The organism is Pseudomonas sp. B611 (assembly GCF_055407965.1).
In genome coordinates this window covers 971,442-1,058,512 of the sequence record NZ_JBUZST010000001.1, presented here as the reverse complement: position 1 = coordinate 1,058,512, position 87,071 = coordinate 971,442, and the positions used below count along the sequence as shown (strand labels likewise).

The following is an 87,071-nucleotide window of genomic DNA, read 5'->3' as shown; positions in this document are numbered from 1 at the left end:
AGGGCATGGTCAGATCCTCGCGAAATCGACCCTGCCAGTTAAAAACTGTTACCTATGTGCGTGAACTGATTTGTAACCCATGTGGGTGAGTCATACCGGCGAAGGCCTTTTGCTTACTTTTGGGCCTTTCCAAAAGTGAGCCGCTGTAAGAGCGGAACCCTAAGTGGCCGTTACCGCAGCAATGGATATGTACTCCGACCAAAAAGCTCCAGCGCCCGACACATAGCCTTCGCGAGCAAGCCCGCTCCCTCATTTGGACCGCATACACCCACCAAAACTCGGACGCCTGCGAAAAAAAGCGATCGCAGGCAAGCCAGCTCCCACAGTAGAGCCGGTTTACACCCGGTAAAAATCGCCCGACCGCCAGTCCGTCACGGGAGCAAGCTCCCTCGCCACAGGTCCAGCAGCAATGCACAAAGTTGTGTAGATACCTATGCCGCGATGACGCCAGCAGATTCAGCGCTTGACCAACTGATACACGCGCTCTTCAAGCCGCGTAACGCCATCCTGCACAAACTTCCAGCTCTCGCCCAGGATGTCCTGCTCTTGCAGCACCTGCAGCGCCCAGCGCTCGCCTATCAGCAACTGAACCTCTTCATCCGTCACCGCGAACGGAGGACCCGCCTTCTGCACTTGCTCGTAGTCCAGGGTAATCAACAAACCCTGGCAGCCTGATGGCAACCACGTATTCAGGTGATCGGTGTACTGCGCCCGCATCAGCGGCGGCAAGGCGATCAGCGCCGCGCGATCATAGAGCGCTGCACAATCGGCCAGCACCTCGGCATCCAATGCGAAGAAATCGCCGCACCAGATCTCGATCAAATCCGCCTGATACACCTTGAACACACCCCGCTCGGTGATTCGCGGCGTCAGATCCTGCTCATTGAAAAACGCCTCGACCGCCTGCTCGGACAGCTCCACCCCCACTACTCGCAGGCCTTGGCTGGCCAGCCACATCAGGTCCAGGCTCTTGCCACACAACGGCACCAGCACCTTGGCGCCTTCGGCCAAGGGTGGCCAGTGCCGTTGCAGGTAAGGGTTGACCTCGGGCAAGTGAAAGCCGATCTGATTGCGCGCCCAGCGCTCCCGCCAAAACTTAGGCTCCATGGATCACCCCGAAAATTCGATCAAATAGTGCTAAAACTTATATTAGATTTAGATCAATGATCTGATTGAAGATGGGCCCATCTTAACGCTCAGGACCCTTCTTATGCTCCCTAGCCTGTTTATCTCCCATGGTTCGCCCATGCTCGCCCTGCAACCCGGCGCCAGCGGCCCGGCATTGCAGCGCTTGGCCGCGCAACTGCCGCGCCCGCAGGCGATCGTGGTGGTCTCGGCGCACTGGGAAAGCCATGAACTGCTGGTCAGCGGCAGCGCCGCACCGCAAACCTGGCACGACTTCGGTGGCTTCCCGCGTGAATTGTTTGCGGTGCAATACCCGGCGCCCGGCGACCCGCAGTTGGCCGGCGAGATTGTCGAGTTGCTGCACGCCGACGGCCTGACTGCGCGCATCGATGAACGTCGTCCCTTCGACCATGGCACCTGGGTGCCGTTATCACTGATGTACCCGGCGGCGAATATTCCGGTGGTGCAGGTTTCCCTGCCCAGCCGCATGGGCCCTGCCCTGCAGACGCGGGTCGGGCATGCGCTTGCCAGCCTGCGTGAGCACGGCGTGCTGCTGATCGGTTCGGGCAGCATCACCCACAACCTCGGCGAGCTGGACTGGCACGCCGGGCCGGAGAGCATCGAGCCGTGGGCACGGGATTTCCGCGATTGGGTGGTGGACAAGCTGGCAGCCGATGACGAAAGCGCGCTGCATGATTATCGGCGCCAGGCACCGCATGCCGTGCGTAGCCATCCGAGTGACGAGCATCTGTTGCCGCTGTACTTCGCGCGCGGCGCTGGTGGGGATTTCAGCATCGCGCACCAAGGCTTTACCATGGGTGCCTTGGGGATGGACATCTATCGATTCGGCTAACACAGGTTTAAATGTGGGAGCGGGCTTGCTCGCGAATGCGTTGGTTCAGTAAAAAATTTTGTGACTGACACACCGCATTCGCGAGCAAGCCCGCTCCCACAGTTGACCGAGTGATCTTCCTTAAAAATCAGGCAAAAAAAATCCCCGAACCAGTCGGGGATTTTTTATGTGCGATCAATCAGCCCAGGGGCGGATCAATCTTCGCGGTAGCGACGCAGCTTCAGCTGCTTACCGGCAACGCGAGTGTCTTTCAGCTTGGCCAGCAGTTTTTCCAGACCGTCTTCCGGCAGCTCCACCAGGGAGAAGCTGTCACGGACCTGGATGCGACCGATGGCTTCACGTGCCAGGCCACCCTCGTTGAGGATAGCGCCCAGCAGGTTCTTGGCAGCAATACCATCACGCGCGCCCAGCGCGGTACGGCAACGAGCACGGCCTTCAGCCAATGGAACCGGAGCACGACGCTCACGATCACCACGGTCTGGACGGTCGCCAGTACGCTCTGGACGATCACCGCGTGGCGCGTTGTTCGGAACCAGTGGGCGCTCTTTCTCGATCGCAGCCAGGGTCAGGGCTTGACCGTTGGTTGCTTTGCGCAGCAGGGCTGCAGCCAGGGCACGCGGGGTGCAACCGATATCGGCGGTCAGGCGGTCCAGCAGGTCGCCGTGGGTCGATTCAGCGTCAGCCACCAGTGGCGCCAGGCTGTTGGTCAGTTTCTTGATGCGCGCATCCAGAACAGCTTGTGCATCCGGCAGGCGCACTTCGGCAACTTTCTGACCGGTTACACGCTCGATCACTTGCAGCATGCGGCGCTCACGTGGAGTCACCAGCAGCAGTGCACGACCTTCGCGACCCGCACGGCCGGTACGGCCGATACGGTGAACGTAGGACTCTGGATCGTAAGGCATGTCAACGTTGAACACGTGGGTGATACGTGGAACGTCAAGGCCACGAGCGGCAACGTCGGTCGCTACAACGATGTCCAGACGGCCATCCTTGAGGGAGTCGATCACGCGCTCACGTTGGTTCTGGGCGATGTCACCGTTCAGCGCAGCGGCTTTGTAGCCTTTGGCTTCCAGGGCACTGGCCAGGTCCAGGGTCGCTTGCTTGGTGCGCACGAACATGATCAGGGCGTCGAAGTCTTCGACTTCCAGCAGGCTCAATACAGCCGAGGTCTTCTGGTCAGCGTGAACCAACAGGTGAGCCTGTTCGATCGCGGTAACGGTCTGGGTCTTGGTCTGGATCTTGACGTGCTCTGGGTCACGCAGGTGACGCTCGGCAATGGCACGGATCGACTGTGGCAGGGTAGCCGAGAACAGTACGGTCTGACGGGTTGGTGGCAGTGCCTTGAAGATGACTTCCAGGTCATCCATGAAGCCCAGCTTCAACATTTCGTCAGCTTCGTCGAGAACCAGGTGGTTCACGGTCGACAGGACTTTTTCGTCACGACGCAGGTGGTCGCACAGACGGCCCGGCGTGGCGACAACGATCTGTGCGCCATTACGGATTGCTTTCAGTTGTGGGCCCATAGGCGCGCCGCCGTAAACGGCCACAACGGTTACACCTGGCATTTGCTTGGCGTAGGTTTCGAAAGCGGTTGCTACTTGCAGCGCCAACTCACGGGTTGGCGCCAGGATCAGGGCTTGCGGCTCGCGCTTGGCAGGATCGATGCAGTGCAGGATAGGCAGGGCGAACGCGGCGGTTTTACCGGTACCGGTTTGCGCCTGGCCAATCATGTCTTTGCCGGCCATGATGATCGGGATCGATTGCTGCTGAATCGCCGAAGGTTCTTCGTAGCCAGTCGCGATGACGGCAGCAAGAATGTTCGGGTTAAGATTAAAAGCGGCGAAGCCGCCGGTTTCCTGGGTCATGGGTCTGCCTCTAAGTGCATCCGCAAAGACCCATGCTCCAAAGCTGCGCATGCCGTGTTGAGACTCAAGAGTCGCCCTGGCTGCTTTGTCGGCGGGGATTTGCGAAAACGAATGAAAGAAAAAAGATTCGTCAAGGAAGAGTCCGCTGTGCGGACGTGCAGCCGAAGCTGACTTCGGGGAATTGCGCTACCTAAACGCGGCCCGGTTAAAGGCCGGCGCGCACTATACCGGAAATAGCTGAAAAAGGGAGCTTTTTTTATCGCAAAGCGCCGATAAACCGCGCTGCGTCACAGTCTTTGCAGATAAGTCCCACAGGGTCTATTTTTCAAAGGCCCGGCCCTGCTGGTCATAACGCTTAAACGGTTCACCCAACCCTTCAGGCCCTTCGGTCTGAAACCTCTCCCGCGCCCGAGGGCACACCCGATGAATCAAGCCAGCAGCAGTCGCGTCAGCCGTGAATTACAGGGCCATGTCTTGCTGCTGGGCCTGGACCGGGTGGCCAAGCGCAATGCTTTCGACCTGGATCTGCTCAATGAGCTGAGCCTGGCGTATGGCGAATTTGATCGAAATGATGAAGCCCGAGTGGCCGTGGTATTTGCCCACGGCGAGCACTTCACCGCCGGGCTCGACCTGGCGAATGTCAGCAGCGTGATGGCCGGGGGCTGGCAACCACCGTTGGGCGGCTGCGATCCGTGGGGCGTGTTCGCCGGCCCCAGGGTCGGTAAACCGGTGATCGTGGCGGCCCAGGGTTATTGCCTGACCATCGGGATCGAGTTGATGTTGGCGGCGGATATCAACCTGTGCGCGAGCAACACGCGCTTTGCGCAGATGGAAGTGCAGCGTGGGATCTTTCCATTTGGCGGCGCGACGTTGCGCTTTCATCAGATCGCCGGCTGGGGCAATGCGATGCGCTGGCTGCTCACCGGCGATGAGTTCGATGCCCATGAGGCGCTGCGCCTGGGGCTGGTGCAGGAGGTGATGGCCAGTGAGGACTTGCTGCCCCGCGCCATCGCGCTGGCCAACCGTATTGCGCGACAGGCGCCATTGGGGGTGCAGGCGACGTTGATGTCGGCGCGCTTGGCACGGATGGAAGGCGAAACCGTGGCGGCAGCTGCATTGCAGCCGATGGTGGATAAACTGCTGAATAGCGAGGATGCCAAGGAAGGTGTGCTGGCGATGGTGGAGAAGCGGCCAGGGGTGTTCAAGGGGATTTGAGTTGACTGTGAGGGCCTCTTCGCGGGCAAGCCCGCTCCCACATTTGGACTGCATTCCCCTGTTGAAATGCATTCCCCTGTGGGAGCGGGCTTGCCCGCGAAGGGGCCAGTTCAGGCAATCAAGTAGCCGGCCGGAGAGCCTTGATCAAAGGCTGCAACGAATACCCTAATCGTGGTGCCAGGGCCTCGGCACGCGCCGTCAACGCTTGCATATCCAGCTCCTGATCCAACTCCGAAGGCACCAGCAAAATCACATTGCCCTCCTTCACCGGCAGTTCCCAGTAATGCCGGTGGTACAACCCGCGCAGCAACGCCGCACCCAACGGTTTGCCGTCGTCGGTGGCCCACTGGTTGATCACCAGCCAGCCGCCGGGGTTGAGTTTCTTCTGGCAGTTTTCCAGGAAGGTCCAGGCCAGGTGCCCGACGCCAGGGCCGACATCCGTATACAGATCGACGAAGATCAGGTCGGCCGGCTCAGCGGTTTCCAGCAATTGCAGGGCGTCGCCGATGCGGATGTACAGGCGCGGATCGTCGTCCAGCCCCAGGTACTCAATGGCCAGGCGCGGCACGTCAGGGCGCAGCTCGATGGCTTCGACATCTTCCAGTGGCAGGAATTTCAGGCACGCCTGGGTCAGCGTGCCGGCGCCGAGCCCAAGGAACAGCGCGCTCTCCGGCTGCTCATGGCACAACGCACCGATCAGCATCGCGCGGGTGTAGTCGTACTCCAGCCAGCTCGGGTCGGCGGTGAACACGCAGCTTTGCTCGATGGCATCGCCAAACTCGAGAAAACGGTAATCGGCCACTTCGAGCACGCGGATCATGCCGAAGTCATCATGGACTTCGGCCAACAGGCGCTCGACACGCTCCTCGGTCATCACTACTCCTAAAGGGTTTACCGCACGGCAAGGGCGCGATTGTCGGCCAACCGGCGGCAACAGGTCACGCACTAATTGCTGATAACATTGGCGCCCGACCGTCAATCAGCCAATCGAGTTCATGATGAGCCAACCCTGGAGCCCCGACAGCTGGCGCGCCCTGCCGATCCAGCAACAACCCCAGTACCCGGACGCTGCACACCTGTTGCAAGTGGAGCAGAGCCTGGCCAGCTACCCACCGCTGGTGTTTGCCGGGGAAGCCCGCGAGTTGCGCCGTCAGTTTGCCGAAGTGACCCAGGGTCGCGCGTTCCTGTTACAAGGCGGCGACTGCGCCGAGAGCTTTGTGGAGTTCTCCGCCGCAAAAATCCGCGACACCTTCAAGGTACTGCTGCAAATGGCGATCGTGATGACCTTCGCCGCCGGCTGCCCGGTGGTGAAAGTCGGGCGCATGGCCGGCCAGTTCGCCAAGCCGCGTTCGGCCAACGATGAAACCATCGACGGCATCACCCTGCCCGCCTACCGTGGCGACATCGTCAACGGCATCGGTTTCGATGAAAAAAGCCGCGTGCCGGACCCGGATCGTCTGTTGCAGTCGTATCACCAGTCCACCGCCACCCTCAATTTGTTGCGAGCCTTCGCCCAGGGCGGTTTTGCCGACCTGCACCAGGTGCACAAGTGGAACCTGGACTTTATCGCCAACTCCGCCCTGGCCGAGAAGTACAGCCAACTGGCCGACCGCATCGATGAAACCCTGGCCTTTATGCGCGCCTGTGGCATGGACAGCTCGCCGCAACTGCGCGAAACCAGCTTCTTCACCGCCCACGAAGCGCTCCTGCTCAACTACGAACAAGCCTTCGTACGCCGCGACAGCCTGACCAACGACTACTACGATTGCTCGGCGCACATGCTGTGGATCGGCGACCGTACCCGCCAGCTGGACGGTGCCCACGTCGAATTCCTGCGCGGCGTGAACAACCCGATCGGCGTCAAGGTCGGCCCGAGCATGAACCCCGACGACCTGATCCGCCTGATCGACATCCTCAACCCGGACAACGACCCCGGCCGCCTCAACCTGATCGCGCGCATGGGTGCCGGCAAGGTCGGCGACCACCTGCCAAACCTCATCCGCGCCGTACAGCGCGAGGGCAAGCAGGTACTGTGGAGTTCCGACCCGATGCACGGCAACACCATCAAGGCCAGCAGCGGCTACAAGACCCGCGACTTTGCGCAGATCCTGGGCGAAGTGAAGGAGTTCTTCCAGGTCCACCAGGCTGAAGGCAGCTATGCCGGCGGGATTCATATCGAGATGACCGGGCAGAATGTCACCGAGTGCATCGGCGGCGCGCGACCGATTACCGAGGATGGCTTGTCAGACCGTTATCACACCCACTGTGATCCGCGGATGAATGCGGACCAGTCGCTGGAGTTGGCGTTTTTGATTGCCGAGACCTTGAAGCAGGTCAAGCGCTGAGAGTTTAGTTGCCTGCGCTGACGCCTTCGCGAGCAAGCCCGCTCCCACACTTGACTGCATTCCAAAGCTGAAACCCGGTCAAATGTGGGAGCGGGCTTGCTCGCGAAGGCGGCCTAAAAGCCAACATCCATATCAAGCATGGCTGCTCTTAACCGGCCAGCACTCGCCCGCTGGCAATTCAACTGCACCCGCTCCAACCCCAGCCAATCCGCCATCTGCCGCAAATTCAACGCCAACGCCAGCATCCCCTCCTCGTCCAACCCCGGCTCCTCCTCATGCACCGCATGCACTGCCAGGCAACCATTGGCGCGCTCCGCCCGCAAATCAACCCGCGCCGCAATCCGTTCATTGTGCAAAAACGGCAGCACGTAGTAGCCATACACCCGCTTCTCCTGCGGCGTGTAGATCTCCAGCCGATAACGGAAATCGAACAGCCGCTCGGTGCGACTGCGCTCCCAGACCAGCGAATCGAACGGTGACAGCAACGCGCTGGCTGGCACTTTGCGCGGCACTTTCGCCGCCGGCAGGCAGTACGCCGCCTGCTTCCAGCCTTGCACCTGGCATGCCTGCAGTTGCCCGTCTTCCACCAACTCCGCGAGGCGATTGCGGCTGTCGGCGGGGTCCAGGCGGAAGTAGTCGCGCAGGTCCTTTTCCGTAGCCACCCCCAAGGCGGTGGCGCTGTGCAGCAACAAGCCACGCAACGCTTCGGCTTCGCCTACGCTGGCGTGCAGGAACTCGCCAGGGATCACCCGTTCCGGCAGATCGTAGAGGCGCTCAAACCCGCGCCGACCGGCCACGGTGACCAGCCCGGCGGCAAACAGCCATTCCAGCGCGTGCTTTTCCTCACTCCAGTCCCACCACGGCCCGGCGCGCTCTTCACGGGTGGACAAGCTGCCCGCCCCGACGGCGCCTTGCTGCTCAACCGTCTTCAGGACGCGCTGGATAATCGCCTGTTGTTCACGCCCAAAGCGCGCCATCTGCGCGTAAATCCCCTGGCCTTGCCGTGCCCGTTCCATGCGCCAGCGCATCAATGGGTACAGCGCCATCGGCAGCAGCGAGGCCTCATGCCCCCAGTATTCAAACAGCGAGCGCCGCCGCCCCTGGCTCCAGGCGGCCTGTTCAAGGATCTGCGCAGAATAGTTGCCCAAGCGGGAAAACAGCGGCAGGTAGTGCGAGCGCACCACGGCGTTGACCGAATCGATCTGCAACACACCCAGGCGTTCGATCACGCGATTGAGGTGTGCGGCCTTGATCTGTGCAGGCGCCTGGCGCCCGGAAAAACCCTGGGCTGCCAGCGCCATGCGGCGAGCTTGCTTAAGTGAGAAAGACAGGTCGGCGGGCATGGGACTCTCCGTGTGGGCGCGCCGACCACCCTACTGCATCCACGGTCATTTTCGCAGCGGATCTTGCCAGGTATGCAGGCGGCGCTCACGCTCCACATCCGCGCGGCGCAGCCCGATGTCCTTGAGCGCGTCATCGCTCAAACTCGCCAACACCTGGCGTTCCTGCCAGCGGGCCAGTGCATTCAGCACGCCGCTAAATGGGCGCTTCGCCAGCAATACAAAACCTTTTTGACCTTTCATCTTTTCGCCCTCCCTTGGGGATGGCACAAGTGTGTGGCCCGGCTTATGATCAATCCAACGAATGTTTCTTATGCAACACATCTCAGAGATTGATGAATTGTCAGGCTACCCCAGTATCGATACCGAAGTACTGCGCACCTTCGTCGCCATCGCCGACCAGGGCGGTTTTACCCGCGCCGGCGAACAGGTCAACCGCACCCAGTCGGCGGTGAGCATGCAGATGAAACGCCTGGAAGAAGATGTGTTGCAGCGCAAGCTGTTCGAACGCGATGGCCGCCAGGTGCGCCTGACCCCCGAGGGCCAAGTGCTGCTGGGTTATGCGCGGCGCATCCTGAAACTGCACAGCGAGGTGTTCAATACCCTGCGCGAGCCGCATATGATCGGGCTGGTGCGCATCGGCACGCCGGACGACTACGTGATGCGTTTTCTGCCGGGGATTCTCAAGCAGTTTTCCAAGGCCTACCCGCTGATCCAGATCGAGTTGCACTGCGAGTCGTCAACGGTGCTGATGCAGCGCCGCGACCTTGCCTTGACGGTTATCAGTCGCGAACCCACCAAGGAAGTCGGCGAGTTGCTGCGCACCGAACGCATGGTGTGGGCGGCGGCGCCGTGTTTCTGCGTGGACGAACATGCCGCCCTGCCGCTGGCGATTTCCGGCCCCGACTGCCTCTACACCCAGTGGGCCTGCTCGGCACTGGACGCCATTGGCCGGGACTATCGCCTGGCCTATCACAGCTCCAATGTCGCGGCGATCCAGGCGGTGGTCAACGCCGGCCTGGCGGTGATGGTCAGCATGGAAAGCCTGGTGACCGAAGACCTGCGTGTGCTGGGCAGTGAGCAGGGGTTCCCGTCACTGCCGTCGATGAACCTGCACTTGCTGCGCAACCCGCTGATGGCCTCGCCCATTACCGCATGCCTGGCCGATTACATCATCGAAGGTTTCAGACTTTAAAGGTCAGCATCACCGCGCACACGATCAGGAAACCGCAAAACAGCCCGCGCAGTACCCGCTCCGGCAAGGCATGGGCGACTTTCACCCCCCAACTGATACTGAGCAGGCCACCGACCGCCAAGGGCACGCCGATCAACCAATCCACTTCGTGGTGCCAGGCGTACGTCACCAGGGTCACACCGGTGCTGGGCAATGCCAGGGCCAGGGACAGGCCTTGGGCGACGACTTGGGTGGTGCCGAACAGGCTGGTCAGCACGGGCGTCGCAACCACCGCGCCGCCGACGCCAAACAACCCGCCCATGGACCCGGAAGCCGCACCCAGCACCCCGAGCCATGGCCAGGAGTAGCGCATCTCGGCCGTTGGCGGCGCATTGCGTGTGAACATGCGCAACAGGTTGTAGGCCGACAGCGCCACCAGGAAGGCGATAAACCCGATACGCATCGCCCCCGCATCCAGGCCCACCGCCCAGATCGAGCCCAGCCACGCGAAGCAGAACCCCATGATGCCCAGCGGCAGGGCATGGCGCAGTTGAATACGATTGCGCTGGTGGTAGCGCCACAGCGCGAGCATCACGTTGGGCACCACCATCACCAAGGCAGTGCCTTGGGCTATTTGTTGATCCAGGCCGAAAAACACCCCCAGCACCGGGATGGCAATCAGCCCGCCGCCGATGCCGAACAAACCGCCCACCGTGCCCAAGGCCACGCCCAATACCAGGTACAACGCTAAATCCACCACAACTGGCCACTCCACAATCCCAAGGCCTGCATGCTACGCAGTCCGCTCTAGCACGGAAACGCACAGCAACGCACAATGGCTGTGCCGATCTCGCATAAGCGCCTGCCATGAACCCGAATACATTGACCGACCAATTGAGCCTGTTCCTCGATGTGCTGGAAACCGGCAGCTTTTCCGCCGCCGCGCGCCGCCATCCCCTGACGCCCTCGGCGGTGGCGCGGCGTATCGACAGCCTGGAAAATTCCGTGGGCAGCCGCCTGTTCCAGCGCAGCACCCACGCCGTGGTGCCGACCCCGGCGGGCCTGGCGTTTGCCGAGCGTGCGCGGCGGATTGTCAGTGAGTTGCAATTGGCGCGGGCCGAAGCGGTATCCCTGAGCCATGCGCCCGAGGGCTTGATTCGGGTAGATGCGCCAGCCGCGTTTGGCCGCCGGCACTTGGCGCCGGTGATCGCCGACTTCCTCAACGTGTATCCAGGGCTGGACGTGCACCTGCACCTGATCGACAGCTTTGTGGATATGCAGGGCGCGCACTTGGGCAAGGTTGACCTGGTGCTGCGCGCCGGGCATATCGTCGACACCCGGCTGATTGCCACGCCCCTGGCGAGTATCGTGCGCATCGCCTGCGCCAGCCCGGCCTACTTGAAAAGCCGCGGTACGCCGCGCCATCCACGCGATCTTTGTGAGCATGACGGGCTGGACTGGGATGGTCTGGCGCCGATGTTCGCCTGGCGTTTCGAACTGGATGGGCGCCGCGCCACCTATCGCCCGCAGCGCATCCGCATGAGCGCCAACAACGCCGAGGCCCTGCTCTCCGGCGCCTTGGCCGGACTGGGTATCGCCCATTTGCCGACGTGGCTGGCCAGCGAATACCTGGTGCGCGGCGAACTGGTGCCGCTGTTTTGCGAAGACGGCCTGCCAAGCCCGGAGACCACCGGTATCTACGCCCTGCGCCTGGAACAACAGCCCAACGCTCGCAGCCGATTGTTGCTGGAATACCTGAAAACCCGTTTCAGCCCGGTACCGCCGTGGGATCTGGCGTTGCAGAGCGGTTTGGTCTGACTGCGCGGCCAGAATTATCTGGCGCATTAAACATTTGCCCGCTAGATTCCAGCCCATAGATGCTTTTGCGAGGTACCCCATGAGCAAAAATCCCGCCCCATGCGAATCCCTGATGCTGGACAACCAACTGTGCTTCGCCCTGCACTCCACGTCGCTGCTGATGACCAAGGTCTACAAGCCGCTGCTGCAAGCCCTTGGCCTGACCTATCCGCAATACCTGGCCATGATGGTCCTGTGGGAAGAAGACGGTTTGACCGTCGGCGAAATCAGCAGCCGCCTGCTGACGGATCCGGGCTCACTCACCCCGCTGCTCAAGCGCCTGGAAGCTGAAGGGCTGCTGAGCCGCACGCGCAGCCGTGAAGATGAACGGGTGGTGGTGGTGGAACTGACCGACACCGGGCGCGCCCTTCAGGAGAAAGCCATGGGCATTCCGCAGTGCATCCTTGGCGCCAGCGGCCTGGAGTTGGAGCAGTTGCGCAAGTTGCAGGAAGACCTGATCGCGTTGCGCAGCAATCTGCAGGCCAGCGTCTGACGCAATAGACCAGCCACCCAAACCTGAAGTGTGGGAGCGGGCTTGTGTGGGAGCGGGCTTGCTCGCGAAAGCGTAGTGTCAGTCACTGGATCTGTTGCTGCCCCACCGCATTCGCGAGCAAGCCCGCTCCCACAATTGAACTTCGCAGATCTCAAAAATAGTTTGTAAATTTATCTTGCGCGCAAACCATTAGCGCTATACATTCATCTTACCAACTACTTAGCGCGCTAATATTTAGCGCTACACACCCAAGAGGACGACACCATGCAAACTCTCTATACCGCAGTAGCCACCGCCACCGGCGGCCGTGATGGTCGTGCGGTTTCCAGCGACAACATCCTCGACGTCAAACTCTCCACTCCCAAGGAACTGGGCGGCGCCGGTGGCCAGGCCACCAACCCTGAGCAACTGTTCGCCGCCGGCTACTCGGCTTGCTTTATCGGCGCGCTGAAATTCGTCGCCAGCCAGACCAAACGCAAAATCCCGGATGACGCTTCGATCACGGCCCATGTGGGCATCGGTCAAATCCCCGGTGGTTTCGGCTTGGACATCGACCTGCACATCAGCCTGCCCGGCCTGGATCAGGAGGACGCGCAAAGCCTGGTCGACGCGGCCCACCAGGTGTGCCCGTACTCCAACGCCACGCGCGGCAATGTGGATGTGCGCCTGCACGTCACGGTCTGATAAACAGACGCCCATAAAAAAACCCGACGCTAAGTCGGGTTTTTTTCGTATCGGCGGGGCCAGAATTACTTCTTGGCGCGACCTTTGTACGAACCGCCTTCGCGGGTGTCGATCTCGATCAGGTCGTCGATCTCGATGAAATCAGCAACTTGCAGCTCGGTACCGTTAGCCAGCTTGGCCGGCTTCATGACCTTGCCCGAAGTGTCGCCGCGAGCGGAACCTTCGGTGTAGGCAACTTTACGCACGATGGTGGTCGGCAGCTCTACGGAAACCAGACGCTCTTCGAAGAAGATAGCTTCGCAAACGTCGGTCATGCCTTCTTCGATGAACGGCAGAACGGCTTCGATATCTTCAGCGTTCAGCTCGTACATGGTGTAGTCGGTGGTGTCCATGAACGTGTAGGTGTCGCCGCTGATGAAGGACAGGGTCGCTTCTTTGCGGTCGAGGATTACGTCGTCCAGTTTGTCGTCGGCGCTGTAAACGATCTCGGTCTTGTAACCGGTCAGCAGGTTCTTCAGCTTGGTCTTCATGATTGCGCTGTTACGACCAGACTTGGTGAACTCAGCTTTCTGAACCAGCCAAGGGTCGTTTTCGAGACGGATCACTGTACCGGGTTTCAGTTCTTTACCAGTTTTCATTGCATATATCCGAAATTTGGATGGGATTTACAAAATTCAAGGTGGCGTATCATATCCAACTTTCATAAAACTGTACCAGCGCCGTCGCAAGATCGGCCTGCAAGGCCTGTTCCAGACACCAGGATTCGGCGTGCTGGCTGAGCTCTGGCCCGTGCTCAATGAGCATTTTCCACGGTTGTGCCATATCGCCCTGCGTGTTCCAGGCTTGCCACAGCGCGACCAGTGCCGCCCGCGCCGCTGGCGACAACGCGGCGGTGTACAGCGCCAGAAACGCGTCGAGCTTGTCGAGGTGAATGTCTTCGTCCTGCCGGTAGATGTGCCACAACAGCGGCCGGCCGGCCCATTGCGCCCGTACGAAGGAGTCTTCGCCGCGCACCGCATTGAACTCACAGCACCACAGCAGGCGGTCATATTGGTCCTGGCGCACAAACGGCAGCACCTGCAGCGTCAGGGCATCGCGCTGATGCACGTCGCCCACCGCCAGCTCCTCGACACCCAGCCAACGCTGCACATCACCCAGGATGCGCCCTTCCGGCACCAATAGATGGGTGGTACGCCCGTCCGTCGATAACACGTCCAGCCACGCGGCGAGCCCGGCGTTTTCGTAGGCAAACAGCGAGATCAGCCGCGCACCCGTTGCAGGAAATACGCCCAGGGTTTGCAGGAATTGTTGCTGCGCGGCGGTATCCTGCTGAAACGCCCGACGCTGCTCAAGCAACCCAGCCTCACGCAACAGGCCCCCCGTTCCCGGACGGAAACCGGGAAAGAAGAAGTACTTCTGCACGCCCTTGTACTTCACCGAGGGCAACCGGTGACAGCCCACCACCCAATCCTCGGCGCTCAGGTAATCCAGGTTCATCCACAACGGCGGGCGTTCGCGCGCGGCCATGGCGTCCATATAGTCAGGCGGCAGTTGGCAGGCGAACGCGGCAATCACCACATCCGCCGCTGCCGCGCCCTGCCATTCGGCCGGCCAGTGGCGCACTTCGACGCCGGCCTGCCATTGCTGGTCCACCTGAACATCGATCTCCGGGCACATGCGCTCGAACGCACGCAGGTCATCGACCCACAAACGCACATCGCAGCCATGCTCTGCCACCAATTGCCGGGCCAGGCGCCAGGTCACGCCGATGTCGCCGTAGTTATCGACGACGCTGCAAAAAATATCCCAGCGGGCTTTCATTCCGGGCTCCAACGCTTAAAGGCTCGATTGTCCGTATAAATGCGCCGATGCAGAAGACTTGATCGCGATTATTCTGCACGGTGGCTGTGCGACAATCGCCGCCATGCCGCAAATGCCTGCCAGGAGGCCGCCATGTCTGATCGTCCGTTGTCGTTGTTCAAGCTCAGTGCCGCCATCGCGTTTGGCGTATGGCTGGGGTTTGTCGCCATTGCGCTGACCGCCTGGTTGGCGTCGCGCTACCTGTTCCCAGAAAGCCTGGCACCGGTGGCACAGGCGGTGCAGCAACTGGGCAAGCCGGTAGAGGTGGCGCCTGAACCGCCGAACCGCATGTTCGAGCAGTATCAACAGAACCTGCACAAGCAGGAACAGCAACAAACCCTGGACCAGGCCCGCAACAATGCGCGCAACCTGTCCAACTCCAAATGCCAGTTCTGGCTGCAACAGGACCAGAACGCCCCCAACGAAAAGACCCGGGCCAATGTCCTGCAATTCTGCGATTGATGACCATGAATAAACACGCCGTCCATTCACTGATCCTGGAAAAGCTCAGCATCGATCTCGACATCGCCCAACGCGCTGCGCAAACCGCCTACGAAACCGCGACCCACGAAGAAAACATCGCCGAGAACAAGTACGACACCCTGGGACTGGAAGCGTCCTACCTCGCGGCCGGGCAAGCCAAGCGCGTCGAAGAGATCAAGCAGGCGCTGACGCTGTGCCAGAACCTGCCACTGCGGGCCTACGATGATCAGCGCGGCATAGAAATTGGCGCGCTACTGGGCCTGGAAGACGAGAACGGCCGCCAGCAGTGGCTGTTCCTCGCGCCGGACGGCGCAGGCTTGAAGGTGGATGTGGTGGGGCAACCGGTGACCGTCATCACCCCGCGCTCGCCCCTGGGCAAAAGCCTGCTGGGCAAGTTCGAAGGTGATGAGGTGGAGATTCTGGTGGCGGGCGCCCGGCAACACTTTACGGTTACCGAGGCCAAGTAAGGGAGTGACCGTGGCGAGGGAGCTTGCTCCCGCTGGAGTGCGCAGCGCTCCCAAGATCTTGGGGCCGCTTCGCAGCCCAGCGGGAGCAAGCTCCCTCGCCACAGAAGCCCCCCCTCGTCTTTGCGGTGTTAGTGGACAGGCAGTTCAACGCCTTCGAACAGCTCTTCCAGTTCCTGCTTGTTGTGGCACTGGATCGCCTTCGCCATGACTTCGCGGGTCAGGTGCGGGGCGAACTTCTCGATGAAGTCGCACATGAAGCCACGCAGGAAGGTGCCGCGACGGAAGCCGATCTTGGTCACGCTGGATTCGAACAACTCGCTGGCATCGAGCACCACCAGGTCTTTATCGAGATTGGTGTCCACCGCCATCTTGGCGACGATACCCACGCCCAGGCCCAGGCGCACGTAAGTCTTGATCACGTCGGCGTCGGCGGCGGTGAACACCACTTTCGGCGTAAGACCGCGATGGCTGAACGCTTCGTCGAGCTTGGAACGGCCGGTGAAACCGAACACGTACGTCACGATCGGGTATTCGGCCAGGGCTTCCAGGGTCAGTTTCGGCAGCTTGGCCAGCGGGTGACCTTGCGGCACCACCACGCAACGGTTCCAGCGGTAGCACGGCATCATCACCAGGTCACCGAACAGCTCCAGGGCTTCGGTGGCAATCGCGAAATCGACGGTGCCATCAGCGGCCATCTCGGCGATCTGCATCGGCGAACCCTGATGCATGTGCAGGGCCACGTCCGGGTATTGCTTGATGAAGTCGCGGATCACCGGCGGCAACGCGTAGCGTGCCTGGGTGTGGGTAGTGGCGATGGACAGCGTGCCCTTTTTCTCGTTGGAGAATTCCTGGGCAATCTGCTTGATGCTTTCGACTTTACGCAGGATCTCGCCAGCGGTGGTGATGATGCGCTCACCGGCCGGGGTCACACGGGTGAGGTGCTTGCCGCTGCGGGCGAACACCTCAACGCCCAGCTCGTCTTCGAGCAGGCGGATCTGCTTGCTGATACCGGGTTGCGAGGTATAAAGGCTTTGAGCCGTAGCGGAAACGTTGAGGTCGTGGTGCGCCACTTCCCAGATGTAGCGCAGTTGTTGAAGCTTCATATGTATCCCTCAAAGCAGATAGACGCCACGGGTATCAGCGACGGTATATAACTATATTAAAGGTTAGACAGATAAATCTAGAACTTTTTATCGTTTTCTACCCTCACGCGTCGTCACTGCGTCGACGCTGTAGCGAGGGCACCAGGTAAACCGGCACCGTAGACAGTTGCAGCACCCGTGCAGCGGTGCGTCCAAGCGGTGTGGCCGCCGCCGTTGCATGGCTATGACTGCCGACGATCAGCAGATCGACGGAGAGTTTACGCAACTGGTCGAGTATCACCTCGCAGGGGTCTCCCTGGATCACCCGTACCGAGCGGATCAGCTTCAGGTCTTGCTCGCCGTCCCCCAACTCCTCGCGAAAACTGTCCAGTACCCGTTGCTCGATGGTCGCCATGACCGTGGTCAGCCCCTGGCTCTGCCATTCACTCAGGGCCTTCTCATCAAGGTAGCTTTGCAACACCGATTCGGCGAACAACCCGATGGGCTCGACCACATGAATCACATACAGGTCCGCCTTGAACGTTCGCGCCAGCGCCAGTGCATGTTGCATCACATAAGGCGCATACAGACCCAGGTCCGTGGCGTACAACATCGAACGAATCATAGAACCCCCCTGGATGGCCAGGATGGCGGAGATTGAATGAGCTTAGCAGCGCATCAACGACTTCGATTGGCTTAGCTCTCGGTCTGCCCCCTTACCTCATTGCTGATGCCATGGGGCACATGCCCGGTGGCCACCACCTCCCTGGCTTTCTCGCAATGACCGGCCTGGTCATCGAAAAACACATCGGCGGCAAACGCCTCCAGGAATGCGGATTTTTCCAGGCCGCCAAGAAACAACGACTCGTCCAGCCGGATATCCCACTCGCGCAGGGTGCGTATCACCCGCTCGTGGGATGGCGCCGAACGGGCGGTGACCAACGCGGTGCGGATCGGGCACGCCTCCTGCGGGAACTCGCGCTGCAACAAATTGAGTGCCGCCAAAAAGCCCTTGAAGGGACCGCCGTGCAAGGGCTGGCGCGCCGACTCCCGCTCGCTGGCCTGGAACGCCTCCAGCCCACCGGCCTGGTACACACGCTCCGACTCATCGGAAAACAGTACCGCATCACCGTCAAACGCGATGCGCAGTTCGTCGCTGCACGCCCGGTTGGGGCCGCCGGACAAAATCGTCGCCGCTGCAAAGCCGGCATCGAGGGCACTGCGCACATCTTCAGCATGGGTCGAAAGAAACAGATGGCAACCGAAGGCTGCCAAATAAGGATAGGGACTACGCCCGCCAACGAAAGCGGCGCGGGAAATATCCAGGCCGTAGTGCTGGATCGAATTGAACACCCGCAAGCCGGTGTCGGCACTGTTGCGCGAGACCAGCACCACTTCGACCCGGGCACGACCTAGGCTGGCGTTAAGGCTCAAGAGTTTCTTGACCAGTGCAAACGCATCGCCGGTCGCGAGGACTTCTTCTTCGTGCTCGATCTGATATTGGCGGTACGCCTCAACACCCTGGGCCAGGTAGACCTTGTGGCTGTCGCTCAGGTCGAACAGCGCCCGCGAAGAAATCGCCAGCACCAGTTTGTCGCCTAATCCCTTCGCCATCGTATGCCCTCCGAATCAGCGGTTATGCCGATCAATAAAACTCAACGCCTGATACAGCGCCTGCATCCGTGGCAGCTCGCAACCGGCGGCCTTGGCGGCGGCCAACGGCCGTGCGTAGATCGCAGCCAGTTCCAGCGGGCGCTTATGGACATGGTCGTGGTACATGCTGGGCAGGTAGTCGTCCATGGTTTCGGTCATGGCGAACATTTGTTCGGCGTAGCTGGCAGGGATCTCATGCCCACAGGCGTGTGCACCCGCCACGACCTCGGCCATCAGCGCCTGGATCAGTTCGCGGCTGGACTCATCGGCCATCATCGCCGTCGTACCCGTGCCCAACAACACCGAAAGGCCGTTGTACGGCACGTTCCACACCAGCTTGTGCCAGCGCGCCTGATGCACATTGGCCATGGCCTGGGACTCGATGCCCGCCTGGTGGAACAACGCCGCGCCAGCTTCGACAATCGCCTTCTGCTGCGCTTCATCATTGGCCGCCGTGCCGCTGTGATAACCCAGGTTGACCCGACCCAGGGCCTGATGCTCAACCACGCCAGGCTCGGAACGGTGCACGCCGATGTAGCACAAGCCACCCAGCAGATGCAGCGAGGCTGGCAGGTGTTCGCGCAGACTGTCTTCGACGTCCAGGCCGTTTTGCAGCAGCACCACCTTGGCATCCGGCGCCGCGACCTGGGCGATGGTCGGGGCCAGGTCCACATTGCCCGTGGACTTGGTGCCTACCAGCAGCCAGTCACACGGTGGCATATCGGCGGCGCTGGCGTAGGCCTGCACCGGCTGCAGATGCAAAGGGCCGTGCACGCTGCTATTGATACGCAAACCCTGCTTGCTGACCGTCGCGTACTCGCTGCGCAGCAGGAAGTGCACGTCAAAGCCGGCACGGGCCAGCATCACGCCGTAAAAACCACCGATAGCGCCGGTGCCGATGATGCCAATGCGTGGCGATGGAGCGGTCATGGCAGATCCTCTGGAATGCGGGTAAGGGCTTGATTAATGCTGTCGGCAAGGTCGGATGCTGCAAGGCGCGTCTGCAATTGCCCGAGGAACTGACCCTCGCACACCACGAACAACGCCGGCAAATGAAAGATCTGGTAGCGTTCAACCGCGCCGCCGTTGTGGCCGGCATCGACCCAGCACACGCGGTCCACCGGCAATGACCAACCGGGCAACTGCTGGCGTGCCCAACGGCAACTGGAACAGCCTGCGCTGGTGAAGACCAGCAGAGAAAGGCCTGGCAATCCCAGCAATTGCTGGTCAATATCCAGGTCGGTCAATTCCAGTTCCTTCACTATACTGCTGCTGCCGCCGTCAACAGGACGGTGCTCGGAGTCCGTGTACATGGGTCGTTTTTTACCTCACCCTGATGATGTCGCTGTCGAGTTAACACAACGTCCCTCCCCCGCCATTCCCCGTCAACGCCTGCTCACGATCGCCCTGGGCGGTATCGCCTGCCATTGGCCGCGCGCCTGGCGCCAGGGTACGGCCGTTGACCTGCACATTCCCTCCCTGGGGCCCAGCGCGCGTTATCCGGGCTACGTGGCATGGTGCCGCAAGGTCGCGGACGGCTACCGCATCGGCATCTCGTTTACCGATGAGCATGCCCTGTTTGGTGCGCGTATGGGTGAGCAAGCATGCCGGATAGAGCGCTACTGCCGCCAGCACGAAGATGCCGAACCAACGCCCGAACAATTCGAAGCCCTGGCGCGCGAGTGGGTGTCGCGCCATGCCGTCGAGTTCTCCCACGAGGCCTTTGTGGCGCCAGCGCTGGATTAAAGCGGGCTTTGCCCATTGTCGCGGGCCCGTGTTACGCGCTAAGGTTCCTCCCCCCTGCATTCAAATCATGCTGTGCTCCGCCGCACGGGGATGGCTGGCGGCCGGCACCCGTGACCCTGACGAGTAAACGATGGCTGATTTACCGATCAATGACCTAAACGTCGAATCCAACGAGACCCTGATCACGCCCGATCAGCTCAAGCGCGAAATCCCCCTGAGCGACGCTGCCCTGCAGACCGTCACCAAGGGCCGCGAAGTCATCCGTGAGATTCTCGACGGCACCGACCATCGCCTCTTCGTCGTCATCGGGCCTTGCTCGATCCACGACCTCAAGGCGGCCCACGAGTACGCCGAGCGCCTCAAGGTGCTGGCGGCGGAAGTGTCCGACACCCTGTACCTGGTGATGCGCGTGTACTTCGAGAAACCGCGCACCACCGTCGGCTGGAAAGGCTTGATCAACGACCCGTACCTGGACGACTCGTTCAAGATCCAGGACGGCTTGCACATCGGCCGTCAGCTGCTGCTGGACCTGGCTGAAATGGGCCTGCCTACCGCCACCGAAGCCCTGGACCCGATCTCCCCGCAGTACTTGCAGGACCTGATCAGTTGGTCGGCCATCGGCGCGCGCACCACCGAATCCCAGACCCACCGCGAAATGGCGTCCGGCCTGTCGTCGGCCGTGGGCTTCAAGAACGGCACCGACGGCGGCCTGACCGTGGCGATCAACGCGCTGCAATCGGTCTCCAGCCCGCACCGTTTCCTGGGGATCAACCAGGAAGGTGGCGTGTCCATCGTCACCACCAAAGGCAACGCCTACGGTCACGTGGTCCTGCGCGGCGGCAACGGCAAGCCCAACTATGATTCGGTCAGCGTTGCCCTGTGCGAACAGGCGCTGAACAAGGCCAAGATCAAGCCAAACATCATGGTCGATTGCAGCCACGCCAACTCCAACAAGGACCCGGCGCTGCAACCGCTGGTGATGGAAAACGTCGCCAACCAGATCCTGGAAGGCAACCAGTCGATCATCGGCCTGATGGTCGAGAGCCACTTGAACTGGGGTTGCCAGGCCATTCCAAAAGACCTGGCCGACTTGCAGTACGGCGTGTCGATCACCGATGCCTGCATCGACTGGGCGGCCACCGAAAATACTCTGCGCAGCATGCATGCCAAGCTCAAGGACGTCTTGCCGAAACGCAAACGCACCTGAACCCGCACTGCGCACACAAAAACGCCGGGCTAAGCCCGGCGTTTTTCATGGTGCTGTTTTTATGCCTTACAGCTTCGCCGCATGGCGCTGGTGGCGCTCCATGTAGCGTTCGACATAGGAGCAGGACGGGATCACCGTGTAGCCGGACTCTTCGGCAAACTTCAGGGCTTCCTCGGTCAGCGCCGCTGCAATACCCCGGCCGCGCAATGCGTTGGGCACGAAGGTCCGATAGATATCCAGGGTCTGCTTCCCGAGGTCCATGTAGGTCAGGTAGGCACGATGACCGTCCACATTGGTCTCGAACTGATGACCAGCCTGGTCATGGTGGATGGACAACGCCTCGCTCATCACTACTCCTCGCGGGTCTTGGATTCCGACCCCTACCTTACCGATGTTTTTCCGGCGAAGGAACATCTACGCCACCCCGTGCCGGTTTCGACAACGAGAAACCTCTAGCGCTCACAACCAGCACGTAGGGAATAGTAGGCACCAATCCTGAAATTGCTCAAGGCGCGCTCATCATCCCCCCGCCGCTGGCGGTTATAGAAAGGGCATCGATCAACCGGTGATCGATAGCCTGAACATTGCCGGCAGTTGAAGCTTGAGACGAACAGGCGCTCTTAAAGTCACCTCTACATGCGTAAAAGATGCGAGACGGGGTAACGCCAAGCGGAACAAAAGAACAGCTGCCGATATATAAATTTCTATCCATATACCCAGCCCGACGCATGCGGGCCGTAGCTTTCAGACGGGATCCAATGCACATCCGATTGAAAAAAATTGAACGGTTTTTATACAAACCTTCAAAAGATTAGCCAAAATAGATTCGGCGCGAGAATTTTTTTTGCTTCTTGCGCTACGTCAGTTTACTTACTACAAGTAATGGGTAGTATGTACGCCGGCTTTTGCTCACTCTGAGCAAGTAGCTATTTAATAGAAAGTCCTTGAAGGGGAACACGATGAACAACGTTCTGAAATTCTCTGCTCTGGCTCTGGCCGCAGTTCTGGCTACCGGTTGCAGCAGCGTCTCCAAAGAAACCGAAGCTCGTCTGACTGCAACTGAAGACGCAGCAGCTCGCTCCCAGGCTCGTGCAGACGAAGCCTACCGTAAAGCTGATGAAGCTCTGGCTGCTGCTCAAAAAGCACAACAGACTGCTGACGAAGCTAACGAGCGCGCTCTGCGTATGCTTGAAAAAGCTAGCCGCAAGTAATAATCCCTCGGGGTTGTTATCAAGCCGATCCATTTATGGGTCGGCTTTTTTATTGCCTGGGATTCGGTACCGAACCCCAGGCAATAAAAAAGCCCGCCGCAGCGCTAGGCCGTGGCGGGCTTTTGAGCCGGCAGCTTTACTGCTGCAAGTCGATCGGGGCACTGGCAGCGATCGGCGCGCCACCAGGCACACCGATTTCAGTCGGCAAGCCGTCTTCCGCAGCGACCACATCCCGCACCTGATCCCAGTTCACCCGCAGGTTATTGGCCAGGTCTTCACGCTTGAGCAAGGCGTTGATCACCGCCGTGTGCTTATCGACCACCGACGGCGTGCCGTCATCATTCAACGGCGTGTGCGCTTCAAGGTAGACCTTGCCGCCGCTGCTGCCGAACTTGTAGGCATCGTTGATGATGCGCACCGACGTGCCCACCGGCACCATGCCGGCCATTTCCAGTACGTTGTTGTTGAACATGCGGAAGCAGCCGTGGCTGGTCCGCGTGCCGATGCCGAATTTCATGTTGGAGCCGTGGATCAGGTAACCCGGCGTGCCCAGGGTGAACTTGAATGGGCCTAGCGGATTGTTCGGGCCGGCAGGCACCACGTTGGGCAACGGATCGCCATTGGCAGCGTGCTCGGCCTTGATCGACGCAGGTGGCGTCCAGGTCGGGTTCGGCGTCTTCGCGATGATGCTGGTATGGGCGATGGGCGAGCCCCAGCCTTCACGACCAATCCCCAGCGGGAAGGTGTAGACGACGTTCTGCCCCTTGGGGTAGTAGTAAAGCCGGTACTCCGCCAGGTTGATCACGATGCCTTCCCGTGGGCCGGGGGGCAGGATGAAGCGCGTCGGCAACACAATCTCGGTGCCGGCACCCGGCAGCCAGGCATCCACGCCCGGGTTGGCCGCGACCATCTCCGAGTAGCCCAGGTCATAGGTGGTGCCCAGGTCGGCAAAGGTATCTTCGTACTTGGCCTTGATCACCTGGACCTGCCCCACGATGTCTTCACCCGGTGGCGGCAACGGTAACTGCAGGGCTGCCGCAGGGCCGGCCACGCACAGGGCGGCAAGGGACAGGCAGCAGGTGACGACGGAGAGGCGCGAGAACATCCGGAAAATCCTTCGCAGAACGACGGGTAGGAAAAAACTGATTGTATACGTGAAGCACGCCGGGAGCATCAACCTGCCCCCCCTCGGCTACTCGAAGCGCAGCTCCGGCCAGATCAGCGGAGTGCCGCGCTTCTGGGACTCGAGGATCGCCCGGCACAACGGGCACAGCCGCTGGTCCTGGAAAATCGCACGGTCCACCGATGACCAGCGCGGCTGGGCTGGCAGCAAGGTGCCACATAGCGTGCGGTCAATCGTGCCGCCCAGCTCCAATTGGCGTGCCACCAGATGCACCCGGACTTCCTGGCAGGCGAACAGATCCAGCTGCTCGTCAGGCTCGATCAGTTGGTAGTTGAACAGGGACCAGGCAGGGCGTGACATCGGGGGCTCCAGATCGGGGGGGCGCCACCTTAGCCGAAAGCCTGCCGGTAGAAAAGCGTCATAACAGCGGTTTTAGCGTCGGCCAGACATTTTCCAGCAACTTGCCCTGGGCGCCGACTGCCGGGTGCAGCCCGTCAGCCTGCATCAACTCCGGGTGACCACCGATACCTTCAAGGAAAAACGGCACCAGCGGCACGGCTTTTTCCTTGGCCAGGCTACCGTACACTTCGGCAAAGGCGTTGGTGTAGCGCGGGCCGTAGTTGGGTGGCAATTGCATACCGAGCAACAGCACCTTGGCGCCGATGGCCTTGGACTGGTCAATCATCGAGGCAAGATTTTGTTGCAATTGCGCCGGAGGCTGACCACGCAGGCCGTCATTGCCGCCCAGCTCGATGATCACCAGTTCCGGTTTATGCTCTGCAAGCGCCGCCGGCAGCCGCGCGAGGCCCCCCGCACTGGTGTCGCCGCTGATGGAGGCATTGACTACTTTATCGTCGAAACCTTCGCGCTTGAGCCGTTGTTCGAGCAGCGCGACCCACCCTTTGCTGGTATCCAGGCCGAAACCGGCACTGATACTATCGCCAACGATCAGGACTGTACCCGCCGCTGCGCCCTGGGCCACGCACATCAAGGCCAGGCCAGCACTCAAAAACCACATTCGCATCGGATTCTCCATGGGCGCAAGCATTCTCACCGCGCGGAACCTTAGCAAAGTGGTTCCCAGCGCGGAAGGTGAACTGACTATCCTGCACGAACTGAGCCTGGAACTGAACAAGGGCGATAGCCTGGCTATCGTCGGCAGCTCCGGTTCCGGCAAATCCACCCTTCTCGGCCTGCTGGCCGGCCTCGACCTGCCCAGCAGTGGCGAAGTCACCCTCGCCGGCCAAGCCCTCAGTACGCTGGACGAAGACCAGCGCGCACGTATCCGCGCCGAACACGTGGGTTTTGTCTTCCAGTCGTTCCAACTGCTCGACAGCCTCAACGCCCTCGAAAACGTCATGCTGCCGCTGGAGCTGGATGGCCGCAAAGACGCCCGCGAGCGCGCCCGGCACCTGCTCGAACGTGTCGGCCTGGGCCAACGCCTGACCCACTCGCCACGCCAACTGTCCGGTGGCGAGCAGCAACGCGTGGCGATTGCCCGCGCCTTCGCCGCCGAACCGGACGTGCTGTTTGCCGATGAACCCACCGGCAACCTCGACAGCCACACCGGCGAGCGCATCAGCGACCTGCTGTTCGAGCTCAATAAAGAGAGCGGCACGACCCTGGTGCTGGTCACCCACGACGAGCGCCTGGCACACCGCTGCCGACGCCTGATCCGCCTTGAAGCCGGCCTGATGGTCGCGCCCCTGGAGCCTTGATGGCACGTTTGCCGCTATTGCGTCTGTTCAGCCTGGCCATGCGCCAATTACTGCGCGATGCTCGCGCCGGTGAATTGCGCGTGTTGTTCTTCGCCTTGCTGGTGGCGGTGTCCGCCAGCACTGCCATCGGCTACTTCGGTGCGCGCCTCAATGGCGCCATGCTGTTGCGCGCCACCGAGTTCCTGGGGGCCGACCTGGTGCTCGAAGGCAGCTCGCCAGCGCGTCCCGAACAAATCAGGTCCGGCACCGAACTGGGTCTCGACCATGCGCGCATCGTCGAGTTTTCCAGCGTTATCGCCACCGACAACGGTATCCAGCTCTCCAGCATCAAGGCGGTCAACGAGCAGTACCCACTGCGTGGCGAACTGAAAAGCGCAGCCGAGCCCTTCGCCGAGGAAACCCCAGGTGGCGGCCCGAAACCCGGTGAAGCCTGGGTGGAAGCGCGCCTGCTGACGGCGCTGAGCCTGAAAGTCGGCGACAGCATCGACGTGGGCATGAAGACCCTGCGCCTGGCCCGCATCCTGACCTATGAGCCCGACCGCGCCGGCAACTTCTACAGCCTTACGCCACGCGTGATGATCAACCTGGCCGACCTGGACGCCACCGGCGTGGTCCAGCCCGGCAGCCGCGTCAGCTACCGCGAACTGTGGCGCGCGCCACCCGACAGTACGGTGCTGCAAACCTATCGCGACCTGGTCAAGCCAGGCCTCGCCGCCAACCAGCGCCTGCAGGACTCGCGGGACGGCAACCAGCAGATCGGCGGCGCCCTGGGCAAGGCCGAACGCTACTTGAACATGGCCAGCCTGGTCGCCGTACTGCTGGCCGGCGTGGCCGTGGCGCTGTCGGCCAACCGCTTCGCCAGCCGCCGCTTCGACGCCAGCGCACTGCTGCGCTGCCTCGGCTTGTCGCGCCGCGAAACCATGCTGCTGTTCAGCCTGCAACTGAGCGTGCTCGGCCTGCTGGCGAGCCTGACGGGCGCCCTGCTCGGCTGGCTGGCGCAATTTGGCCTGTTTTACTTCCTGCATGATCTGCTGCCGGCGGACGTACCGCCCGGCGGGTTGTTGCCAGCCGTCGCCGGGATCGGCACCGGGCTCGTCGCCCTCGCCGGTTTCGCCCTGCCGCCACTGGCCGCGCTGGGCCGCGTACCGCCGCTGCGCGTGTTGCGTCGTGACCTGCTCCCCATCGCCTCCAGCACCTGGATGGTCTACGGCGCGGCGCTGTTCGCCCTGGGCCTGATCATGTGGCGCCTGAGCCTCGACCTGGTGCTGACGTTCGCCTTGCTCGGCGGCGGCGTGATTGCTGCACTGATCCTCGGTGGCTTGCTCCTGCTGTTGCTGCAAAGCCTGCGCAAGCTGCTGGCGCGCGCATCACTGCCGTGGCGCCTGGGCCTGGGCCAATTGCTGCGCCACCCGCTGGCGGCAGCCGGCCAATCCCTGGCGTTTGGCCTGATCCTGCTGTCGATGGGGCTGATCGCCCTGTTGCGTGGCGAGCTGCTCGACACCTGGCAAAACCAGTTGCCCAAGGACGCCCCCAACTATTTCGCGCTGAATATCCTGCCCGCCGACACCGAAGCCTTCAGTGCTCGCCTGCTGGCCTTGCAGGCCCAATCGGCGCCGCTGTACCCGGTGGTCCCAGGGCGCCTGATCAGTATCAATGGCGAAGCGGTGCAGGCAATTGTCAGCAAGGACTCCAGCGGAGACCGTGCCGTGCAGCGCGACCTGAGCCTGACGTGGGCCGCCGACCTGCCACCGGGTAACGTCCTGACGTCCGGTGCCTGGTGGTCGCCGCAGCCAACGGATGAGATTCCCGGGGTATCGGTAGAAGCCAAGGTCGCTGAAAGCCTCAAGCTCAAGCTCAATGACCACCTGGTGTTTACCGTCGCCGGGGAAAACCGCGAGGCGCGCGTCACCAGCTTGCGGACCATCAATTGGGATAACTTCCAGCCCAACTTCTTCATGATCTTCCAGCCAGGCACCCTGAAGGACCTGCCTGCCACCTACCTGACCAGCTTCTACCTGGCCCCTGGGCATGACCAACAGATCGTCGATTTGTCCCGGGCTTTCCCGGCGGTGACCATCCTGCAAGTCGAAGCCTTGCTGGAGCAATTACGCAGCATCCTCGCCCAGGTAACCTTGGCGGTGGAGTACGTCCTGTTGTTTGTATTGGCAGCCGGGATGGCGGTGCTGTTCTCCGGCTTGCAGGCCACCCTGGATGAGCGAATCCGCCAGGGCGCATTGCTGCGGGCACTGGGAGCAGAGCGCAAACTGCTGATCAAGGCACGGCGTATCGAGTTCGGCTTGCTGGGCGCGGTCAGCGGGTTGCTGGCGGCGCTGGGGACGGAGCTGGTGACGCTGGTGCTGTACCGTTATGCCTTTGACCTGGCCTGGCACCCTCACCCGTGGCTGTTGCTGCTGCCGGTGCTGGGTGCCGTGTTGATCGGCGCTGCCGGCGTGTTCGGCACACGCCGCGCATTGAACGCCAGCCCACTGACCGTGCTGCGCGAAGGCTGACACGCCGACGGCCCGTACCCTCCCAGGTACGGGCCGTCCTGGCCTACTTCACATACTCGATCGCGGTAATCCACCAGCAGGCTTCGCCACTGGGCGTCTGCACCATGGCCTCGTCGTCGACTTCCTTGCGCAGCAGCGCCCTGGCCATGGGTGAATCGATGGAGATGTAATCCATCCGGTCATAGATCTCGTCATAGCCCACGATGCGAAAACGCTTGGTCTCGCCTTGCTCGTTTTCAATATCGACCCAGGCGCCGAAAAATACCCGCCCTTCCTGCTCCGGCATGTATTCCACCACGCGCATGTCTTCCAGGCGCTTGCGCAGGTAGCGCACGCGACGGTCGATCTCACGCAGCAGCTTCTTGTTGTACTGGTAGTCCGCGTTCTCGCTGCGATCCCCCAGGGACGCCGCCCACGTCACTTTGCGTGTGGTATCCGGGCGCTTTTCCCGCCACAGGTAATCCAACTCTTTTTTCAGCGCTTCATGACCTTCTTTGGTAATCAGCTTGGTGCTCAAACGCCTTCATCCCCGGAAAATGCTCATTGACCCCACTACGCCATTGCATCAAGGCATGGCGCCGGCAAACAGAGCCTGATGATAAATGAACAGGGGAAAGTAGCCAGGCCTGCGGACAAACTGCATCACGTCGACATCGAACGAGGATCGATCATCTATTGCGCCCGCTCGGTACTGTCGAAGTCGCCCACCACTTGATCCAACTCAGGAAGTATGACCTGCAGACGTTGGCGCAAACTGGAAAACTGCAAAAGCATGGCTGCCAACTGCTCGCCTTTGCGATGAACTACCAATTCCTGGGCGTGTACTTGGGCGACACGCTTCTCAAGGGCATCGGCTCGCTCATCCATCTGCTGCTGCGCCTGCTGATAGACAGCCGAGGCACTCGCCAAGCGACCTTCACGATTCTCCAAGGCCTGTGTCCGCATTTGCAGGGCGGTCTCGTTTTCCTGGGTTCGGCTCGCCAACTCCTGGCGCTTTTGCTCAAGCTCAGCCTGGCCTTGCTGCAGTTGAACTTGCCACTGCTCAAGTGCTGCCTCTTTCTTGAGTGCCACCATTTTCTGTTGGGTCAGCTCCTGGGCGACGCGCGCAAGGCTGGTCAGCGTGCTATCCACCTCAAACAATGACGGAGCCTCAATTGACGCGCCCAGCGTTTCAAATGGCGGCTCGCTCAGTGGCAAAGGTGTACGGGGAACCTCAGCCGGCGGCTCAAGCATCGCCGGCTGGGGCGGTTCAGGCCTGCTCGCGGCCTGGGGCGGAGATACCATTTGAGAAGAGAAACGAATGGAAGGCACTACCACAGCAGAGCTTTCAATAGCGGGTGACGCGGGAGCCGATGTTCCCAAGGTAATGACTTTCATCACCAGGGCTTTCTTGATGATCAGGGAGTGGTGATCCTCAGGCCGTGCCGGGGGTAACTTGCAGCCTTTCAAGTCGACGAAGTGATAAGGAATCTGGGTATCGGCAACGCCACTGGCTTTCACCCCAGAGGCCGCCCACGTCAATATCTGCTTGAATACCTGCATCGCCAATTGCAAATCTGCTTGCACATCGACACCGCCCAAATAATAACGCTCAAGTTTCTTACGCAAGGCTGCGATATATACCCGGGAACTACCCGGCTCAGCCTCTTCATCCAGGCTATACACCAGAAAGTTTGAACTGATCTGAGGCACGGCAAAACCACAAAGCAGTGCGCCATTGATCGGCGCATCCGCACCGGAGTGCGCAAGAACAAGGGTACGTAGAAGCATCATGGTTGTTGGGCCTCGCGCCAATTAATAAACTTAAAATAAACACCAAATAAACATTCCGCCATCAAGCACTACTCAGAAAACAATTGTTTCAGCGAGCTGCAAGCCTGAACGTAGGAGTAATCTTATTCATCCCCTGCGCGTTTCCAACCCCCTGCATTGGACGTACTATTTTTTAACCCGAGCCCCGACACACGTCAACCAAAGCGCTTGCCTCTTCATATATATTGCGAAACTAATGCAGCAGAAAAGCATAATGATCGAGATAAGTAACCTAACCAAAAAACTGGGCAAACAGCATGTTATCAACGATCTTTCATTGGTGGCCCAAGGCCAAGAATGCATAGGTTTGTTCGGGCATGGAGGCGCGGGTAAAACGACACTCCTGAAGCTGATGGCCGGCCTGCTCAAACCCTGTTCCGGGCACGTGAGCATACTGGGTTTCAATACCCGAACCCATCGGCTGCAAGTAGCCCAGGCCGTAGGCTACCAGCCTGAGCCCGGCATCAACCGTTCGACGATGCCTGTCGCAGGTTTCCTCAACCTTATCGCCACTTTTCGCAGGTTCTGCGGCGCCGAAAAACGCAAACGCCTTGACCGGATCACCATGCAATTGGAGCTGTCGGCCGTACTCAACGAGCCGCTCAACGCACTCCCCATGGGGTTGCAACGCAAGGTTGCGCTGGCGCAAGCCATCTTGCATGACCCCGGCGTACTGTTGCTGGATGAGCCCACCGAGGGCCTGTCCCCGTATCAGCAGTGCAAAATTCGCACGCTCATCCAAACGTTGGCCGAAGAGATGACCGTGATTGTCGCCACCCGGGATTGTGATGCGTTGTCGGGAATCTGCACCCGCGCCCTGGTCATTGGCGGGGGCCGCCTCCTGGCAGACACCCCCATGTCCGAACTCCAGCGCAGCTCTCGGTACTACAGGGCAGTCACCCTGGCAGCGGATACGCCGCTGGACCTGTTGGCGTTGGCCGTACTGCCGGGTGTTGCCGGCATCGAAGAGGATCGCCACAGCCCTGGCACCGTCACCGTTCTCGCCATGCCAGGCCACGCTATCTACCCCCCGATCAGCGCCCTGATTGCCAAACGCGGCTGGCAAATAACGGCGCTGAACCTGGAGCCTGGCCGCCTGAACGACGTCGTCCACCACTTGAGCCAAGGGGCGTCCTTTTGAATATGCTGCCGTCTATTATCAAGCGCCAACTTGCCCGCTACCTCTGCGCTCCAGCAACCTACCTGAACATCGCAGTCTTTCTGACACTCTCAACTACGCTTGGACTACACAACAGTCAGTTACTGGAGCGAAACAGCACGGACCTGCAAGACTTCTTTCAATTGCACCCCTGGCTGTATCTGCTATTAATTCCCGCACTCTCTATACAACTCTGGGCCGACGAACATGAAACGGGCCTTAGCGAATTACTCATCACACTGCCGGTGACAAATGCGGAATTGGTCATCGGTAAATTCCTCGCAGCCTGGGTCATAACTGCAATGACGCTGGCATTGACGCTACCCATTGTAGTGATGGTCAACCTTTTAGGGGACGCAGACAACACCGTGATTGCCACGCAATATCTGGCCAGCTGGCTGCTCGCCGGAAGTTATCTTTCCATCGGCTGTTTTATATGCGCCCTGAGCCGTCATCATCTGGTTATATTCATACTAACCTTAAGCATTCTGCTGATGATCAGCGGACTCTCCAGCGTACTTGATGCGCTGGAGCACCAAGCCCCGATCTGGATAATCGATAGTGTGGCGTCCTTAAGCCCACTGTCACGTTTCACTCACATTGATCACGGCGTCATTGTTCTTCGAGACTGTCTTTACTTTATCAGCGTCATAGTGGCCTCACTTGCTGCGACCACCGTCATCCTCAACTACAAAAACAGCTGAGAGGGAGCGTTCTCAATGCGATCCGCACTGCACGCCGGCATGACACTGGTGGTCCTACTGTTGGTTTTCCTGGCCTTTAACCTGGTGTGGGCCGGTAAGCTGCCTGATCTGCGCTGGGACGCCTCACACTCGAAAACCAATACTCTGTCGGCGCCCGTACAGCAACTACTGGAGTCCCTGGTCAGTCCGCTGGATCTTTACTACTTCAATTCAAACGGTCACCCGAAAAAAAGCCAGGCCACCCAACGCTACGCCAAGCGTGTAGAAGAAACGCTCAAGGCGTTCGAAGTAGCGGCACAGGGCATGATCAATCTGCACATTATCGACCCAGGCGCTTTTTCAGAGGACGCCTACAGGGCAGGGCTCTATGGGCTTGATGACGAAGCGGGATTCTTTGGCCTCATTGGCACCCGAGACGGCCAGCCCGCGCAACGCATCACGTCGTTCAGCGCCGACCGTGCAGCGTTGCTGGAGTATGAAATCAGCCACTTGATCAGCCAGTTACTCCACCCGCAACCGCCTGCCATCGGCCTGCTATCCGGGCTACCCATCAAGGAACTGGCCGGCCCCCTGCTACAGGACCTGCAGCGACACTTGAACGTGGTAGAGCTGGAACCGAGCGTGCGCCGTGTGCCCGCGCAAATCAAAACGCTCATGCTGGTGCACCCCCGTGCGCTATCTGAACAGACCTTGTACGCGATTGATCAATTTGTATTGGGTGGTGGCAAGCTGATGATGTTTATCGACCCCCTGAGCGAACAGGGTTCAAGGCAACAAGCCCTTAACCCCCGACTGGAGGCGCTGCTGTCCAGTTGGGGCATCCGTATGCCGGCCGGCCAGGTGTTGATCGACAGTCGCTATACCACGCAAGCGCCCTCGGGGACCTTTCCTACCCTACTGAGCCTGCCCAGACAGGCAATGGCCGCAAACGATATCAGTACCTGGAAACTGGACGCTGTCAGCGTATCGAGCAGCGGCGCCCTCTTCCCCCTCGACAAGCACCGCACACGCTTCACCCCCCTGCTGTACAGCTCCGAGCAGTCTGCATTGCTGGAAGCCGACAGGGTTGGCAAATCACCCGCTGCTGGCGAACCGCCTTCAAGCGGGGTACGCCATGTGATCGCCGCCCGCCTTGAGGGGCCCGCCTATTCGGCGTTTCCCGACGGAATTGGTGGCCAGGCTCCCGGATTGCAGAAGGCGGCGCAGATTCAAGTAGTGGTGGTGGCCGACACAGACGTGCTCATGCGCCCGTCAACCCGATTGACGCCTCACAGCAACAGCCTGTTTATATTGAACACATTGGATAACCTGGCAGCGCCTCAGGCGCTTGCCGACATACGCCCACGGCCACCGACGCAATACACACTGCATAGCCTGGAGAACCAACGCAAGGCCACCGCCCGCGCCTACCAGGAACAGGCAAGCGAACTGGAGCGACGCCTGGCGCAAACAGAATACGAATGGCAGCGCTTGAACCCAGCCGTAACAACCTTGGGTACCGAAACCGTCAATACCAATGCCCAATTACAGGCACACAACAAGGAACGCCTGCGCCTGGCGATGGAACTGCATGCACTGAAAGTGGCGGTTTATGCGCCGCTGGATCGCCTGGTACAAAACGTCAAGCTGGGGGTAAGCGCACCGATACCCATACTGCTTTGCCTGACGGCCTGGGGCCTGTATCTGCGACAACGGCGTCGACACGTAACACCGTGAAACGACTTAGCGACGCGCGATCAGCCCTTGCCTGGCAACGCGTGTCAGGTGACGGATCACCTCATCGGCGTCAGCGGCGCTGGGTGCCTGGATGACCGCAAGGTCAAAGCTGTTATTGGCAAAACGGGCGAGGGAATCGCCGTCTTCGACAAACTGGATCAGGAACGCCGAAGGCCGGCCGGTGCGACGTGGCCAGCCATCCAGGTAACGCAGCAGCGTCGGCTGGTGTTTGCCGCCCAGGAGGATTTTCGGGTTGCGCTGAGTCAGGTCAGCGGTGATCGGGGCCAAGCGTATGAGGGGGCGTAGTGCTGTCATCGTGTCGTGTCTCTGCCTCAAAAGTCTGCGGGCAGGTGAGAGGCAACACCGAACCAGCGCTTTAGCGGAATTTCGAAGCAAAGTGATTGCTTCTATCGGGACCGATAACAGTCACCCATGGCGCCCCGCAATTAGCTGTTTAAATCGGCGCATGAGCGGGCATCCTAGAGAAGCCGACGGGGCCATGTCAAGAATTGCGCGCAACGAAAAGGCCCGCACATGGCGGGCCTGGACAGGGTGTTGCAGGTGGCTCAGTTGGCGATAGCGCGGTCGGCAGACAGCTTGCCGGCACCTTCGAACAACACGGCCAGCGAGCCGCCCAGCAAGGCCAGCGCAAACTCATAACCGTTGTTGGCCATGAACAGACCGTTGTGGATATGCACCGAAAGGATCGCGACCACCGACAGAATGGTCAGGCCCAAGGCCGCTGGGCGCACCAGCAAACCAATGATCAGTGCCAGGCCGGCAAAAAATTCAGTACCGCCGGACAACAGTGCCATCAGGGTACCCGGCGCCAGGCCGATGCTTTCCATCCACTGGGCAGTGCCTGCCAGACCATAGCCGCCAAACCAGCCGAAGAGTTTCTGCGAACCGTGGGCGGCAAAAATCACGCCGACAACAATACGCAGAATGGTCAGGCCGTAACCGGCGCGGGTGGACAGCAGGCTTTTGATCAGCGGGCTCATGGGGGTAATCCTTTTCGATGTAGGGGGTTGGTTGGCCGCTATATTAATCAGTTTATGGAATGTTAAAAGCCGAAAAAATGCCTGATTAATATCGATTAAATCGATTACTTCCGTGAGGCGATTTTCGGTACCGGTGGCTCCAGGGACTCCCGCTCCCGATCGAATGCCAAGTAGTACTTGTTGACGCTATTAACATAGCTGACGCTGCCCATTCCCACCTGCTCCATGGCAATGCGCTCAACCTGGAAGAACCACTGGTTGGGGTTCAGCCCCCGACGCTTGGCCTCGGTGCGCATCCCCTGCACCCGCTCCGGGCCCATGTTGTAAGCCGCCAAGACAAACGCCATGCGCTCGCGCTCGTTGAGCTTGGGGCTGGCGAAGAATTTGCGGCGAATCATCGCCAGGTAGCGAGCGCCCGCCTGCACATTGCTGTCCAGGCTTTCGATGTTGTTGACACCCACCCGCTGCGCCGCCGACGGGGTGATCTGCATCAGCCCCGTGGGCCCGCCGCTGTTGCGTGCACCGGGGTCGAGGGCGGACTCCTTGAAGGCCAGCGCCGCAAGGTTCAGCCAGTCCATGCCCTGCTCGCGGGCGTGTTTTTGCAAGACCGGACGTAGTTTTTCCAGGCGTTGGCGGTCGACACGCGCCAGCGGGTTGCGCACTTGATAAAGGCGGCGGTAGATACGCTGGAACGCCACATCCTGGTCGGAAGGCGTGTGATAGGTCTTGAGGAATCGATCAATGCTCGCCCGCAACATCGACGCATCCTGGCGCACAAACCAGTACTCGTCGCCCGGCTCGCTGATGACCACCTGCTTGTCGAAGCGCAGCTTGGGCAGGATTTTCGACCACCGTTCGGCAATCGGTTTCTCCACAATGGTCAGGTGGAAAATACCCGCGTGGACCATCTCCAGCACATCTTCCACGGCCAGGGTCGGATCAACCCATTCCACTTTTACCGGCGGCTGCTTGTGCAGTGCCAGCTTCTGGTTGACCTGGCTGATGGCGTCCGCCGCCGCACTGCCGGTGGTCAGCGCCAAGGTGCGCCCGGACAGTTGCTCCAGCTTGGTAAACCGCCGTTCGCCTTTCACCCCCACCAGCCATAACGGTACGCCGCTGGCAATCGGGTCACTGGTGCTGATCTTGTGGGCAGCCTTGACGTCGAGCAGTTCACCAGGGGCGACCAAGTCACCTTCGCCACGGGCCAGGGCGCCGAGCAACTGGTCCTTGGCCTTGGGAATGATCTTGAGGTTGATCTCCTGGCCATCACGGGCGTGGCCGTTGAGGTATTGCTCAAAGGCGCGCAGGCGATGGTATTCGACGCCGATGGCCTGGCCTTGCACTTCGCCGGAACTGTTGCGGCTCTGGTTGACCAATACGCGCAGGGTACGGCTGGAGCGAATTTCCGCCAGGTCACGGACCTTGCCAGGCTTGGTCACTTCCAGCGGCCCGTCGAGACGCGCAACCGCCGCCATGGGCAGCAGCAACGTCAGGCACAACATAAGCAACGCCGAGGGTCGGATCATCCGCTCTCCGGTAAGAATACTGGCCAACGCCCTCGCGAAAAACGAGGCGGTGGGGGTCAGAAACAGAGCGCTTTAAGCGCTGGCAAGACGCGCAACGGTGACACAGGGAAAAGCATACGGCCAACCACGATGTCACTTGCGACGTTCAAAGACAGCGATAACTCATTGTAGTTCTTCGTTTTTCTTATAAATCTACAGCTCTGATATGCTTTCCGGCCGCAGGCGGAGATAGCACCATGCAACTCATTGATATCGGCGTCAACCTGACCAACCCCAGTTTCGACGAGAAGCACCAGGCCGTACTCGACCGTGCCTACGCCGCTGGCGTGCAACAATTGATCCTCACCGGCACCAGCCTCGACGGCAGCGAACAGGCCCTGGAACTCTGCGTAAAACTCGATGAAAGCGGCCAACGCCTGTTCAGCACCGCCGGCATCCACCCCCACTCCGCCAGCGACTGGAACAGCGACAGCGCCCGGCGCTTGCGCGGTCTACTCAGCGAAAACCGTGTGCGTGCGGTGGGCGAATGCGGGCTGGATTTCAATCGGGATTTCTCGCCCCGCCCGCAGCAGGAAAAAGTCCTCGAAGAACACCTGGCCCTGGCGGTCGAGCTGCAACTGCCGGTGTTTCTCCACGAACGTGACGCCAATCAGCGCCTGCTGGACATCCTCAAGGACTACCGTGACCACCTGACCGCCGCGGTGGTGCATTGCTTCACTGGCGAACAGCAGGCGCTGTTCAGCTACCTCGACCTGGATTTGCACATCGGCATCACCGGCTGGATCTGCGACGAGCGCCGTGGGACGCACCTGCACCCACTGGTCAGGGAAATTCCCCGGGGCCGCCTGATGCTGGAAAGCGATGCGCCCTACCTGCTGCCGCGCACCCTGCGGCCCAAGCCGAAAAACGGCCGCAACGAACCGGCCTATCTGCCCGAAGTGCTGCGTGAAGTCGCCCTGCACCGCAACGAGACCGTTGAAGACCTGGCCGAGCACAGCAGCGTCTGTGCCCGCGCATTTTTTGACTTGCCCAGCGTGGAGTAATGCGGCGCATTGACCCATGTCAAAAGCGCTTTTCTGAATAGCGGCACAATAATGGCACCTTGCCAATGCTGTTTCCGCTATCAGAGAAAACCTTCCATGGGTGCCTGGCTTAGCAACATCTCGCTGAAGTACAAATTCTGGGCCGTCAACGCGGTCGCTTTCATCACCACCTTGTTGCTGGTGCTGTACGCCGTGCAGCTCGAACAACAAGCGCGCAGCGACGCTTCCCAAGCGTCGGCGCAGGCCCAGGCGCGCGTGCTCAGCGCCTGGCCAGCCGGCACACCGTTGCCCAAGGGCGAGCACTGGCTGGCCTTTTCCCGTGGCCAAGTCCCACAACTGGCGGATCAGGATCTGTCAGCCCTGGGTAGCGCCACGGGCTGGGTCGAACTCAACCACATGCCCTGGTTCGGCGAAAACCCACTGCTGGGCGCCGACGTGGTGGCCCGCGCCGACGGCCAGTACGTTGCGGTGCTGGCCTACGCGCCAAGCCTGAGCCAGGTGTTCGAAGAGCGTTTTGCCAACTACGCCGTCGCCGTGGCGATCTTGATGCTGGCCATGCTCGGTGCATCGCAGTTGCTGATCCGCTTCCTGCTCAGCCAACTCAACACCCTCAAGGACGTGATGCTGCACGTGGAAAAAACCGGCGACCTGTCCGCCCGCGTGCCGCTGGCGTGCAAGGATGAAGTCGGGCAGATGGCCAGCGCCTTCAACGCCATGCAGGCCGGCTACCAACGAGTGGTCAACACCGTGGCGCGCACCGCTCAGCAACTGGATGACGGCGCCGCACGCCTGGCCAGCAGCATGAACGAGGTGCAGCACGGCATGCTCGGCCAGCAGAGCGAAACCGACCAGGCCGCCACCGCCATCAACGAGATGACCGCCACCGTCTACCACATCGCCCAACACGCCGGCGCCACCCGCGACCTGTCCCAGACCGCCGACTCCCTCGCCGGCAGCGGCCAGGAAGTGGTGACCCGCGTGCAACGCTCGATTGCCGGGCTATCCACCGGCGTGCAGCAGACCGCCGAGATGATCCAGAAACTCGCCGAAGACAGCCAGAAAATCAACGGTGTGGTCGGGGTGATCCACAGCATAGCCGAACAGACCAACCTGCTCGCCCTCAACGCCGCCATCGAAGCCGCCCGCGCCGGCGAAATGGGCCGCGGCTTTGCGGTGGTCGCCGACGAAGTGCGCAACTTGGCCAAACGCGTGCAAAGCTCCACCGACGAAATCACCCGCATGGTCTCCGCCCTGCAAGCCGGCACCCGCGACGCGGTGGACTTTATGCAGGAAAGCTCGTTCAAGGCCGACGACTGCGTGCAACAAGCCCTCGAAGCCGGCAACGCCCTCGCCGAAATCACCAGCGCCGTGGCGCAGATGCGCGAGAGCAACACCCAAATCGCCGTCGCCGCCGAACAGCAAAGCCATGTCGCGGAAGAGATGAACCGCGCAGTGGTGAGCATCCGCGACGTCACCGAAAACACCGTGCAACAAACCGTGGATTCGGCCACCACCAGCAATGAGTTGGCGACCTTGGCGGGCGAGTTGAGCAAGGCCATTGGGCAGTTGAAGCTGTAAGCCAACGCAGGCTGGCTCTGGCTCTGGCTCTGGCTTTTCAGCTTTTGATCTTGATCTTAGGCGCCCCGTTAACCACGCTGGCCGAGCCTAGGCGAGGTGCCGAGTGGTGGGGCGAAGGCCTTTTGCTTACTTTAGGGCCTTTCCAAAAGTGAGCCGCTGTAAGAGCGGAACCCTAAGTGGCCGTTACCGCAGCAATGGATATGTACTCCGACCAAAAAGCTCCAGCGCCCGACACATAGCCTTCGCGAGCAAGCCCGCTCCCACATTTGGACCGGTGTCCATCCGACAAACTGCGATCGCCTGTCAGGAAGCTATCGCAGGCAAGCCAGCTCCCACAGTAGAGCCGGTTTACACCCGGTAAAAAATGCCCGACTGCCTGGCCGTCACGGGAGCAAACTCACAGGCCCAGCAGCAATGCTCAACGGTGTGTAGATCCCTATAGCCCCCATAGCCAGCCTTGATTCGCCGACCCGCCCGCCCACACCTAAACTCTGTTCAAGTTGTTTCAACGGACAGAGGATTCTTCAGCATGGGCAAACGTCACCCCAATCTCCCCGCCTGGCAATGGCGCAACTACCCGCAAAACCATCAGCACCCGACCAACCTGGCGTTGCACCTGATTGCCGTGCCGCTGTTCATCGTCGGGTTTCTGTTGATTGTGTCCGGGGTGTTCAGCCTGAGCCTGGCCAGTTTCGCCATTGGTGTGGTCGGCATCGTTGCCGGCCTGGCGTTGCAACGCCACGGCCATAGCCTCGAAGCCCAAGCCAGTGAGCCTTTCAGTGACCGCAAAGACGCGGTACAGCGCCTGGTGGTCGAGCAGTTCGTGACCTTCCCGCGTTTTGTCCTGAGCGGCGGCTGGTGGCGCGCCTGGCGGCAGCGCCATCGGCATTAAGCGAACACCACCACGGTTTGGCGGCTGATGGCGATCAACGCGCCGCTCGGGCTCCACAGTGCGGCGGCAGCGTGGCCATAGCCGTCGCGGGCGTGCTCGATGGTTACGTAGTACTGGCACCAGTCCAACGTCGAAAGATCCTGCAACGGTTGGATAAATTCGATGGTCCAGGTCAGCGTGCTGCCCGGCGCGGGCCTCTTCAGGTGCGGCAGCAAGGCCGGGGGCCAGGCGTCCACCAGGGCGAGGATGTGCGCCTCGGTCAGCGGTTCTTCCTTCACATCACCACGCAGTCGGACCCAGCCGCCCATGTCGCGGGACTTGTTCCCGGTAAACGGTAGGCCGCCGACACTCCAGCGCATCGCCAAATGGCGCATGAACTCCGGGGTGACGCCCTTGATGTAGGGCAGTTCCTGGCATTCGTCCCAATGCTTGAACACCGGCGGCGCTTCGCTCTCAACCGTAATTTCCGACTCCCGAGACCCGCCGAAACTGGCCTGCACCAGCGTCGCCACTTCGCCGTTCTGCACCACGCGACCGAGCAATTGGCTGACGGCCTTGCCTTCGCGCAACACTTCGACTTGATAACTGGCAGGCACATCGGGTGTCACTGGCCCCACGAAGGTGATCGCCAGCGAGCGTAGCGGGCGGTCCGCTGGCACTTGGGCGCGTAGCGCTTCGTATTGCAACGCGGCAACCAGGCCGCCGAAGGTGGCGCGACCCTGGGCCCATTCGGCGGGGATGGTGACGTCTTGCGGGTGGCTTCGGGCGGCGTCGAGCAAATCACTAAAGCGCATGGCGACCTCACATCAAAGGAAACGGATGGGCGATCTTAACCAGCGTGTAAGTCTGGTACAGCGCCTATTCCGGCCAAAAGCCGGACGATTGTCGGACGCGGAGCGTCCCTGGATGCATTCCCACGCGGAGCGTGGGGACGATCAGGTGTCAGAAACAATCGACGCGCAGTTTATCCAGCACGCGGTCCGCCTGCCCTTCTGCCTTGGCCATGGTGCGCTGCCACACAGCAACGCAGGGTTGCAGATCAGGCTGGTGTTCGGCCTGGGCCAGCCATTGCCAGCAGTCGTGCCAATCGCCCAGGGCACCCTGGGCTTTCTTCAGGCGGGACATGGCGTTGGTGGGAAGTTTGTTCAATTCGGGGTAGGCCTCGGCGGCATAGCGTACGCGCTTGATCAGCAACCGCAGGCGGTGGCGATCATGGCCTGGGTCCTTCAAGGCCGCGTCGAGGGCCTGCCATTGCTTGGCCAGACGCTTCTCGATGCGCGGGCGCAGGCCCTTGAGCAACTTCTGATGTTCGGATGCGCGGATAAAGCGTGGGAAGGCATCGAGGATCAGCAGCAGCTGCGCCAACTCGGGGCTTTGCGCCACGTGGCGATACGCCTCGGGTTGCAGGCGCAGGCGCCGGTCAGCCGCCGCGTGATAACCGTGCAGGTGCAAATAGGCTGCCAGCACCTCGCGGTCACGCAGCGGCGTGGTCAATTGGCCGACCGCGCTGGCGGCCGATTCAAGCTGTTCCACGCCCGGCAGCCCACGCAAGGGGCGCAACAAGCTGCGCAGGCGGCGCACGGTGGTGCGCAGGTCATGCAGGGCTTCATCGTCGGTGACGGCGGTGAGACGAGCCTGGCAGCTCAGCAACCCTACTTCCAGGCCAATGACCTGAGCGACTAACTGATCGACCAACGCTGACATCCTGCCCTCACTCTCCGATGAAAATTCCTACTCGCTGCTCGGATCAACGCCCGGCGCGCGACTCACGAATATAGAACCGCGCTTTCTCGGCCTTGTTGGCACAGCCTTCAAACGCTTCAAATTGCTGCTGGGTCTTGGCACCGGTCAGCAGGGACAGGGCCTTGGAGTAGCTGACAGTCCCGGCGAACCCTTCGGCCTTGGCCAGGTCCAGCTCGTGCCAAGCGGCATCCAATTGCGTGCCGCAGCTGTCGCGGTACGCGGTTTTCCCGGCACAACCGGCCAGGGCCAACACGATCACAGGCACACACATCCAGGCTTTCATCGATGACACCTCAAAATAAAGAAAAAACAGTCGTACGTTGTAGACGTTGCCTACATGGAAAAGTGCCTTGTCCTTAGCCTGAAAACGATAGTACCTATACCCAGAGCATACCCGAGGCTTAGCACTCCCGCAGCGAAGATTGAAGCCGCCCCCTCAATGGGTGCATTGTGGGCACCTGCCATCTGTAGGACATGACCATGAAGAAACGTGTTGCCTTGGTACTGGGCTCTGGCGGGGCCCGGGGCTACGCCCATATCGGCGTGATTGAAGAGATCGAACGCCGGGGCTACGACATCGCTTGCGTCGCCGGTTGCTCCATGGGCGCCGTGGTCGGTGGCATCTACGCCGCCGGCAAGCTGGATGATTACCGCAACTGGATCGAAAGCCTCGATTACCTCGACGTGTTGCGCCTGGTGGACGTGAGCTTTCGCCTGGGGGCGATTCGTGGCGAGAAGGTCTTCGGCCAGATCCGCAAGATCGTCGGCGAGTTGAATATCGAAGAGTTGCGCATCCCCTACACCGCCGTCGCCACCGACCTCACCAACCAACAGGAAATCTGGTTTCAGGAAGGCTGCCTGCACCAGGCCATGCGTGCTTCGGCGGCGATCCCCAGCCTGTTCACGCCGGTGATGCAAGGCAACCGCATGCTGGTGGACGGCGGCCTGCTCAACCCGCTGCCCATCGTGCCAGTGGTGTCGAGCCATTGCGATTTGATCATCGCGGTCAACCTCAACGCCACCAACCAGAAGCACTACCAATTGCCGGTGATCCAGCGCCCACCGGCGTTCAAGAGCCGCTTCAACAGCCTGGCCAAATCACTCGGTTCGCACCTGCCCTTTCGCCGCAAGCAGGCCGAGCAATTGATGAAGCTGGAACAGGAAGCCTTGCAGTCCGAAGCCGCCGACATCAACCCGTGGCTGGACTCGGCGGAACCCGAATCCCAGCAACCCGCCGCCGCGCCGGAAATGGCTGGCGCGCCGAAATCGGCGACCGGTTCGTTCATCATCGATAACGTGGGGCCGGCGTCGTTGCTGGACCTGATCAACCAGAGTTTCGAGGTGATGCAGACGTCATTGGCGCAGTACAAGATTGCCGGGTACCCGCCGGATGTATTGATCAACGTGCCGAAGCGGGTGTGCCGGTTTTTCGAGTTCTACAAGGCGCCGGAGTTGATCGCGCTGGGGCGGGAGATTGCCAGGGATACCCTGGACCGGTATGAGAGTGAGCAGGGCTGAAATCTTGGGTGCTGCTGATGGCCCCTTCGCGAGCAAGCCCGCTCCCACATTCGACCGCATTTCAAATGTTGGAACACGGTCAAAATGTGGGAGCGGGCTTGCTCGCGAAGAGGCCGGCCCAGCCACCAAAGAATCTAAGTGTTCAACAACCGATACCCCACCCCCGCCTCCGTCACGATAAACCGAGGCTGCGTCGGATCATCCGCGAGTTTCTGGCGCAAATGCCCCACCACAATCCGCAGGTAGTGGCTGTCTTCGGTATGCGTCGGCCCCCAGATATCCTTGAGCAATTGCTGCTGGGTAATCACCCGCCCCGGATGCCGCGCCAGTTGCGCCAGCACCGCGTATTCCTTGCGCGTCAGGGCGACTTCGACGCCGTCCAGCAGCACGCGCCGGTAGGCCAGGTCCACGGTCAGCGGGCCGAAAGACAGTGCCGCTTCCTGCGCCTCCCCCGCCGGCGCCTGGCGCAACAGCGCACGCACGCGGGCGAGAAATTCCTGAATGCCAAAGGGCTTGGTCACATAGTCATTGGCGCCGCCGTCCAGGGCTTCGACTTTCTGCCCCTCGCTGGCGCGCACCGACAGCACCAGTACCGGCACCGTGGACCACTCGCGAAATTCGCGCAGCACTTGCTGGCCGTCCATATCCGGCAGGCCGAGGTCGAGCACCAGCAAGTCCGGTTTACTCAGTGCTGCCTGGGCCAGGCCTTCGTTGCCGGTACCGGCCTCGATCACCTTGTAGCCCTGGGAAGCCAGGCTGATACGCAGGAATTTGCGGATCTGCGGTTCGTCATCAATGACCAAAATCGTCGCGGTCTGGCTCATGGTGTCCAATCAGAATCGGGAGAGAAAACAGGGTAGCTCATGCCTCGCGCTCCAGGCCAGGCTGGGTCGGCAACGGCAGGAACAGGGTGATGCAAGTACCGCGGCCATCGATGCCGTCGGCCACACCGATATGCCCGCCGTGGGCGCCGACCATGCCCTGGCAGATCGCCAAGCCAAGGCCAGTACCCTGCCCGCCACGGTCGCCTCGAGCGGCGGTGTAGAACATGTCGAAAATCTTCGCGCGCTCGTCCTCGGGGATGCCGGGGCCTTCATCGGCGACGGCAAAAAACAGCTGGTTATCCGCGACGCCCGCACTCAACTGCAAACGCCCATGAGCCGGCGAAAAGCGCGCGGCGTTTTCCAGCACATTGACCAATGCCTGCTCGATCAGCGCCGCGTGCACATACAGCAATGGCAACTGTGCCGGCACCTCGGTGTGCACCTGCAGCGGCGCCAGTACGGCGCGCAATCGGCCGAGGGCACTGCCGACAATATCACCCGGCGATACCCAGTCTCGCGCCAGCTTCAACGCGCCGTGGCCCAGGCGGGTCATGTCCAGCAGGTTCTGGATGTAACGGTCGAGGCGCTCGGCTTCATCGCGGGTGCCTTCCAGCAGTTCGCGGCGATCCTCCAGCGGGATGGCCTCACCGAGGGCCAGCAGGCTGTCGATGCTGCCGCGCATGGAGGTCAGCGGCGTGCGCAAATCGTGGGACACCGAGGCGAGCAAGGCGCTGCGCAGTTGCTCGGTTTCGCCGTGCAGGCGCGCCGACTCCAACTCCTGCGCCAGTTGCGCGCGGGCCAGGGCTTGCGCCAACGGCTGGCTCAAGGCTGTGAGCAGGCGGCGGCGCTGGCCGCTCAACTCCAGGCCCGGCTTGGGGCTAACACCGAGCAGGCCCAGCGGCCCTTCTTCAGCGGATAACGGCCACCACCACCAACGCCCAAGCGGCAAGGTGCCGGTGCCCATGCCGGCCGGTTGATCGTGCTGCCAGGCCCAGTCCGCCGCGGCGCGTTCGCCTTCGGTGAGGGTCAGCGGGCCACCGGTTTCGATCGTCCAACCACCCTGGCCGTCGTGATTGACCAGGCAAAGGTCGAGGTCGCTCCAGCCTTCCAGGTGATGGGCCGCCGCGCTGATCACCGCCTGGCGGTCGGTGGCGGCAGTGAGTTTGCGCGACAGGTCGAGCAACTCGCTGGTTTCTTCCTGGGTGTCGCGCAGCGCCTGCAACTGTCGGCGTTGACGCGCGGCGAGGTTGCCGGTGAGCGCTGCCATCAGCAGGAAGAACAGCAAGGTCAGCACGTCTTCTTCACGCTGGATCGCGAAGGAGAAATTCGGCGGGATAAACAGGAAGTCATAGGTCATGAACGACAGCGCCGCGCACACCAGCGACGGGCCCAGGCTGCTGCGCACCGCCACCAGCAAGACTGCGGCGAGGAACACCAGCGAGATATTCGGCAACGGCAATACGCTGGACACCGCCCAGGCCACCGCCGCCGCGACGACGGTCGCCACCACCGCCAGGCCGTAGTCGAACCACACCAGCCCACGCACATCCGGCAGGCGCGGCGGTGCGGGGATGTCATCGCTGTCGAGGACGTTGATTTCCAGACCGCGGGCATTGCGCAACAGGCGCGCCGCGAGCCCGCCACCGAACACCCGACGGCGCCAGCGCATGCGCGACTGCCCCACCAGCAGCAGGCTGGCACGGCGTTCGGCAGCGTGCTGGATCAGGGTCTTGGCCACCTCTCCGGCCCGCAGCAATACCACTTCGCCACCCAGGCGTTCAGCCAGTTGCTGGGCGTTTTGCAGGCGCAGGCGCGATTGTTCGTCCCGCGCACCGCCGTTATCGATATGCACCAGGCTCCACGGCAAATGCCGACGCTGCGCGACACGGCTGGCATGACGCACCAGCCGTTCGGCCTGGGCATCGCCATCCACGCCCACCAGCAGGCGACCGCGCACTGCCGGCGCGGCCTGGCCGAGCTGACGGTAGCCTTGGGCCAAGTCGTCATCGACGTGCGCGGCGGCGGTCTGCATCGCCAGCTCGCGCAGGGCCATCAGGTTGGTCTGGGTGAAAAATGCGTCAATGGCCGCGCGGGCCTGTTCCGGCACGTACACCTTGCCGTCGCGCAGGCGCTCCAGCAGTTCGCGCGATGGCAGGTCGATCAGCAACAGTTCGTCGGCCTCTTGCAGCACCCAGTCCGGCAGGGTTTCGCGCACCTGCACACCGGTAATGCCGCGCACTTGGTCGTTGAGGCTTTCCAGGTGCTGGACGTTGACCGTGGTGAAGACGTTGATGCCGGCAGCGAGCAGTTCCTGGATGTCTTGCCAGCGCTTTTCATGCCGGCTGCCGGGGGCGTTGCTGTGGGCCAGTTCGTCCACCAGCACCAGCTTGGGCTTGGCGGCGAGCAGGCCGTCGAGGTCCATTTCTTCGAGCATCACGCCGCGGTATTCGCTGCGCAATAACGGTTGCTGCGGCAGGCCGCTGAGCAAGGCTTCGGTCTCGGCGCGGCCGTGGGTTTCGACCACGCCGGCGATCAGTTTCACGCCCTGGCGCAGCTGGGTGTGGGCGGCCTGGAGCATGGCGTAGGTCTTGCCTACGCCCGGCGCGGCGCCGAGGAAGACTTTGAGCCGGCCACGGCCGTTGCGGGGCAGATCGGCTAGCAGGGCATCGGCGCGGCCGGAGTCGCTCATGTAGGGGGTTCCTTCAGGTATTCAAATTCACTGAAAATCCAATGTTGGAGCAAATTTTTGTGGCGAGGGAGCTTGCTCCCGCTGGGCTGCGCAGCGGCCCTAAAAAGCTTGGGAGCGCTTCGCACTCCAGCGGGAGCAAGCTCCCTCGCCACAACAAGCCCGCTCCCACAGGGGATTACAGTTTTTCCAAAGCCATGTTCAGCGCCAGCACATTCACCACCGGCGGCCCCACCAGCGGGCTTTCGATGTGCTCATCGAGCAAACGTTGCAGGGTCGACACCGGCACATGCCGCGCCGCCGCCACGCGGGCCAGTTGATAGGCAATCGCCTCCGGTGGCAAGTGTGGATCAAGACCGCTGCCAGAGGTAGTCAGCGAGGCCAAAGGCACCGGGCCCTGGCTCGGCACCAGCTGTTTACTCGCATCGTCGAAGATGCGCGTGGCCAATGCCGGGTTGCTCGGGCCGAGGTTGCTGGCGCTGCTGGAAACCGTGGCGAAGGCACCAGCGGATGGGCGCGGGTGGAACCAGTTGTCACCGCTGAAATCCTGGGCGATCAGGCTGGAGCCGCGCACCTTGCCGCTGGCGTCGTACACCAGACTGCCGTTGGCCTGCTCGGGGAAGGCGACTTGGGCGATGCCAGTGACCACCAGTGGATAGGCGACGCCGGTAATCAGGGTCATGAGCACCAGCAGGCTCAGGGCCGGGCGGATGATATTGGACATGTTCAACTCCTTAACAAATCGAGAACCATTGTGGCGAGGGAGCTTGCTCCCGCTGGAGTGCGAAGCGCTCCCAAGCTTTTTAGGGCCGCTGCGCAGCCCAGCGGGAGCAAGCTCCCTCGCCACAGAAAGTCATAGGGCTTAGACCAGGTGCAGCGCGGTCAGCAGCATGTCGATCGCCTTGATGCCCACGAACGGCACCAGCAGCCCGCCCACGCCGTAGATCAGCAGGTTGCGTCGCAGCAACGCCGCCGCGCTCGCCGCCTGCACACGCACGCCGCGCAGGGCCAGGGGAATCAACACCACGATGATCAAGGCGTTGAACACGATGGCCGAGAGGATCGCGCTCTGCGGGCTCTGCAGGTGCATCACGTTGAGCACGCCCAATTGCGGGTAGATCGAGGCGAACAGCGCCGGCAGGATCGCGAAGTACTTGGCCACGTCGTTGGCGATGGAAAAGGTCGTCAGTGCGCCACGGGTCACCAGCAATTCCTTGCCGATCTGCACCACGTCCAAGAGCTTGGTGGGGTCGCTGTCGAGGTCGACCATGTTCGCCGCTTCGCGGGCAGCCTGGGTGCCGTCGTTCATCGCCATGCCGACGTCAGCCTGGGCCAGTGCCGGGGCGTCGTTGGCACCGTCGCCGCACATCGCAACCAGGCGGCCGTCGTTTTGCTCGTGACGAATGCGCGCGAGTTTTTTCTCCGGGGTGGCTTCGGCCAGGACATCGTCCACACCGGCTTCGGCAGCAATCGCGGCGGCGGTCAGCGGGTTGTCGCCGGTGACCATCACGGTGCGAATCCCTAGCTTGCGCAGTTCGGCGAAACGTTCGCGGATGCCGGGCTTGACCACGTCCTTGAGGTGAATCGCACCGAGCAATTTGCCGTCGGCGCACACCAGCAACGGGGTGCCGCCGCTCTGGGCGATCTTGTCGATTTCCCGCGACAGCGCGGGTGCGAGGTCGCGGCGTTGTTGGCCGACAAAGGCCAGCAGCGAATCCACCGCGCCTTTGCGGAATACGCGGCCTTGGTAGTCGACGCCGGACAAGCGGGTTTCGGCGCTGAACGGTACGGCGGTCAGTGCGTCCAGGGACGGTTCCGCTTGGGGGTGCAGCGAGCGCAGGTATTCGACAATGGATTTGCCTTCCGCCGTGTCGTCCGCCAGGGACGCCAGCAGCGCGCCTTCGGCCAGCTCGCGACCGCTGACGCCTGGCGCTGCGACCACCGCCGAGCAGCGACGGTTGCCAAAGGTGATGGTGCCGGTCTTGTCCAGCAGCAGCACGTGCACGTCCCCCGCCGCCTCAACCGCGCGCCCGGATTTGGCGATCACGTTGAGGCGCACCAAGCGGTCCATGCCGGCGATGCCGATGGCCGACAACAGGCCGCCAATGGTGGTAGGAATCAGCGTCACCAGCAGTGCGACGAGGAACACCAGCGGCAAGCTGCCATTGGCGAAGTGGGCGAACGGCTGCAGGGTCACCACCACCAGCAGGAAGATCAGGGTGAGGCCGATCAGCAGGATATCCAGCGCCACTTCGTTGGGGGTTTTCTGGCGCTTGGCGCCTTCGACCAGGGCGATCATGCGGTCCAGGGTGGATTCACCCGGGTTAGCGGTGATGCGGATCAGCAGCCAGTCCGAGACCAGGCGCGTGTTGCCGGTGACGGCCGAACGGTCGCCGCCGGATTCGCGGATAACTGGCGCGGATTCGCCGGTGATCGCCGCCTCGTTAACCGCCGCGATGCCTTCAATGACCTCGCCGTCACCGGGGATCATTTCCCCGGCGGCGACGCGCACCACATCGCCTTTGCGCAGGCTGGTGGCCGGCACGACCTTGAAGCTGCCGTCGCCTTCCTTGCGGCGTGCGCTGAGGCCTTCGCTGCCGGCCTTGAGGCTGTCGGCGCGGGCTTTGCCACGGCCTTCGGCCAAGGCTTCGGCGAAGTTGGCGAACAGCACGGTGAACCACAGCCACACGGCGATTTGCACCGCGACGAACGTCGGCACGCTGGTGTCGGGCACAAAGCACAGCACGGTGGTGAGGATGGCGGTCAGTTCGACCACCAGCATCACCGGCGAGCGTTGCAGCTGGCGCGGGTCCAGCTTGACGAACGCCTGGACCAGCGCCGGGCGCCACAGGGCGGAGATGGCGGTTTTTGGCGGCTCCTGGGTGTTCACAGGAGCGGCGTTTTTTGCAGGCATATTCATTGTCATATCCCCTTAGAAGCCCATGCTCAAATGTTCAGCAATGGGTCCCAGCGCCAGCGTTGGCAGGAAAGTCAGGCCGCCCACCAGCAAAATGGTCACGGTCAACAGCGTCACGAACAGCGGGCCATGGGTCGGGAAGCTGTTCTGGCCAATCGGTGCGGCCTTCTTCATCGCCAGGCTGCCGGCCAGGGCCAGAACCGGGAGGATGTAGCCGAAGCGGCCGATCAACATGCCCAGGCCGAGCATCAGGTTGTGGAACGCGGTGTTGGCGCTGAGGCCGGCGAACGCCGAGCCGTTGTTGGCACTGGCCGAGGTGTAGGCGTAGAGCAATTGGCTGAACCCGTGAGGGCCAGGGTTGCTGATGGCACTCGCCGGGCCGGGCAGGCTGGCGGCGATGGCACTGAGGACGAGCACGCCCACCGGCATCACCAGCAAGGTGACGACGAGCAGTTGCACTTCCTTGGCCTGGAGTTTTTTGCCGAGGTATTCCGGCGTGCGACCGATCATCAAACCGGCGAGGAATACCGCGATCAACACGTTGAGCAACATGCCGTACATGCCGGCGCCGACGCCGCCGAAGATCACTTCGCCGACCATCATGTTGACCATCGCGACCATGCCGCTCAACGGGCTGAGGCTGTCTTGCATGCCGTTGACCGAGCCGTTGGACGCCGCGGTGGTGGTCACCGACCAGAGCACGGTGCCGGTGGTGCCGAAGCGCGTTTCCTTGCCTTCCAGCGGTGCAGTCTGTTCGACAGCCGGGTGGTTCAGGGTCGGGTTGGGCTGGGACTCGGACCACAGCGACGTGGCGCCGCCGATGAGGAACAGGGCCAGCATGCAGCCGAGGATCGCACGGCTCTGGCGCAGGTCCTTGACGTAGTGACCGAAGGTGAACACCAGCGCCACCGGGATCAGGATGATCGAGGCCACCTCAAACAGGTTGGCCCATGCGGTCGGGTCTTCAAACGGGTGCGCCGAGTTGACGCCGAAGAAGCCACCACCGTTGGTGCCCAGTTGCTTGATCGCAATCTGGCTGGCGGCCGGGCCGAGGGGGATCACCTGATCCACGCCCTGCATCGTCAGCGCATCGACGTAATGCGCGAAGGTCTGCGGCACGCCCTGCCAAACCAGGAACAACGCCAGCACCAGGCACAGTGGCAGCAGGCCGTAGAGGGTGGCGCGGGTCATGTCGACCCAGAAGTTGCCCAAGGTCTGCGCAGATTTGCGCCCGATCCCACGGCACAACGCGACAAGGACGGCCAGGCCGGTGGCCGCACTGACGAAGTTCTGCACGGTCAGGCCAGCCATCTGGCTGAGGTAGCTCAGCGACGCTTCACCGCTGTAGGACTGCCAGTTGGTGTTGGTCATGAAACTGACGGCCGTGTTGAAGGCCAGCGTCCATTCCTGGCCCGGCAATTTCTGCGGGTTCAGTGGGAGGTAGTCCTGGAACAGCAGGATGGCAAACAGCAGCAGGAAGCCGGCGAGGTTGAATGCCAGCAGCGCCAGCATGTACTTCTGCCAGCTTTGTTCCTGGTGTTCATCCACGCCCGAAAGGCGATAGCAGGCTTTTTCGACGGGCCCCAGGACCGGGCTCAGCCAGGTGCGCTGGCCTTCCATCACCTTGTAGTAGAACCGGCCCAGGAACGGCGCCGGCACCAACACCACGGCAAAGAAGGCGATGATCAGCCAATAGTCATAACTGTGCATGGCCAAGCTCCTAGTTCCGATCCGCGCGTAACAGCGCAACCAGCAGATAAATGAACAGCGCCACGGCCAATAGCAGTGACACCCCGTCCAGAACGCTCATGGAAGTTTCTCCGTTTAGCGGCGTATTGCCGCGTGTGGGGCAATTGTCCGCAGGAGTGGCGTAAAGGAACGAGAGCGAGGGTGTGGGTGGGGCGTAAAGACGGCGTAAAGAGTGGGTTTATGCGGGGGTTACAGGAAGACTTTCGGTGTTTGGGCGGGCCTCTTCGCGAGCAAGCCCGCTCCCACATTTTGATGGGTGCTCGCCTTGGCAATGCGGTCGAGTGTGGGAGCGGGCTTGCTCGCGAATGCGTCGGTTCAACCACCGCCGCACTTATCTGGTGCAACCCTGCGGATATTCAACCGCCAAACCATCCCCCCGACGACAGTTGTGCGGCTTTACGACAATGATTCTCAGCCTGGCATGGCCGCTGCAACACCTTGAATCATTCCAAACCGTTCAGGGAGCGCAGCACGATGAACACACAACTCAAGCCCACCTTGGGCACCCTGCATTTGTGGGGCATTGCCGTGGGGCTGGTGATTTCCGGGGAATACTTCGGTTGGAGTTACGGCTGGGGCGTCGCCGGAACCTTGGGCTTCTTGGTGACGTCGTTGATGGTCGCCGCGATGTACACCTGCTTTATCTTCAGTTTCACCGAACTGACCACCGCCATTCCCCATGCAGGCGGGCCGTTTGCCTACAGCCGCCGAGCCTTCGGCGAGAAAGGCGGCTTGATTGCCGGGCTGGCGACCCTCATTGAATTCGTGTTCGCCCCGCCCGCCATCGCCCTGGCCATCGGCGCCTATCTCAACGTGCAGTTTCCGGCGCTCGACCCGAAACATGCGGCCGTCGGCGCCTACTTCGTGTTCATGGGCCTGAACATCCTCGGCGTGAAACTCGCCGCCACCTTTGAGCTGGTGGTGTGCGTACTTGCCGTGGCCGAGCTGCTGGTATTCATGGGCGTGGTCGCCCCGGCGTTCAGCTTCAGTAACTTCGCGCTGAATGGTTGGGCAGGTTCCGACACCTTTGGCGCGCCAGCGATTGCCGGGATGTTTGCGGCGATTCCCTTTGCGATCTGGTTCTTCCTCGCCATCGAAGGCGCGGCCATGGCCGCAGAAGAAGCGAAAGATCCCAAGCGCACCATTCCAAAAGCCTACATCAGCGGCATCCTGACCCTGGTAATTCTGGCCATGGGCGTGATGCTCTTCGCCGGTGGCGTGGGTGACTGGCGCACCTTGTCGAACATCAACGACCCACTGCCGCAAGCGATGAAAACCGTGGTGGGCGACCACTCCGGCTGGCTGCACATGCTGGTGTGGATCGGCCTGTTCGGCCTGGTGGCGAGCTTCCACGGCATCATCCTTGGCTATTCGCGTCAGTTCTTTGCCTTGGCTCGTGCTGGTTACCTGCCCTCTTTCCTGGCCAAGCTGTCGCGCTTTCAGACACCCCACCGCGCCATCCTCGCCGGTGGTGTGGTCGGTATCGCGGCGATCTACAGCGACGGTTTGATCAACCTCGGCGGCATGACGCTCACCGCCGCGATGATCACCATGGCGGTGTTCGGCGCCATCGTGATGTACATCATGAGCATGCTCAGCCTGTTCAAGCTGCGTAAGACCGAGCCGCTGCTGGAGCGCACCTTCCGCGCCCCGGGTTACCCGATTGTGCCGGGTATCGCCCTGGTACTGGCGGTGGTGTGCCTGGTGGCCATGGCCTGGTTCAACACGTTGATCGGGATGATCTTCCTGGGCTTCATGGCGGTGGGGTTTGCCTACTTCCAGATGACCGCGCAGAACCGTGCCGATGCACCGGCAGATGCTATGTTGACCGGGCTCTGATCTACTGGAGGCAGAACGGGCCTACACTGAACTACTGAGAAAGCCCGTTACTCAAAGCAGTTATTCCCGTGGGAAAATTCTCCCACGGCAATCTGCCTCAAGGAGAGCCTTATGCCGTGGTATGCGTGGTTGATTTTAGTGGTGGCGATCGGCTCGATCGTCGGCGGCCTGCTAATGCTGCGGGATAGCGCCAACAAGGTGGAACTCACCGACGAACAACGCAAACGCGTGGCCGAACGCAACGCCCAGGCAGACGCCAAGGACGCGCAAGACCGCTGATCGCGCCTGACAAAAACCTGTGGCGAGGGAGCTTGCTCCCGCTGGGCTGCGAAGCAGCCCCTCCAGGCCCTACTCCCAATCCGCCTTGGCAATTTGTAACCCGTGCTGCCCCTTATAGGCAGCACGTTCCGGCTGGCTCCAGCCAACCAGTAGCGCCTCTTCCAACCGGTAGATCTCAACGCCCAGCGGACGACACACCGTCAGTGGGTCCTGCGCGTCCGGCCCCCACATCGGCAGTGACAGGTCCCCGCCCGGGCACGTCGACAGCGCGCACAGCAGATCAATCTCGGCAAAGAACTCCAGGTAATCGCCCTTCTGCGCCGGGCACGCCTTCATGAAATACATGTCGTCCTGATTGAGGCCGGTGCACTGGAAAATATTCAGCACGTCATGCACGTCGAATTCCGTCAGGCCATGGGGTAAAACCGCACGCGTCAGGTTCGAATGGCAATGGTGATGGAAGTCCTCGCCGGTGAGCATGCGGTTCACATAAGGATCGCAGCGCGTACCGAGCAGGTCATGCAGGCGCCCGCCGTGCTCATCGATGCCATAGCTCGCAAGGCTGTCATCGGTGATCGTCACCAAGGGCCGCAGAAACGGCAGATTCGACCACAAGCGGTCATGGGTGCTGACATGGGCGCCCTGCAACTGCCGCGTGCGTGCCGCCCACAGGCGTTCGCGCGGGTCATGGGCGTTCCACACGTTAAAGTCGCCCACCTGCGGGCCAACCGGCGTGGTCACCCGGAACACATGCCCGGCCGGCACTTTCCACGCCCTCCCCGTACGAATCGGCACCTCGAATTGTTCGATCAGAGTACGTTGGTCGACACGTTCGCGAATACGCTCATAAAACGCCGTATCAACCTGCAGCGCCGAGCCTTTGCTGACCTGATATGCCGCCGGATAGTCTTTGTACATCATGGAACTCCTCGATCAGGGGTGGGTGAACAGGGCCAGCGACACACGCTCCGAGTCGTCCAGATATAAACTCAGCGCCTGCCCTGCTGCCGGTTTGTCCGCTTGGACCAATAGCGCGTATATCTCGCGGTCGCGCTCCAGCCAGGGCGACTGGAAACGCTGCTCATCGGGTGCTGCACAAAACACCAGGCGTAACTGGGCGATCACCTGGGCGAAAAACTCATCGAACAACGGGCTGCGCATCAGCCCGACAATCTGTTGGTGGAACACCAGGCTGTGGGTCGCCACGGCGCGCCAATCTTCACGCTCCCGTGCCAGGGTGGTGGCGTCGATAGCATTTTGCATGCGCTCGGATTGATCGACGGTCAATGCGCGGCACTGGGCGATGGCCTGCAACTCCAGCGTGCGCCGGACTACAAACAAGTCGCGTACCTCTTCACGCTCCAGGCGCCGGACCATAACCCCCTTGTTTCGCACGTACCGGGTCAGGCCCTCCTGCCCCAGGCGATGCAACGCTTCGCGTATCGTGTTGCGCGATGCGTTATAAGTCTTTACCAATTCCACCTCGACCAACGCCATTCCCGGTAGCAGCCGCCCACCAATAATGTCGGCGCGAAGCTCCAGGGCGATCTGGTCGGCTAACGACAGACTGAGTGTCATCACTCCCCCACGATTGTTGAACAATCCCCTGCGTAGACGTAATCACTTTTCGTGCCAACCGCTGCGCTTCGCTGGATGTGTAATAACGTTCAACTCCGTTAAACTGCCATCTCGTTACCGAGGCAGCCCTATGCGTTACTCCCAAGACCATAAAGCCCAAACCCATCAGCGCATCATCAAGGAAGCGTCGGTGCGCTTTCGCCGCGACGGCATTGGTGCCACCGGCTTGCAACCGCTGATGAAAGCGCTGAACCTGACGCATGGCGGGTTTTACGCACACTTCAAGTCGAAGAACGAACTGGTGGAAAAAGCCCTGCTCGCCTCGGCCGCAGAGCTCGATGCCCACTGCGAGATGCTGTTCAGCCAGGAACGGCCGTTGGACGCGTTCATCGACAGCTACCTGTCGGACTGGCACCAGAGCTCTCCGGATCAGGGTTGCCCTTTGCCGACCATGTGTTCCGAACTAGGGCTGCGAGGCCAGCCTAGTCCGACAACGGATGCAGTGCTCGACGCACGGCTCAAACAGATTGAAACAGCGTTGGGTGAGGGCCGTGCTGACGCTCAGGCACTGGTGATGATGTCGACACTGGTGGGCGCGCTGGTGCTGGCCAGGAGTGTCGAGAATCCGCAGCTGGCAACGCGGATCATGGACGTGGTGCGAGACACCTTGAAAACGCAGATCCGGGAGGATGAAAAGGCCGATCAATGACCGGCCTCCTGGCTGCTTAATTGAGCGACAGCCTTTCGCGGTTCTTCTCCAGCAACGCCTTGCCGATGCCCTTCACTTCCAACAACTCATCCACTGCCGTGAACGGACCGTTGCTATCGCGGTAGGCGACGATCGCCTTGGCTTTGGCGGCGCCGATGCCAAACAAGTCACGGCGCAGGGTTTCGGCGTCGGCGGCGTTCAAGTTGACCTTGGCGGATTGCTCGACCTTGGTTATTTGCGCAGTGATGGGGGTTGGCGCTTCGGGTTTGATCGAAGGGGCTGCGGTGGTAGTGACGGAGAGAGTAGTGAGGAAGGCGAAGATCAGGGAAGAAATGTAGGTGTTTTGCATGGGTGACGCTCCTTGACATCTATGAGAGAAAAGCAGCTTTCCGAAGCTGCTTTTCAAACTTAGGTGATGTTGGAAAAACGTCAAAAACGAGTTAGTTACAGAGTGTAAGCACCACTAATCTGTATCAGATCTTTTCGAGCCTGAAAACTTCGACATCGTTACTTCACCGTCAGCACTGATACCTTCTCGGGCGAGAACTTTATGGACGGTCATAAAAAGTATCTTGAAATCCAGCAAGATAGAACGATTATCGACATACCAAACATCAAGCTTGAACTTATCTTCCCAGCTTAGAGAGTTTCGACCATTGACCTGAGCCCAGCCCGTAATGCCAGGCCTCACTTCGTGACGCCGTGCTTGTTCAGCACTGTACAGCGGCAGATATTCGTTCAACAACGGGCGAGGGCCAACTAAACTCATATCCCCCTTGAGAACGCTCCAGAGTTCAGGAAGTTCGTCCAGGCTGCTGGAACGAAGGAATTGTCCAAACGGCGTCATGCGCTCGGCGTCTGGCAACGGAGTTCCCTTCGAATCGTTTGCGTCACGCATACTACGAAACTTTACTAGTGTGAAGGGCTTGGCGTTCAAGCCAGGGCGCACCTGCCGAAACACGACCGGCGAGCCTAGATTTTTACGAATTCTCCAAGACGTCCACGCGATCACCGGTGACAGTAAGATCAACGCAATCGCGGAAATGAGGATGTCCATGAACCGTTTCAACGACTGGTTTCCTTGAATAGCAACGACAGGTAATCTTGCGCTAATTTTGGATAGTTTCGGTTATCCAGCAGCCATTTGCGTCCACGTGCGCCCATCTCTTCGAGCTCTTCGGCACGCTTGGACTTCATCTCCAGAATCCCCGAAACCAACGATCCAACATCCCCGGCTGGCACATAAACGCCGCACTCCGCCTCGTTGATCATGGAGGGATAGCCGCTATAAGAAGCGATGACTGGTTTGCCGGCAAGCATGTAGTCAATCACTTTATTGAGAGACTGCCCATAGTGCCAGACCTTTGACGCATATACAGAAAAATACAGCAGATCGGATTTGGCCAACGCTGACTGAACCATGTCCCGTGAAATTTTTGGAGCGAAGACAAGGTTAGACAAGTGACCGTATTTCTCTTGATAGTGGGCCTTCAACGCGCCGTCACCAATCATCAAGAACTCGATATCAGCATAGTCTTGCATCAACACGGCCGCTTCAAAGAACACCTCTAAAGCGTTTGTAATGCCGATGGTGCCGGCATGAACAACTCTAAACTTAGGTGCCGAGAAATATTGCTTCACATAATCATCTGGCAACTCTTTTACCTGGTTCAGATGATCGTCGCTCACGCCCATGGGGATGCAAAATACCGGACGGCACAACCCCGTCTCGGCACGTACATGCTCCGAAAGATTAGGCATGGTACCCACAATCAAATCTGACCGCTTATACGCCAGTTTTTCGATAACAGATAACGCCTTGACGAACAGATTTCCACTGCTGAATCCGCCCTCTTCCACAATCGTGAGCGGCCATATGTCGCGCACCTCGAAAACCAGTCGACAGTTATACTTACGCTTTAACAACAAACCATTGATAATGGTAAGTAGTGAAAGGCTGGAAACGACAATCACGTCAGGCCGAGGCAAAGTTTTCTTGTTCAGGAAAAACAGGTTCCACTCAAAGTGAAACCAACTCAGAATCCTGATTACAGATTTTGCAACGGAATATTTTAGTGTACGCAGCCAAATAATCCTTACACCGGAAACCGTCTGCTCGGTGACGCGACGACTTAACTCGGGCACATCAACCAGATTATTGGAGTCCGAGGTAATTACGACCGTCTCACAGCCAGATTTTTTCATCTCCTCGACCAAAAACCAACCACGCCCCCCAGGACTGTTGGCGGTTTTTGGCGAAAAATACTTCGTGATATACCAAATGGTCTTCTTCATCTGAAAATAATCCAACCTCTTCAGACTTTATAAAGTTTTGGAATGGCGTTCACCACTTTGATGACTTGATCGAAATCCATACCCAGCGCATCAAGGTACCAGCGAATATTCTGATATCTAGGTTGGTTCTCGTTCTTCACCAATTCCAGTGCCTGATCACGTGTCATAACTCCTTCCCGAATTTGGTTGCTTCGAAAGGTATCGTGCTCAGAAAAACCGGCAACGGTGTAATAAATATAGTTATAAAACGCCGCCGTACCGTCGCCAATACGCCAAGTAGTGGAGGTATCCACGGCCGTTTCCCAGTCGTACTCACCGATCAAAGTGTCGTCAATAGTCTTCTCGTCCCAGCTCCAGTAGTCGAAGATATGGTAATAATCTTTTTTCTCTGTGAAACTACGATAGTACTCACCCGACAACGTATCCCAGAGTGACGAGTTAAAGTAACCTGGACTTTTCAACATAGCTTTGAAACGCAGGCTTTGATATTCAAGCTGCTTTCGCCAGCCATTCATATAGACGCGTTTCTCCTCAAAATCAGGAGGAATGCCAAGAAAGCCCGCTTTGAAGTGAGTCACCTCTAATGGGTTAACCCCCCACAAGTTGAGTCCGATCCCGGTCTGACGTTTTACGGTTTCTACGTGGCGGAAAAAGTGCTTGTCACCCGCTGTCAGAATACTAATCATCCCTAGATGGGGGGACTTGAGCCAGGCCCGCAGATTGGTAGCAATATTTTTACGTTTTTTGTCAATATCATCAGCAATGATAATATTTTCAACACCTAGTTCGGCACACATACGACTAATATTACGTCGACCCAAGTCCGTTACCATGCCCCAGTCGTAGGTGTAGGTAACAGGGTTCATACCCAGTTCCTTGACGATCAAGTGAAGGCCATAACAGCTGTCGCGCCCGCCCGAAAACGGAACAATGCAATCCAGTTGACCGTTGCGTCGATACGGCTTTACCAAATTAAAGAGATCTTCTTTTGGTTTTGGCACATTGCGGAGAGTGTAAGTATTACAGTAGTTGCACACGCCAGCCGCGTCGAAAGAAATATAGGGCATTGTCTCGGGAAGCACGCATTTCGTGCACCGACGCAATTCTGGGAGGTTAAACTGAAGCAGTTTCTCCTCAGCCTGATTATACTTGAACGGCGGAATAATATTATGGGTACGCTTACGATCATCGGAAACAGAGACAGAGGCAGACTCCGGGATTTCCAAAATCACCGCTTGCTCTTTAATCTGGGTAATATGGGTACAGTGTATCTGCGTCAACGGATAGCTTTCAGAAGAAAAGCATACACCATCGTCAGACTGCCCTAAGTACAGACTGCCATTATTGGAAAACAGGACAGCTTTTCCAATTTTCGGCAAAATAATGGCACATGCAATGACGCCCTTGCACAAAGACAAAATCCTATCACTGAGCTGACTCAGATCAGTACCATTATCTTCAAGGTACTTCTCAGTGATTGCAGCAATCACTTCGCTGTCAATTTCAAGCTTGCGCTCAGCCCCGATCAGGCCCCATACATCCGCATCATTCACGATGATACCGTTATGGATAACGCAAATATCACCACGAACAACAGGCTGATTGTCAGCAAGGCCATTCGTAATCAGTCGACTGTGACCAAAAACGGCCTGAGAATTGTAGGGGGCTACCTTGGAGAGCAAGTTATTTACATCATAGTCAGCACGCTTAACTTGGCAACCCTGTTTATCAAAGTAAATCAATCCACTGGAATCACGCCCTCGCTGCCTGGCATGATCAGCCAATATGTTGAGACTTGCCTTATTGACTTTCTGCCCGCTCGCAGAAACCAATCCAAATATCCCGCACATATATTAAAATCCGTATTAAATATTAAAAACAGAACTCATCCAGCTATCACAAAGCCGTCGCAGCGACCTGGATCAGCAGACTCAGTTTGCACATCACGCCGACAGACTAGCCGGAAACACCGGTATTATTCTGATAGACATGAAGCATTGTCTCAATGCAGACAGGCCAGCTGTAGTGAGATTGCACATGCTCTCTTCCAGCCCTGCCCATCCGCTCGCGTAATTCCTGATCTTCAATCAGGCTGATCATTGCAGTGGCCGCTGCTCGCGGATTGTCCCGCGGCACTACCAACCCCGTCTTTCCGTGGACCGTAACTTCAGGCAACCCACCCGCATCTGAGACGACCACCGGCAGACCAGCAGCGCCCGCTTCGATGATAGCGACGCCAAAGCTTTCACTGTCAAGGCGGCTGAGCGCGACGTATACGTCCAGCTTACCAAGCTCCTGAGGTACTTCTTTATGAGGTATTTGCCCTACAAAGGAAACTCGATCCGCTATTTTCAGTTTTTCTGCCAGCATTTGCAACTCTCTTGTCTGGGGACCGCCGCCGACTAGACGAAGAAATAACTTGTTCGCTATCTTGGGATCCTTCTGTTCCATCTCGCCCACTACAATCGAGAAAGCTTCTATCAAAGTATCTACACCATATTTGGGTGCAAGTGTCTTTACAGTACCGATAGTAATTCGATCAGGATCACGTGCTGCGGCATGAGCGGTGTCAGCGTACGCCGTCATATCAACCCCAAAGGGCGTCACTGAAATATCATCGAGTCCAGGAACTAGCGCTTGAGTCCTTGCAGCCATACACCAGCTCGTCGAAGCAACAGCATCAGCTGCTTTTAAGTTCGCAGTCACCAACCATTTGTGCAAAGGGCTTTTGTGAGGAAAATCGTAGACGTCGCTTCCCCACACAGACATTATCCACGGATGGTAATTAACCAGACGAGCGGTCGTACCATAACCACTCGCATAATGAGCATTGACAATATCTGGTTTTAGTTGGCCCAATAACTCACGAACAGGGCCAACCATTGTGAAATAACCTACAATCCCACGGTATGGAAACTCATGCACAGTAACGCCTGCACTAAATGAATCGGCGACGGGGTGCTGCGATATCACATGGACTTCGTGACCCACTGCGCTCAAACCGTCCGCCCATCGAACTGTGTGAATGGAAGAGGCACCTGATAGCAAGACGATTTTCATATTCAACACCTATCAATCATTAGCTGGAGATCGACTTCCTGCCGCGATGCCAACCAACACCAGAATGGGCAAGCTCAACACCAGGTTATTTTGAAATAGCGTCACTTCAAAACAATTAATTACCAACAGCCCAATAAAAGCAGACGCCGCGATGCGGACCTTATAGACATCCCGACCATTAAAGGAAAAATTCCATATTGAATAAAGTAGCGCAATCAACATAAACTCACCCACCAACCCTAGCTGCATGTAAATCTGCAAGTAGAGATTATGTGCAGAATACTCGATACTCGAGATATCTTTAACTTGAACACCACCACCTCGGCCCCAGACCTCATAACCCTCCATCAACTCAAACAGCATGCTCCACATAGAGCTACGGCCTGAATCCAGGTTCTTCTGGAAGATCTCTCTTGAGAGCCGATTCATTTCAGCATTCAGTTCTGGAAAAAGAATACCGACAGAAAAGGACAGCACCACCGCGGTCGCCACAACAAACGAAAAAAAGTACACCCCACTCAAGCGAAGACGTAATAGTCGTGGCAGTACTACATAGGTTGTAAAGAAGACTAGCAAGCCCAGTAACGATGAGCGAGATTCAGATATTAGAATCAAAGCGACACCGAATACCCACGCCCACACCGCCAACCGAGGCCTGAAAAACAATATTGAACAGATCATCAGATAAGCAATCATGCCCAACGAATTGGCATTCTGAAAAAACAACTGCCTTTCAATGACGTGATACATCAACAAAAACACAGCAATCAAAAGCAACATCAACGCAATGCCAGAAACTCCGCGCGTATCGTATTTTTTTGAGTACGAAAAAGAAAAGTAAAGCACGACCATACTAAACAAAAATTGCAGCCCATTCTCTAGCGACCTGACAACCTCTTCACGCCCAGCAAAAACCGTAGACGCGTACTGAATAAATATAAGCCCCACTAGGAGATAGATCCATATCATCGCTCGCAACGCACTTCGATCGAGAAAGATGACAATAAAAAATAACGAGCACAGGGCCAACGAAAAAATAAACCCCCACCGAAAAAAAATCGAAATGAATATATTTTCCGCCAAAGAGAAAAATGACAGGAACATCACAAAAAATATAAGCACGTAGTAATATCGAAATCCCTTAATCATTTTCTAAACCTAGACAGATAGCTGAGAACCAACTTTAGTTCTGCATGAAAAACCACACACGCAAACACTAAAGCCACACCCCAAGACACAATCACAATAGGCAATTGCTTTACTTGCAGGCAAAAAATGCTCAAGCATGCACAAGCGAATGTGGACAGGTACAACTTCCGTCGAGGGATATTCCGCCAGTGCCTTGCAGAGAACTCCGTTCGAAAGATCAAGAACACAAAAAACGCGATCGTATTACTCATGATAGCGCCGGCCGCACCGTAAAGAGGGATTAGGAAATACGCGCACGCAAAACATAAAATCAAAACACAGAAATTTCCGACAACGTTCAAGTACGTTTTCTTAACAACAGAAATACCTATACCACTCACTTCAGAAAGGGCATAAAAAAATGGCTGCAACACAGCACACATGAGCAAATACTTAACTTCCGAATACTCTGCAGGAAGCAAAAAGTCCACAAATCCTGAGAAGATACCCACTAGGGCTGTCAGCACGACTACGAAAAACAACACTACACTCAGCACGCCATCTATACGGGACAAATCTTCATTTGAAGAAACCCATTTGTATACGATAGGCACCCATACCACAGAAAGGATATTTTGAAATACGACCGCCACACCCGCCAAATTTATAGCAACCGCGTACAATCCAAGCTCGTCCAGGCCAACCATATCCTTGAGTAAAACCGAACCGATCGCAGTCACGGCCCAATATATAAGAGAGGACAGTAAAAGCGGAAGCCCAAAAGCAAACAGCTGTCGGCGATCAACAACAGCCGCAGCACCTCCACGATTACGTTTAACGTAGGTAAATATCACACTGGCAAACTGTGGCACAACAACGAGCAAGGCAACAAAGCTGAGCAGCAACACAGAGCTGAAGTTTGAATGCCCACTCAGGAAGAAGCTGAAAACCAAGAAAACACAAAGCAACCCTTTGGGCAGCACTTGATTGATCGAATAGAATACGCCATCACCGTTCATCCTCAGTATCACACTGGAAATCCTGAGCAGGTACATGACAAATACGCAAACCGCAGTTAAAACGACATAGGACGTTTTTACCTCGCCGTACAAAAACTGTGAAATCTCATCTTTCATCCAAACAATCGGAATCAAAGCGAGCAGAAAAATAAAACCCCCTGGCAGATAACAATCTAAAAGCAACCTGTACTTGTCAACTTCTTCATTATAATAGCGCGCAAATGTTTGATCCAGGCCGAGAGATAAAAACAACACCCCAAAGCCTATTACCAATTGATATATATTAAACCGACCTATATCCTCTGGAGAAACCAACCATGTCAGCAGCGGAATGGTAATAATTCCCGCCACTGCCGCACCCAGTGTACCTATCGAAAAGGCCGAGATATTTTTTAAATTCAAAGCGCACTGGCTCCCGCTTTTATAACGACTGCAGGAACGCCGGCAATAATAACATTATCAGGAAAACTTTTGGTGACTACACTATTTGCTCCAATCACGACATTATTGCCAATAGACACGCCCTCACGCACGTACACACCATCACCAATCCATACGTTGTCGCCAATAACAATATCGGCTTCCTTATACACGATCTCCCCATCGAGATTTGATGTAGGTTTCATCAACGAATGGGTACGTGCTTTTATACTGACCCTGTAGCCAATTGCGCAGCCACTACCGATCTGCACCCGTGAATTGTCACCCACTTCAATTTGAGCAAAGTTTATATAGGTCAACTCGCCAATAGAAAGATTGTCCAAGTTTCCGGTGATCGATGTTTCACCGCCCAGCACGACAGAGACGTGGATATTCTTCGCCTGCAACACTTTATGCCGCGAAAGAAAATTCGCACTCCACAATACCGCCGAGCGAATCAGCCACGCGACAAAATGCTTAATTTTGTAGGGCATTTTTCAACCCATTTGCAATCGTTGTCAACGCGTCCTGTGACAAATACGGATGCATCGGCAAACTCATTATATTATTTGCAACTCTGTCCCCCACGGGCAGCTTTGCATCTAAATCGGCAACCGCAGGCTGTTTGTTCAGCGGTATGGGGTAGTGCACCACTGTCGGGATGCCAAGCGCCTTCAACTTTTCCTGAAGCACTTCTCGATCTGGCGCCAACACACTGTACTGAGCCCAGGAACTAATATTCGACGTATCAATAAAAGGTGTGATAACCGGCAGCGCTTTCAATAAAGAATCATAAGTAGCTGCAATAGTGTTCCTCAGGCCAATTTCTTCTTGAAACAGCTCGAGCTTCGGCAACAGAATGGCAGCCTGCAACGTATCAAGGCGGCTATTGACGCCCACGCGAACATGATGATAACGGCGATCTTGGCCGTGCCGGGATATCTGACGCATTACTTTGGCCAGTTCATCATCGCTGGTAAAAATTGCACCGCCATCCCCGTAGCAGCCTAAGGGCTTGCTAGGAAAAAAACTGGTACAGGCAATCAAGCTTAAATTGCAGGACTTACGCCCCTTGTAAGTCGCACCGAAACTTTGTGCCGCATCTTCGATTACCGGAAGATTATGTTTTTTAGCGATACTATTGATTTTGTCGAAATCCGCGCATTGCCCATACAACGAGACTGGGATAATCGCTTTCGTGCGCTCAGTGATAGCCGCCTCGATCAAGTCTGGATCAAGATTGTATGTTTTTGCATCAACATCGACGTATACAGGCTTTGCCCCCAGCAGCGCGGTGGTTTCAGCCGTGGCAATGTAGGTGAAGCCTGGGATGATTACCTCATCTCCAGGACCAACACCCAAGGCCATCAGCGCAATTTGAAGTGCGTCCGTTCCGTTGGCGCATGTAATACAATATTTCGCACCCGTATATTCCGCAAGCCGTTCTTCGAGCTCAAAAACTTCAGGACCCAAGATATATTTTCCGTGCCCGAGGACATTTTGAATCCCCGCATCAATCTTATCTTTAATTCTCGCCTGCTGAGCTTTAAGATCAATGAACTCCATCATTTCGCTTCCAGTTTTTCTAACTTATTATCGACAAGCACGTAACTCGCCCCAGAGTACGGACAACGCTGTGAACCCTCGCCGCGCAATGGAAGTTCAAGCTGCTCACCGAACTCACTCATCCAACCAATCTGTTTGGCTGGGACGCCGACCATCAACGCATAGGCGGGTACGTCTTTGTTGACGACCGCACCTGCGCCAACAAACGCAAACGCTCCAATGGTGACGCCACACACAATGGTGCAATTGGCGCCGAGCGTTGCGCCTCGCTTTACCAACGTATCGCGGTATTCGCTTTTACGTTCAATAAGCGAACGTGGATTATATACGTTGGTGAACACCATACTAGGCCCGCAAAACACCCCTTCCTCCAACACAACGTTATCGTAGACCGAGACGTTATTCTGAATCTTGCATTGGTTGCCTATGCGCACTTTGTTCCCAACAAAGACGTTCTGCCCAAGTGAAACCTCGGCACCGATAACCGCCCCGGCGCACACGTGCACAAAGTGCCAGATACGGCAGCCGTCACCAATACTCGCACCGTCATCAATAATTGCACTGGGATGTACCGTATAATTCATTTGTCTTCTCTACAAAACGTTATCAACGTGTATGTGCATGGCACGTGAGACAAGCATGCATAAACAGATAAAAATATTTAACGATCAATCACGGTTCAAGACGACGTTGCTGATGCATCAAGTCGACTATTTCACCGTCAGGTGTATAACCACTGACGGTTTCTCGTAATAACTGGCGCACACGCGTGTAATCGTCTTCATCTACTGCAGCAAGCAACTGATTCAATCTGACTTTCAGCGCTTCCCAGGAAATATGATCTTCGTTGGCGCTCATGATCATAGGGTGCTGGGTTTGGGCCACATTGTCGCCTATCAACAGCTCCTCGTAGAGCTTTTCTCCAGGACGCAACCCAGTAAATTCAATTGCAATATCACCTTGGGGATTTTTTTCCGAGCGCACACTCAAGCCCGACAGATGGACCATCTTTTCCGCTAGTTCGACAATTTTGACAGGCTCGCCCATGTCCAACACGAATACGTCCCCTCCAAGCCCCATGGACCCCGCCTGGATTACCAATTGGGCCGCTTCAGGTATCGTCATGAAATATCGTGTGATTTTCGGGTGGGTCACCGTCAAGGGGCCACCCGATTTGATTTGCCGGTGAAAGAGTGGGATTACAGAACCTGACGACCCCAGCACGTTGCCAAAACGCACCATCGTGAAACGGGTTTTGTTAACTTGGGAAATGTTGGATTTTTCCCCGAACAAAATGGGCGCAGCCTCACGACTCAGTGCTTGAAGGGTCATCTCGGCCAGCCGCTTGGTGCTGCCCATGACGTTGGTTGGGCGCACTGCTTTATCTGTGGAAATCAACACGAAGTTTGCTACACCGGACTGAAGCGCGGCCTGGGCAGTATACAGCGTCCCTAATACATTATTTAGGACGCCCTCAGCAATATTATGCTCGACCATAGGCACATGCTTATAAGCTGCCGCATGATAGACCGTGTCGACATGCCAGGCTTTCATCACATCAAGCAATTTGCTTTGATTACGTACCGAACCGAGTATTGGCAACAAACGCACCGGCAGCGACTCTCGAGCAATTCGCTGCTCCAGCTCGGTCAGAATGCTGTACAGATTAAACTCACCGTGCTCGAACAATAGTAATGTCGTGGGACGCAACGAGAGAATTTGGCGACACAGCTCCGAACCAATAGAGCCACCGGCTCCGGTAACCATAACACTTCGCCCGCGGATGCAATGCTCCAATAGATCTTCTTGCGCGGGGACTGTATCGCGACCCAGTAAGTCGGCGATGTCAACTTCCTGGATATCGTCAACCTTGACGCGACCGCTGGCCAGATCCATGAAGCCTGGAACGCTGCGCACATGGAGTGGAAAGCCTTCGAGGAAACCCAGAATTTCGCGGCGGCGCCCACGGTTGGAGGATGGAATCGCCAGCAGGATCTCCTGTGCGCCAGTCACTTCAATCATGCGCTGAATATGCTTTGGCTTGTAGACTTGAAGGCCGGAAATAATGCGGTCTGAGATGCTTACATCGTCATCGATAAAGGCGACAGGTCGCATCAGGCGCCCCATGCGCAATGCCGCGACCAACTGGTTTCCAGCTGCGCCGGCGCCATAGACAGCAACGCGAGGAAGGCCATCTTCACGATTAGTGAAAGGTACATGCTGTGAGGCCGCAAACCAGTCACCAAGAAAGTATTGGCGCATGGCGAGTCTCAAACCGCCAATCATGATGAGGCTCAGCCACCAGTAGTTGAAGATAATGGAACGCGGCACTACGTTCTGATGATTGCTGTACCAATAAACAACCACTCCCAGAATCAGCGACGACAGGCTCACAGCTTTAATAATCGCGACCAGGGCGTCATTACCGAAGTAGCGCATGACTGCCCGATACATCCCAAATCGGATAAAAAGCGGCACAGCCACAAGGGGAGCACTGAAGAACAACCAAGGATGAAAGATAATGGGGTTAACCATTTCGTCAATGCCTAAGCGCACCACGAACGCCATCCAAAGTGCCAGCCAGACCAGCACGACGTCTGTGGCAACCTGAATCAGACGCTTCTGACGACGTGGCAAAGCCAGCAGCAACGCTCTAAATCTCTCCATAACCCCTTCAAACACCTTGTACTGCTCCTGCAACCTACATCATTAACAATGCGTGCCCCCCATGGGACACGCACCATCGTATGCCTTTAATCTCGAATCTTGAGTCCCGCTCATGTAGAGCAGCGCGACTTAAGATTTAGTCGCCTGTTGCCGCCTTCATTACCGTTTTCAACGCAGCACAGGTCTCGTCTATTTCCGCCTGACTAAGCGTCGGGTGAACCAGAAACATCAAGCTGGTCTCGCCCAAAACTTTCGCCACAGGCAAGCGTTCGGCAGGGCGCCAGCCAGTGCCATCGAACGCCTTCTCAAGGTACACCTCTGAACATGAACCCGAGAAGCATGGCACTCCCAAAGCAGCAATTTCCGACAGAATACGATCACGACTCCATTCCGGTTGAAGTTTTTCAGGATCCACAAAAACATAACATTTATAGGCGGCATGCACATAATTCAACGGCACAACAGGTACTCGCAGCCCTTTCAACTCGGCCGCGCAATCCCAGATACGTTGTGCATTTCCATTACGACTGTCACGCCAGGCAGCCATCCGACGCAACTGGATACGCCCAACAACCCCTTGAACTTCAAGCATCCGCCAGTTTGTCCCAAACCCTTCATGCAGCCATCGAAAACCAGGCGGATGCTCGCGCTCGTAAACCGCTTCCCAGCTTTTGCCGTGGTCTTTAAACGCCCACATGGAACGCCAGAGTTCACGGTCATTGGTGGTGACCATTCCACCTTCACCGCCGGTGGTCATGATTTTGTCCTGGCAGAACGACCAGGCTCCAACGTGCCCAATTGACCCGACAGGCCGACCTTTGTAGGTAGCACCGTGAGCTTGGGCGCAATCTTCGATAACTTTCAGATCATGGGATTGTGCCAATGCCATGATCGGATCCATATCACAGGGCCAACCTGCCAGATGCACACAGATCAGCGCTCGGGTACGGGGCGTTATGACGGCCTCGATGCTTTGTGCCGTAATATTTTGCGAATCGGGGTCTACATCAGCGAACACCGGAACAGCACCCGCGTTGACGATACTGGAAACAGAGGCGAGGAACGTCCGGGAAGTCACGATCACTTCATCACCCGCACCAATGCCCAGAGCCTGCAGTGCCAAATCCAAAGCGACGGTGCCATTGGCGAGTGCGATTGCGTATTCAGTGCCCGCCCAGGCGGCAAACTCTTTCTCAAACTCCCGACACTCGGTACCGGTCCAGTAATTGACTTTGTTCGAGAGGATTACACTTCGTACAGCATCCGCCTCTTCGACAGTAAAAGAAGGCCAAGGGGAAAAATGTGTATTCAGCACAAAACAATTCCTGTGAGTTCGGATAAAAAATAAAGGCGCTGCGTACGCCCATTCATTTACAGCGCCTTCGCCGGCACGCCAACCACTGTGAGCAAATCGGCAACCTCACCCACTACCACTGCGCCCGCACCGACAGTCACTTTTTTACCAATACGAACCGATTGGATGACAGTCGCGCCGATACCGACCCAACTCAATTCTCCAACCGCAACACCGCCTGCCAGCCTGGCACCTGGACTTATATGAACAAAACTCTCCAGGTGGCAGTCATGATCAATACTACACCCTGTATTGAGAATCGCCCCTTGACCCACGCTGGCATCCACGTTCACGACAACCCCGGCAAAAACCACAGAGCCGGCACCTATCGTTGCACGGGGACTGACCGTTGCGGAGGGATGTACCAACGTGGCCAGACGGGCTCCACTGTTCTCCAACTCAATCGATTTCGAATGGCGCACACTGTTGCTGCCGATCGCGACTACGACGCCATCAAACTCTGCCATTCGGCTCAACAACAAAGACATATCACCCGTGATAGCCCAGTGGCTATTTGTCGTTCGCGCCGGCCAATTGTCATCGAAAAACTCTATGTGTTGCCAACCACAAAATTCGGCGGTTTCCGCCACGACCTTCCCATGGCCACCAGCACCTACAATCGCAAGCCGCTTCAAAGACTCTCTCCTAAACAGCCTGCGGCGAGGTTCCGAAACACTCGGGCGCGAAGGCTCACCAGTGAACAACCGCAACGACATGCCAAACTTTTTTCACCAAGCCGCTGTCAATCGACAACAACCAGAATTAGTAAACATTGCGCTGTCTTACTTTATACAACTAAACCACTCTATAAAGTAAAGTTCATCGACCCTACCGATGACGCTGACTAATCCTGCTAATTGCCCAATGACGGCGCAAGAGGATGACTGCAACAGTCATCCTCCATTGGGATGTCACCCCAATAGTTCTGCCAGCATTGGATGGCCTTCACCATCTAAGGGTGGCACAACCTTCGAAGCGCGAATAGTTTCGACAGTCTGAACGCAGTGACGCGCGTCTTCTATGCCATAACCACGACCGGCCAATATTTCCTGATAGCTGGTTGTATGGAGGTCAGTGAAACCTTCGGAAAACTCAAGTTCATCACCATCGACAGTAATGGAACGATAGGTAGATTTCTTGCCCTTCACAGAGGCTGGCAAATCATTGGCATCAATAGTAAGGAACCACCTGACTCGTGCTTTCTCGTACTCCAGATAACCTGCCGCTTTATACTCGCTGACAAAGTGAACAACATTGCGTTCCAGGCTGCCAAAAACGAAGTGCAGCATGTCGTAAAAGTGGACGCCAATATTAGTCGCCACACCGAATGACTTGCGCGGATCACCTTTCCAGCTTTCCATGTACCATTTTCCGCGAGAGGTCATGTAGGTTAATTCAACCTCATACTTCGCTTCTTTTTTTTCACTGGCTACCTTCTCTTTCAGATCGAGAATGGCTTGGTGATGTCGAAGTTGCAATATGTTAAAGACACGCTTGCCGGTCTCTTGCTCAACGCGCGAAAGCTCATCGAGAATTTCGGTAGTGGGGACAAGTGGCTTTTCACAAATTACGTCACACCCCAACCGCAGGCCTGCGGCAATGTGGGCATGATGCAGATAATTAGGTGAGCAGATCGCCACGTAATCCAGTGCCGTTTTCGGATCCCGCTTCAAACGAAAGGCATGCTCCTGAAACCGCTCAAACTCGGTGAAGAACTCACTGTCTGGGGACAGACTGTCGATGATGCCAACAGAGTCATTGATGTCATAAGCAGAAGCCAACACATTGCCCGTATCTTTGATCGCCCGCATGTGACGCGGGGCGATGTACCCCGCAGCGCCGATCAATGCAAAATTTTTCATGATTCTTCCCTAGGCATTCGAGGATTTTTCGGCGCACAACACAATGGGCGCCGAAAGCACGCGTCGTTCAAGTCGGCTTGATCAAGCCTTAACGATATGAGGAGCCGCCTGGCGGTACTTGCCACGGCTGTCCACGATCAGTTGAGCGGAGGACTTGATGAGTTCGTAATCGAACTTTTCGTGGTCTGTCGCCAGAACAACTGCGTCATACCCCGCCACATTCTCGGCAGTCAGCGACACACTGGCGAGGTCAAAATGGTGCTCGCGCATTTTGGGAAATACTGGAACGTGTGGATCGCTGTAAGCAACCGTGACGCCTTTGGCTTCGAGCATCTCCATGATCTCTACCGACGGAGATTCGCGCATATCGTCCACGTTCTTCTTGTAGGCAATGCCCAAGATCAGGACTTTGCTGCCTTTGAGCGGCTTGCCGCGCTCATTGAGACCATCTGCCAGCTTACTGACGACATACTCGGGCATTGCTCGGTTAACCTCACCCGAAAGCTCGATGAATCGAGTGTGCAAACCGTATTCGCGGGCCTTCCACGTCAAATAGAACGGATCGATCGGAATGCAGTGTCCGCCCAGCCCGGGACCAGGGTAATAAGCTGTAAAGCCAAATGGCTTCGTGGCGGCGGCATCCACGACTTCAAAAATATCGATTCCCATACGGTCAGCAACGACTTTCATTTCGTTAACCAAGCCAATATTGACGGCGCGATGAATATTTTCCAGCAGTTTAGTCATCTCTGCCGCTTTGGTAGAGCTGACTGGAACCACCCGGTCGATCGCCTGCTCGTAAAGAGCGGTACCTACTTCCAGGCATGCTGCAGTGTCGCCGCCGATAATTTTCGGGATGGTGCGGGTCTCGAAGTCTGGATTACCGGGATCCTCACGCTCCGGTGAGTAAACCAAAAAGATGTCTTCACCCACCACTAAACCACCTTCCTGAACGCGAGGAAGCAGCTCTTCGACAGTGGTACCGGGATAGGTAGTGCTTTCCAGCGACACAACCTGACCTGCGCGCAGGTAAGGTTTGATCGAGTCCGTGGTGGCAATGACGAAACTCAAGTCGGGTTCACGATACTTGTTCAGCGGCGTGGGCACACACAGGATCAACGCGTCGCACTCGGCAGCGCGAGCAAATTCAGCGGTGGCTTCAAAGCCCGAATTGCGCGCAGCAGCAACTTTGGATGAAGAGATATGCTCGATGTCACTTATGCCTGCGTTAAGGTCCGCGACCTTTTTCGCATCAATATCTATACCCAGTACGCGAAAACCAATTGAATTATAACGAAGCATCAAGGGCAGCCCGACATAACCAAGACCAACAATCCCGATCAACGCTTCCTTACTTTTGAACTTAGCAACACTGGCCAGCTTCTGCAGGTGCATCTGTAACGCTCCGATTAAACTATATAATTTTTAAAGCCAATGTGTGATCCGACTTTGGGCAACTTCATATTGCCCATTCGCCCCCCCACCTCAATCGGGCCCGCCAGTATCGGCAGGCTCATCAAGCGAAAGGCCTGAGGGCCGCCTCTAATGGCGAATCACTTCGTATCAGACATGGTACGGATTAAATCATAGCTTCGTTCCGAAATCCGCATAAAGATAGCGTCGCACGGTTAAGAGGCACCACAAATATCGTAACGCCATCACGCCGGGCCAGCCATAAACAGCCACAACGACCCCATTTCAGAGCGAACCTTCATCTTTCAACGTAATTTTTTTTGAAGACACCGAAGCGTTCGCCAATGCTGGCACGTTCAGGCCGTGGTCGCGTCGACGCTGAACAGCGGCGCTCACCAAAGCGGTGATGATACCGAGCACCAAACCCAACACAACGCCGGCCAATATAACCAATATCTTCTTAGGTTTGGCGGGACCAAGCGGTTCGATTGCTTCCTTGTCAATCGTCACAAGCTTCAAACCACTCATGTCTACGTTCAGGTTACGCAGCCGCGCCTGCTCGGCGCGCAATGCCTCCACACCATTGAGGAAAAGCTCCTCATTCTGCCGCTGCTTGAGCACTTCAACCTCACGGTTAGTCTGCAGAAGCTGAAGATCGCGGGCTATTTGGGCAATTCTAACTTCGGTAAAGTCATCCGAGCTTCGCTTCTGCAGCACGGCTCGCTCCGCCATCAGTGCATCTACGCCCATGAAGTACAGAGGAATCTGATTGTTATTTACCTCTGTGCGCATCACCGACTGACCACTTCGCCCCCCAGTATCTCCCAGCGAAGAAGGTGTCGTCGGCTTAAGGATGCCAAGAGAACTCGCAATAGCTATTGCTTCGTTCAACTGCGCTACACGGTCAGCACGCTGGGTTTTAAGTTGGGCACGGAGAGCCTTCAATTCATCCTGCAACTGGGCACGTTTGACACTGTCAGCTTCACTCAACGTAGCGATCTTGGCAGCTTTGTCATTGTCATAGCTGGACCGCGCGGCCTTGAGCTTGCCAGCGAGCTCGCTCAAGCGGTTCCTGACAATAACTTCCATGTCAGCGGAAATCTGCTGTTGCTGGTTAGCGATTGCATATTGTACAAAGCCATTGAGTATCGCCACCCCGTCCACACCTTCGGGATAGTTCATCTCAAGCTTGATATAAGCGCTCAAGGCATTTGTCTTTTCAGACTCTGGAACGATCAGATTAATTGAATTTGCATTAAACTCTTCAAAGCTTTGCTCAAGAGTTCTGCCGGGGCGTTCAAACTTGCTGAACAGCTTTTGATTTGCCCTAAAAAAGCCCAGGCGGGCCTCATAGGACTCCAAAGAAGCTCCCACCTTAATTAACGCTTCACCTGGTGGAAGTTTATAAATCTCAGAGCGATTCAAAGCGTCTAGCTCATTAATTGCCGCCGGACGCAAAAGGCTGCTGACCTTATATTCAGGAATCGCCAGGAAAGCATACGTACTAGCGGCAACTCCAACTAAGGCCGTCACATAAAGAACTAAAGCCTTACGCTGCCACACTATGCGACAAAGAGCGAAGAGATCGATTTCATCGGACGAGGAAATAGAGGGGGTTTGGAAACTACTCACAACGAAAACCTGCCTTCAAGAGAAACTTCGGGCTCGTCATGCAGATCAAATTGTGTATTTTTTATCCTATTTTTACCACCACCAAAACCCAGCGTCTCCGCCGAGCATTTAGTGCACAAAATGTCTGTAATCGAGAACAGATTTCATTTTGCCATCTCTCTGACATATTACAAGCCCGGACTTGTCTGTAAGGCATTTCCGAAAAGGTTGCCAGCCTTACTCGCTAGCCGTAACGGCGAATCACTGCGCGACGGTACAGACATTGATGCGATTTTTTGGAGGAAAAAATACTGACAGACGGTTACTGAAAAATGCTCAACCGCCACAACATGACAGCCTTTAATTTCGGACCGAAACAGTCGATTTATGACGGCGACCACGAACCAAAACGCCGAGGAACGGCCCCACCAACATCCCTACAATCAATGCCACCACCACAAACACCGACACCGGCATCCGTGCAGTCTCCAAACCGAGGAACGAGAGGGCCATACCTTGCTGGTTTTCCAGCACAAAGCCCAATACCACCAGCACAGCAGCCAAAACTGAAAACACCGCAACGACACGCTTAACCCCACGCATACCTTTCTCCCTACCGAAAGCTGTCAGACACCCTCTTCTTCCTCTTCGTTCACCCGATCCCGCAACTCCTTGCCCGGCTTGAAGTGAGGAACGAACTTACCGTCGAGACTAACCGACTGCCCAGTCTTGGGATTACGCCCAACCCGCGGCGCGCGATAGTGCAGCGAGAAACTCCCAAACCCGCGAATCTCAATCCGATCGCCGGTCGCCAGACATTGGGACATCTGTTCAAGCATGGTCTTGATGGCCAGCTCTACATCCTTGGATGAAAGCAGCCCTTGATGGGTGACAATTCGTTCGATCAACTCCGACTTCGTCATATTTTTCCCTTCTTTTTCAAGCAGCTAGGAAAATCGCTTCGAAGGTTTTAGCATGACTTGACGAATTTGAACAGCCCATGCTCTAACTTATCTGCAAGAGAGATCAACCACGGCAAAACAGGGCCTACGCCCTCAATTACAGATCACCAACATCGTCCGAGTGACCGCACCTGCCGGGTTCCAGCCAAATAGATAATCACCCTCCTCGTCCTTTGCATCGCTGGACCTGGTGACAACCTTGTAGCCCTGCATCTTGCACTCACGTGCCGCGCGCCTCTCACACTTATCCCAACCCGAGCCAAGGCCAGAGCAATCGATCTCGATGCCGCTGACGCCGTGCCGGGCATGGGTCTTGGCGCTGGTGGCAGAGCACCCAGCGAGCATTGCCACTGCAAACATTACGATAAGCCTGTTCATTCCACCCCTTACTGAGCCAACACTTTCAAACGACTATAGTCAGTTCTGACAACCGCTCATACCGCTTGGTTCTTGGTTCTTGATTCAACGAATTTCAGGCACAAAAAAGGGCGACCAAAGTCGCCCTTTTTCTACAGCCTTACAGAACTTAGTTCTGTTTAGCCATTGCTTCGCGCAGCAGGGAGGCCATGGTGGTCTCGCCTTGTGCAGCTTCCGGAGCCGATTTCAGGCTCTGGATAGCTTCTTTCTCTTCCACTTCGTCTTTCGACTTGATGGAGAGTTGGATCACGCGGCTCTTGCGATCAACGCTGATGATCTTGGCTTCTACTTCCTGGCCTTCTTTCAGAACGTTGCGCGCGTCTTCAACGCGGTCACGGCTGATTTCGGAGGCTTTCAGAGTCGCTTCGATGTCGTCGGCCAGAGTGATGATGGCGCCTTTAGCGTCAACTTCTTTCACGATGCCCTTAACGATTGCGCCTTTGTCGTTGTCCTGAACGTATTCAGAGAACGGGTCGCTTTCCAGCTGCTTGATACCCAGGGAGATGCGCTCGCGCTCTGGGTCAACCGACAGGATAACGGTGTCCAGCTCGTCGCCCTTCTTGAAACGACGAACAGCTTCTTCGCCAACTTCGTTCCAGGAGATGTCGGACAGGTGAACCAGGCCGTCGATGCCGCCGTCCAGACCAATGAAGATACCGAAATCGGTGATCGACTTGATGGTGCCGGAGATTTTATCGCCCTTGTTGAACTGGCCAGAGAAATCTTCCCATGGGTTAGATTTGCACTGCTTGATGCCCAGGGAGATACGACGACGCTCTTCGTCGATGTCCAGAACCATAACTTCCACTTCGTCGCCGACTTGTACGACTTTCGAAGGGTGGATGTTTTTGTTGGTCCAGTCCATTTCGGAAACGTGTACCAGGCCTTCCACGCCTTCTTCCAGCTCAGCGAAGCAGCCGTAGTCGGTCAGGTTGGTAACACGCGCGGTTACGCGAGTGCTTTCTGGGTAACGAGCTTTGATAGCAACCCATGGATCTTCACCCAGTTGCTTCAGGCCCAGGGAAACACGGTTGCGCTCGCGATCGTATTTCAGAACCTTTACATCGATCTCGTCGCCAACGTTGACGATTTCAGATGGATGCTTGATACGCTTCCAAGCCATGTCGGTAATGTGCAGCAGGCCATCGACGCCACCCAGATCGACGAATGCGCCGTAATCGGTGAGGTTCTTGACGATACCTTTGACTTGTTGGCCTTCCTGCAGGGATTCCAGCAGAGCTTCACGCTCGGCGGAGTTCTCTGCTTCCAGGACGCTGCGACGGGAAACGACAACGTTGTTGCGCTTCTGGTCGAGTTTGATGACCTTGAATTCGAGTTCCTTGCCTTCCAGGTGCGTGGTGTCGCGCACTGGACGAACGTCGACCAAAGAACCTGGCAGGAACGCACGGATGCCGTTAACGTCGACAGTGAAGCCGCCTTTAACCTTACCGTTGATAACGCCCTTGACCACTTCTTCAGCTGCGAAGGCTGCTTCGAGAACAATCCAGCATTCAGCGCGCTTGGCTTTTTCACGGGACAGCTTGGTTTCACCGAAACCGTCTTCAACCGAGTCCAGAGCAACGTGAACTTCGTCACCGACATTGATAGTCAGGTCACCAGCATCGTTGTAGAACTGTTCCAGCGGGATCAGAGCTTCAGACTTCAGACCAGCGTGAACGGTTACCCAGCGAGCTTGGTAATCGATATCAACGATAACACCGGTGATGATGGAGCCTGCCTGAAGGTTCAGGGTTTTTAGGCTTTCTTCAAAGAGTTCCGCAAAGCTTTCGCTCATTTTAATTCCTGTTGATAAGGGCGAAGAATACGCCCATCTCCACACCCCAGACGGTGTGGGTCAGTTTCAGTTAAAAGAAGCCACCGCAGGACTATGACTGGTCCCCTGCGGCCTTCTTGGTCACCCGGCGATATCGCGAATGGCGATTTCGCTCAAGATGCGTTCCAGCACCTGCTCGATGGACAACTCCGTGGAATCCAGCTGTATCGCATCAGCCGCCGGTTTAAGCGGGGCTACTGCGCGCTGGGTATCACGCTCATCACGTGCACGGATCTCATCTAGCAGACTCGACAGACTAACACCATCGACTTTGCCCTTCAACTGCAAGTAGCGGCGGCGAGCCCGTTCCTCGGCGCTGGCGGTGAGGAAAACCTTCAGCGGCGCCTCGGGAAACACGACGGTTCCCATATCGCGCCCGTCAGCCACCAGGCCTGGCGGCTCCTGAAAAGCCCGCTGACGCTGCAGCAATGCGTCACGTACGGCCGGCAGCGCGGCAATCTGCGAAGCCCAGGAACCGACTTGTTCATTACGCAGGTCGTCGGTCACATCATCCCCTTCCAGGATGATGCGTTGCGGATGACCTTCCGTCGCCCCGACGAACTGCACATCAAGATGCGCCGCCAACAGTTTCAAGGATTCTTCGTTGGTCAGGTCTACGCCATGATTGCGCGCAGCAAAAGCCAGCAGGCGGTAAAGGGCGCCGGAATCCAGCAGGCACCAACCCAGGCGCTTGGCCAGGATGCCGGCGATCGTGCCTTTGCCCGAGCCGCTTGGCCCGTCGATGGTAATCACCGGTGCTTTAATATTCACAATTGAGCCTCTTGGGCTACACGAATGCCGACCTGGGCACACAGTGTAAGAAAGTTCGGAAAAGATGTAGCTACATTGGCGCAGTCACGGATACGAATCGGCGCTGTCGCCCGCAGGGAAGCAACGCTGAAGGCCATGGCAATCCGATGATCACCGTGAGCATGGACTTCACCACCCCCCATCGCCCCCCCGTCGATAATAATCCCATCAGGGGTCGGTTCACACTTGACCCCCAGCGCCAACAGACCATCGGCCATGACCTGAATACGATCAGACTCTTTGACACGCAGCTCTTCAGCGCCCCGCAAAACGGTGCGCCCCGCCGCACAAGCTGCCGCAACAAACAACACCGGGAACTCATCGATCGCCAACGGCACCAGCGCTTCGGGAATCTCGATCCCCTTCAACGCCGCCGCGCGCACACGCAGATCGGCGACAGGCTCCCCACCCACTTCACGCGGGTTTTCCAGGGTGATATCCGCCCCCATCAGTCGCAGGATATCAATCACCCCGGTACGTGTCGGATTGATGCCAACATGCTCCAGCAACACGTCGGAGCCTTCGGCAATCGAAGCGGCCACCAGGAAAAACGCCGCAGAGGAAATATCCCCCGGCACCTCAATACGGGTTGCCGTCAACGCATGCCCGGACTCGACCGACGCAGTCGCCCCGTCAACCGCCACCGGATAACCAAAGCCTCGCAGCATGCGCTCGGTATGATCACGGGTCGGCGCCGGCTCGGTCACCGAGGTCTTGCCTGCGGCGTACAGCCCGGCCAGCAACAGGCAGGACTTGACCTGCGCGCTGGCCATCGGTAATGCGTACGTCAGCCCTTTCAACGCCTGGCCGCCACGAATAGTCAGCGGCGGCCGCCCTTCAGGGCCAGTCTCGATCACCGCGCCCATTTCCCGCAGCGGCTTGGCCACACGACTCATGGGACGTTTGGATAGAGAAGCATCGCCCGTCAGTACACTGTCGAAGCTTTGCGCGGCCAGCAGCCCGGACAGCAACCGCATGGACGTGCCGGAGTTCCCCAGGTAAATCGGCCCTGGCGCTGCCTTCAAACCATGCAAGCCCACCCCGTGAATGGTCACGCGCCCATGGTGCGGGCCTTCAATCACCACGCCCATGTCGCGAAACGCCTGCAAGGTCGCCAGGGCATCTTCGCCTTCGAGAAAACCTTCGACCTCCGTCACACCCTCGGCCAACGAACCCAGCATGATCGAGCGGTGGGAAATCGACTTGTCGCCCGGCACGCGGATACGCCCGCTCACGCAGCCGCCCGGACTGGCCAGGAACGCCAGCTCATCGGCACCCACCGCCGTTTCCATGTACGCCCGACGCGCCAGGATCTTGCTGAAATGCTCCCGCGCCACCCGCGCACGGGTGAATACGCCCAGCAATTGATGCCCATCACCCGCATCAACTGCGTCGCGCAAGGCGTCGAGGTCGCTGCGAAAGGTGTCCAGGGTACGCAACACCGCTTCGCGGTTGGCGAGAAAGATGTCGTGCCACATCACCGGATCACTGCCGGCAATCCGCGTGAAATCACGGAAGCCACCGGCGGCGTAACGGAAAATCTCGAGATTCTCGTTGCGCTTGGCCAGGGAGTCCACCAAACCAAATGCCAACAGATGGGGCAAGTGGCTGGTCGCCGCCAGCACTTCGTCGTGGCGCTCCACCTGCATATGCTCGACGTCCGCCCCCAGCTCGCGCCACAGACGATCCACCACCGCCAGCGCCGCCGGATCGGTTTGCGCCAGCGGCGTGAGGATCACCTTGTGCCGGCGGAACAACTGCGCATTCGACGCCTCCACCCCGCTCTGCTCGGAGCCTGCAATCGGATGGCCCGGCACAAAGCGCGCCGGCATGCCGCCAAAGGCCAGTTGCGCCGCGCGCACCACATTGCCCTTGGCACTGCCGACGTCCGTCAGGATCGCCTGACCCAGGTCCATGCCGGCCAACAACGCCAGCAATTTCTCCATGGACAGGATCGGCACCGCCAGCTGGATTACGTCCGCGCCCTGGCAGGCAAGCGCCAGGTCCGCCTCACAGCGATCGACCACCCCGAGCTCAACCGCCAACTTGCGCGACTGCGGATCCAGGTCCACACCGACCACCTCGCCACACAACCCGCTTTCACGCAGGCCCTTGGCGAAGGAGCCGCCGATCAACCCCAGACCGACCACCACCAGGCGACCGATCATAGGCACAGCAGGTTGCATTGCAGTGACATCAACCACGAGCCAGAACCTTGGCCAACGCCTCCAGGAAGCGGGCGTTCTCGGCCGGCAAACCAATGGTGATACGCAGGTGGTTCGGCATGCCGTAGTTGGCCACCGGGCGCACGATCACACCTTCAGCCAGCAGCCCCTGGAACACCGGGGCAGCCACCTGGCCAAGATCGACACAGATGAAGTTGCCCTTGGACGGAATCCAACCCAGCCCCAACTCACGGAAACCCTCTTGCAGTTGCAACATGCCGCTTTCGTTGATGCGGCGACCCTCTTCCAGGTACTCGGCATCCTTCACCGCCGCACAAGCCGCCGCCAGGGCGAGGCTGTTGACGTTGAACGGCTGGCGTACGCGGTTCAGCACATCGGCAACAACGGCCGTGGACAAACCGTAGCCAACCCGCAACGACGCCAAGCCATACGCCTTGGAGAACGTGCGCGATACCAGCAGGTTCGGATAGGCCGCCAGGAAGTCCAGGCCGTCCGGCAGGTCGCTGCCTTCGGCGTACTCGATGTAGGCCTCGTCCAGCACCACCAGCACGTGCTCGGGCACGTCCTGCAGGAAATCGTTCAGCGCCTGCGCATCGAACCAGGTCCCGGTCGGGTTGTTCGGGTTGGCGATAAACACCACGCGGGTCTGCGCATCGATGGCCGCCAGCATGGCCGGCAGATCGTGACCCCAGTCCTTCGCCGGAATCACCCGCGCATCAGCACCCACCGCCTGGGTGACGATCGGGTAGACGGCAAACGCGTGCTCACTGAACACCGCGTTGAGGCCCGGCGCCAGGTAAGCACGGCCTACCAGCTCAAGAATGTCGTTGGAGCCGTTGCCCAGGGTGACCTGGTTCAGCTCGACCCGGCACTTTTCAGCCAGCAGCGACTTCAGGGCAAAGCCGTTGCCATCGGGATAACGCGTCAGCTCGGCCAACTCTTCACGAATCGCCGCCAACACCTTGGGGCTTGGGCCCAACGGGTTCTCGTTACTGGCCAGCTTGACGATCTTCGCCGGATCCAGGTTCAACTCACGCGCCAACTCGTCCACAGGCTTTCCCGGAACGTAAGGCGACAGTTGTTGCACGCCCGGCTGCGCCAGGGCAAGGAAGTTGCCACTCATGTTAACGCCTCACAAAACCGCTTTCGGGTAGGAGCCCAGCACCTTGAGTGCCACTGCTTCCTGACTGATTTTCTCCAGCACACCCTTGACCAGCGGGTCACGGTGATGACCGATGAAATCGATAAAGAACACGTAGGTCCATTTACCGCTGCGCGACGGACGAGTCTCGATGCGCGTCAGGTCAATCCCGTTGTCATGGAACGGCACCAGCAATTCATGCAGTGCGCCGGGCTTGTTGCTCATGGAGACGATGATCGAGGTCTTGTCGTCGCCGGTCGGCGGCACTTCCTGGCTGCCGATCATCAGGAAGCGCGTGGAGTTATCCGGGCGGTCCTCGATTTTCTCGGCCAGGCGCGTCAGGCCGTACAGGCCCGCTGCCATATCCCCGGCGATGGCCGCCGAGTTCCACTCGCCCTTGACCCGCTTGGCCGCTTCGGCGTTGCTGGACACCGCCACGCGCTCGACATTCGGGTAGTGCGCATCCAGCCACTTGCGGCACTGGGCCAGGGACTGGGCGTGGGAGTAGATACGGCTGATGCTGTCGGTCTTGGTGTTCTCGCCCACCAGCAAGTGGTGGTGGATACGCAGTTCGACTTCGCCGCAGATCACCATGTCGTGCTCAAGGAAGCTGTCCAGGGTGTGGTTGACCGCGCCCTCGGTGGAGTTTTCCACCGGGACCACGCCAAAATTCACCGCACCGGCCGCCACTTCACGGAACACTTCGTCGATCGCTGCCATTGGCTTGCTGATCACCGCGTGGCCGAAGTGCTTCATGGCCGCCGCTTGGGTGAAGGTACCTTCAGGGCCGAGGTAAGCCACTTTCAGCGGCTGCTCCAGGGCCAGGCACGAGGACATGATTTCGCGGAACAACCGCGCCATCTCTTCGTTGCCCAGCGGGCCTTTGTTGCGCTCCATCACACGCTTGAGCACCTGGGCTTCACGCTCAGGCCGGTAGAACACCGGCACTTCGCCTTCCGCCAGGGATGCCATCTTCACCCGCGCCACTTCCTGGGCACATCGCGCGCGCTCACTGATCAGCTCCAGGACTTTCTCGTCCAGGCTGTCAATGCGTACGCGCAGGGCCTTGAGTTCTTGCTCAGACATTAGCCGTGTTCCTTTTCGAACTCTGCCATGTAGGCAACCAGCGCGTTGATCGCGTGGATGTCGACAGCGTTGTAGATGGAGGCGCGCATGCCACCGACCGAACGGTGGCCCTTGAGGTTCAGCAGGCCGCGCGCGTCGGCACCGGCCAGGAATGGCTTGTCGAGGCGGTCGTCAGCCAAGCGGAAAGGCACGTTCATCCACGAGCGGTCGCTGAGGTTGATCGGGTTGCTGTACAGGCCGCTGGCGTCGATGAAGTCGTACAGGGTGCGCTTCTTCTCTTCGTTGAGCTTGCCCATGGCAGCGACACCGCCCTGCTCTTTCAGCCACTCGAACACCAGGCCGGACAGGTACCAGGCGAACGCCGGCGGGGTGTTGTACATCGAACCGTTATCGGCCGCGACCTTGTAGTTGAGCATGGTCGGGCACAGCGAACGGGCGCGACCCAGCAGGTCTTCGCGGATGATGTTGACCAGGATGCCGCTCGGGCCGATGTTCTTCTGCGCACCGGCGTAGATCATGCCGTACTTGGACACGTCGATCGGGCGCGAGAGGATGTCCGAGGACATGTCGCACACCAACGGCACGTCGCCGACTTCCGGCACCCAGTCGAATTCCAGGCCGCCGATGGTTTCGTTCTGCACGTAATGGACGTAGGCCGCATCCTTCGACAGCTTCCACTCGTTCTGACCGGGAATCGCGAAGTAGTCGTAGGGCTTGGCAGTACCGGCGACGTTGACGTTGCCGTAGCGCGAGGCCTCTTCAATGGCCTTCTGGCCCCAGATACCGGTGTCGATATAGTCGGCAGTGCCATCTTCCGGCAGCAGGTTCAGTGGAATCTGTGCGAACTGCTGGCTGGCGCCGCCTTGCAGGAACAGCACTTTGTAGTTCGATGGGATGTCCAGCAAGTCGCGCAGGTCCTGCTCGGCCTTGTTGGCAATGGACACGAACTCATCGCTGCGATGGCTCATTTCCATCACAGAGAGGCCTTTTCCATGCCAGTCGAGGAGTTCACCCTGCGCACGCTGCAGGACTGCTTCAGGAAGCGCCGCGGGACCGGCACAGAAGTTATAGGCTCTCTTGCTCACATCCAATCTCACTCTGATCTGGTGGGGCTGCAATCATGTTCGGCAACACCCTTTCTCTGGAGCGAATCCTTGTGGGAGCTGGCTTGCCTGCGATAAGGGCACCTCGGTATCGCAGTGATACCGTGGCGCTGCCATCGCAGGCAAGCCAGCTCCCACATTGACCGCGTCCAGCCAAAGGACATGTTGTTTCAAAGGGGACAAACAACAAGGGGGCGAATCTTCATCCGCCCCCTGTGTGTCCGCTTATTCCTGCGGTTCTTCTTCGTCTGCGGCAGCGTCGAGGGTTGGCTCGTCGACATTGTCATCGCCGCTTGCGATCACCTCGCCATCAAAGCCTTCCCCTTCGAGCTCTGCACCCTCAAGCTCCTCGCCTTCGACTTCCGATGGTTCCTGGACTCGCTCCAGGCCCACCAGTGTCTCGTCGCTGGCCAGCTTGATCAGCGTCACGCCCTGGGTGTTACGGCCCAGGCTCGACACTTCGGCCACACGGGTACGTACCAGGGTGCCCTGGTCGGAAATCAGCATGATTTCCTCGCCATCGAGCACCTGGACTGCGCCGACCAGACGGCCGTTGCGGTCGTTGCTGACCATGGCAATCACGCCCTGGCCGCCACGCTTGTACTCCGGGAACTCGCTGATGGCGGTACGCTTGCCGTAACCACGCGCCGAAGCGGTGAGGATCTGGCTGCCTTCTTCCGGGATCAGCATCGAAATCAGCTTCTGCCCTTCTGGCAGGCGCATGCCGCGCACACCGCGGGCGGTACGGCCCATGGCGCGAACGTCGGATTCCTTGAAGCGTGTCACCTTGCCGCCGTCGGAGAACAGCATGACTTCACGCTCGCCATCGGTGATGGCGGCGGAGATCAGTACGTCACCTTCGTCCAGCTCCAGGGCGATCAGGCCCACGCTGCGCTGGCGGCTGAAGGATTCCAGCGGGGTCTTCTTGACGGTGCCTTTGGCGGTGGCCATGAAGATGAAGTGACCTTCGGTGTATTCCTCGACCGGCAGCATGGTGGTGATGTATTCATCACTGTCCAGCGGCAGCAGGTTGACCAACGGACGACCACGGGCGGCACGGGAGGCTTCCGGGATCTCGTAGGTCTTGAGCCAGTACACCTTGCCTTTGCTGGAGAACAGCAGCAGCGTGGTGTGGCTGTTGGCCACGAGCAGGTGAGCGATGTAGTCCTCATCCTTCACGCCGGTAGCCGATTTACCTTTACCACCACGGCGCTGGGCCTGGTACGCAGCCAGAGGCTGGGTCTTGGCGTAGCCACCGTGGGAAATGGTCACGACGCGCTCTTCTTCCGGGATCATGTCACCCAGGGTCAGGTCGAGGCGGGCATCGAGGATCTCGGTGCGGCGCACGTCGCCGTATTCGGCGCGGATCACTTCCAGTTCTTCGCGGATCACTTCCATCAGGCGCACGGCGCTGCTGAGGATGCGGATCAACTCGCCGATCTGGTTGAGGATCTCCTGGTACTCGGCCAGCAGCTTCTCGTGCTCCAGGCCGGTCAGGCGGTGCAGGCGCAGCTCCAGGATGGCCTGGGCCTGCTCCGGCGACAGGAAGTACTTGCCTTCGCGCAGGCCGTATTGCGGGTCCAGGGTCTCTGGGCGGCACGAATCGGCACCGGCACGCTCAACCATCGCTACCACAGCGCTGGATTCCCAAGGCGTGCTGATCAGCGCTTCCTTGGCTTCCGACGGGGTTGGCGAGGCCTTGATCAAGGCGATCACTGGGTCGATGTTCGACAGCGCAACCGCCTGGCCTTCCAGGATGTGGCCGCGCTCGCGGGCCTTGCGCAGTTCGAACACGGTACGACGGGTGACCACTTCGCGGCGGTGACGCACGAAGGCTTCCAGCAGGTCCTTGAGGTTCAGGATGCGCGGGCGGCCGTCGATCAGTGCAACCACGTTGATCCCAAACACGCTTTGCAGCTGGGTCTGGGCGTAGAGGTTGTTGAGGATCACCTCAGGTACTTCGCCACGACGCAGTTCGATCACCACGCGCATACCGTCTTTGTCGGACTCGTCGCGCAGCTCGGTGATGCCTTCCAGCTTCTTCTCTTTGACCAGCTCGGCGATCTTCTCGATCAGGCGCGCCTTGTTCAACTGGTACGGCAGTTCGGTGATGACGATCTGCTGGCGGCCACCGACCTTGTCGATGTCTTCGATCATCGAGCGGGCGCGCATGTAAATGCGGCCACGGCCGGTGCGGTAGGCTTCGATGATACCGGCGCGACCGTTGATGATCGCGGCGGTCGGGAAGTCCGGGCCGGGAATGTATTGCATCAACTCATCGACGGTCAGCTCAGGGTTGTCGATGAGGGCCAGGCAACCGTCGATGACTTCACCGAGGTTGTGCGGCGGGATGTTGGTCGCCATGCCCACGGCGATACCGCTGGAACCGTTGACCAGCAGGTTGGGAATACGGGTTGGCATGACGGCCGGGATCATTTCGGTGCCGTCGTAGTTCGGCACCCAGTCCACGGTTTCTTTGTGCAGGTCAGCCAGCAGCTCGTGCGCCAGCTTGGTCATGCGCACTTCGGTGTATCGCATGGCCGCGGCGTTGTCGCCGTCGACCGAACCGAAGTTGCCCTGGCCGTCTACCAGCAGGTAGCGCAGGGAAAACGGCTGCGCCATCCGAACGATGGTGTCGTACACCGCAGTGTCGCCGTGAGGGTGATACTTACCGATCACGTCACCGACAACACGGGCAGATTTCTTGTACGGCTTGTTCCAGTCGTTACCCAGCTCGCTCATCGCGAACAGCACACGCCGGTGCACGGGCTTCAAGCCATCGCGCGCATCAGGCAGTGCCCGACCGACAATTACGCTCATCGCGTAGTCGAGGTAGGACTGTTTCAGCTCGTCTTCGATATTGACCGGGAGGATTTCTTTGGCCAGTTCGCCCATGAGAAGCCTGATTCCTTTTTCGGGTGAAACCTCGTCACATCCATATGGGACGAACGAAGCTCGCCGCTGCCGGCACGGTGCCTGACAACGACTTACGACAAATCAACGAGTTATGACACGGATCTGCACGTTATAGGCAACCCCTCGGGGCGGCCTTGGAAACCGCCGGATGTTATCACAATCGCCGCCACGCACCTATCCCCCAGATGCGCATGGAGCATAGTTAGTTGACGGGTGACAGGCTTGAGGGGGACGAGAGGGGCTTAGAGGCGGGTTGGTGCTATTTTTCGGGAGTGAATCCGAAGGATTTGTTGACTTATCGGCCCATTCGCGAGCAAGCCCGCTCCCACATTTGATTTGTGAACACATTCAAAATGTGGGAGCGGGCTTGCTCGCGAATGCGGTCCAACAGGCACCACCCCCCTCAATGCAGCCGCTTACGGCACATCAACTTGGCCATCTTGGCCACATCCGGCCGCTCGACAACGCCCTTTTCCGTGACGATCACGTCGATCAGATCCGCCGGCGTCACGTCGAACACCGGATTGAACGCATCCACCCCCAGGCGCTGCCCGACAATTTCCAGCAACTCGCCCGGATCACGTTCCTCCAGCGCGACGTCATCGCCCGCCGCCATCATCAAATCGACGGTCGAACTCGGCGCCACCACCATAAAGCGCACGCCATGGTGCATGGCGCACACGGCAAGCTGATAAGTGCCGATCTTGCTGATCACATCGCCATTGGCGGCAATGCAATCGGCGCCGACGATCACCCAGGTTACGCCTTTGGTCTTGAGGATATGTGCGCCCGCCGAGTCGGCATTCACCGTCACCGGGATGCCCTCGCCCGCCAGCTCCCAGGCCGTCAGCCGCGAGCCTTGTAGCCAAGGCCGGGTCTCGTTGGCATAGACCTGCTCGACCATGCCCTCCAGGAAGGCCGCCCGAATCACGCC

At 58.5% G+C, this 87,071-nt stretch carries 84 protein-coding genes (1 of these 84 only partly in view); 24 read left to right on the top strand and 60 right to left on the bottom strand.

Annotated elements, in window-relative coordinates; genetic code table 11:
• Positions 1-456 precede the first annotated feature (456 nt).
• A complete protein-coding gene (locus tag ACZRMO_RS05035; protein WP_463972106.1) occupies positions 457-1,107 on the bottom strand; it encodes a thiopurine S-methyltransferase in 651 nt (216 codons plus the stop codon).
• Between the two features lie 103 nt (positions 1,108-1,210).
• Here ACZRMO_RS05035 and ACZRMO_RS05030 point away from each other — a divergent pair, with 103 nt between their 5' ends.
• Positions 1,211-1,978 (top strand): DODA-type extradiol aromatic ring-opening family dioxygenase, encoded by a 768-nt coding sequence (locus ACZRMO_RS05030; protein WP_463972105.1) that lies wholly within the window; start codon positions 1,211-1,213, stop codon positions 1,976-1,978.
• A gap of 194 nt (positions 1,979-2,172) precedes the next feature.
• Here ACZRMO_RS05030 and ACZRMO_RS05025 read toward each other — a convergent pair whose 3' ends face one another.
• The gene (locus tag ACZRMO_RS05025; RefSeq protein WP_463972104.1) at positions 2,173-3,846 is read right to left on the bottom strand and encodes a DEAD/DEAH box helicase; all 1,674 of its coding nucleotides are present in this window, start codon (positions 3,844-3,846) and stop codon (positions 2,173-2,175) included.
• A 423-nt stretch (positions 3,847-4,269) separates the two neighbouring features.
• Here ACZRMO_RS05025 and ACZRMO_RS05020 point away from each other — a divergent pair, with 423 nt between their 5' ends.
• Positions 4,270-5,061: a crotonase/enoyl-CoA hydratase family protein gene (locus tag ACZRMO_RS05020; protein ID WP_463972103.1), complete on the top strand. Its 792-nt coding sequence runs from the start codon at positions 4,270-4,272 to the stop codon at positions 5,059-5,061.
• A 118-nt stretch (positions 5,062-5,179) separates the two neighbouring features.
• On the opposite strand, the gene ACZRMO_RS05015 is transcribed toward ACZRMO_RS05020, so the two are convergent.
• Positions 5,180-5,935 (bottom strand): spermidine synthase, encoded by a 756-nt coding sequence (locus tag ACZRMO_RS05015; protein ID WP_463972102.1) that lies wholly within the window; start codon positions 5,933-5,935, stop codon positions 5,180-5,182.
• A gap of 124 nt (positions 5,936-6,059) precedes the next feature.
• Between ACZRMO_RS05015 and ACZRMO_RS05010 the strand changes: the two genes are divergently transcribed.
• Positions 6,060-7,406, top strand: coding sequence for a class II 3-deoxy-7-phosphoheptulonate synthase (locus ACZRMO_RS05010; RefSeq protein ID WP_124527722.1), 1,347 nt, complete (start codon positions 6,060-6,062; stop codon positions 7,404-7,406).
• 113 nt (positions 7,407-7,519) lie between these two features.
• Here the strand turns inward: ACZRMO_RS05010 and ACZRMO_RS05005 are convergent, their stop codons facing one another.
• Positions 7,520-8,749 carry a winged helix-turn-helix domain-containing protein gene (locus tag ACZRMO_RS05005; protein ID WP_463972101.1) on the bottom strand — a complete coding sequence of 410 codons (1,230 nt, stop codon included), beginning with the start codon at positions 8,747-8,749 and terminating at the stop codon, positions 7,520-7,522.
• A 45-nt stretch (positions 8,750-8,794) separates the two neighbouring features.
• Positions 8,795-8,989 (bottom strand): DUF1127 domain-containing protein, encoded by a 195-nt coding sequence (locus ACZRMO_RS05000; protein WP_177414103.1) that lies wholly within the window; start codon positions 8,987-8,989, stop codon positions 8,795-8,797.
• Between the two features lie 70 nt (positions 8,990-9,059).
• On the opposite strand from ACZRMO_RS05000, the gene ACZRMO_RS04995 reads away from it, so the two are divergent.
• Positions 9,060-9,941, top strand: coding sequence for a LysR family transcriptional regulator (locus ACZRMO_RS04995; RefSeq protein ID WP_463972100.1), 882 nt, complete (start codon positions 9,060-9,062; stop codon positions 9,939-9,941).
• On the opposite strand, the gene ACZRMO_RS04990 is transcribed toward ACZRMO_RS04995, so the two are convergent.
• Entirely contained in the window at positions 9,931-10,680 is a 750-nt protein-coding gene (locus tag ACZRMO_RS04990) for a sulfite exporter TauE/SafE family protein (protein WP_463972099.1), read from the bottom strand. The genes ACZRMO_RS04995 and ACZRMO_RS04990 overlap by 11 nt on opposite strands.
• 107 nt (positions 10,681-10,787) lie before the next feature.
• On the opposite strand from ACZRMO_RS04990, the gene ACZRMO_RS04985 reads away from it, so the two are divergent.
• The 3 genes from ACZRMO_RS04985 to ACZRMO_RS04975 all read left to right on the top strand — a co-directional run bounded on the left by ACZRMO_RS04985 (position 10,788) and on the right by ACZRMO_RS04975 (position 12,954).
• Positions 10,788-11,738 (top strand): LysR family transcriptional regulator, encoded by a 951-nt coding sequence (locus tag ACZRMO_RS04985; RefSeq protein WP_463972098.1) that lies wholly within the window; start codon positions 10,788-10,790, stop codon positions 11,736-11,738.
• A 79-nt stretch (positions 11,739-11,817) separates the two neighbouring features.
• Positions 11,818-12,270 carry a MarR family winged helix-turn-helix transcriptional regulator gene (locus ACZRMO_RS04980; RefSeq protein WP_463972097.1) on the top strand — a complete coding sequence of 151 codons (453 nt, stop codon included), beginning with the start codon at positions 11,818-11,820 and terminating at the stop codon, positions 12,268-12,270.
• A gap of 264 nt (positions 12,271-12,534) precedes the next feature.
• Complete coding sequence (locus ACZRMO_RS04975) at positions 12,535-12,954, top strand: organic hydroperoxide resistance protein (protein WP_463972096.1); 420 nt, start codon at positions 12,535-12,537, stop codon at positions 12,952-12,954.
• A 65-nt stretch (positions 12,955-13,019) separates the two neighbouring features.
• On the opposite strand, the gene ACZRMO_RS04970 is transcribed toward ACZRMO_RS04975, so the two are convergent.
• Positions 13,020-13,592, bottom strand: coding sequence for an elongation factor P (locus ACZRMO_RS04970; RefSeq protein WP_257780243.1), 573 nt, complete (start codon positions 13,590-13,592; stop codon positions 13,020-13,022).
• A 49-nt stretch (positions 13,593-13,641) separates the two neighbouring features.
• Positions 13,642-14,775: an elongation factor P maturation arginine rhamnosyltransferase EarP gene (gene earP / locus ACZRMO_RS04965; protein ID WP_463972095.1), complete on the bottom strand. Its 1,134-nt coding sequence runs from the start codon at positions 14,773-14,775 to the stop codon at positions 13,642-13,644.
• Between the two features lie 132 nt (positions 14,776-14,907).
• Here earP and ACZRMO_RS04960 point away from each other — a divergent pair, with 132 nt between their 5' ends.
• Entirely contained in the window at positions 14,908-15,276 is a 369-nt protein-coding gene (locus ACZRMO_RS04960) for a hypothetical protein (protein ID WP_463972094.1), read from the top strand.
• A gap of 5 nt (positions 15,277-15,281) precedes the next feature.
• Positions 15,282-15,764: a GreA/GreB family elongation factor gene (locus ACZRMO_RS04955; RefSeq protein ID WP_463972093.1), complete on the top strand. Its 483-nt coding sequence runs from the start codon at positions 15,282-15,284 to the stop codon at positions 15,762-15,764.
• A 128-nt stretch (positions 15,765-15,892) separates the two neighbouring features.
• Here the strand turns inward: ACZRMO_RS04955 and cysB are convergent, their stop codons facing one another.
• From cysB to ACZRMO_RS04930, 5 genes are all read right to left on the bottom strand, one after another.
• The gene (gene cysB, locus ACZRMO_RS04950) at positions 15,893-16,867 is read right to left on the bottom strand and encodes an HTH-type transcriptional regulator CysB (RefSeq protein WP_017734418.1); all 975 of its coding nucleotides are present in this window, start codon (positions 16,865-16,867) and stop codon (positions 15,893-15,895) included.
• 103 nt (positions 16,868-16,970) lie between these two features.
• Positions 16,971-17,471: a universal stress protein gene (locus ACZRMO_RS04945; protein WP_124527141.1), complete on the bottom strand. Its 501-nt coding sequence runs from the start codon at positions 17,469-17,471 to the stop codon at positions 16,971-16,973.
• 71 nt (positions 17,472-17,542) lie between these two features.
• Entirely contained in the window at positions 17,543-18,460 is a 918-nt protein-coding gene (locus tag ACZRMO_RS04940; RefSeq protein WP_463972092.1) for a 5'-nucleotidase, read from the bottom strand.
• A 15-nt stretch (positions 18,461-18,475) separates the two neighbouring features.
• On the bottom strand, positions 18,476-19,429 hold the full coding sequence (locus ACZRMO_RS04935; RefSeq protein ID WP_463972091.1) for a putative 2-dehydropantoate 2-reductase: 954 nt from the start codon (positions 19,427-19,429) through the stop codon (positions 18,476-18,478).
• Positions 19,426-19,812, bottom strand: coding sequence for a YbbN family protein (locus tag ACZRMO_RS04930; protein ID WP_463972090.1), 387 nt, complete (start codon positions 19,810-19,812; stop codon positions 19,426-19,428). Before ACZRMO_RS04930 ends, ACZRMO_RS04935 begins: the two co-directional genes overlap by 4 nt.
• Between ACZRMO_RS04930 and ACZRMO_RS04925 the strand changes: the two genes are divergently transcribed.
• Both ACZRMO_RS04925 and ACZRMO_RS04920 read left to right on the top strand, forming a co-directional pair.
• Entirely contained in the window at positions 19,811-20,245 is a 435-nt protein-coding gene (locus ACZRMO_RS04925; RefSeq protein WP_463972089.1) for a PilZ domain-containing protein, read from the top strand. The genes ACZRMO_RS04930 and ACZRMO_RS04925 overlap by 2 nt on opposite strands.
• 130 nt (positions 20,246-20,375) lie before the next feature.
• Positions 20,376-21,452 carry a 3-deoxy-7-phosphoheptulonate synthase gene (locus ACZRMO_RS04920; protein WP_124527136.1) on the top strand — a complete coding sequence of 359 codons (1,077 nt, stop codon included), beginning with the start codon at positions 20,376-20,378 and terminating at the stop codon, positions 21,450-21,452.
• Positions 21,453-21,518: 66 nt separating this feature from the next.
• Here ACZRMO_RS04920 and ACZRMO_RS04915 read toward each other — a convergent pair whose 3' ends face one another.
• Positions 21,519-21,800, bottom strand: a complete 282-nt coding sequence (locus ACZRMO_RS04915; protein WP_003233387.1) for a GNAT family N-acetyltransferase — start codon at positions 21,798-21,800, stop codon at positions 21,519-21,521.
• A 611-nt stretch (positions 21,801-22,411) separates the two neighbouring features.
• Between ACZRMO_RS04915 and oprI the strand changes: the two genes are divergently transcribed.
• Complete coding sequence (gene oprI / locus ACZRMO_RS04910) at positions 22,412-22,663, top strand: outer membrane lipoprotei OprI (RefSeq protein WP_003172710.1); 252 nt, start codon at positions 22,412-22,414, stop codon at positions 22,661-22,663.
• Positions 22,664-22,799: 136 nt separating this feature from the next.
• Here oprI and ACZRMO_RS04905 read toward each other — a convergent pair whose 3' ends face one another.
• From ACZRMO_RS04905 to ACZRMO_RS04895, 3 genes are all read right to left on the bottom strand, one after another.
• Complete coding sequence (locus ACZRMO_RS04905; RefSeq protein ID WP_463972088.1) at positions 22,800-23,768, bottom strand: L,D-transpeptidase family protein; 969 nt, start codon at positions 23,766-23,768, stop codon at positions 22,800-22,802.
• An 87-nt stretch (positions 23,769-23,855) separates the two neighbouring features.
• On the bottom strand, positions 23,856-24,146 hold the full coding sequence (locus ACZRMO_RS04900) for a hypothetical protein (RefSeq protein ID WP_192298733.1): 291 nt from the start codon (positions 24,144-24,146) through the stop codon (positions 23,856-23,858).
• Positions 24,147-24,204: 58 nt separating this feature from the next.
• On the bottom strand, positions 24,205-24,810 hold the full coding sequence (locus tag ACZRMO_RS04895) for an arylesterase (RefSeq protein ID WP_124527134.1): 606 nt from the start codon (positions 24,808-24,810) through the stop codon (positions 24,205-24,207).
• Positions 24,811-24,820: 10 nt separating this feature from the next.
• On the opposite strand from ACZRMO_RS04895, the gene ACZRMO_RS04890 reads away from it, so the two are divergent.
• Positions 24,821-25,504, top strand: coding sequence for an ABC transporter ATP-binding protein (locus ACZRMO_RS04890; RefSeq protein ID WP_005786391.1), 684 nt, complete (start codon positions 24,821-24,823; stop codon positions 25,502-25,504).
• Positions 25,504-28,014, top strand: coding sequence for an ABC transporter permease (locus ACZRMO_RS04885; RefSeq protein WP_463972087.1), 2,511 nt, complete (start codon positions 25,504-25,506; stop codon positions 28,012-28,014). Before ACZRMO_RS04890 ends, ACZRMO_RS04885 begins: the two co-directional genes overlap by 1 nt.
• Before the next feature lie 43 nt (positions 28,015-28,057).
• On the opposite strand, the gene greB is transcribed toward ACZRMO_RS04885, so the two are convergent.
• Together greB and ACZRMO_RS04875 are read right to left on the bottom strand one after the other, a co-directional pair.
• Entirely contained in the window at positions 28,058-28,531 is a 474-nt protein-coding gene (greB, locus tag ACZRMO_RS04880; protein WP_017734429.1) for a transcription elongation factor GreB, read from the bottom strand.
• Between the two features lie 155 nt (positions 28,532-28,686).
• Positions 28,687-29,787, bottom strand: a complete 1,101-nt coding sequence (locus ACZRMO_RS04875) for a hypothetical protein (RefSeq protein WP_463972086.1) — start codon at positions 29,785-29,787, stop codon at positions 28,687-28,689.
• 253 nt (positions 29,788-30,040) lie between these two features.
• On the opposite strand from ACZRMO_RS04875, the gene ACZRMO_RS04870 reads away from it, so the two are divergent.
• Genes ACZRMO_RS04870 through ACZRMO_RS04860 form a run of 3 tightly spaced genes read left to right on the top strand, consistent with a single transcriptional unit; the run spans position 30,041 to position 33,405 of the window.
• A complete protein-coding gene (locus ACZRMO_RS04870) occupies positions 30,041-30,967 on the top strand; it encodes an ABC transporter ATP-binding protein (RefSeq protein WP_463972128.1) in 927 nt (308 codons plus the stop codon).
• Positions 30,964-31,689: an ABC transporter permease subunit gene (locus ACZRMO_RS04865; protein WP_463972085.1), complete on the top strand. Its 726-nt coding sequence runs from the start codon at positions 30,964-30,966 to the stop codon at positions 31,687-31,689. The genes ACZRMO_RS04870 and ACZRMO_RS04865 overlap by 4 nt, the downstream gene beginning before the upstream one ends.
• A gap of 15 nt (positions 31,690-31,704) precedes the next feature.
• Complete coding sequence (locus tag ACZRMO_RS04860) at positions 31,705-33,405, top strand: Gldg family protein (RefSeq protein ID WP_463972084.1); 1,701 nt, start codon at positions 31,705-31,707, stop codon at positions 33,403-33,405.
• Positions 33,406-33,411: 6 nt separating this feature from the next.
• Here the strand turns inward: ACZRMO_RS04860 and ACZRMO_RS04855 are convergent, their stop codons facing one another.
• From ACZRMO_RS04855 to ACZRMO_RS04845, 3 genes are all read right to left on the bottom strand, one after another.
• The gene (locus ACZRMO_RS04855) at positions 33,412-33,720 is read right to left on the bottom strand and encodes a hypothetical protein (protein WP_026136480.1); all 309 of its coding nucleotides are present in this window, start codon (positions 33,718-33,720) and stop codon (positions 33,412-33,414) included.
• Positions 33,721-33,971: 251 nt separating this feature from the next.
• Complete coding sequence (locus ACZRMO_RS04850) at positions 33,972-34,406, bottom strand: DoxX family protein (RefSeq protein ID WP_463972083.1); 435 nt, start codon at positions 34,404-34,406, stop codon at positions 33,972-33,974.
• Between the two features lie 104 nt (positions 34,407-34,510).
• Entirely contained in the window at positions 34,511-35,932 is a 1,422-nt protein-coding gene (locus ACZRMO_RS04845; protein ID WP_463972082.1) for an MltF family protein, read from the bottom strand.
• Between the two features lie 236 nt (positions 35,933-36,168).
• On the opposite strand from ACZRMO_RS04845, the gene ACZRMO_RS04840 reads away from it, so the two are divergent.
• From ACZRMO_RS04840 to ACZRMO_RS04830, 3 genes are all read left to right on the top strand, one after another.
• Positions 36,169-36,975, top strand: a complete 807-nt coding sequence (locus tag ACZRMO_RS04840) for a TatD family hydrolase (protein WP_463972081.1) — start codon at positions 36,169-36,171, stop codon at positions 36,973-36,975.
• A 96-nt stretch (positions 36,976-37,071) separates the two neighbouring features.
• Positions 37,072-38,553, top strand: coding sequence for a methyl-accepting chemotaxis protein (locus ACZRMO_RS04835; RefSeq protein ID WP_463972080.1), 1,482 nt, complete (start codon positions 37,072-37,074; stop codon positions 38,551-38,553).
• A 529-nt stretch (positions 38,554-39,082) separates the two neighbouring features.
• Positions 39,083-39,445 (top strand): Mpo1-like protein, encoded by a 363-nt coding sequence (locus ACZRMO_RS04830; RefSeq protein WP_463972079.1) that lies wholly within the window; start codon positions 39,083-39,085, stop codon positions 39,443-39,445.
• Here ACZRMO_RS04830 and ACZRMO_RS04825 read toward each other — a convergent pair.
• The 3 genes from ACZRMO_RS04825 to ACZRMO_RS04815 form a co-directional block, all read right to left on the bottom strand.
• Positions 39,442-40,239, bottom strand: a complete 798-nt coding sequence (locus tag ACZRMO_RS04825) for an acyl-CoA thioesterase (RefSeq protein WP_463972078.1) — start codon at positions 40,237-40,239, stop codon at positions 39,442-39,444. The two genes, ACZRMO_RS04830 and ACZRMO_RS04825, sit on opposite strands and share 4 nt — an antisense overlap.
• 148 nt (positions 40,240-40,387) lie before the next feature.
• Complete coding sequence (locus ACZRMO_RS04820; RefSeq protein WP_463972077.1) at positions 40,388-41,149, bottom strand: CHAD domain-containing protein; 762 nt, start codon at positions 41,147-41,149, stop codon at positions 40,388-40,390.
• A gap of 43 nt (positions 41,150-41,192) precedes the next feature.
• On the bottom strand, positions 41,193-41,471 hold the full coding sequence (locus tag ACZRMO_RS04815; RefSeq protein ID WP_017734442.1) for a hypothetical protein: 279 nt from the start codon (positions 41,469-41,471) through the stop codon (positions 41,193-41,195).
• Between the two features lie 197 nt (positions 41,472-41,668).
• Between ACZRMO_RS04815 and ACZRMO_RS04810 the strand changes: the two genes are divergently transcribed.
• Positions 41,669-42,706: a patatin-like phospholipase family protein gene (locus ACZRMO_RS04810; protein ID WP_463972076.1), complete on the top strand. Its 1,038-nt coding sequence runs from the start codon at positions 41,669-41,671 to the stop codon at positions 42,704-42,706.
• Positions 42,707-42,840: 134 nt separating this feature from the next.
• Here the strand turns inward: ACZRMO_RS04810 and ACZRMO_RS04805 are convergent, their stop codons facing one another.
• From ACZRMO_RS04805 to kdpF, 6 genes are all read right to left on the bottom strand, one after another.
• Positions 42,841-43,530, bottom strand: coding sequence for a response regulator (locus tag ACZRMO_RS04805; RefSeq protein ID WP_463972075.1), 690 nt, complete (start codon positions 43,528-43,530; stop codon positions 42,841-42,843).
• 37 nt (positions 43,531-43,567) lie between these two features.
• Positions 43,568-46,219, bottom strand: a complete 2,652-nt coding sequence (locus ACZRMO_RS04800; RefSeq protein WP_463972074.1) for a DUF4118 domain-containing protein — start codon at positions 46,217-46,219, stop codon at positions 43,568-43,570.
• Between the two features lie 175 nt (positions 46,220-46,394).
• Positions 46,395-46,940 carry a potassium-transporting ATPase subunit KdpC gene (gene kdpC, locus ACZRMO_RS04795; protein WP_463972073.1) on the bottom strand — a complete coding sequence of 182 codons (546 nt, stop codon included), beginning with the start codon at positions 46,938-46,940 and terminating at the stop codon, positions 46,395-46,397.
• 138 nt (positions 46,941-47,078) lie between these two features.
• Positions 47,079-49,136 carry a potassium-transporting ATPase subunit KdpB gene (gene kdpB / locus ACZRMO_RS04790; RefSeq protein ID WP_463972072.1) on the bottom strand — a complete coding sequence of 686 codons (2,058 nt, stop codon included), beginning with the start codon at positions 49,134-49,136 and terminating at the stop codon, positions 47,079-47,081.
• 12 nt (positions 49,137-49,148) lie between these two features.
• On the bottom strand, positions 49,149-50,843 hold the full coding sequence (kdpA, locus tag ACZRMO_RS04785) for a potassium-transporting ATPase subunit KdpA (protein ID WP_463972071.1): 1,695 nt from the start codon (positions 50,841-50,843) through the stop codon (positions 49,149-49,151).
• Positions 50,844-50,853: 10 nt separating this feature from the next.
• On the bottom strand, positions 50,854-50,943 hold the full coding sequence (gene kdpF / locus ACZRMO_RS04780) for a K(+)-transporting ATPase subunit F (protein WP_003218754.1): 90 nt from the start codon (positions 50,941-50,943) through the stop codon (positions 50,854-50,856).
• Positions 50,944-51,356: 413 nt separating this feature from the next.
• Here kdpF and eat point away from each other — a divergent pair, with 413 nt between their 5' ends.
• Both eat and ACZRMO_RS04770 read left to right on the top strand, forming a co-directional pair.
• Positions 51,357-52,721 carry an ethanolamine permease gene (eat, locus tag ACZRMO_RS04775; protein ID WP_463972070.1) on the top strand — a complete coding sequence of 455 codons (1,365 nt, stop codon included), beginning with the start codon at positions 51,357-51,359 and terminating at the stop codon, positions 52,719-52,721.
• A 111-nt stretch (positions 52,722-52,832) separates the two neighbouring features.
• Positions 52,833-53,000 (top strand): DUF2897 family protein, encoded by a 168-nt coding sequence (locus ACZRMO_RS04770; RefSeq protein ID WP_008437727.1) that lies wholly within the window; start codon positions 52,833-52,835, stop codon positions 52,998-53,000.
• Between the two features lie 69 nt (positions 53,001-53,069).
• Here the strand turns inward: ACZRMO_RS04770 and ACZRMO_RS04765 are convergent, their stop codons facing one another.
• A complete protein-coding gene (locus tag ACZRMO_RS04765; protein WP_463972069.1) occupies positions 53,070-53,918 on the bottom strand; it encodes an urea carboxylase-associated family protein in 849 nt (282 codons plus the stop codon).
• A 15-nt stretch (positions 53,919-53,933) separates the two neighbouring features.
• Positions 53,934-54,578, bottom strand: coding sequence for a GntR family transcriptional regulator (locus ACZRMO_RS04760; RefSeq protein WP_463972068.1), 645 nt, complete (start codon positions 54,576-54,578; stop codon positions 53,934-53,936).
• Between the two features lie 130 nt (positions 54,579-54,708).
• On the opposite strand from ACZRMO_RS04760, the gene ACZRMO_RS04755 reads away from it, so the two are divergent.
• Positions 54,709-55,287: a TetR/AcrR family transcriptional regulator gene (locus tag ACZRMO_RS04755; RefSeq protein WP_463972067.1), complete on the top strand. Its 579-nt coding sequence runs from the start codon at positions 54,709-54,711 to the stop codon at positions 55,285-55,287.
• A 16-nt stretch (positions 55,288-55,303) separates the two neighbouring features.
• On the opposite strand, the gene ACZRMO_RS04750 is transcribed toward ACZRMO_RS04755, so the two are convergent.
• The 27 genes from ACZRMO_RS04750 to mtnA all read right to left on the bottom strand — a co-directional run.
• On the bottom strand, positions 55,304-55,636 hold the full coding sequence (locus ACZRMO_RS04750; protein ID WP_124528126.1) for a ComEA family DNA-binding protein: 333 nt from the start codon (positions 55,634-55,636) through the stop codon (positions 55,304-55,306).
• A gap of 114 nt (positions 55,637-55,750) precedes the next feature.
• A complete protein-coding gene (locus tag ACZRMO_RS04745; protein WP_463972066.1) occupies positions 55,751-56,344 on the bottom strand; it encodes a sugar transferase in 594 nt (197 codons plus the stop codon).
• A gap of 8 nt (positions 56,345-56,352) precedes the next feature.
• Positions 56,353-57,582 (bottom strand): glycosyltransferase family 4 protein, encoded by a 1,230-nt coding sequence (locus ACZRMO_RS04740; protein WP_463972065.1) that lies wholly within the window; start codon positions 57,580-57,582, stop codon positions 56,353-56,355.
• Between the two features lie 20 nt (positions 57,583-57,602).
• A complete protein-coding gene (locus ACZRMO_RS04735) occupies positions 57,603-59,432 on the bottom strand; it encodes a hypothetical protein (RefSeq protein ID WP_463972064.1) in 1,830 nt (609 codons plus the stop codon).
• 106 nt (positions 59,433-59,538) lie between these two features.
• Positions 59,539-60,642 (bottom strand): glycosyltransferase, encoded by a 1,104-nt coding sequence (locus tag ACZRMO_RS04730; RefSeq protein WP_463972063.1) that lies wholly within the window; start codon positions 60,640-60,642, stop codon positions 59,539-59,541.
• Positions 60,643-60,654: 12 nt separating this feature from the next.
• A complete protein-coding gene (locus ACZRMO_RS04725) occupies positions 60,655-61,791 on the bottom strand; it encodes an O-antigen ligase family protein (protein WP_463972062.1) in 1,137 nt (378 codons plus the stop codon).
• Positions 61,788-63,191 carry a lipopolysaccharide biosynthesis protein gene (locus tag ACZRMO_RS04720; protein ID WP_463972061.1) on the bottom strand — a complete coding sequence of 468 codons (1,404 nt, stop codon included), beginning with the start codon at positions 63,189-63,191 and terminating at the stop codon, positions 61,788-61,790. Before ACZRMO_RS04720 ends, ACZRMO_RS04725 begins: the two co-directional genes overlap by 4 nt.
• Positions 63,188-63,703, bottom strand: coding sequence for a DapH/DapD/GlmU-related protein (locus tag ACZRMO_RS04715; RefSeq protein ID WP_463972060.1), 516 nt, complete (start codon positions 63,701-63,703; stop codon positions 63,188-63,190). The genes ACZRMO_RS04720 and ACZRMO_RS04715 overlap by 4 nt, the downstream gene beginning before the upstream one ends.
• Positions 63,687-64,778: a DegT/DnrJ/EryC1/StrS family aminotransferase gene (locus ACZRMO_RS04710; protein WP_463972059.1), complete on the bottom strand. Its 1,092-nt coding sequence runs from the start codon at positions 64,776-64,778 to the stop codon at positions 63,687-63,689. The genes ACZRMO_RS04715 and ACZRMO_RS04710 overlap by 17 nt, the downstream gene beginning before the upstream one ends.
• Positions 64,775-65,359: an acyltransferase gene (locus tag ACZRMO_RS04705; RefSeq protein ID WP_463972058.1), complete on the bottom strand. Its 585-nt coding sequence runs from the start codon at positions 65,357-65,359 to the stop codon at positions 64,775-64,777. The genes ACZRMO_RS04710 and ACZRMO_RS04705 overlap by 4 nt, the downstream gene beginning before the upstream one ends.
• 88 nt (positions 65,360-65,447) lie before the next feature.
• On the bottom strand, positions 65,448-67,442 hold the full coding sequence (locus tag ACZRMO_RS04700; protein ID WP_463972127.1) for a polysaccharide biosynthesis protein: 1,995 nt from the start codon (positions 67,440-67,442) through the stop codon (positions 65,448-65,450).
• 136 nt (positions 67,443-67,578) lie between these two features.
• Positions 67,579-68,757 (bottom strand): DegT/DnrJ/EryC1/StrS family aminotransferase, encoded by a 1,179-nt coding sequence (locus ACZRMO_RS04695; RefSeq protein ID WP_463972057.1) that lies wholly within the window; start codon positions 68,755-68,757, stop codon positions 67,579-67,581.
• Between the two features lie 56 nt (positions 68,758-68,813).
• Complete coding sequence (locus ACZRMO_RS04690; protein WP_463972056.1) at positions 68,814-69,431, bottom strand: NeuD/PglB/VioB family sugar acetyltransferase; 618 nt, start codon at positions 69,429-69,431, stop codon at positions 68,814-68,816.
• A 276-nt stretch (positions 69,432-69,707) separates the two neighbouring features.
• Positions 69,708-70,658: a UDP-N-acetyl-2-amino-2-deoxy-D-glucuronate oxidase gene (wbpB, locus tag ACZRMO_RS04685; RefSeq protein ID WP_463972055.1), complete on the bottom strand. Its 951-nt coding sequence runs from the start codon at positions 70,656-70,658 to the stop codon at positions 69,708-69,710.
• 81 nt (positions 70,659-70,739) lie between these two features.
• Positions 70,740-72,053: a UDP-N-acetyl-D-glucosamine 6-dehydrogenase gene (wbpA, locus tag ACZRMO_RS04680; protein WP_463972054.1), complete on the bottom strand. Its 1,314-nt coding sequence runs from the start codon at positions 72,051-72,053 to the stop codon at positions 70,740-70,742.
• Positions 72,054-72,356: 303 nt separating this feature from the next.
• A complete protein-coding gene (locus ACZRMO_RS04675; protein ID WP_463972053.1) occupies positions 72,357-73,703 on the bottom strand; it encodes a Wzz/FepE/Etk N-terminal domain-containing protein in 1,347 nt (448 codons plus the stop codon).
• A gap of 339 nt (positions 73,704-74,042) precedes the next feature.
• On the bottom strand, positions 74,043-74,285 hold the full coding sequence (locus ACZRMO_RS04670; RefSeq protein ID WP_463972052.1) for a hypothetical protein: 243 nt from the start codon (positions 74,283-74,285) through the stop codon (positions 74,043-74,045).
• A gap of 23 nt (positions 74,286-74,308) precedes the next feature.
• Entirely contained in the window at positions 74,309-74,605 is a 297-nt protein-coding gene (gene ihfB, locus ACZRMO_RS04665; protein WP_003189779.1) for an integration host factor subunit beta, read from the bottom strand.
• Positions 74,606-74,737: 132 nt separating this feature from the next.
• Complete coding sequence (locus tag ACZRMO_RS04660) at positions 74,738-75,022, bottom strand: hypothetical protein (protein WP_463972051.1); 285 nt, start codon at positions 75,020-75,022, stop codon at positions 74,738-74,740.
• 148 nt (positions 75,023-75,170) lie between these two features.
• Positions 75,171-76,856, bottom strand: coding sequence for a 30S ribosomal protein S1 (rpsA, locus tag ACZRMO_RS04655; protein WP_207046213.1), 1,686 nt, complete (start codon positions 76,854-76,856; stop codon positions 75,171-75,173).
• Positions 76,857-76,976: 120 nt separating this feature from the next.
• Positions 76,977-77,666, bottom strand: a complete 690-nt coding sequence (gene cmk / locus ACZRMO_RS04650; protein ID WP_124528091.1) for a (d)CMP kinase — start codon at positions 77,664-77,666, stop codon at positions 76,977-76,979.
• Entirely contained in the window at positions 77,663-79,873 is a 2,211-nt protein-coding gene (locus ACZRMO_RS04645) for a bifunctional prephenate dehydrogenase/3-phosphoshikimate 1-carboxyvinyltransferase (protein ID WP_463972126.1), read from the bottom strand. The genes cmk and ACZRMO_RS04645 overlap by 4 nt, the downstream gene beginning before the upstream one ends.
• A 28-nt stretch (positions 79,874-79,901) precedes the next feature.
• Positions 79,902-81,014, bottom strand: coding sequence for a histidinol-phosphate transaminase (gene hisC, locus ACZRMO_RS04640; protein ID WP_207046218.1), 1,113 nt, complete (start codon positions 81,012-81,014; stop codon positions 79,902-79,904).
• A gap of 9 nt (positions 81,015-81,023) precedes the next feature.
• A complete protein-coding gene (gene pheA / locus ACZRMO_RS04635) occupies positions 81,024-82,118 on the bottom strand; it encodes a prephenate dehydratase (protein ID WP_003172650.1) in 1,095 nt (364 codons plus the stop codon).
• A complete protein-coding gene (gene serC / locus ACZRMO_RS04630; RefSeq protein ID WP_124528088.1) occupies positions 82,118-83,203 on the bottom strand; it encodes a 3-phosphoserine/phosphohydroxythreonine transaminase in 1,086 nt (361 codons plus the stop codon). The genes pheA and serC overlap by 1 nt, the downstream gene beginning before the upstream one ends.
• Before the next feature lie 243 nt (positions 83,204-83,446).
• Complete coding sequence (gene gyrA, locus ACZRMO_RS04625; protein ID WP_463972050.1) at positions 83,447-86,116, bottom strand: DNA gyrase subunit A; 2,670 nt, start codon at positions 86,114-86,116, stop codon at positions 83,447-83,449.
• Positions 86,117-86,540: 424 nt separating this feature from the next.
• Positions 86,541-87,071, bottom strand: the final stretch of a protein-coding gene (gene mtnA, locus ACZRMO_RS04620) for an S-methyl-5-thioribose-1-phosphate isomerase (RefSeq protein ID WP_463972049.1). Its footprint extends 540 nt past the window's final position; 531 of the gene's 1,071 nt are visible here — the last part of the coding sequence; its start codon lies off the right edge, out of view — the gene reads right to left on this strand; it ends in the stop codon at positions 86,541-86,543.

Coding starts and splice junctions, on each gene's coding strand:
- ACZRMO_RS05035 (WP_463972106.1), bottom strand. CDS start 1,107: ATGGAGCCTAAGTTTTGGCGGGAGCGCTGGGCGCGCAATCAGATCGGC.
- ACZRMO_RS05030 (WP_463972105.1), top strand. CDS start 1,211: ATGCTCCCTAGCCTGTTTATCTCCCATGGTTCGCCCATGCTCGCCCTG.
- ACZRMO_RS05025 (WP_463972104.1), bottom strand. CDS start 3,846: ATGACCCAGGAAACCGGCGGCTTCGCCGCTTTTAATCTTAACCCGAAC.
- ACZRMO_RS05020 (WP_463972103.1), top strand. CDS start 4,270: ATGAATCAAGCCAGCAGCAGTCGCGTCAGCCGTGAATTACAGGGCCAT.
- ACZRMO_RS05015 (WP_463972102.1), bottom strand. CDS start 5,935: ATGACCGAGGAGCGTGTCGAGCGCCTGTTGGCCGAAGTCCATGATGAC.
- ACZRMO_RS05010 (WP_124527722.1), top strand. CDS start 6,060: ATGAGCCAACCCTGGAGCCCCGACAGCTGGCGCGCCCTGCCGATCCAG.
- ACZRMO_RS05005 (WP_463972101.1), bottom strand. CDS start 8,749: ATGCCCGCCGACCTGTCTTTCTCACTTAAGCAAGCTCGCCGCATGGCG.
- ACZRMO_RS05000 (WP_177414103.1), bottom strand. CDS start 8,989: ATGAAAGGTCAAAAAGGTTTTGTATTGCTGGCGAAGCGCCCATTTAGC.
- ACZRMO_RS04995 (WP_463972100.1), top strand. CDS start 9,060: ATGCAACACATCTCAGAGATTGATGAATTGTCAGGCTACCCCAGTATC.
- ACZRMO_RS04985 (WP_463972098.1), top strand. CDS start 10,788: ATGAACCCGAATACATTGACCGACCAATTGAGCCTGTTCCTCGATGTG.
- ACZRMO_RS04980 (WP_463972097.1), top strand. CDS start 11,818: ATGAGCAAAAATCCCGCCCCATGCGAATCCCTGATGCTGGACAACCAA.
- ACZRMO_RS04975 (WP_463972096.1), top strand. CDS start 12,535: ATGCAAACTCTCTATACCGCAGTAGCCACCGCCACCGGCGGCCGTGAT.
- ACZRMO_RS04970 (WP_257780243.1), bottom strand. CDS start 13,592: ATGAAAACTGGTAAAGAACTGAAACCCGGTACAGTGATCCGTCTCGAA.
- earP (WP_463972095.1), bottom strand. CDS start 14,775: ATGAAAGCCCGCTGGGATATTTTTTGCAGCGTCGTCGATAACTACGGC.
- ACZRMO_RS04960 (WP_463972094.1), top strand. CDS start 14,908: ATGTCTGATCGTCCGTTGTCGTTGTTCAAGCTCAGTGCCGCCATCGCG.
- ACZRMO_RS04955 (WP_463972093.1), top strand. CDS start 15,282: ATGAATAAACACGCCGTCCATTCACTGATCCTGGAAAAGCTCAGCATC.
- cysB (WP_017734418.1), bottom strand. CDS start 16,867: ATGAAGCTTCAACAACTGCGCTACATCTGGGAAGTGGCGCACCACGAC.
- ACZRMO_RS04945 (WP_124527141.1), bottom strand. CDS start 17,471: ATGATTCGTTCGATGTTGTACGCCACGGACCTGGGTCTGTATGCGCCT.
- ACZRMO_RS04940 (WP_463972092.1), bottom strand. CDS start 18,460: ATGGCGAAGGGATTAGGCGACAAACTGGTGCTGGCGATTTCTTCGCGG.
- ACZRMO_RS04935 (WP_463972091.1), bottom strand. CDS start 19,429: ATGACCGCTCCATCGCCACGCATTGGCATCATCGGCACCGGCGCTATC.
- ACZRMO_RS04925 (WP_463972089.1), top strand. CDS start 19,811: ATGGGTCGTTTTTTACCTCACCCTGATGATGTCGCTGTCGAGTTAACA.
- ACZRMO_RS04930 (WP_463972090.1), bottom strand. CDS start 19,812: ATGTACACGGACTCCGAGCACCGTCCTGTTGACGGCGGCAGCAGCAGT.
- ACZRMO_RS04920 (WP_124527136.1), top strand. CDS start 20,376: ATGGCTGATTTACCGATCAATGACCTAAACGTCGAATCCAACGAGACC.
- ACZRMO_RS04915 (WP_003233387.1), bottom strand. CDS start 21,800: ATGAGCGAGGCGTTGTCCATCCACCATGACCAGGCTGGTCATCAGTTC.
- oprI (WP_003172710.1), top strand. CDS start 22,412: ATGAACAACGTTCTGAAATTCTCTGCTCTGGCTCTGGCCGCAGTTCTG.
- ACZRMO_RS04905 (WP_463972088.1), bottom strand. CDS start 23,768: ATGTTCTCGCGCCTCTCCGTCGTCACCTGCTGCCTGTCCCTTGCCGCC.
- ACZRMO_RS04900 (WP_192298733.1), bottom strand. CDS start 24,146: ATGTCACGCCCTGCCTGGTCCCTGTTCAACTACCAACTGATCGAGCCT.
- ACZRMO_RS04895 (WP_124527134.1), bottom strand. CDS start 24,810: ATGCGAATGTGGTTTTTGAGTGCTGGCCTGGCCTTGATGTGCGTGGCC.
- ACZRMO_RS04890 (WP_005786391.1), top strand. CDS start 24,821: ATGGGCGCAAGCATTCTCACCGCGCGGAACCTTAGCAAAGTGGTTCCC.
- ACZRMO_RS04885 (WP_463972087.1), top strand. CDS start 25,504: ATGGCACGTTTGCCGCTATTGCGTCTGTTCAGCCTGGCCATGCGCCAA.
- ACZRMO_RS04875 (WP_463972086.1), bottom strand. CDS start 29,787: ATGATGCTTCTACGTACCCTTGTTCTTGCGCACTCCGGTGCGGATGCG.
- ACZRMO_RS04870 (WP_463972128.1), top strand. CDS start 30,041: ATGATCGAGATAAGTAACCTAACCAAAAAACTGGGCAAACAGCATGTT.
- ACZRMO_RS04860 (WP_463972084.1), top strand. CDS start 31,705: ATGCGATCCGCACTGCACGCCGGCATGACACTGGTGGTCCTACTGTTG.
- ACZRMO_RS04855 (WP_026136480.1), bottom strand. CDS start 33,720: ATGACAGCACTACGCCCCCTCATACGCTTGGCCCCGATCACCGCTGAC.
- ACZRMO_RS04850 (WP_463972083.1), bottom strand. CDS start 34,406: ATGAGCCCGCTGATCAAAAGCCTGCTGTCCACCCGCGCCGGTTACGGC.
- ACZRMO_RS04845 (WP_463972082.1), bottom strand. CDS start 35,932: ATGATCCGACCCTCGGCGTTGCTTATGTTGTGCCTGACGTTGCTGCTG.
- ACZRMO_RS04840 (WP_463972081.1), top strand. CDS start 36,169: ATGCAACTCATTGATATCGGCGTCAACCTGACCAACCCCAGTTTCGAC.
- ACZRMO_RS04835 (WP_463972080.1), top strand. CDS start 37,072: ATGGGTGCCTGGCTTAGCAACATCTCGCTGAAGTACAAATTCTGGGCC.
- ACZRMO_RS04830 (WP_463972079.1), top strand. CDS start 39,083: ATGGGCAAACGTCACCCCAATCTCCCCGCCTGGCAATGGCGCAACTAC.
- ACZRMO_RS04825 (WP_463972078.1), bottom strand. CDS start 40,239: ATGCGCTTTAGTGATTTGCTCGACGCCGCCCGAAGCCACCCGCAAGAC.
- ACZRMO_RS04820 (WP_463972077.1), bottom strand. CDS start 41,149: ATGTCAGCGTTGGTCGATCAGTTAGTCGCTCAGGTCATTGGCCTGGAA.
- ACZRMO_RS04815 (WP_017734442.1), bottom strand. CDS start 41,471: ATGAAAGCCTGGATGTGTGTGCCTGTGATCGTGTTGGCCCTGGCCGGT.
- ACZRMO_RS04810 (WP_463972076.1), top strand. CDS start 41,669: ATGAAGAAACGTGTTGCCTTGGTACTGGGCTCTGGCGGGGCCCGGGGC.
- ACZRMO_RS04805 (WP_463972075.1), bottom strand. CDS start 43,530: ATGAGCCAGACCGCGACGATTTTGGTCATTGATGACGAACCGCAGATC.
- ACZRMO_RS04800 (WP_463972074.1), bottom strand. CDS start 46,219: ATGAGCGACTCCGGCCGCGCCGATGCCCTGCTAGCCGATCTGCCCCGC.
- kdpC (WP_463972073.1), bottom strand. CDS start 46,940: ATGTCCAATATCATCCGCCCGGCCCTGAGCCTGCTGGTGCTCATGACC.
- kdpB (WP_463972072.1), bottom strand. CDS start 49,136: ATGAATATGCCTGCAAAAAACGCCGCTCCTGTGAACACCCAGGAGCCG.
- kdpA (WP_463972071.1), bottom strand. CDS start 50,843: ATGCACAGTTATGACTATTGGCTGATCATCGCCTTCTTTGCCGTGGTG.
- kdpF (WP_003218754.1), bottom strand. CDS start 50,943: ATGAGCGTTCTGGACGGGGTGTCACTGCTATTGGCCGTGGCGCTGTTC.
- eat (WP_463972070.1), top strand. CDS start 51,357: ATGAACACACAACTCAAGCCCACCTTGGGCACCCTGCATTTGTGGGGC.
- ACZRMO_RS04770 (WP_008437727.1), top strand. CDS start 52,833: ATGCCGTGGTATGCGTGGTTGATTTTAGTGGTGGCGATCGGCTCGATC.
- ACZRMO_RS04765 (WP_463972069.1), bottom strand. CDS start 53,918: ATGTACAAAGACTATCCGGCGGCATATCAGGTCAGCAAAGGCTCGGCG.
- ACZRMO_RS04760 (WP_463972068.1), bottom strand. CDS start 54,578: ATGACACTCAGTCTGTCGTTAGCCGACCAGATCGCCCTGGAGCTTCGC.
- ACZRMO_RS04755 (WP_463972067.1), top strand. CDS start 54,709: ATGCGTTACTCCCAAGACCATAAAGCCCAAACCCATCAGCGCATCATC.
- ACZRMO_RS04750 (WP_124528126.1), bottom strand. CDS start 55,636: ATGCAAAACACCTACATTTCTTCCCTGATCTTCGCCTTCCTCACTACT.
- ACZRMO_RS04745 (WP_463972066.1), bottom strand. CDS start 56,344: ATGGACATCCTCATTTCCGCGATTGCGTTGATCTTACTGTCACCGGTG.
- ACZRMO_RS04740 (WP_463972065.1), bottom strand. CDS start 57,582: ATGAAGAAGACCATTTGGTATATCACGAAGTATTTTTCGCCAAAAACC.
- ACZRMO_RS04735 (WP_463972064.1), bottom strand. CDS start 59,432: ATGTGCGGGATATTTGGATTGGTTTCTGCGAGCGGGCAGAAAGTCAAT.
- ACZRMO_RS04730 (WP_463972063.1), bottom strand. CDS start 60,642: ATGAAAATCGTCTTGCTATCAGGTGCCTCTTCCATTCACACAGTTCGA.
- ACZRMO_RS04725 (WP_463972062.1), bottom strand. CDS start 61,791: ATGATTAAGGGATTTCGATATTACTACGTGCTTATATTTTTTGTGATG.
- ACZRMO_RS04715 (WP_463972060.1), bottom strand. CDS start 63,703: ATGCCCTACAAAATTAAGCATTTTGTCGCGTGGCTGATTCGCTCGGCG.
- ACZRMO_RS04710 (WP_463972059.1), bottom strand. CDS start 64,778: ATGATGGAGTTCATTGATCTTAAAGCTCAGCAGGCGAGAATTAAAGAT.
- ACZRMO_RS04705 (WP_463972058.1), bottom strand. CDS start 65,359: ATGAATTATACGGTACATCCCAGTGCAATTATTGATGACGGTGCGAGT.
- ACZRMO_RS04700 (WP_463972127.1), bottom strand. CDS start 67,442: ATGGAGAGATTTAGAGCGTTGCTGCTGGCTTTGCCACGTCGTCAGAAG.
- wbpB (WP_463972055.1), bottom strand. CDS start 70,658: ATGAAAAATTTTGCATTGATCGGCGCTGCGGGGTACATCGCCCCGCGT.
- wbpA (WP_463972054.1), bottom strand. CDS start 72,053: ATGCACCTGCAGAAGCTGGCCAGTGTTGCTAAGTTCAAAAGTAAGGAA.
- ACZRMO_RS04670 (WP_463972052.1), bottom strand. CDS start 74,285: ATGCGTGGGGTTAAGCGTGTCGTTGCGGTGTTTTCAGTTTTGGCTGCT.
- ihfB (WP_003189779.1), bottom strand. CDS start 74,605: ATGACGAAGTCGGAGTTGATCGAACGAATTGTCACCCATCAAGGGCTG.
- ACZRMO_RS04660 (WP_463972051.1), bottom strand. CDS start 75,022: ATGAACAGGCTTATCGTAATGTTTGCAGTGGCAATGCTCGCTGGGTGC.
- rpsA (WP_207046213.1), bottom strand. CDS start 76,856: ATGAGCGAAAGCTTTGCGGAACTCTTTGAAGAAAGCCTAAAAACCCTG.
- ACZRMO_RS04645 (WP_463972126.1), bottom strand. CDS start 79,873: ATGATCGGTCGCCTGGTGGTGGTCGGTCTGGGGTTGATCGGCGGCTCC.
- hisC (WP_207046218.1), bottom strand. CDS start 81,014: ATGAGTGGCAACTTCCTTGCCCTGGCGCAGCCGGGCGTGCAACAACTG.
- pheA (WP_003172650.1), bottom strand. CDS start 82,118: ATGTCTGAGCAAGAACTCAAGGCCCTGCGCGTACGCATTGACAGCCTG.
- gyrA (WP_463972050.1), bottom strand. CDS start 86,116: ATGGGCGAACTGGCCAAAGAAATCCTCCCGGTCAATATCGAAGACGAG.